111 protein-coding genes and 3 tRNA genes (2 of these 114 only partly in view) are annotated in these 112,443 nt (G+C 58.3%); 64 read left to right on the top strand and 50 right to left on the bottom strand.

Annotation, left to right across the window (positions count from 1 at the left end):
* The 6 genes from HFP51_RS01105 to HFP51_RS01080 form a co-directional block, all read left to right on the top strand.
* Positions 1-825, top strand: partial view of an MFS transporter gene (locus tag HFP51_RS01105; RefSeq protein WP_176873925.1) — the 3' portion only. It extends 645 nt beyond the left edge of the window; 825 of the gene's 1,470 nt are visible here — the last part of the coding sequence; its start codon lies off the left edge, out of view; it ends in the stop codon at positions 823-825.
* A gap of 29 nt (positions 826-854) precedes the next feature.
* Complete coding sequence (locus HFP51_RS01100; protein WP_176873924.1) at positions 855-2,141, top strand: acyl-CoA dehydrogenase family protein; 1,287 nt, start codon at positions 855-857, stop codon at positions 2,139-2,141.
* A gap of 60 nt (positions 2,142-2,201) precedes the next feature.
* Positions 2,202-3,284: a Zn-dependent alcohol dehydrogenase gene (locus tag HFP51_RS01095; protein WP_176873923.1), complete on the top strand. Its 1,083-nt coding sequence runs from the start codon at positions 2,202-2,204 to the stop codon at positions 3,282-3,284.
* Entirely contained in the window at positions 3,284-4,504 is a 1,221-nt protein-coding gene (locus HFP51_RS01090; RefSeq protein ID WP_176873922.1) for a serine hydrolase, read from the top strand. Before HFP51_RS01095 ends, HFP51_RS01090 begins: the two co-directional genes overlap by 1 nt.
* A gap of 76 nt (positions 4,505-4,580) precedes the next feature.
* Entirely contained in the window at positions 4,581-5,069 is a 489-nt protein-coding gene (locus HFP51_RS01085) for a hypothetical protein (protein WP_176873921.1), read from the top strand.
* Positions 5,070-5,141: 72 nt separating this feature from the next.
* Positions 5,142-5,486: a hypothetical protein gene (locus HFP51_RS01080; RefSeq protein ID WP_176873920.1), complete on the top strand. Its 345-nt coding sequence runs from the start codon at positions 5,142-5,144 to the stop codon at positions 5,484-5,486.
* Between the two features lie 18 nt (positions 5,487-5,504).
* Here the strand turns inward: HFP51_RS01080 and HFP51_RS01075 are convergent, their stop codons facing one another.
* The 4 genes from HFP51_RS01075 to HFP51_RS01060 form a co-directional block, all read right to left on the bottom strand.
* Positions 5,505-5,945: a c-type cytochrome gene (locus HFP51_RS01075; RefSeq protein ID WP_176873919.1), complete on the bottom strand. Its 441-nt coding sequence runs from the start codon at positions 5,943-5,945 to the stop codon at positions 5,505-5,507.
* Positions 5,946-6,047: 102 nt separating this feature from the next.
* Positions 6,048-7,565, bottom strand: coding sequence for a class I adenylate-forming enzyme family protein (locus HFP51_RS01070; RefSeq protein WP_176873918.1), 1,518 nt, complete (start codon positions 7,563-7,565; stop codon positions 6,048-6,050).
* A gap of 26 nt (positions 7,566-7,591) precedes the next feature.
* Complete coding sequence (locus HFP51_RS01065) at positions 7,592-8,377, bottom strand: SDR family NAD(P)-dependent oxidoreductase (protein WP_176873917.1); 786 nt, start codon at positions 8,375-8,377, stop codon at positions 7,592-7,594.
* Positions 8,378-8,425: 48 nt separating this feature from the next.
* Positions 8,426-9,613, bottom strand: a complete 1,188-nt coding sequence (locus HFP51_RS01060) for an acyl-CoA dehydrogenase family protein (protein WP_176873916.1) — start codon at positions 9,611-9,613, stop codon at positions 8,426-8,428.
* Positions 9,614-9,847: 234 nt separating this feature from the next.
* On the opposite strand from HFP51_RS01060, the gene HFP51_RS01055 reads away from it, so the two are divergent.
* Both HFP51_RS01055 and HFP51_RS01050 read left to right on the top strand, forming a co-directional pair.
* Entirely contained in the window at positions 9,848-11,782 is a 1,935-nt protein-coding gene (locus HFP51_RS01055) for a M1 family metallopeptidase (RefSeq protein ID WP_255454749.1), read from the top strand.
* Between the two features lie 120 nt (positions 11,783-11,902).
* Positions 11,903-12,469: a CHAP domain-containing protein gene (locus HFP51_RS01050; protein WP_176873915.1), complete on the top strand. Its 567-nt coding sequence runs from the start codon at positions 11,903-11,905 to the stop codon at positions 12,467-12,469.
* 9 nt (positions 12,470-12,478) lie between these two features.
* Here the strand turns inward: HFP51_RS01050 and HFP51_RS01045 are convergent, their stop codons facing one another.
* Both HFP51_RS01045 and HFP51_RS01040 read right to left on the bottom strand, forming a co-directional pair.
* Complete coding sequence (locus HFP51_RS01045; RefSeq protein ID WP_176873914.1) at positions 12,479-12,967, bottom strand: hypothetical protein; 489 nt, start codon at positions 12,965-12,967, stop codon at positions 12,479-12,481.
* Between the two features lie 32 nt (positions 12,968-12,999).
* Positions 13,000-13,632, bottom strand: a complete 633-nt coding sequence (locus HFP51_RS01040) for a hypothetical protein (RefSeq protein ID WP_176873913.1) — start codon at positions 13,630-13,632, stop codon at positions 13,000-13,002.
* 215 nt (positions 13,633-13,847) lie between these two features.
* Between HFP51_RS01040 and HFP51_RS01035 the strand changes: the two genes are divergently transcribed.
* Positions 13,848-14,990, top strand: a complete 1,143-nt coding sequence (locus HFP51_RS01035; protein ID WP_176873912.1) for an inorganic phosphate transporter — start codon at positions 13,848-13,850, stop codon at positions 14,988-14,990.
* Here HFP51_RS01035 and typA read toward each other — a convergent pair.
* The gene (typA, locus tag HFP51_RS01030; RefSeq protein WP_176873911.1) at positions 14,987-16,804 is read right to left on the bottom strand and encodes a translational GTPase TypA; all 1,818 of its coding nucleotides are present in this window, start codon (positions 16,802-16,804) and stop codon (positions 14,987-14,989) included. The two genes, HFP51_RS01035 and typA, sit on opposite strands and share 4 nt — an antisense overlap.
* A 106-nt stretch (positions 16,805-16,910) precedes the next feature.
* On the opposite strand from typA, the gene HFP51_RS01025 reads away from it, so the two are divergent.
* Positions 16,911-17,909 (top strand): bile acid:sodium symporter, encoded by a 999-nt coding sequence (locus tag HFP51_RS01025; RefSeq protein WP_176873910.1) that lies wholly within the window; start codon positions 16,911-16,913, stop codon positions 17,907-17,909.
* On the opposite strand, the gene HFP51_RS01020 is transcribed toward HFP51_RS01025, so the two are convergent.
* From HFP51_RS01020 to HFP51_RS01005, 4 genes are all read right to left on the bottom strand, one after another.
* A complete protein-coding gene (locus tag HFP51_RS01020; protein ID WP_176873909.1) occupies positions 17,906-18,034 on the bottom strand; it encodes a DUF2474 domain-containing protein in 129 nt (42 codons plus the stop codon). The genes HFP51_RS01025 and HFP51_RS01020 overlap by 4 nt on opposite strands.
* A gap of 8 nt (positions 18,035-18,042) precedes the next feature.
* Positions 18,043-19,047 carry a cytochrome d ubiquinol oxidase subunit II gene (gene cydB, locus HFP51_RS01015; RefSeq protein WP_176873908.1) on the bottom strand — a complete coding sequence of 335 codons (1,005 nt, stop codon included), beginning with the start codon at positions 19,045-19,047 and terminating at the stop codon, positions 18,043-18,045.
* Positions 19,044-20,471, bottom strand: coding sequence for a cytochrome ubiquinol oxidase subunit I (locus tag HFP51_RS01010; RefSeq protein WP_176873907.1), 1,428 nt, complete (start codon positions 20,469-20,471; stop codon positions 19,044-19,046). Before HFP51_RS01010 ends, cydB begins: the two co-directional genes overlap by 4 nt.
* 88 nt (positions 20,472-20,559) lie before the next feature.
* Positions 20,560-21,483: a glutaminase gene (locus tag HFP51_RS01005; protein WP_176873906.1), complete on the bottom strand. Its 924-nt coding sequence runs from the start codon at positions 21,481-21,483 to the stop codon at positions 20,560-20,562.
* Between the two features lie 154 nt (positions 21,484-21,637).
* Between HFP51_RS01005 and HFP51_RS01000 the strand changes: the two genes are divergently transcribed.
* Entirely contained in the window at positions 21,638-22,852 is a 1,215-nt protein-coding gene (locus HFP51_RS01000) for a toxic anion resistance protein (RefSeq protein WP_176873905.1), read from the top strand.
* Positions 22,853-22,860: 8 nt separating this feature from the next.
* A complete protein-coding gene (locus HFP51_RS00995) occupies positions 22,861-23,589 on the top strand; it encodes a hypothetical protein (RefSeq protein ID WP_176873904.1) in 729 nt (242 codons plus the stop codon).
* Positions 23,590-23,607: 18 nt separating this feature from the next.
* Here the strand turns inward: HFP51_RS00995 and HFP51_RS00990 are convergent, their stop codons facing one another.
* Together HFP51_RS00990 and HFP51_RS00985 are read right to left on the bottom strand one after the other, a co-directional pair.
* Positions 23,608-24,378: a molybdopterin-dependent oxidoreductase gene (locus HFP51_RS00990; RefSeq protein ID WP_176873903.1), complete on the bottom strand. Its 771-nt coding sequence runs from the start codon at positions 24,376-24,378 to the stop codon at positions 23,608-23,610.
* Positions 24,378-25,265, bottom strand: a complete 888-nt coding sequence (locus HFP51_RS00985; protein ID WP_176873902.1) for a cytochrome b/b6 domain-containing protein — start codon at positions 25,263-25,265, stop codon at positions 24,378-24,380. Before HFP51_RS00985 ends, HFP51_RS00990 begins: the two co-directional genes overlap by 1 nt.
* A gap of 306 nt (positions 25,266-25,571) precedes the next feature.
* Here HFP51_RS00985 and HFP51_RS00980 point away from each other — a divergent pair, with 306 nt between their 5' ends.
* From HFP51_RS00980 to HFP51_RS00965, 4 genes are all read left to right on the top strand, one after another.
* Positions 25,572-25,742 carry a hypothetical protein gene (locus HFP51_RS00980; protein WP_176873901.1) on the top strand — a complete coding sequence of 57 codons (171 nt, stop codon included), beginning with the start codon at positions 25,572-25,574 and terminating at the stop codon, positions 25,740-25,742.
* A complete protein-coding gene (locus HFP51_RS00975) occupies positions 25,742-26,494 on the top strand; it encodes a PspA/IM30 family protein (protein ID WP_255454745.1) in 753 nt (250 codons plus the stop codon). The genes HFP51_RS00980 and HFP51_RS00975 overlap by 1 nt, the downstream gene beginning before the upstream one ends.
* 17 nt (positions 26,495-26,511) lie before the next feature.
* Positions 26,512-26,841, top strand: a complete 330-nt coding sequence (locus HFP51_RS00970) for a PspC domain-containing protein (RefSeq protein WP_176873900.1) — start codon at positions 26,512-26,514, stop codon at positions 26,839-26,841.
* 120 nt (positions 26,842-26,961) lie between these two features.
* A complete protein-coding gene (locus tag HFP51_RS00965; RefSeq protein WP_176873899.1) occupies positions 26,962-27,756 on the top strand; it encodes a TIGR03084 family metal-binding protein in 795 nt (264 codons plus the stop codon).
* A 317-nt stretch (positions 27,757-28,073) separates the two neighbouring features.
* On the opposite strand, the gene HFP51_RS00960 is transcribed toward HFP51_RS00965, so the two are convergent.
* On the bottom strand, positions 28,074-28,502 hold the full coding sequence (locus tag HFP51_RS00960) for a VOC family protein (RefSeq protein WP_176873898.1): 429 nt from the start codon (positions 28,500-28,502) through the stop codon (positions 28,074-28,076).
* A 131-nt stretch (positions 28,503-28,633) separates the two neighbouring features.
* Positions 28,634-29,068: a hypothetical protein gene (locus HFP51_RS00955; RefSeq protein ID WP_176873897.1), complete on the bottom strand. Its 435-nt coding sequence runs from the start codon at positions 29,066-29,068 to the stop codon at positions 28,634-28,636.
* 286 nt (positions 29,069-29,354) lie between these two features.
* On the opposite strand from HFP51_RS00955, the gene HFP51_RS00950 reads away from it, so the two are divergent.
* Entirely contained in the window at positions 29,355-29,741 is a 387-nt protein-coding gene (locus HFP51_RS00950) for a hypothetical protein (RefSeq protein ID WP_176873896.1), read from the top strand.
* Positions 29,742-29,851: 110 nt separating this feature from the next.
* A complete protein-coding gene (locus tag HFP51_RS00945; RefSeq protein ID WP_176873895.1) occupies positions 29,852-30,658 on the top strand; it encodes a class I SAM-dependent methyltransferase in 807 nt (268 codons plus the stop codon).
* Positions 30,659-30,959: 301 nt separating this feature from the next.
* On the opposite strand, the gene HFP51_RS00940 is transcribed toward HFP51_RS00945, so the two are convergent.
* Positions 30,960-31,033, bottom strand: a tRNA-Gln gene (locus tag HFP51_RS00940).
* 146 nt (positions 31,034-31,179) lie between these two features.
* On the opposite strand from HFP51_RS00940, the gene HFP51_RS00935 reads away from it, so the two are divergent.
* Both HFP51_RS00935 and HFP51_RS00930 read left to right on the top strand, forming a co-directional pair.
* The gene (locus HFP51_RS00935; RefSeq protein ID WP_255454742.1) at positions 31,180-32,241 is read left to right on the top strand and encodes a Ppx/GppA phosphatase family protein; all 1,062 of its coding nucleotides are present in this window, start codon (positions 31,180-31,182) and stop codon (positions 32,239-32,241) included.
* Entirely contained in the window at positions 32,238-32,879 is a 642-nt protein-coding gene (locus HFP51_RS00930) for an RlmE family RNA methyltransferase (RefSeq protein WP_176873894.1), read from the top strand. The genes HFP51_RS00935 and HFP51_RS00930 overlap by 4 nt, the downstream gene beginning before the upstream one ends.
* Here the strand turns inward: HFP51_RS00930 and HFP51_RS00925 are convergent.
* The 3 genes from HFP51_RS00925 to HFP51_RS00915 all read right to left on the bottom strand — a co-directional run bounded on the left by HFP51_RS00925 (position 32,876) and on the right by HFP51_RS00915 (position 37,540).
* On the bottom strand, positions 32,876-33,643 hold the full coding sequence (locus HFP51_RS00925; RefSeq protein WP_176873893.1) for a DsbA family protein: 768 nt from the start codon (positions 33,641-33,643) through the stop codon (positions 32,876-32,878). The two genes, HFP51_RS00930 and HFP51_RS00925, sit on opposite strands and share 4 nt — an antisense overlap.
* Positions 33,644-33,662: 19 nt before the next feature.
* On the bottom strand, positions 33,663-35,027 hold the full coding sequence (locus tag HFP51_RS00920) for a M48 family metalloprotease (RefSeq protein ID WP_255454740.1): 1,365 nt from the start codon (positions 35,025-35,027) through the stop codon (positions 33,663-33,665).
* A 92-nt stretch (positions 35,028-35,119) separates the two neighbouring features.
* Positions 35,120-37,540 (bottom strand): Rne/Rng family ribonuclease, encoded by a 2,421-nt coding sequence (locus tag HFP51_RS00915; protein WP_255454738.1) that lies wholly within the window; start codon positions 37,538-37,540, stop codon positions 35,120-35,122.
* 506 nt (positions 37,541-38,046) lie between these two features.
* Here HFP51_RS00915 and HFP51_RS00910 point away from each other — a divergent pair.
* The 4 genes from HFP51_RS00910 (at position 38,047) to HFP51_RS00895 (ending at position 43,800) form a co-directional block, all read left to right on the top strand.
* On the top strand, positions 38,047-39,306 hold the full coding sequence (locus HFP51_RS00910; protein ID WP_176873891.1) for an N-acetylmuramoyl-L-alanine amidase: 1,260 nt from the start codon (positions 38,047-38,049) through the stop codon (positions 39,304-39,306).
* 89 nt (positions 39,307-39,395) lie between these two features.
* Positions 39,396-41,939 carry a penicillin-binding protein 1A gene (locus HFP51_RS00905; protein ID WP_255454737.1) on the top strand — a complete coding sequence of 848 codons (2,544 nt, stop codon included), beginning with the start codon at positions 39,396-39,398 and terminating at the stop codon, positions 41,937-41,939.
* Positions 41,940-41,980: 41 nt separating this feature from the next.
* Entirely contained in the window at positions 41,981-43,108 is a 1,128-nt protein-coding gene (gene prfB / locus HFP51_RS00900) for a peptide chain release factor 2 (RefSeq protein ID WP_176873890.1), read from the top strand.
* Positions 43,108-43,800, top strand: coding sequence for a class I SAM-dependent methyltransferase (locus HFP51_RS00895; RefSeq protein WP_176873889.1), 693 nt, complete (start codon positions 43,108-43,110; stop codon positions 43,798-43,800). The genes prfB and HFP51_RS00895 overlap by 1 nt, the downstream gene beginning before the upstream one ends.
* 211 nt (positions 43,801-44,011) lie before the next feature.
* Here the strand turns inward: HFP51_RS00895 and HFP51_RS00890 are convergent, their stop codons facing one another.
* Complete coding sequence (locus HFP51_RS00890; protein WP_176873888.1) at positions 44,012-44,527, bottom strand: hypothetical protein; 516 nt, start codon at positions 44,525-44,527, stop codon at positions 44,012-44,014.
* A 226-nt stretch (positions 44,528-44,753) separates the two neighbouring features.
* Between HFP51_RS00890 and HFP51_RS00885 the strand changes: the two genes are divergently transcribed.
* The 7 genes from HFP51_RS00885 to HFP51_RS00855 all read left to right on the top strand — a co-directional run bounded on the left by HFP51_RS00885 (position 44,754) and on the right by HFP51_RS00855 (position 48,857).
* On the top strand, positions 44,754-45,287 hold the full coding sequence (locus tag HFP51_RS00885) for a response regulator transcription factor (protein WP_176873887.1): 534 nt from the start codon (positions 44,754-44,756) through the stop codon (positions 45,285-45,287).
* Positions 45,288-45,359: 72 nt separating this feature from the next.
* A complete protein-coding gene (locus tag HFP51_RS00880) occupies positions 45,360-45,701 on the top strand; it encodes a hypothetical protein (protein ID WP_176873886.1) in 342 nt (113 codons plus the stop codon).
* 60 nt (positions 45,702-45,761) lie between these two features.
* On the top strand, positions 45,762-46,193 hold the full coding sequence (locus HFP51_RS00875; protein WP_176873885.1) for a hypothetical protein: 432 nt from the start codon (positions 45,762-45,764) through the stop codon (positions 46,191-46,193).
* Positions 46,106-46,774 carry a RadC family protein gene (locus HFP51_RS00870; RefSeq protein ID WP_176873884.1) on the top strand — a complete coding sequence of 223 codons (669 nt, stop codon included), beginning with the start codon at positions 46,106-46,108 and terminating at the stop codon, positions 46,772-46,774. Before HFP51_RS00875 ends, HFP51_RS00870 begins: the two co-directional genes overlap by 88 nt.
* The gene (locus HFP51_RS00865; RefSeq protein WP_176873883.1) at positions 46,771-47,133 is read left to right on the top strand and encodes a MarR family winged helix-turn-helix transcriptional regulator; all 363 of its coding nucleotides are present in this window, start codon (positions 46,771-46,773) and stop codon (positions 47,131-47,133) included. The genes HFP51_RS00870 and HFP51_RS00865 overlap by 4 nt, the downstream gene beginning before the upstream one ends.
* Positions 47,134-47,248: 115 nt before the next feature.
* Complete coding sequence (locus tag HFP51_RS00860; RefSeq protein ID WP_176873882.1) at positions 47,249-47,974, top strand: SDR family NAD(P)-dependent oxidoreductase; 726 nt, start codon at positions 47,249-47,251, stop codon at positions 47,972-47,974.
* Between the two features lie 34 nt (positions 47,975-48,008).
* Complete coding sequence (locus tag HFP51_RS00855; protein ID WP_176873881.1) at positions 48,009-48,857, top strand: TauD/TfdA family dioxygenase; 849 nt, start codon at positions 48,009-48,011, stop codon at positions 48,855-48,857.
* Here HFP51_RS00855 and HFP51_RS00850 read toward each other — a convergent pair.
* A complete protein-coding gene (locus HFP51_RS00850) occupies positions 48,854-49,207 on the bottom strand; it encodes a hypothetical protein (RefSeq protein WP_176873880.1) in 354 nt (117 codons plus the stop codon). The two genes, HFP51_RS00855 and HFP51_RS00850, sit on opposite strands and share 4 nt — an antisense overlap.
* A 150-nt stretch (positions 49,208-49,357) precedes the next feature.
* Between HFP51_RS00850 and HFP51_RS00845 the strand changes: the two genes are divergently transcribed.
* Positions 49,358-50,149: an enoyl-CoA hydratase/isomerase family protein gene (locus HFP51_RS00845; RefSeq protein WP_176873879.1), complete on the top strand. Its 792-nt coding sequence runs from the start codon at positions 49,358-49,360 to the stop codon at positions 50,147-50,149.
* A gap of 3 nt (positions 50,150-50,152) precedes the next feature.
* On the opposite strand, the gene HFP51_RS00840 is transcribed toward HFP51_RS00845, so the two are convergent.
* A complete protein-coding gene (locus HFP51_RS00840; protein WP_176873878.1) occupies positions 50,153-50,539 on the bottom strand; it encodes a JAB domain-containing protein in 387 nt (128 codons plus the stop codon).
* A gap of 189 nt (positions 50,540-50,728) precedes the next feature.
* Here HFP51_RS00840 and HFP51_RS00835 point away from each other — a divergent pair, with 189 nt between their 5' ends.
* From HFP51_RS00835 to nikE, 10 genes are all read left to right on the top strand, one after another.
* Positions 50,729-51,523, top strand: a complete 795-nt coding sequence (locus HFP51_RS00835) for a thymidylate synthase (RefSeq protein WP_304622208.1) — start codon at positions 50,729-50,731, stop codon at positions 51,521-51,523.
* A complete protein-coding gene (locus HFP51_RS00830; protein ID WP_255454736.1) occupies positions 51,520-52,008 on the top strand; it encodes a dihydrofolate reductase in 489 nt (162 codons plus the stop codon). The genes HFP51_RS00835 and HFP51_RS00830 overlap by 4 nt, the downstream gene beginning before the upstream one ends.
* Positions 52,005-53,174 (top strand): dipeptidase, encoded by a 1,170-nt coding sequence (locus tag HFP51_RS00825; RefSeq protein ID WP_176873877.1) that lies wholly within the window; start codon positions 52,005-52,007, stop codon positions 53,172-53,174. The genes HFP51_RS00830 and HFP51_RS00825 overlap by 4 nt, the downstream gene beginning before the upstream one ends.
* A gap of 56 nt (positions 53,175-53,230) precedes the next feature.
* A complete protein-coding gene (locus HFP51_RS00820; protein WP_176873876.1) occupies positions 53,231-54,166 on the top strand; it encodes a bifunctional riboflavin kinase/FAD synthetase in 936 nt (311 codons plus the stop codon).
* A gap of 280 nt (positions 54,167-54,446) precedes the next feature.
* Positions 54,447-57,293 (top strand): isoleucine--tRNA ligase, encoded by a 2,847-nt coding sequence (gene ileS / locus HFP51_RS00815; RefSeq protein WP_176873875.1) that lies wholly within the window; start codon positions 54,447-54,449, stop codon positions 57,291-57,293.
* Between the two features lie 51 nt (positions 57,294-57,344).
* A complete protein-coding gene (gene lspA / locus HFP51_RS00810; RefSeq protein WP_176873874.1) occupies positions 57,345-57,860 on the top strand; it encodes a signal peptidase II in 516 nt (171 codons plus the stop codon).
* Positions 57,860-58,273, top strand: a complete 414-nt coding sequence (locus HFP51_RS00805) for a DUF3035 domain-containing protein (protein ID WP_176873873.1) — start codon at positions 57,860-57,862, stop codon at positions 58,271-58,273. Before lspA ends, HFP51_RS00805 begins: the two co-directional genes overlap by 1 nt.
* Before the next feature lie 10 nt (positions 58,274-58,283).
* Complete coding sequence (locus HFP51_RS00800) at positions 58,284-59,207, top strand: ABC transporter permease (protein ID WP_176873872.1); 924 nt, start codon at positions 58,284-58,286, stop codon at positions 59,205-59,207.
* Positions 59,204-59,995 carry an ABC transporter permease gene (locus HFP51_RS00795; RefSeq protein ID WP_176873871.1) on the top strand — a complete coding sequence of 264 codons (792 nt, stop codon included), beginning with the start codon at positions 59,204-59,206 and terminating at the stop codon, positions 59,993-59,995. The genes HFP51_RS00800 and HFP51_RS00795 overlap by 4 nt, the downstream gene beginning before the upstream one ends.
* On the top strand, positions 59,992-61,545 hold the full coding sequence (nikE, locus tag HFP51_RS00790) for an ABC transporter ATP-binding protein (RefSeq protein WP_176873870.1): 1,554 nt from the start codon (positions 59,992-59,994) through the stop codon (positions 61,543-61,545). The genes HFP51_RS00795 and nikE overlap by 4 nt, the downstream gene beginning before the upstream one ends.
* On the opposite strand, the gene HFP51_RS00785 is transcribed toward nikE, so the two are convergent.
* The gene (locus HFP51_RS00785) at positions 61,535-62,242 is read right to left on the bottom strand and encodes a TorF family putative porin (protein ID WP_176873869.1); all 708 of its coding nucleotides are present in this window, start codon (positions 62,240-62,242) and stop codon (positions 61,535-61,537) included. The genes nikE and HFP51_RS00785 overlap by 11 nt on opposite strands.
* A 263-nt stretch (positions 62,243-62,505) precedes the next feature.
* Here HFP51_RS00785 and HFP51_RS00780 point away from each other — a divergent pair, with 263 nt between their 5' ends.
* The gene (locus tag HFP51_RS00780) at positions 62,506-62,847 is read left to right on the top strand and encodes a hypothetical protein (RefSeq protein ID WP_176873868.1); all 342 of its coding nucleotides are present in this window, start codon (positions 62,506-62,508) and stop codon (positions 62,845-62,847) included.
* Here the strand turns inward: HFP51_RS00780 and HFP51_RS00775 are convergent.
* The 4 genes from HFP51_RS00775 to HFP51_RS00760 form a co-directional block, all read right to left on the bottom strand.
* Complete coding sequence (locus HFP51_RS00775) at positions 62,844-64,181, bottom strand: mechanosensitive ion channel family protein (protein ID WP_255454734.1); 1,338 nt, start codon at positions 64,179-64,181, stop codon at positions 62,844-62,846. The two genes, HFP51_RS00780 and HFP51_RS00775, sit on opposite strands and share 4 nt — an antisense overlap.
* The gene (gene metC / locus HFP51_RS00770; RefSeq protein ID WP_176873867.1) at positions 64,169-65,413 is read right to left on the bottom strand and encodes a cystathionine beta-lyase; all 1,245 of its coding nucleotides are present in this window, start codon (positions 65,411-65,413) and stop codon (positions 64,169-64,171) included. Before metC ends, HFP51_RS00775 begins: the two co-directional genes overlap by 13 nt.
* Complete coding sequence (sseA, locus tag HFP51_RS00765) at positions 65,368-66,213, bottom strand: 3-mercaptopyruvate sulfurtransferase (protein WP_176873866.1); 846 nt, start codon at positions 66,211-66,213, stop codon at positions 65,368-65,370. The genes metC and sseA overlap by 46 nt, the downstream gene beginning before the upstream one ends.
* 141 nt (positions 66,214-66,354) lie before the next feature.
* Positions 66,355-67,560, bottom strand: a complete 1,206-nt coding sequence (locus HFP51_RS00760) for a hypothetical protein (RefSeq protein WP_176873865.1) — start codon at positions 67,558-67,560, stop codon at positions 66,355-66,357.
* Positions 67,561-67,711: 151 nt separating this feature from the next.
* On the opposite strand from HFP51_RS00760, the gene queF reads away from it, so the two are divergent.
* Both queF and HFP51_RS00750 read left to right on the top strand, forming a co-directional pair.
* A complete protein-coding gene (queF, locus tag HFP51_RS00755; RefSeq protein WP_176873864.1) occupies positions 67,712-68,158 on the top strand; it encodes a preQ(1) synthase in 447 nt (148 codons plus the stop codon).
* A 2-nt stretch (positions 68,159-68,160) separates the two neighbouring features.
* On the top strand, positions 68,161-69,249 hold the full coding sequence (locus tag HFP51_RS00750; RefSeq protein WP_176873863.1) for a glutathione S-transferase family protein: 1,089 nt from the start codon (positions 68,161-68,163) through the stop codon (positions 69,247-69,249).
* Positions 69,250-69,251: 2 nt separating this feature from the next.
* Here HFP51_RS00750 and HFP51_RS00745 read toward each other — a convergent pair whose 3' ends face one another.
* Complete coding sequence (locus tag HFP51_RS00745; RefSeq protein ID WP_176873862.1) at positions 69,252-70,763, bottom strand: ComEC/Rec2 family competence protein; 1,512 nt, start codon at positions 70,761-70,763, stop codon at positions 69,252-69,254.
* 213 nt (positions 70,764-70,976) lie between these two features.
* On the opposite strand from HFP51_RS00745, the gene HFP51_RS00740 reads away from it, so the two are divergent.
* Positions 70,977-71,381: a thioesterase family protein gene (locus HFP51_RS00740; RefSeq protein WP_176873861.1), complete on the top strand. Its 405-nt coding sequence runs from the start codon at positions 70,977-70,979 to the stop codon at positions 71,379-71,381.
* Positions 71,382-71,390: 9 nt separating this feature from the next.
* Here HFP51_RS00740 and HFP51_RS00735 read toward each other — a convergent pair whose 3' ends face one another.
* The 4 genes from HFP51_RS00735 to hflK all read right to left on the bottom strand — a co-directional run bounded on the left by HFP51_RS00735 (position 71,391) and on the right by hflK (position 76,775).
* Entirely contained in the window at positions 71,391-72,983 is a 1,593-nt protein-coding gene (locus HFP51_RS00735; RefSeq protein WP_176873860.1) for a helicase HerA-like domain-containing protein, read from the bottom strand.
* Between the two features lie 109 nt (positions 72,984-73,092).
* Positions 73,093-74,652, bottom strand: coding sequence for a Do family serine endopeptidase (locus HFP51_RS00730; RefSeq protein ID WP_176876467.1), 1,560 nt, complete (start codon positions 74,650-74,652; stop codon positions 73,093-73,095).
* A gap of 117 nt (positions 74,653-74,769) precedes the next feature.
* Positions 74,770-75,642 (bottom strand): protease modulator HflC, encoded by an 873-nt coding sequence (gene hflC, locus HFP51_RS00725; RefSeq protein WP_176873859.1) that lies wholly within the window; start codon positions 75,640-75,642, stop codon positions 74,770-74,772.
* A complete protein-coding gene (hflK, locus tag HFP51_RS00720) occupies positions 75,639-76,775 on the bottom strand; it encodes a protease modulator HflK (protein ID WP_176873858.1) in 1,137 nt (378 codons plus the stop codon). Before hflK ends, hflC begins: the two co-directional genes overlap by 4 nt.
* Before the next feature lie 301 nt (positions 76,776-77,076).
* Between hflK and HFP51_RS00715 the strand changes: the two genes are divergently transcribed.
* Positions 77,077-77,841, top strand: a complete 765-nt coding sequence (locus tag HFP51_RS00715; RefSeq protein ID WP_255455000.1) for an Mrp/NBP35 family ATP-binding protein — start codon at positions 77,077-77,079, stop codon at positions 77,839-77,841.
* On the opposite strand, the gene HFP51_RS00710 is transcribed toward HFP51_RS00715, so the two are convergent.
* The 4 genes from HFP51_RS00710 to ubiA all read right to left on the bottom strand — a co-directional run bounded on the left by HFP51_RS00710 (position 77,838) and on the right by ubiA (position 81,864).
* Positions 77,838-78,533, bottom strand: a complete 696-nt coding sequence (locus tag HFP51_RS00710; protein ID WP_176873856.1) for a Stf0 family sulfotransferase — start codon at positions 78,531-78,533, stop codon at positions 77,838-77,840. The genes HFP51_RS00715 and HFP51_RS00710 overlap by 4 nt on opposite strands.
* Before the next feature lie 259 nt (positions 78,534-78,792).
* On the bottom strand, positions 78,793-79,569 hold the full coding sequence (locus HFP51_RS00705) for a 3'(2'),5'-bisphosphate nucleotidase CysQ (protein ID WP_176873855.1): 777 nt from the start codon (positions 79,567-79,569) through the stop codon (positions 78,793-78,795).
* Complete coding sequence (locus tag HFP51_RS00700; RefSeq protein WP_176873854.1) at positions 79,562-80,908, bottom strand: TldD/PmbA family protein; 1,347 nt, start codon at positions 80,906-80,908, stop codon at positions 79,562-79,564. The genes HFP51_RS00705 and HFP51_RS00700 overlap by 8 nt, the downstream gene beginning before the upstream one ends.
* A gap of 44 nt (positions 80,909-80,952) precedes the next feature.
* The gene (gene ubiA, locus HFP51_RS00695; protein WP_176873853.1) at positions 80,953-81,864 is read right to left on the bottom strand and encodes a 4-hydroxybenzoate octaprenyltransferase; all 912 of its coding nucleotides are present in this window, start codon (positions 81,862-81,864) and stop codon (positions 80,953-80,955) included.
* A 67-nt stretch (positions 81,865-81,931) separates the two neighbouring features.
* Here ubiA and HFP51_RS00690 point away from each other — a divergent pair, with 67 nt between their 5' ends.
* The 4 genes from HFP51_RS00690 to HFP51_RS00675 all read left to right on the top strand — a co-directional run bounded on the left by HFP51_RS00690 (position 81,932) and on the right by HFP51_RS00675 (position 87,114).
* Positions 81,932-82,684, top strand: coding sequence for a 16S rRNA (uracil(1498)-N(3))-methyltransferase (locus tag HFP51_RS00690; protein WP_176873852.1), 753 nt, complete (start codon positions 81,932-81,934; stop codon positions 82,682-82,684).
* An 84-nt stretch (positions 82,685-82,768) separates the two neighbouring features.
* Entirely contained in the window at positions 82,769-84,730 is a 1,962-nt protein-coding gene (locus HFP51_RS00685) for a choice-of-anchor X domain-containing protein (RefSeq protein ID WP_176873851.1), read from the top strand.
* Positions 84,731-84,828: 98 nt separating this feature from the next.
* Positions 84,829-86,202: a glutamate--cysteine ligase gene (locus tag HFP51_RS00680; protein ID WP_176873850.1), complete on the top strand. Its 1,374-nt coding sequence runs from the start codon at positions 84,829-84,831 to the stop codon at positions 86,200-86,202.
* Positions 86,203-86,307: 105 nt separating this feature from the next.
* Positions 86,308-87,114, top strand: coding sequence for a hypothetical protein (locus HFP51_RS00675; protein WP_176873849.1), 807 nt, complete (start codon positions 86,308-86,310; stop codon positions 87,112-87,114).
* A gap of 4 nt (positions 87,115-87,118) precedes the next feature.
* Here HFP51_RS00675 and HFP51_RS00670 read toward each other — a convergent pair whose 3' ends face one another.
* The 4 genes from HFP51_RS00670 to HFP51_RS00655 form a co-directional block, all read right to left on the bottom strand.
* Positions 87,119-88,447 carry an isoprenylcysteine carboxylmethyltransferase family protein gene (locus HFP51_RS00670; protein WP_176873848.1) on the bottom strand — a complete coding sequence of 443 codons (1,329 nt, stop codon included), beginning with the start codon at positions 88,445-88,447 and terminating at the stop codon, positions 87,119-87,121.
* Between the two features lie 109 nt (positions 88,448-88,556).
* The gene (locus tag HFP51_RS00665) at positions 88,557-89,399 is read right to left on the bottom strand and encodes a hypothetical protein (RefSeq protein WP_176873847.1); all 843 of its coding nucleotides are present in this window, start codon (positions 89,397-89,399) and stop codon (positions 88,557-88,559) included.
* 33 nt (positions 89,400-89,432) lie between these two features.
* A tRNA-Gly gene (locus HFP51_RS00660) sits at positions 89,433-89,506 on the bottom strand.
* A 74-nt stretch (positions 89,507-89,580) separates the two neighbouring features.
* On the bottom strand, positions 89,581-90,291 hold the full coding sequence (locus tag HFP51_RS00655; protein ID WP_176873846.1) for a helix-turn-helix domain-containing protein: 711 nt from the start codon (positions 90,289-90,291) through the stop codon (positions 89,581-89,583).
* Between the two features lie 218 nt (positions 90,292-90,509).
* Here HFP51_RS00655 and HFP51_RS00650 point away from each other — a divergent pair, with 218 nt between their 5' ends.
* The 3 genes from HFP51_RS00650 to HFP51_RS00640 all read left to right on the top strand — a co-directional run bounded on the left by HFP51_RS00650 (position 90,510) and on the right by HFP51_RS00640 (position 91,696).
* The gene (locus HFP51_RS00650) at positions 90,510-90,734 is read left to right on the top strand and encodes a tautomerase family protein (RefSeq protein WP_176873845.1); all 225 of its coding nucleotides are present in this window, start codon (positions 90,510-90,512) and stop codon (positions 90,732-90,734) included.
* Positions 90,735-90,800: 66 nt separating this feature from the next.
* Positions 90,801-90,974 (top strand): hypothetical protein, encoded by a 174-nt coding sequence (locus HFP51_RS00645; RefSeq protein ID WP_176873844.1) that lies wholly within the window; start codon positions 90,801-90,803, stop codon positions 90,972-90,974.
* A gap of 74 nt (positions 90,975-91,048) precedes the next feature.
* A complete protein-coding gene (locus HFP51_RS00640) occupies positions 91,049-91,696 on the top strand; it encodes a TetR/AcrR family transcriptional regulator (RefSeq protein ID WP_176873843.1) in 648 nt (215 codons plus the stop codon).
* Between the two features lie 4 nt (positions 91,697-91,700).
* Here HFP51_RS00640 and HFP51_RS00635 read toward each other — a convergent pair whose 3' ends face one another.
* Positions 91,701-92,591 carry an alpha/beta fold hydrolase gene (locus HFP51_RS00635; protein WP_176873842.1) on the bottom strand — a complete coding sequence of 297 codons (891 nt, stop codon included), beginning with the start codon at positions 92,589-92,591 and terminating at the stop codon, positions 91,701-91,703.
* A 197-nt stretch (positions 92,592-92,788) separates the two neighbouring features.
* On the opposite strand from HFP51_RS00635, the gene HFP51_RS00630 reads away from it, so the two are divergent.
* Positions 92,789-93,190, top strand: coding sequence for a PilZ domain-containing protein (locus HFP51_RS00630; RefSeq protein WP_176873841.1), 402 nt, complete (start codon positions 92,789-92,791; stop codon positions 93,188-93,190).
* Positions 93,191-93,229: 39 nt separating this feature from the next.
* Here HFP51_RS00630 and HFP51_RS00625 read toward each other — a convergent pair.
* Positions 93,230-93,315: transfer RNA gene (locus HFP51_RS00625), tRNA-Tyr, on the bottom strand.
* Positions 93,316-93,425: 110 nt separating this feature from the next.
* Between HFP51_RS00625 and HFP51_RS00620 the strand changes: the two genes are divergently transcribed.
* On the top strand, positions 93,426-94,178 hold the full coding sequence (locus HFP51_RS00620; RefSeq protein ID WP_176873840.1) for an RNA methyltransferase: 753 nt from the start codon (positions 93,426-93,428) through the stop codon (positions 94,176-94,178).
* Between the two features lie 81 nt (positions 94,179-94,259).
* Here HFP51_RS00620 and HFP51_RS00615 read toward each other — a convergent pair whose 3' ends face one another.
* On the bottom strand, positions 94,260-94,577 hold the full coding sequence (locus HFP51_RS00615) for a 2Fe-2S iron-sulfur cluster-binding protein (protein WP_176873839.1): 318 nt from the start codon (positions 94,575-94,577) through the stop codon (positions 94,260-94,262).
* Between the two features lie 81 nt (positions 94,578-94,658).
* Between HFP51_RS00615 and HFP51_RS00610 the strand changes: the two genes are divergently transcribed.
* Positions 94,659-95,276: a DNA-3-methyladenine glycosylase gene (locus tag HFP51_RS00610; protein WP_176873838.1), complete on the top strand. Its 618-nt coding sequence runs from the start codon at positions 94,659-94,661 to the stop codon at positions 95,274-95,276.
* A gap of 11 nt (positions 95,277-95,287) precedes the next feature.
* Here the strand turns inward: HFP51_RS00610 and HFP51_RS00605 are convergent, their stop codons facing one another.
* Entirely contained in the window at positions 95,288-95,620 is a 333-nt protein-coding gene (locus HFP51_RS00605; RefSeq protein WP_176873837.1) for a PilZ domain-containing protein, read from the bottom strand.
* A gap of 231 nt (positions 95,621-95,851) precedes the next feature.
* Between HFP51_RS00605 and HFP51_RS00600 the strand changes: the two genes are divergently transcribed.
* From HFP51_RS00600 to HFP51_RS00585, 4 genes are all read left to right on the top strand, one after another.
* The gene (locus HFP51_RS00600; RefSeq protein ID WP_176873836.1) at positions 95,852-96,760 is read left to right on the top strand and encodes an alpha/beta fold hydrolase; all 909 of its coding nucleotides are present in this window, start codon (positions 95,852-95,854) and stop codon (positions 96,758-96,760) included.
* A gap of 38 nt (positions 96,761-96,798) precedes the next feature.
* On the top strand, positions 96,799-97,632 hold the full coding sequence (gene fghA / locus HFP51_RS00595; RefSeq protein WP_176873835.1) for an S-formylglutathione hydrolase: 834 nt from the start codon (positions 96,799-96,801) through the stop codon (positions 97,630-97,632).
* Positions 97,633-97,711: 79 nt separating this feature from the next.
* Positions 97,712-98,761, top strand: coding sequence for an AI-2E family transporter (locus HFP51_RS00590; protein ID WP_176873834.1), 1,050 nt, complete (start codon positions 97,712-97,714; stop codon positions 98,759-98,761).
* Positions 98,758-99,915 carry an aminotransferase gene (locus HFP51_RS00585; RefSeq protein WP_176873833.1) on the top strand — a complete coding sequence of 386 codons (1,158 nt, stop codon included), beginning with the start codon at positions 98,758-98,760 and terminating at the stop codon, positions 99,913-99,915. Before HFP51_RS00590 ends, HFP51_RS00585 begins: the two co-directional genes overlap by 4 nt.
* Before the next feature lie 7 nt (positions 99,916-99,922).
* Here HFP51_RS00585 and HFP51_RS00580 read toward each other — a convergent pair whose 3' ends face one another.
* The 4 genes from HFP51_RS00580 to HFP51_RS00565 all read right to left on the bottom strand — a co-directional run bounded on the left by HFP51_RS00580 (position 99,923) and on the right by HFP51_RS00565 (position 104,026).
* Positions 99,923-100,315 carry an energy transducer TonB gene (locus tag HFP51_RS00580; protein WP_176873832.1) on the bottom strand — a complete coding sequence of 131 codons (393 nt, stop codon included), beginning with the start codon at positions 100,313-100,315 and terminating at the stop codon, positions 99,923-99,925.
* Between the two features lie 114 nt (positions 100,316-100,429).
* Entirely contained in the window at positions 100,430-101,707 is a 1,278-nt protein-coding gene (locus HFP51_RS00575; protein ID WP_176873831.1) for a dihydrolipoamide acetyltransferase family protein, read from the bottom strand.
* The gene (locus tag HFP51_RS00570) at positions 101,694-102,743 is read right to left on the bottom strand and encodes an alpha-ketoacid dehydrogenase subunit beta (RefSeq protein WP_176873830.1); all 1,050 of its coding nucleotides are present in this window, start codon (positions 102,741-102,743) and stop codon (positions 101,694-101,696) included. The genes HFP51_RS00575 and HFP51_RS00570 overlap by 14 nt, the downstream gene beginning before the upstream one ends.
* Positions 102,740-104,026: a 3-methyl-2-oxobutanoate dehydrogenase (2-methylpropanoyl-transferring) subunit alpha gene (locus HFP51_RS00565; protein ID WP_176873829.1), complete on the bottom strand. Its 1,287-nt coding sequence runs from the start codon at positions 104,024-104,026 to the stop codon at positions 102,740-102,742. Before HFP51_RS00565 ends, HFP51_RS00570 begins: the two co-directional genes overlap by 4 nt.
* A 128-nt stretch (positions 104,027-104,154) precedes the next feature.
* On the opposite strand from HFP51_RS00565, the gene HFP51_RS00560 reads away from it, so the two are divergent.
* Positions 104,155-104,889 carry an META domain-containing protein gene (locus HFP51_RS00560; protein ID WP_176873828.1) on the top strand — a complete coding sequence of 245 codons (735 nt, stop codon included), beginning with the start codon at positions 104,155-104,157 and terminating at the stop codon, positions 104,887-104,889.
* Positions 104,890-104,898: 9 nt separating this feature from the next.
* Here HFP51_RS00560 and HFP51_RS00555 read toward each other — a convergent pair whose 3' ends face one another.
* Both HFP51_RS00555 and HFP51_RS00550 read right to left on the bottom strand, forming a co-directional pair.
* Positions 104,899-105,807, bottom strand: a complete 909-nt coding sequence (locus HFP51_RS00555) for a haloalkane dehalogenase (RefSeq protein WP_176873827.1) — start codon at positions 105,805-105,807, stop codon at positions 104,899-104,901.
* A gap of 9 nt (positions 105,808-105,816) precedes the next feature.
* A complete protein-coding gene (locus HFP51_RS00550) occupies positions 105,817-107,994 on the bottom strand; it encodes a M3 family metallopeptidase (RefSeq protein ID WP_176873826.1) in 2,178 nt (725 codons plus the stop codon).
* Between the two features lie 273 nt (positions 107,995-108,267).
* Between HFP51_RS00550 and HFP51_RS00545 the strand changes: the two genes are divergently transcribed.
* Positions 108,268-110,574 (top strand): bifunctional diguanylate cyclase/phosphodiesterase, encoded by a 2,307-nt coding sequence (locus tag HFP51_RS00545; protein ID WP_176873825.1) that lies wholly within the window; start codon positions 108,268-108,270, stop codon positions 110,572-110,574.
* A 118-nt stretch (positions 110,575-110,692) separates the two neighbouring features.
* On the top strand, positions 110,693-112,443 hold the 5' portion of the coding sequence (locus HFP51_RS00540) for a bifunctional diguanylate cyclase/phosphodiesterase (protein WP_176873824.1). The gene runs 223 nt beyond the window's last position; only the first 1,751 of its 1,974 coding nucleotides appear in the window; the start codon lies at positions 110,693-110,695; its stop codon lies off the right edge, out of view.

The raw sequence follows: 112,443 nt of genomic DNA, 5'->3' as shown, positions 1-112,443 counted from the left end.
GGCGCGATCCTGATCTCGGCCCTTGGTACGCATAGCCAAATCAAATATCTGCCGACTGTCGAGCGGGTCCATATGACCTTGGGACAGACTTTCCGGGGCATATTTGCTTCGCTGCGCAACCGGGCCTTCCTGATCCTGATGACAGCCGGCTTTTGCGCCAATGTAAGCCAGGGCATCTCCTTCGGGCTGCTGACCTATTTCATCACCTATTTCTGGGAGCTCGAGACATCGGCGCTTGCCTGGTATGTGCTTGCCCTGCTGTTCGGCATAGTCGGCGCTGTGGTCTTCTCGACCCTGCTGTCGCGAAAAGTCGGCAAGCCCAAGGCCGCTGCGATCTTCCTGATCGGCGCGGTTTGCCTCCAACCCGTTCCCTATATCGGCCGTATCTTCGGGCTGGTACCGGACAATAGCGATCCGTCGCTCTTGCCGACGATCCTTTTCTTCATCGCGATTGGCACCGGCTCCCTGGTTGCAGCCCTGATCCTCAAATCCTCGATGCTGACCGACGTGATCGAAGATGACGCCGAGAAGACTGGGCGGCGATCTGAAGGTCTCTTCTTTGCCGGCCAGTTCTTCGTCCAGAAATGCGTCTCGGGCGCCGGTGTATTCATCTCGGCGACCATTCTCGCCATCGCTGCATTTCCCGATCAGGCAACGCCTGGAGAAGTGGCAGACACTGTTCTTGTCGATTTAGCATTGATCTATGTCGCATTAATCATGACACTTGGGCTTATAGCGGCATATTTCATGAGTCGCTTCCCCATCAAAGAGGCCGACCATCATGCGCGGATAGCCAGGATGCGCGGCCTGACAGATACGCAATAGATCCAGGATTTAGCCAAAGGAGATACCCCATGGATTTCACACTTTCCGAACGCGAGACGCATTTCAGAGATCGCGTCCGAGATTTTATCGACACCGAAGTTCGCGGTCGCGTAGCCGACTATGCGGCCGAGTTCCCGCCAGAAAATCGCTGGGGCACCAGCGAAACCTTGGAAGAGCTGAAGGTTAAAGCGAAGGCCAAAGGGCTGTGGAACTTCTTCATGCCGCCGCATTCCGGCCAAGACCATGTCGATGATACATTTGAATTCGAAGGCGAGCAGCTGACCAATCTCGAATATGCACTGTGCGCCGAGGAAATGGGCCGCGTTTCGCTGGCGTCGGAAAGTTTCAACTGCTCCGCGCCGGATACCGGAAATATGGAAGTGCTGCATCGCTATGGCACGCTTGAGCAGAAAGAGACCTGGCTGCGGCCGCTGATGAATGGCGAGATTCGCTCTGCCTTCCTGATGACCGAGCCGGCCGTGGCCTCGTCGGACGCAACCAATATCGAAACCAAGATCGAGCGGGATGGCGATGAATATGTCATCAACGGTCGCAAATGGTGGTCTTCGGGCCTTGGCGATCCGCGCTGCAAAGTGGCGATCGTGATGGGCAAAACAGACTTTGAAGCCAATCGTCACCAGCAGCAGTCACAAATCCTGATGCCTGTTGATGCCGATGGCGTGAACATCATCCGTCACCTGCCCGTCTTCGGCTATGACGATGCGCCGCACGGCCATATGGAAGTCGAACTGAAAGACGTTCGCGTTCCGGTAACGAACCTCTTGCTCGGCGAAGGCCGCGGCTTCGAGATCGCCCAGGGCCGCCTCGGGCCGGGCCGCATCCATCACTGCATGCGCACGATCGGCGTTGCTGAGGCAGCGCTCGAGAAAATGTGCAAGCGGCTCCAGTCTCGCGTCGCATTCGGCAAGACGATCGCCGATCACAGCATCTGGGAATGGCGCGTCGCCCAAGCCCGGATCGACATCGAGATGAACCGTCTGCTCTGCCTCAAGGCTGCAGATATGATGGATCGGGCCGGCAACAAGACTGCCCGCAACGAAATCGCGATGATCAAAGTGTCTGCACCGAATATGGCGCTGCGCATCATCGATGATGCGATCCAGGCCTTTGGCGGTGCTGGTGTGACCAGCGACCCGGGTCTTGCCCGTGCCTATGCGAGCCAGCGGACGCTGCGCCTCGCCGATGGCCCGGATGAGGTCCATGCCCGTGCAATCGCCCGCTGGGAATTCGGTCGCCATGCACCGACCGATGACGCGGACGAAATTTCGAGCGGCCAGCTCGGCGTTTCGCGCTAACTCTATCAGCCCTCCCTCCGCCTGGAGGGAGGGCCCCTATATTCAAGCAGGAAAAAGACGATGAAAGCTGCGATTCTTGTCGAGCCCGGCAAACCCATGGAAATTGCCGAAGTCGAGATCGATGATCCCGGCCCGCGCGAAGTACGCCTGAAGACGGCGGCCGTCGGCCTGTGCCGGTCTGACCTCCACTTCCTGGACGGTGTCTATCCCTATCCGCTGCCCACGGTGCTCGGCCATGAAGCCGCTGGCGTTGTGACGGCTGTTGGCAGCGAAGTGCAGCATGTCGCTCCCGGCGATCATGTCGTGACCTTCCTCGCACCAGCCTGCGGCACCTGTCATCTCTGTCAGAATGGCCAGCATACGCTGTGCCAGGACAGCTCGCTGCAGCGTGGCAAAGGCAGCCCGGCACGCCTGACGATGAATGGCGAGCCAATGGCGCAGTTCCTCAATCTCTCCGCTTTTGCCGAAGAGATGCTGGTTCACGAAAATGCCTGCGTCGCCATCGACAAGGATATGCCGATGGATCGCGCAGCCCTGATCGGCTGTTCGGTGATCACCGGCTCGGGCTCAATCTTCAACGCCTGTGGTTTGCGCCCGGGTGAAACTGTTGCCGTTGTTGGCGCCGGCGGGATCGGTCTTTCGGCCATCAACTCGGCGAAAATTGCAGGCGCGGGCGATATCATCGCCATCGATCCGGTGGAAGCGAAGCGCGAGCTCGCCACCCAGCTTGGCGCCACCAAGACCTTCGATGCGACCGAAGCCAATGTCGTCGAACAGGTTATCGAGGCAACCGGCGGCGGCGTCGATTATGCTGTTGAATGCGTCGGGCGCACGGACACGACCCAGACGGCTTGGAAAGTCCTGCGGCGCGGCGGCAAGGCGGTTGTCGTTGGCATGATTCCACCGGGCGAGATGGTCGAAATCCACGGCCCCGAATTCTTGCAAGGCAAATCGATCATGGGCTCGCTGATGGGTTCGGGACACTTCATGCGCGATATGCCGCGCCTGGTGGCCTTCTATCTCGACGGCAAGCTGGATCTCGATACCGTGATCGCCGAGCGGATTACGCTCGAGCAGGTCAATGAAGGCTTCGACAAGCTGCGCTCCGGCGATTCCGCTCGTTCGGTGATCATGTTCGACTGATGCAGCAGACGGCAGAACCGGATAGCCTGGGCTTTGTCCCGGACAAGCTCGCTTTCATTCCCGAGTTTATCCGCGAACGCTATATCGCCAGCGGCCGGCTGAAGAATTTTCAGCTGGCGATCGGCCGCGGCGCCGATCTCGCGCTGTTTGCGTCTGATGGCATTGCGCGGGAAGACGGCACGCCCCTCGCGGACAATCAGCTGTTCCGCATTGCATCGATGACCAAGCCGATCACATCGGTCGCCTTCATGCAGCTGGTGGAACAGGGCAAGGTAGCGCTCGACGATCCGGTCCATCGGGTGCTGCCAGAGTTCAAGAATATTGGCGTTTACGCTGGTGGCGGCGGGGAGTTGCCATTCACCACCACGCCGACCGAAGCGCCGATGCGCATGGTGGATTTGCTCAGGCATACGTCCGGGCTGACCTACGCCTTCCAGAACCGATCCAATGTCGATCTCGCCTATCGGGAGCGCAAGATCGAGAAATGGCACGGCAATCATGACCTTGAAAGCTATGTCGCTGAGTTCGGGACACTGCCGCTTGAATTCTCGCCGGGCACGGCCTGGAATTATTCGGTTTCAACCGATGTGCTGGGCGCGGTAATCCAGCGGGTCTCCGGCCAGACGCTCGATAGCTATTTCGCCGACCATATCTTTGCGCCCCTCGGGATGGAGGATACTGGCTTCACCGTCCCGGACGACAAGCTCGATCGCCTGGGCGATTGCTGGCTCTGGACTCCGAAAGAGCCGGTGCTGTCTGACCGGGCGGAGAAAAGTATCTGGTCGAAACAACCCAAGCTCCTCTCCGGCGGTGGCGGCCTGGTTTCGACGTCCGCAGATTATATGCGTTTTTGCAAGATGTTACTCGGCAAGGGTACGCTGGACGGCACGCGCATCCTTGGGCGCAAGACGATCGCGCTGATGACGCAGAACCACCTGCCCGATGGCAAGGACCTGACCGATATGTCGCAGGCCTTGTTCAGCGAAGCGCAGAATGCAGGCACCGGATTTGGCTTGGGCTTTGCGGTAACCGATAATGTCGCGCGAACCATGATCCCGGGATCAAAAGGCGAATTCTATTGGGGCGGCATGTATTCGACGGCCTTTTTCGTCGATCCGGTGGAAGACCTCACCATGGTCTTCATGACCCAGTTGCAGCCTTCCAACGTCTATCCGATCCGTCGCGAATTGAAGACGCTGATTTACTCCGCGCTGGCCTAGTCCGCCGCCCTACTTTGACTCATCTCTCGCTTTGCCGCAGTTTTCCAAATTGGGTGCGAATCATTTGGGGGACGATATGAAACGGGCGTTAGGATATTTGGCGATTCCGGCAATGGCATTGGCTCTGTCAGGCTGCGAGTTCAGCTTTGGCGGACCAAGCCAGGAACGGATCGAACAATCCATCATCGATAATTATGAAGGCGAGGGATATGAAGATATCTCGGTCAGCCTCGAAGAACAGGAAGATGGCGGATATGTTGGCGAAGTGCAGTTCACTGTCGCTGAATCCGGTGTTCAACGCACCTTGACCTGTACGGTCGAGCCTCCCGAAGGCACGGAAGCTTCCTGGCAATGTGCGCCGCGGATCAACGATCTCGCCCAACTGATTGTCGATGGCTATGAGGAACGCGGCGCGGTCGACGCCTATGCCGAACTCAGCGCGCAAAGCGAAACGGAATATGTAGGGTTTGTCGAATATACGAGCGGCAATAATGGCGAACGCCTTCGCCATAACTGCACGGTTACGCTCGCTGACGGCGATGCCAATTGGCAGTGCGCACCTTAGGTTTCGCGCTTGGCTGGCTGGAAAATCACTGATCCTGCGGCTAATCCTGCAAGAGAATAGCTGAGGATTATCATGACCTATTATCGGAACGCTGTGGCGCTGTGCGCGTCCGCCTTGCTTATTGTCGCCTGCGAAGCGCCCGATGCGCCGGAACAAAGCGCTGCGGAAACTGCCCAGGCCAACGCTGAACGCGAACGAGAATTGGTCGAAGAAGCGGTGCGCGATGCGTATCGAGCCGAGGGTGCAGAAGTCACCGATGTCACCATGGCCCTCAGCGAGGACGGATCGCGCTATATTGGGCGAGCAAGTGTTCGCGACCCCAATACAGGCGCCGAGTTGACGGTGGACTGTCGCTACACGACCGATGCCGGCGGCGCGCCGCGGCTCACCTGTGATCGTACCCAAGACGAAGACTAACGACGCCGCGATAGGACATTAGCTTTCCGGTGACGGTGGCCGGGTTGCCGGTGTCGTCTCACCGCGATGGCAGGTGAAACAGGTCACCCGTTGCCCTTCGCCGCCGCTAATCGCGGGCAGCTGCACTTCATTGAGCGCTGCTGTCATGCTGATCATGCCTCGGGCGATGGATTTCGCTTCGCGGTCATCTGCGGCAAAATCAAATTGTGAGAGCGGCATGCCCTCTTCGCCAACATGGCAATGCTGGCAGCGCACGCCGAGACCCATCACATAGCTGATCATCCGACCGCGCAGCGCAGCGCCGCCAGTGCCTTCGGGCAAGGCTTGTCGATTTTCCATCGCTTCCGGCCATGACCAGCTGGGCTGTTCCTGGGCCCCGGCTTGCGACGCTGCGAGCCCGCCCAATATTGCCGCGCCTGCGATAATCGCACCGGCGCCAATCCGTGAAAATTCATGCATCACTATCCCCTCCTTTAGCGGCATGCCTCCCGGAGACAGGCTCGGCTTTGGATGGGATCGCGTCAAAGGGTCCGGTCGATACCGATAGCCGCTTGGTCGAAATTACAGGCTCAGGCTGTCACGCAGCTCGCGTTTCAACACTTTTCCGATCGCGCTGCGCGGCAATTCATCGACAATATGGACGGCCGCAAGACGTTGCGTCTTGCCAAGCTTTGCATTGGCCCATTCCTTGATCGCATCAGCATCACTCGGGCCGACCACTACGCCCACCGGAGTTTCGCCCCAATCATCGCTATGGACGCCAATGACCGCAACTTCTTCGACTTCAGGATGCTCAACGACAACGGCTTCCAAGTCACTGGGATATATATTGAAACCACCCGATATGATCATGTCCTTGCGGCGATCCATCAGGGTCAGGAATCCGTCTTCATCGAACCGTCCAACATCACCGGTCCGGATGTAACGATTACCCTCTTCGTCATACCATTCGGTCTCGCGGGTCTGTTCCGGGCGGTTATGATAGCCCTTCATGATCGTGCCCGATCGACCAACAATCTCGCCAATCTCACCCTGGGGCACTTCCTTGCCCTCTTCATCGATCAAGCGGATTTCATGCCCCGGCATGGGTTGGCCAACTGTGTGGAGCTTGTCCGGGAATTCATGGGCGCGCAGCGCACAGCTGCCGCCGCCTTCGGTCATCCCGTAAAACTCGACAAGGCCGCCGGGCCAGCGTTTCAGGATATCGGCTTTGAGCTCAGCCGAGAACGGCGCGCTGGTGCAGAATTTCATCTGATAGGATGAGAGATCGAAGCTATCGAACTCGGGCTCTTCCATCAGGCGCTTATACTGGACCGGCACGAGCATCGCGGTCGTCACTTTTTCGCGCTCACTGAGTTCCAAAAATTCCTTGGTCTTGAACTTCTGGACCAAGACGGCTTTTCCGCCATTGCCGACACAGGGAAGGAAGGAAACGAGAGTCGTGTTGGAATAGAGCGGCGTCGACAGCAGTGCTGCGGCGTCCGGCGTGAATATCGTCCCGCCAAAGGCCGTCACCTGCCGCCAGCGCATCTGGTGCGAATGGACAATCCCTTTCGGCGTGCCCGTCGTGCCGCTCGAATAGATGATGTTGAACCCCTGTTCGGGATCAATCTCAACCGGCTCCGGTTTCGCATCAACATCGGGGAGCCAGGCTTCGAACGCGGCATCGTCGTCAAGCGTCACCGGCGTCACACCATCGGGGACATCGACGCTATCGAGGATCGATTGGTCGGCGAAGAGAAGCCGCGTGCCGCAATCTTCAACCATCAGGCGAAGGGCTTCGGGCGTCGAACTTTGTGCAAGTGGCGCGACCGTCCCCCCTGCCCGCAATATGCCAAGCCAGAGCGTCGCATAGGCCCAGCCATTTAGCCCGCAGATCGAAACCGCCTCGCCCGGCTGGACACCGTCGCGCTGCAAGCCTGCTGCGATCCGGTCCCCATAACGATCATATTCCGCAAAGCTGATCCGCCGATCACCGGCAACAACCACAATATCATCGGGGCGTTCGCTGGCATGGGCGCGCATAACATCAGCATAGGACGCAAATTCGCTTTGCAGCATGTCTGCGGCACTCGTCATTATCTCTTCCCCTGATAGGTCATTGTCTATTCGCGGCTTGGACTAGCGGATGATCCCGCCAACAGACCACCATCAACCGTCAATTCCGTGCCTGTCATATAGGCGGCTTCGTCGCTGGCAAGGAGCACGGCGAGCGCTGCCACCTCCTCTGGTTTGCCAAAGCGCCGCATCGGCGTGTCGGCGACAAACTCAGCCATGCGCTTCTCGCGTTCTGGTCCGTCACCCAGCATGGGTTCCCACATCGGTGTCAGCACGGCAGCCGGGTGGATCGAGTTGCAGCGGATATTAAGCGCCTGCTCGGCGCAATAGAGGGCGACGCTCTTGCTGTGGTTTCGGATAGCGGCTTTTGATGATGCATAGGCCGCGGCGCCGGGAATGCCGACCATGCCGGATCGCGAGGAGATATTGATAATCGATCCCTCGGCTTTTTTTCGCATTGCCCGGATTGCATAGCGACAGCCAAGAAATGTGCCATCGAGGTTCACGCGGTGCACATCGTGCCAGTCTGCCAGGGTCACATGTTCCGGATCATGCGCCTGTGCGCCGTCCTCGAAACCGGTCACACCGGCATTATTCACGACCACGTCGACTAGTGGAAAGGCTTCCGCGCAGGCCAGCCAGTCGGCTTCTTCCGCAACATCCAGCTTGAGCCATTGCCCGCCAAGCTGGTCCGCCACGGCCTTGGCCCCGGCGGCGTCCTTGTCGGTAACAATAATATCTGCGCCCTCTGCCACAAATGCGTGCGCGATTGCTTCACCAATCCCGCGCGCCGCGCCGGTGATCAGGCACATCTTCCCGTCCAGCCGACTCATGGCAGTTCTCCCGGCAAGGCAATCTCGCTAAGCCGAGGCCCTAGCCGATTATTGGTGGTCGAGCATCCCCAGCACGCGCTTGGAAATGATATTGTTCTGGATCTCGGTCGAACCGCCATAAATGGTGACAGCGCGGTTCCACAGCCAGGTACGGGTGGTTTTCAGCTCATCCGGCTCAAAGCCTTCGCCTTCCCAGCCCAATCCCTGCATGCCCATCACTTCGATCATCAAGTCAGTGCGTTCCTGGGCAAGTTTCGCGCCGATATTCTTGAGCACCGAACTGGCCGCGCTTGGGCCGCCTTGCTCGCGCGCTTCCCGTCTGGCCCGGCCAACGGTTCCCATGAAATTGCGCACGGTCATTTCATGCTTGATGATCTTGAGGCGCAATTCCTTGTCGGCAATCTCGCCATTGTCGTTCACCTCGACATATTTCTTCGCATGATCAGCCAGCGAACGCATCATCGCACGCGCGCCGCCACCGCCGATACCGGCGCGTTCGAACTGAAGGAGGCGCTTGCCAATCGTCCAGCCTTTGCCCTCTTCGCCGATCCGGTTTTCCTTCGGCACTTTCACATCAGTGAAAAATGTTTCGCAGAATGGCGACAGGCCTGAGATCATCTTGATCGGCCGCCGCTCGATGCCCGGCTGATCCATATCGACGACGAGGAAGGTGATCCCGTCATGTTTGGTCGATTTGTCGGTGCGGAACAGGCCAAAGCAGAAATCCGCCCATTGGCCGCCGGATTGCCAGGTCTTCTGACCATTGATCAGATAATGATCGCCCTTGTCTTCGGCAAAGCTCTGCACATTGGCGAGGTCAGAACCAGCGCCCGGCTCCGAATAGCCCTGGCAGCCGCGCGTCGAGCCATCGGCCAGTGGCGGCAACATGCGAAGCTTCTGCTCTTCCGTGCCAAATTCCATCAGCGTCGGTGCAAACATGCCGACGGCGAGCCCACCAACCGGATTATAGGCGCCAACCTTGCGCATCTCATCGTCGAGAACCGCAATTTCCTGCGGAGAAAGGCCAGCCCCGCCATATTCCTTGGGCCAGTTCGGTACACCGAAACCGCGTTCACCAAGCGCCGTCCGCCAGGCAACCATGTCGGGAGACATATCAGTCGGCCCGTCGACCATGCCCATCGGACTGTGGCGGCCCTTCAAGGCCGGATCGAAATTGTCCGCCAGCCAATCCCGTACTTCAGTACGAAAGACTTCCAAAGGTTCGACATCGGCCATGAATTCTCTCCTAGCGGCTCTGCTTTACGTTTACGTCAATTGTCGGCCAAATGGGCGCCAAGGTCAAGGCGAAGATCACCGTCTTCCCTCGATTTGGGGCGACGACAAAACGGTTCAGCTAGGGTTAGGCTTGCCGCTGCCATATCCGCACACAAAGGCGGGCATGGCAAACAGGGTGACGATGCGCGGCCGATTGGCTAATTCCCTGCCCGAATAGTTATTTTTCCGGAGAGCATGATGTTCAAACCCTTCCGATTTTTCGTGCCACTGGCAGCGATCGGCATGATCGCTGCGTGTAGCGGCCCGGCGAGCGATAACCGGTCTGCGCCGACAACCGCCGACGGAACCAGCATCTATGCATCGGAAGAAGGCCGCGACACGCATAGCTATGCCAATCCGGTCGAAGCGCGGGTCACCCATGTCTCGCTAGACCTCAACGCCGATTTCAACGAGCAGCGCATGGTGGGTTCGGCTACACTCGACCTGGAACTCGCCGATGACGCCGAAGAAGTGATACTCGACAGCAAGGGTCTGGAAATTCGCGAAGTCGTCAATGCAACGGGGGAAACGCTGTCCTGGGAGATGGGCGATGATAGCGGCGATGTGCATGGCGCGCCGCTGACGATCCAGCTCGATGGCGCCGAACAGGTAACAATCACCTATGCATCCGCACCCGGAGCGGCCGCCCTCCAATGGTTGGCGCCCGAGCAAACCGCCGGTGGTGAAGAGCCGTTCCTGTTCAGCCAGGGTCAGGCGATCCTCAACCGCACCTGGATCCCGACACAAGATAGCCCGGGCATCCGGCAAAGCTGGGACGCGCGGATTACCGCGCCCGAAGGCCTGCGCGTCGTGATGAGCGCCGAAATGCTAACGCCTGAGGGTGAGCTTATCGATGGCGAACCGGGCCGCCGCGCCTTTCGCTTCCGCATGGCGGACCCAGTTGCCCCCTATCTGATTGCCATCGCTGCCGGCGATCTGGCCTTCCAGGAACTGGGCGAACGCAGCGGTGTGTATGCCGAACCCTCGATGCTGGCCGCTGCGGTCAGCGAGTTTGAAGATATGGAAGAAATGATCGGTGCGGCCGAAGAGCTGTACGGCGATTATCGCTGGGGTCGCTATGATCTCCTTGTCCTGCCGCCTTCCTTCCCCTTTGGCGGCATGGAAAACCCACGCCTCACCTTTGTGACGCCGACTATTCTGGCCGGCGACAAATCGCTTGTCAGCCTGATAGCCCATGAACTGGCGCATAGCTGGTCTGGCAATCTTGTGACCAATGCGAGCTGGGACGATTTCTGGCTCAATGAAGGCTTTACTGTCTATTTCGAGAACCGGATCATGGAGGCCGTCTATGGCCGCGAGCGGGCCGCGATGCTCGCCGATCTCGGCTGGAGCGACATGATGGGCGATGTCGAGGATCTCGGCGGGCTGACATCGGCCGATACCCAGCTGCACCTCGATCTTGCCGGCCGCGATCCTGATGAGGGCATGACCGACATTGCCTATGAAAAGGGCGCGGTATTCCTGCGCACCGTCGAAGAAACAGTCGGCCGGGCCCGGTTCGATGAGTGGCTCCGCGACTATTTCGATCGCAATGCGTTCCAGCCGCAAACCAGTGCGGGGCTGATCGCCGATATGCGCACCAATCTTTTCGAAGGCGATGAAGCCGACGAGATCGGGTTGGAACACTGGATCTACGAACCCGGCCTCCCGGAAAATGCTGTCCATGTGCAGTCGAACCGTTTTCGCGCCGTCGACCAGGCGATCGCCAGTTTCGCAAGCGATGGAGAAGTGACGGTTATCAACTGGCCGGAATGGACGACCCAGGAACGATTGCGCTTCATCAACGGGCTGCCGCGTGAGCTTGATGACGACCGTCTTGAGATGCTGGAATCGACCTTCAGCCTCAATCAGGCCCAGAATAGCGAGATCCGCTTTGCCTGGCTGATGCTGGCCATCGCCAATCGCTATGATGATGCGCGCGATTCCACGGAGCGCTTCCTGCTCGGCATGGGACGTCGAAAGTTTGTCGCACCGCTGTTTGAAGCGCTGATGGGTGAAGGCAATTGGGGCGAACGCCAGGCGCGGCGAATCTATGAAGACGCCCGCCCGCGCTATCACTCTATCACCACGAACACGGTCGATGAACTGGTCGGTACATCGGATGGGTGAACCGGAAAGCGCAGTTTAGCGCCGACTCCCCACCATTTATCGCTTTAGGCTTCCCTGGCCCCGGATTTCCGGGAATGCGACCCTCAGTAAGTCGCTAACACTGCCTTTCGGGGGTCGCACATGTTTCCGGGTCGTTTTCAGGCTGTTCTGAGCCTGCTCGCTATTGCCTTATTCACCTTCGTGCTCAGCACGCCAGCCGAAGCGCGGGATCCGCGCTGGCAATGCGTGACTTATGCTCGCAGCGTGTCCGCCATCCAGATCCGCGGCAATGCCCATACCTGGTGGGCTTCGGCAGAAGGTCGCTATGAACGCGGCAGCGAACCGCGCCCGGGTTCCGTGATGGTCCTGCGCTCCCATGGCCGGATGCGGCTGGGCCATGTCGCGATGGTTCGCGAAGTCGTCAACGACCGCCAGATCCGCCTGAACCACGCAAACTGGTCCCGCCGCGGCATGATCGAGAGCAATGTGCTTGCCGAGGATGTTTCACCGAATAATGACTGGAGCGTCGTGAAGGTCTGGCATACGCCGACTGGCCAGCTCGGTATCACCAACTATCCGGTCTATGGTTTCATCTATGCCGACGAGATCCAGGCCGAGCCGGAACTCCAGATCGCCGCGACCGAAGTCGATGCCAATCGCGCATTGCTGTCCAATTTTGATCCGTCCCAAGCCGAACGGATAGAATAGGCGCTTCGCCTAACGCGCTTCGCGTAGCTGGATAAAGGCTGAATTCACCCAACCGCTGAGGCACGGCCCATCATAGGGCCGCCGCGCATTGACCGGTTCGGACACACCGCAGCTCGGGCTGAGGTCGCCTTCTTCGGTATAGACGATCGCGAGCCAGCTCTGATCATGACTGCGATTGCAGACAAACACCCGCATGCCGACCGTGATACTGTCTAGCTGGCTAGCGCGATCAAAGGGCGCAGCGCGAACGCCTAAGGCCGCTTGCCCACCCAATGTACGCACCTGACCGGTGGCCTGGCAGGCGGCGAAACGCGGCCCGAACTGACCAACCACGACCGGTTGGACGAGCTCATCGGAGCGATCCACCTCACCGCGATTGAGCGGCGCGGTCCCCGATCCGCTGTTCTGTTCGACATTGGGATTGCAGGCGGCAAGCGCCAGCGCGCCCGCCATTATCGCGATAACCGACCCGTGCTTCACACAACCTCCAAAAACCATAGGTGTCTGAGATAGGGATTTGGCCGGTCGCGTCAATCCGCGCGGTCTTGTTTCGGCGCAGTAAAGGGATCGACGATGAAGACCATGATGGCTTCTTGTTGGGTGATATTGCCGTGTCGCGCGTCCTTGGGTCGTTCCTTACCGCGCGGCGGCACCATCGCTGTAGTCGCGTCATAATCCGGATCCGCGAGGAATACCTCGCTGCCACCGCCTGAAAGCCAAGATCCGTCTGGCATCACAATCTCCGTCTCATAGACATTCTTGTAGACTTCGACCGGCGATGCCGTGCTCCGGCGAACCTTGAGCGGGAGCGCATAGGGGCTTGGTTCAACTTTCGCGATCTCGCTTCCTAACCGCAGTGGATGTCGCGAATAGTGGAGCGGCGGATAGGCTTGCTCCCGAACAATCGCGCAGGGGAAGTGCTCGCCCGCACTGGTTGTTACCGCACAAGGTGTTTCGCGATTGGGCGGCGTCGGATGCGTCGGCGATGCACCGATGGCGATCAGGGCAGCCTGCATTTCAGGCTTCAACACCAAAGGCGCCGCATTCCATTGCTCGGCCAACGGGCTGTCCTCCGCCGTCATGCGTATCCGTTCCGAACCATCTGGCGAGACATGGTAGTGCACATCGCATTTCCGGCAGTAATAGACCGCCCCAATCCGCATATCCCGGATCTTGGCAAGCGGCCGACGAGAATTGCACGCGGAGCAGCGCAGGCCGCCAGTTGACCCACCTCTCATCCACGCAAACACCCCACCAAAGGCCATCGCCCGATCTCCCATGCGAGTATGAGGTTATCACGCTTCCATGGGTCGAGCACCCTCCACCTCCAATGGTGTAACCGAACACGCTCCCCACCCGAACACTATCCCAAGCGGTCATGCGCGCGCTGTACACCGCTGCCATTGGGAAAGGCTGTATCTTGCTAATTGTTTTGCTGGCTTCGACGGCGCTGTTTTTGGCGTTCAGCAACGGCGCCAATGACAATTTCAAGGGATTTGCCACCGTTTGGGGCTCGGCCTCTCTCAGCTATCGCAGCGCCCTTATCCTGGCGACGGTGGCAACGATCCTTGGTGGACTCGCATCCATATTGATCGCCGATACGCTGGTTCAGCAATTTTCCGGCAAGGGCCTGGTACATGACGAACTGGCGAGTGCACCCAGCTTTGCATTGGCGGTTGGCGGCGGCGCGGCCTGTACGGTGATGCTCGCTACACGGCTGGGCTTTCCGATTTCAACGACTCACGCACTAGTCGGTGGCCTGATCGGTGCGGGCCTTGCCAGCAGCTCCGGATCGCTCGACTTCGGCAATCTCGGTTCGAAATTCCTGCTGCCCTTGCTGACCAGTCCGTTTTTGTCGGCGTTTATGGCCTTTGGCGCGTATCTCATTCTCCGCCGCGCGCGCCCCAAGCCGACGGAGAAGGATTGCATCTGCCTCGTCGATGCCCAGCCGATCCCCGCCGGAGACATCCGCTTTGTCGCGAGGATCCATGCCGAGTGCAAAGCGCCGCATCTGGTCGTCGAAACCGAAGAGGTCTGCGACGCCGGTGCCGAACCCGTTGCGCGCACATCCTTCACGCGCCTTCTCGATGGCCTGCATCTCTTCTCGGCCAGCACCATCTGTTTTGCGCGCGGCGTTAACGACGCGCCCAAGCTTGCCGCGCTCCTGATCGGGGCCAATCTGTTTAGCGGTACGGCGGCCGCGGTAGCTGTCACGGCGGCGATGGCGCTGGGCGGCTGGCTCCTGTCGCGCCGCGTGGCCGAGACAATGAGCCTCAAGATCAATCATCTCGATACAAGCCAGGGTATCTCGGCCAATCTGATCACGGCCAGCCTGGTGCTGTTTGCGAGCCGTCTAGGCCTGCCAGTATCAACGACGCACGTCTCTGTTGGATCGATCATCGGCACAGGCGCAGCCGGAGGCACGCTCGACCTATCGGTCGTCCGCAATGTCTTGCTATCCTGGGTTGCGACGCTCCCGATCGCCGCCGGGATCGCCTTTGCAATAGGGCTGTTGGCCTAAGCCGCTTCCGCCTTGCGCGATTCCTTTTTGCGGACGTGCGGATCGAGATGGCGTTTGCGGATGCGGATCGCCTTGGGCGTGACCTCAACCAGCTCGTCATTCTGGATATAGGCAATCGCCTGTTCCAGCGTCATCCGCCGCGGCGGTGTCAGGCGGATGGCATCATCCTTACCCGATGAGCGGATATTGGTGAGCTGCTTCGTCTTGGTCGGATTGACCTCCAGATCCTGCGGCTTTGAATTCTCGCCGATCACCATGCCCTGATACAGCGCCTCGCCGGGCGACACGAACATGATCCCGCGATCTTCGAGCGTGTTGAGCGAGTAGGCGATCGCCTGGCCCTGCTCCATCGAGATCAGCACGCCCACTGCGCGCCCTTCGATTGTGCCCTTGTACGGCCCGTATTTCTCATAGACCCGGTTCATGATCCCGGTGCCGCGTGTGTCGGACAGGAATTCGCCATGATAGCCGATCAGGCCGCGTGATGGCGCGGAAAATGTGATCCGCGTCTTGCCACCGCCCGAAGGCGACATGTCTGTCATCTCGGCTTTGCGCAGGGCCATCTTTTCGACGACCGTGCCGGAATACTCATCATCGACATCGACGACAACGGTTTCATAGGGCTCTTCGCGACCATCCGGGCCCTCACGGAACAGCACGCGGGGACGCGAGATGGACAGTTCAAAGCCTTCACGCCGCATCGTTTCGATCAGCACACCCAGCTGAAGCTCACCGCGACCGGCGACTTCAAACGCGTCCTTCTCTGCGCTCTCGCTGATCTTGATCGCGACATTGCCCTCGGCTTCCTTTTCGAGCCGTTCGCGAATGACGCGCGACTGTACCTTGTCACCATCTTTGCCGGCGAACGGACTGTCATTGACCGCGAAGGTCATGGCGAGTGTCGGCGGATCGATCGGCTGTGCGTCAACCGGTGTTTCAACCTCGGGCGCGCAGATCGTGTTGGCGACCGTGGCATCCGTCAGCCCGGCAATCGCGACAATATCGCCGGCTTTCGCGGTTTCTACAGGAACGCGCTCAAGTCCTTCAAAGGCAAGGATTTTGGTGGCGCGGCCACTCTCGACCACATTGCCCTCAGCATCGATCGCCTTGATCGGCATATTCATTTCCAGGCGACCGGATTCGATCCGGCCGGTGAGCACACGGCCCATGAAATTATCGCGATCGAGCAAGGTGGCGAGCATCTTGAACTCACCATCCGGATCCGCATCAGGCTCGGGTACATGATCGACAATCGTTTCGAACAGCGGTGTCAGATCGCCATCACGAACCGTATCTTCGCGGCCCGCATAGCCGGACCGACCACTCGCATAGAGGGTCGGGAAATCGAGCTGCTCGTCATTTGCATCGAGCGCCAGGAAGAGTTCGAAACATTCGTCCAGCACTTCGGCAGGGCGTGCATCGGGGCGATCGATCTTGTTGACCACAACGATCGGCCGGAGGCCAAGCGCCAGCGCCTTGCCAGTCACAAATTTCGTCTGCGGCATCGGCCCTTCGGCGGCATCAACCAGCAGGATAACGCCGTCGACCATCGAGAGAATACGCTCGACCTCGGCGCCAAAGTCAGCATGGCCCGGTGTGTCGACAATGTTGATGTGATGATCATTCCACTCAACGCTGGTGCATTTGGCAAGGATGGTGATGCCGCGCTCTTTCTCGAGCTCGTTCGAATCCATAGCACGCTCTTCAACCCGTTCATTCTCGCGGAATGTGCCGGATTGGCGGAACAGCTCGTCCACTAGCGTCGTCTTGCCATGATCGACGTGAGCAATGATGGCCACGTTGCGAAGGCCCATAGGAATTCTCTCAATTGTCTGGAACGCGATATCTTGCGCGCGGCTATAAAGACATTTGTGCGCCGCAACAAGGCATGAGCGCAGCGCGCCCGATACTGGCGTTCGCGTGACACTGCGCTATGGCCAAGTGATGCGGCGCGCAGCGGACATAATCATCCCGGATCGCTTCATTATCGTCCTGCTGGCGATGGTGGGCGTGACAGCATTCTTGCCGGCGACGGGTCGGGCGCTGGAGCTGCTGGCGACCATCTCGACAATCTGTATCGTCACCCTGTTTTTCGTGCATGGCGCGCGGCTCAGCCGATCGGCCGTGATTGGCGGGTTTACGCGTATTCGGCTCCATTGCGTGATCATCGCCTTCACCTTCCTGATCTTTCCGCTGCTTGGCCTGGCGCTCACAACGATCGCGGCGCCGTTCATCGACGAAGCCTTCATCCCGGGAACGCTGTTCCTCTGCGCCCTTCCCACGACCGTCGCCTCGTCGATCGCGATGGTATCGATGGCGCGCGGCAATGTGGCGGCGTCCGTTATCGCCGCCGCCTTTTCCTCGATGCTGGGCGTTGTGCTGACGCCGCTCATGTTCGCCGCTTTGCTCTCCACGTCCGGCGCGCCGATAGACCTGTCAGGCATCGGCAAGGTCGTGATGATCCTCGCGGTCCCCTTTGCAATCGGTCAGCTGTGTCGACCACTCGTAGGCGCCTGGATCGAAGCGCATCCCGCAATCGGCCGTTCGCTCGACCGGCTCACCATCTTGCTGGCTATCTATGTCGCTCTGTCAGCAGCTGTGGGCGGCGGATTGCTGGCGGGACTGGGGTTAAACCGCTTCCTGTTGCTGCTCGCCGCGATGTTGGTTCTGCTGCTGCTCGTGATTGTCACGGCAATGCTCGTCGCGCGTCTGTTCCGGTTCGACTATGGCGATGGCACCGCCCTGCTGTTCGCAGCCATGCAAAAGAGCGTTATCTCCGGCACGCCAATGGCCCGTGTCCTGTTTCCGGGCGCTGAGGCGGGCCTCATCATTGTCCCGCTGCTCGTCTATTATGTGCCGATGATGACAGTGTCGGCGATCATGGCCGCTCGGCTGGGCGCTCAGCGCGCGCCAGACTAGTTCAACCACCACCGGATGCCATAGGCGACCAGGCTGATAACGCTGAGACTCGCCAGCCACAGCCCGATGAACCAGGCCCATTTCTGCCAGAGCGGGCCCTCAGGCTCGTCCCAATCGTCAGTCATGGCCGTGCTCAGTGATAGCCCGCCTCATCGACCTTGCCCCTGAACACCCAATAGGCCCAGGCGGTGTAAGCAAGGATCACCGGCACCATAACAGAGGCGCCGATCAGCATGAATATCTGGCTTTCGCGGGGCGCGGCTGCGTCAAAGATCGTGACGCTGCCCGGAACGACATAGGGCCAGATCGAAACTGCGAGACCAATCATGCTGAGCACGAACAGGGCGAGTGCCCAAAAAAATGGGCGCGCTTCGTAATTACTCTCCAGGCTACGCCAGAGCATGAAAGCACAGAAGATCACGAGCAGCGGCATCGGGATGGTCACGAATAGTCCCGGCGATTCCAGCCAGCGATCATAATATTGGGGATCGACAAAGGGCGTGGCCAGGCTGACGGTACCGACCGCTCCCAAAAGGACTGGCGTCAGCAAGATCGCGATCCGTCGCGCCTTGTTGTGGAGCGTGCCGGTTCCCTTCATCACCAGCCAGCAGGCGCCGAGCATGGCATAGCCCACGACAAGCGCTCCGCCGCAGAGCAGGGTGAACGGCGTCAGCCAGTCCCACCAACCGCCCGCATAAGCGCGGTCCTGCACTTCGATCCCCTGCAGCAACGCGCCCAGGGTAATGCCCTGCGCAAAGGTCGCGACGAGGGAGCCGGTAAAGAAGCTTGCGTCCCAAAAGCGACGATGATCAGGGTCGCGCCAGCGAAACTCAAATGCGACGCCCCGAAAAACTAGGGCGAGCAGCATTGCGATCAGGGGTGCATACAGGGCAGGCAAGATCACCGCATAAGCGAGCGGGAATGCCGCCATCAGCCCACCGCCACCCAGGACCAGCCAGGTCTCATTGCCATCCCAGACGGGGGCGATGGTGTTCATCGCCATGTCGCGTTCCTGGCCGACTGTGAAGCGCGGAAACAGGATGCCAATGCCAAGATCAAAACCGTCCATCACAACATAGGCGCCGATCGCGAATGAAATGATGCCCGCCCAGATGATGGTGAGTGTCGGATCGCTCATGATGGCCGCTCCTCATCCGTGCCTGTATCGTCGCGGGCAATGCCGGACGCGGGCGTAATGCCAGCCGACCGAATTGGTCCGGAAGTAGCGGCAGCGTCGCCCTGTGCTGGCGGTTGGCGCATCAGCTTGAGAAGGTACAGTGTGCCCGCACCGAACACGAGGAAGTAGACGATCACAAAGGCTGTCAGAGAAGCACCGACAGCCGGGGCATCGATCGCTGAAACCGCATCCTCGGTGCGCATCACGCCATAGATAACCCAAGGCTGCCGACCGACTTCGGTGGTGATCCAGCCGGCGATCACGGCAACAAAGCCTGCCGGGCTCATCGCCAGCGCAAACCGGTGTAGCCAGCGATTTTCATAAAGCGATTTCCGCCAGCGCGACCATAAGCTCCACAGCCCGAGCGCGACCATCAGAAAGCCGAGCCCAACCATGATCCGGAACGACCAGAAGACGATCCCGACCGGCGGGCGATCTTCGCGCGCGACTGTATCCAGCCCGTCGATCCCTGCTTCGATATCATGTTTGAGGATCAGTGAGCCAAGGCCCGGAACCGCGACTTGATAATGCACTTCTTCGGCGTCGCTGTCGGGAATGCCGAACAGGATCAAGGGCGCGGCCCGATCATAGCTTTCAAAATGGCCCTCCATCGCGGCAACTTTCATCGGCTGATGCTCAAGCGTGTTGAGGCCGTGCAAATCGCCCGCCACGATCTGGATCGGCGCGACAAGTGCGGCCATCCACATCGCCATTGAGAACATTTTCTTCACCGCCGGCAGATCGCGACCCTTGAGCAGATGCCAGGCACCAACCCCACCAACGACCAGCGCTGTCGTCAGATACGCGGCAATCACGGTGTGGACGAGGCGGTAGGGAAAACTCGGATTGAAGACGACATCCCACCAACTGCCATCGAGCACATATTGGCCGACGGCGTTGGTGGTGTATCCGGTCGGGGTCTGCATCCAGCTGTTCACGGACAATATCCAGAAGGCCGATATCGCCGTGCCGATGGCGACCATCAGCGTAGCTGTAAAATGCAGTTTCTTGCCGACCCGTCCCATGCCGAACAGCATTACACCCAGGAAACCGGCTTCGAGGAAGAAGGCAGTGAGCACCTCATAGGCCATGAGCGGACCGATGATCGGCCCCGCGCGATCCGAGAAGACCGACCAGTTGGTGCCGAATTGATAGGACATCACGATGCCGGAAACGACGCCCATCGCGAAGGTGATCGCAAAGATCTTCAGCCAATATTTGAAGAGCCGCAGATAAACGTCATTCTTCGTTTTCAGCCACAATCCCTCCAGCACTGCCAGATAGCTGGCGAGGCCAATTGAAAAGGCCGGAAATATGAAATGGAAACTGATCGTGAATGCGAACTGGATACGCGCCAAGAGCAGGGCGAGATCGGCATCGACCATGGCCCCTATCTAGCGCGGTTTGCTGAAAATTGCAGCCCAACCGATCTGCAAAACTGGTCGAGTGGATTGCGCAAATTGCAACTGCGGCTCAGCCGAAGACCGACCACCCGGTCTGTTCTACCAAAGCTTCCAGCGCCAAGGCGCCAACTGTTGATGTTCCGGCTTCATTGAGCCCCGGTGACCAGACGGCAATCGCACCTTCGCCCGGCGCAATCACCAAAACACCGCCGCCCACGCCACTTTTTCCGGGCAGGCCGATGCGAAAGGCAAAGTCGCCCGAATTGTCATAATGGCCACAAGTCATCATCACCGCGTTGATCCGCCGACAGCGTTGCGGGGTGACGATCCGCTCGCGGGTAACCGGATCCTTGCCGTCAAAGGCGAGAAACAGGGCCGCGCGCGCCAGTTGACTGCAGGAGAGCGCCAGCGCGCAATGCCGAAAATAGGCAGAGAGGATAGTCTCCACATCATTGTCGAGATTCCCGAAACTCGCCATGAAATGGGCAAGGCTGCGATTGCGCGCGCCAGTTTCGCTCTCGGATCGCGCGACCTCCATATCGATTGCAATGCTCTCATCTTCGGCATGATCACGCAGGACACCGAGCAACATCTCGGTCGTCGCATCAGCATCACCATTATCGATCAGATGATCTGTGACGACGATCGCTCCGGCATTGATCAACGGATTGCGCGGAATACCCCGCTCATGTTCGAGCTGGACGATTGAGTTGAAGGCGGAACCCGATGGTTCTCGGCCCACCCGCTCCCACAACGTATCGCCGACCTTTTGGAGCGCGAGCGAAAAGGTGAAAACCTTGGAAATGCTCTGGATGGAAAAGCACTCATCCGCATCTCCAATCTTGTGGCACGTGCCATCACGGGTCGCGACGGCCATCCCGAATTTGTTCGGATCGACGCTGGCAAGTGCCGGAATATAATCGGCGACCTTGCCTTTTCCGCGATGCGGTTCGACGAATTCAGCCACCGCTTCAAGAATTTTATCCAGGTCCATTCGCGCTTAATGCCGCGAAAACATGCCGAAAGCCAAGGATTATCAACGCATAGGTGACATGTTGCACTAAGTGTATTATATGGGTAACACGCACCTTGAAAATGTCGCGCTCGGAAGGCATTTAGGAAACAATCCGAGCAGAAGGAAAACAGGCATGGCCACGACACCGGCAAATGAAACGACAACGGCGACGCAAGTCGACACGGGACTGACGCTAGATGCGCCCGATCCGATTCCAGCAGTGACTGCAGAAAAAGCGGCCGGGCTCGTGCCGGTGGAGCCCGAGAAACAGGCCAAGCTCGATCAGAAGGTTGACGGCTTTGTCAGCGAACTGACCGGCCTTGATGCGAACAGCCCGGAATTCGGCGCCAAGGTCGATCAGATCACCAATATGGGTCGCAAGGAAATTGCCGATGCGGCCGGCCAGTCCAACCGCTTCCTCGATCGGCCTATCCGCTCGATGGATGAGAACAGTGCGATCGGCACGGATCTCTCCGAGTTGCGCCGTACGGTCGAAGATCTCGATCCCGGTTCGCGCGGCAATCTGACTTCCAAGCGCAAGCTGTTTGGCATCATTCCCTGGGGCAACAAGCTGCGCCACTATTTTGACAGCTATAAGTCCGCGCAAAATCACATTGCAGCGATTCTGAAGCGCCTCGCCTCTGGCAAGGATGAGCTCATCAAGGATAATGCGGCAATTTCGGTTGAGCGTCAGAAGCTGTGGGATGCGATGGGCCGGCTCGAACAGATGATCTATGTCGCCAAGGCGCTGGATGCGAAACTCGAAGAAAAAGCGGTTGAACTTGAAACTTCGGACCCGGAAAAATCCAAGGCGATCAAAGAAACCGCGCTCTTCTACATCCGCCAGCGGACCCAGGACTTGCTGACCCAGATGGCGGTGTCGGTGCAGGGCTATCTGGCACTGGACCTTGTGAAGAAGAATAATGTCGAGCTCATCAAGGGCGTCGATCGCGCATCGACCACTACCGTTGGCGCATTGCGCACGGCAGTGACGGTCGCGCAGGCGATGACCAATCAGAAGCTGGTGCTTGGCCAGATCACCGCGCTCAACGAAACGACCGCGAACATGATCGATTCAACCGGCGAAATGCTGCGGACGACCACAGCGGATGTTCACCAGCAGGCTGCCTCGTCGACCATTCCGCTCGAAACGCTGCAGCGTGCCTTCCAGAATATCTATGATACGATGGATGAGATTGATCGGTTCAAGCTCGAAGCACTGGGCTCGATGAAGCAGACGGTTACCGTGCTTTCTGACGAAGTTGAAAAGTCGAAAGGCTATATCGCCCGGGCCGAAGGCGCTGCAAACAGCCAGGCGACTGTGCCCTTTGAAGCGATTGAAGGATAGCAGCACCGGTGGCCACCAGCGATCGTATCCTCGCCCAAGCAGACGAGTTGCTGCGGCGCGTCTCGCCGCAAGCGCGCGAGCTCGCCCGGCGGCAACGCCAGCGGCGGCAACAGGCCTTTGTCCGCCGGTTGCGCAAGGGCGTTCTGATTGCCCTCGCGACGATTATCGGCATGACCGGTGCGGGCCTGTTCTTCGGGAGCTTCGGCTTTGCCTGGCTGATGCTGACCTTGCTGATTACCTTTTTCGTGATGGTGACCGTGCTGATCGCCGGTCGGACACCCGAATTTACGCAAGAACAGTTGATGGAGAGCGAGCTCCCTGCCCTCCCCACCAATACTGAACATTGGCTGGAGAAGCAGCGCCTGGCGCTTCCTGCACCAGCAAATCGCAAGCTCGATCAGATCGCAGTGCGGTTAGAGGAACTGCGGCCGCAACTCGCCAATCTCGATCCGCGTGAACCGGCGGCTGTCGAAGTCCGGCGGCTGGTAGGCGTGGAACTTCCCGAGCTGGTTGAAGGCTATAAACGGGTTCCGGATCATCTCCGCCGTGAGGAAAGCCATGGCGGCCACACGCCAGAGAAGCAGCTCGTCGAAGGGCTGGACATCGTGGAAGAAGAAGTTAGCCGGATGACCCGTCAACTCGCCGCAGGAGAACTCGACGCGCTGGCGACCCAGGGCAAGTTCCTGGAGCTCAAATATCGCGGCGATGAAGATATGCGGGACGAAGAGACGAGCTAAGCGGCTCGCCCATCGCTGCTAAATACCGGCATACCAGGCGTAATTGCCATTATCTTCCCAATAGCCGCCCTTGCCGCCGTAAATATCGTCAAAGCTCTCAACCGCTTCCAGCCGCATCACGAATTTCGCATGCTTATAGCCGAGCTGGCGTTCGATACGGGCCCGCAGCGGGGCGCCATGGCGTTCGGGAACATCTTCGCCGTTCATGCCATAGGCCAGGATAGTCTGCTGGTGATAAGCATCGATCAGGTCGACACTCTCATAATAGGGCCGGTTCTGTGAGCCATAGGTGTCGGCACAATGGAACACGATATAATTGGCCCGCTCCCGCAGCACCGCGAGGTCGAGAATGTGCGAAAGCGGCGTCCCGGTCCATTGGCCAATCGCGCTCCACCCTTCGACGCAATCGTGACGCGTGATCTGCGTCCGGCTTGGCATCTGGCGAAGATCAGTCAGCGAGAGTGAGAGCGGTCGTTCGACCAGACCATCGACCTGCAGACGGAAATCGCGAAAGCCGTTGGCGAGCATTGTCTGATAATCTTCGCCCTGCGCTGTATCAGCCGTGCGGCTGCCATTGGCACGGAAGCGGGGCGAAATCTCGGCCAACGAAAATTCTCGAGCCAAAGCCTGGCGGTCCGTGATCAATCGCTGGGCTCGCATCGTCAGGCCTTCGGCAGAACCAAGGATATTCTTGACCCGATCACTCCGACTCCAACTATCGCAGCCGGCGAGCAGGACGGAACTGCCAAGACCGGCAATCAATTTGCGGCGATTGGTGATGATAGACATCAGGCGGACTCCTCTGCGGATACTGCGGGTTCAGATGCGGGCTCGGGCTTCTCTTTCCGGTGTTTCGGTAGGTGGAACCGACCCGTAATCATGGAGCGGATCTCGTTCAGCGGCCCGGCGAGCACGACCATCACCAAGTGCAGCGCGATGAAGGAGGTGATCAGGAATGCGACAATGAAGTGGATGGATCGCGCAGATTGCCGGCCGCCAAATATGTCGAGCAGCCACGGCCAGGCCGCATTCATCGTTGGCGACATGGTGAGGCCGGTCAGCACGATTAGCGGTAACAGCACGAAGAGCACGATCAGGTAGCTGAGCTTTTGCAGGATATTATAGTTGAGTGCGGCTGCCCCGGTTGGGAAACGCAACCGGGCATGCTCCTTGATGTCATGCCAGATGTGGCGGAGCGATAACTCCTCGCGCTTCGGCGCAAGATCTCGCTGCACGTGGCGATTGCCGAAGCTCCAGAACCAATAGGCGAGCCCGCCAAGCACGAAGATCCAGGCAAAGAAGAAATGCCACAGGCGACCCGTAGCGAGACTGTAATAGCCCGGAATGGTCGACCAATGCGGAAAAGCGCGGGTCGAAATGTCACCATCCGGTTCCGTCCAACGGCCCAGCACACCGGTTGTGTCCCAGCGCCAATTGCCAATTTCGAGATAGCCGCGATCATCTTCTTCATAAATTTCCAGCCATGCGTCGTCGAAATTCGCGCCATAGCTGCCCCAGTAGAGGCGCGGATGGGCATTGAAGATTGAAAGGCCGCTCATCAGCAGGACGATGATCGCTACGGCGTTTGTCCAGTGCCATATCCGGGTCGATAGGCGATGTCGCTTTACCAGTTCCCCGGGCTGCGGTTCTGCTGCCTCATCTGTATCGTTCGCCATGCGATAGCCCCTTCTTCAGTTCGGTTATCGGTGAGTTCGCCCGATATGGCCAGCTTGTTACAGCTTGGCTCCAGGATATTGGATATCGCAGTTCTCCAGCCACCCATAGCTGCACCAATGATCAGTGCTATCGATTGGTGCAATTTCCCACATCTCAGGATTCCGTCCGTGCGGCGTGGTATGCAATCTCCATCAATATCCTGTTTTTATGCGATTTTCCAAAACTGGCACGCCTCCTGCTTAGTATGGGGCGTTACCGGCACAAGTCGGAACAACAGGAAGCAGCCAAGGTTCAGGAGACCTACAATGAATGACCAACTCGGATTGCAACACCGCCTAGTCGCCGTAGTTTCAGCAGCCGCCGTTTCGGCAATGTGCATCTTCGGCACAGTCGCTCCGGTTCATGCTGATAGCAGCAGCGACCAGGTTCAGATCGTATCCACGACCACCACCACCAACCAGGAAAACGTAGCATAATGGCAACTCGGCTCGATCTTGCACCGGTAGACACCGGATCCTCATCCAGAATGGACTATGCACTGCCGGCGATTAGCAGCCGGAGCGCACGGCTCTTCTCTCGGATGCGGGACATAATGGCCGCCAATCTTGGCGAGATGCTCGATCGCAGCCCGGAACCCGAGCAGATGATCCGCATGATCATTTGTGAGATGGAAGAGACGCTGGTTCATGCTCGCGCCTCAACCGCCAAACTGATTGCCGATCACAAGGAGATGCTCCGGGCCCAGGACGGCCTGGCGAAGATCGCCGAAGATTGGCATGAAAAAGCACTGCTCGCCATTTCACGGGATCGTGACGATCTCGCCCGCCAGGCCCTGGTTGAAAAGGGCAAGGCCGATGCGCGAGCCACGGAAATCGCTATGGAAACGGCAACGCTTGGCAAGTCCATCGATGCCAACCATGCTGATATTCACCGCCTCCAGTCCAAGCTGAGCGAAGCCTGCCGCAAGCGCAGCAACATTCGCGCGCGGCTGGAATCAGCGGAAAACAGTATTCGCCTGAGAGAGCTCGTTAATGGCGGCGCGATGCAGGATGCATTTGCGCGCTTCGATGCCCTTGAACGCACAGTTGACGAGGCTGAGGGCCATGCCGAAGCGGCAGCCCTGGGCATCGAACCGGAACCGCGTTTCGAAGACGATCCTGTCGTCGCCGCGCGCATTGATGCCGAGCTCGATGAGCTCCGGAAAACCAACGGCCGCCCGGCCGCATAAGATAGCAAGGGAGAAGCATGATGGGATATCGGTACGAAAAAAGCGCAGTGGTAAAGCAGCAGCGCCGGATCCTCGGCGTGTGCGCCGCGATCGGCAACTCGCTTGGTATTCGCGCACTATGGGTACGCATCGCAGCCGTCGCCCTCACGATCATCGTGACGGGTTGGACGATCCCAGCCTATCTGATTGCCGGTTGGGCGCTGCATCGCGCCGAAACCAATCGCCGTGCCAACATCACGCGCGAAACCCGGCACATCAGCCACCATCGTCATCATATCTCGGATAGCAGCCGCCTGCTCGCCAGCCGCGACAGCACCCTGTCCCGCGAGATTGACGCTCTGCGCTAATCCAAAACCCCGGTCCGGCTCCTCACGCAGAGCCGGACCGTTCTTGTAATTGCGTTACCCCAACGTCTATCGCTACCGATGATGAGAGCCTCTCATCAACTCAGATAGGTAGTGAAGCGAATGGACCAGGCCCATGATTTCTTGCGCGAATGCCGGGCGGTAGAAGCGCTGATTGCCCCGCTGGGCCCAGAAGATTTTGGTCGGACCACCGGCTTTAAATCCTGGACGATCGACCAAATCCTCCGACACCTCCATGTTTGGAACCATGCGGCGCAGCTCTCGCTGACCGACGAAGATGCGTTTCGATCCTGGATGACCGTGGCGACCCAGTCGATTGGCGGCGGCAGCATGCCGGATTTTGAAGAGCAATGGCTCGAGGGCGCATCCGGACAACCGCTCTTCGATATCTGGCGGGAGGCGTTTCCGAAGGTCGCCGAGAGTTTTGCCGAAGCGGATCCCTCCCAGCGCGTTCCCTGGGTCGGACCGGGCATGAGTGCGCGATCCTCAATCACCGCGCGCCTGATGGAAACCTGGGCGCATAGCCAGGCCATTTATGACGAGCTGGGGATCGAGCGCGAGAATGGCGATCATATCCGCAACATCGTCGTGCTCGGCTTCAATACCTATGGTTGGACCTTCGCCAATCGGAAGATGGACGTTCCGGAACCACGGCCACAGCTGGTTCTGACGGCACCATCGGGCGAGATCTGGACCTATGGCAAAGAAGCCGGTGAGGAGAAGATTGAAGGCCTGGCCGAACAATTTTGTCAGGTCGTTACGCAAACCCGCAATACTGCCGATACCGAGCTTGTCGTGACCGGACCCAATGCCAAGCATTGGATGAATATTGCGCAGTGCTTCGCGGGGCCGCCCAATGATCCACCGAATCCCGGTCTGCGAAAGATGCGGGTTTAGCGGCCAAGCGGTTCACTGCTGCGCTGACGCTGGCGGATCAGAATTATGGCCTTCCATTGTTGGAACAAAAATAGAACAACCATTTCTGCCAACATGGAGAACCGTTGTGATCTTGGTTGATCCGTCCCTTATTGGGGCAACCGCAATACTAGTATTTGCCGTGTCATCCTTAGTCTGGTCGATTAGGCGCAGACGTTAATCCCCTTCGTCCGGTCTCAGATGATCGAATTTTCGAATACAGATACGCTTATGGTGCCCAATGTCTGCTATTGGCCGAAAGCAGACATTCAACGTCGCGAGTAAATCCAAATAGATTTCTAGATCCAGCCGGGCGCGTGGACGAGCTCGAGTTTCATTCCGTCTGGGTCCTCGAAGAAGACCGCATAATAGTCGCCTGAATAGTCAGGATAGTGAGCTGGCGCATCTAAAACTGTAATTCCAATTTCGATCAGGCGTTTGTGCCATTGATCGACCTGTTCCTGGCTGTCTGCCCGCCAAGCAAGGTGGTGCAGACCCGGGGCGTATCGTCGATGGGAGTGCGAACGATCTGTCTCAGAACAGGCTTTGATACCGATTGACGCACCGTGGGGCATGTCGGCCGTTGGCATTAGGTCCCACTCGCATGAGTCCGCTTCATCTCGAACCATTCGATAACCAAGAAATTCGAGGAACGGACCGTAGACGCAAGCTGAAGCTGCAACATCGCTAACATTCAGATCGATATGATGGATCCCACCGCTCGCCATATCTTCAACATAGCATTAGCCAGGGAAAGGAAAACACCGCGTCTAGCCAATCTTGTCACTAGACGTCCGCTTTGGGTGGTTAGCGGACATTCCAAGATAGTGTCAGGACTGAATCGGTATTCGGGGTCACACTAAGCGAACGTTTCGTGTATCTGGGATTTGCTTCGCCGGCGGATGGTCTTGATTAGAATCAGGTTCAGCCCGGGCCATAGGAAGATTATGACCATCCACCAATTGTTTGCTGGTGATTGACCCGCTGAAAAAACGATAAGCAAAAAAATGGCCGCAATGGTGAGAACCACTCCGTTGACCCGCGTCAATACCTGGTGCCGCGTATCGATCTTCAGGAAGACATTTGCGAAAAACACACATGCATAACTCGCCAGCAGGACCAATGCCAAAACGATGCTGACCAATCCTACACCAGAACCAGATTCTGAAGGTGTGCTGATTGCAAGCACTACCACGCTCAGCAAGAACAACGCGCCCAACAACCCGTTGGAGATCTTAAGCGTCCAAAAGCAGAGCCATGCGAGACGGTCCGGTGCGTGCAGGTCGGTCTTCATCTCAATTGTGGCTATGCCGCTTTCCGTATCGGGTCAATCAACTGCACGGCAGTTATCAAATGCATGACGAACATTGTCCGCTTTGGGTGGAAAGCGGACCATAGTTGGCCGGTGATAAACCCGCTTTATCTACACGAACAAATCAGCCATTCCTTCAATATGCCGACGATAATCTTCAGGAATGATTGCGATGAGCAGTTGGTGCTGGTGATTGAACCAGCTGACGAAGAAGTGAAGATACCACAACTAGGATGCGCAGGTATTCGTTTCTCTCAGCCAGAGGACGGTGACGAGAGATACCATTCAACTGTCTCTGAGGGAAAAAATTTCATTCTGGTGTCCCGTCGACAGTTATGAGATCGATGTCATTGCTGCATCCGCAAGTGAAAAGTTGATGCGGGACATTTGTGTCAATGGGGGCTGGTGCGGCGGAATTGTGAATGGGAAATTCACCACCGTCGATAGCTTGCTTCCATCATCAGGGAACATCACCGCTGATGAATTTGCAATCTTAACTGTCCGCGCTGATGGGTGGCCAGACAACACGCCTATTCCCGACAAACATCTGCATTATCTCGCCGCGAAATTCATCAAACACCTTGGCGCGTCAACGGTAGACGCATCCGTGTTGCATGCACAATCGCGGCTGCCCTTTGACACGTCCGCCGATTGATGTCCGCTTTGGGTGGAAAGGAGACATTGGCGATGTGCGCCGACCCGGCACTCAGTTTGGTCTATGAGATCTCAGATGATAGTACATGACGCACCCCGGGGGTGGTCCCAATGACAGAACAATCCAATGCCGATCAGATCAGAGCGCACGAACACGAAGCGTGGCAAGGCGCCGCGCCGCTCTATTCGGATTATATCGCTCCTTTCACGGCATTTAGTGGGCAGATTGCCTTGCACGATGAGATGGCGCCGATTGGAGCGGGGCAAAAGATCCTCGATGTCGGGAGCGGTACGGGGGATATTGCCGTCCAACTCCGTGATCGCGGTGCCCAGGTCACAGGAATAGACTTTGCGGCTGAAATGGTCGCAATCGCCACGGAGCGACATCAGGACATTGAGTTTCTCGAAGCTGATGTGGAAGAATTGCCCTTCGAAGATGACAGCTTTGATCGCGCTATAGTGAACTATACTGCGCATCATTTTGCCCGCCCTGAAAAAGCGTTTGCAGAACTGCGCCGCTGCCTCAAATCGGGCGCTCCCCTAACGATTGTGCATCCAATCCAAACCGAGCAACCATCATGGGGGTCCTTCGCATTGTCGCTGGCCGAAGCGGTTCCAAGCGATCCTCCCATTGGCGGTCCATTGCTAATGACTGATGATCCTCAGGCTTATGTCACCTTTTTGGCAGCAGCCGGTTTCCATGCGCCCCACGGCGAAAAGCGCACCAAGCAGACAACCATGGACACGTTGGACCCCATCATAAAAGGGGGCTGGGCTGTCGGGATGTTGGATCAACAAACGGATGCCGTCCAACAACAAGTGCTTGACGGCATCAACGACCGGGCAGCGCCCTATCGTATTGAGGATGGTAGCTATGCATTTCCAGACAATGTGCTCATTGCGCACGCGACCGCATAGAACATGATCTCAATGTCCGCTTTGGGCGCAAAGCAGACATTCGCGCTCACTCAAACAGCCGATAGTCGATGAAGTCACAACGGAGGATCTGTCGAACTTAGGCTGAAATGCGAAACTGCCTATTTAGTTAGGAAAGTTTGAAAGCCGAAGTTCCGTAGTGAAGCGAGTGCGCGAAATTTTCGGATGCCGGTCGAGCTCGCTGAACCGATCATCGATGCCCTTTTGGCCACTGGACTGGACCGTCCGGACTGGCTGCGCCCGCAGAGCCATTAACGGTTCTATTGGTAGCGGCAGAATAAACTGGATGCCCCGTGTGGATTCGAACCACAATTGACGGAGTCAGAGTCCGTAGTCTTACCATTAGACGACGGGGCAACCGGGAGGCGGCGACATAGGCATAGCGTCATTTGCTGTCAATCCGCTCGGCTTGCTCTGAGCCGCATATTTGCGCTAGTCTGCGCCCCAAGTACCGGCGGCATCAGCCGTATCGGAAAACATATTTGTTAGAAGAAGTATTCGGCGTGGACGACCATATCGCTGGCCCCAATCCGCAAACCGGTACCGCGTCAAGCGGTTCTGCTGATCAGCGCCACGCTTTCCCCACTCGCAATGGCCAGAAATTTTACAGCCGCCGCAGCTTTGGTGCGCTTGATCTGGGCACCAATAACTGCCGCCTTCTGGTCGCCCGCCCGGCTGAAGATGGCTTCACAGTCATCGACGCATTCTCACGCATTGTGCGGCTCGGCGAAGGCCTGTCGACGACCGGTCGGCTGAGCGATGGCGCGATCGAGCGGGCGATTGCCGCGCTTGCCATCTGCGCGGACAAATTGCGCCGCCGGCATGTCAGTCTTTCACGCTCGGTCGCTACAGAAGCCTGTCGCCGGGCCGCCAATGGACGCTATTTTGTGCGCCGCGTCCGCGAAGAAACCGGCATCGCGCTCGATATCATCAGCCCGCAGGAAGAAGCGCGGCTGGCGGTGCTCGGCTGCCACATCCTGCTGGAACCCGGCGAAGGGCCAGCCCTGATCTTCGATATTGGCGGCGGATCGACCGAGCTGGTGCTCATCGAACCGGGTGGCGAGGAACCAAAGATCCTGTCCTGGTACAGCGCGCCCTGGGGTGTCGTCAGCCTGGCCGAAAAGGAATTCAACGATCTGACGACACTTGAGGATCGGCTTGCCACCTATGAGCGCATGCGCAGCCGGGTTGCCGCAAGCTTTGCCGATTTCGCCTCCACCTTGCCAACAATTGGCTATCAGCCGCGCTTGCTGGGCACGAGCGGCACGGTCACGACATTGGCCAGTGTGCATCTTGGCCTCCCCAGCTATGATCGCAGCAAGATTGACGGGCTGGTGCTTCCGTCCGAAGCGCTGCGCGCCGTCAGCACGGATCTCGCACACAAATCAGTTGCCGAACGCGCCGAAGTGCCCTGTATCGGTGCCGAACGCGCAGATCTTGTCGTTGCGGGCTGCGCCATTTTGGAGGCAATCATGGATATCTGGCCGGCCGAACGGATCGGAATTGCCGATCGCGGCATTCGCGAAGGCATTTTGCGCTCCATGATGGCGAAAGAACGCCGATGAAACAGGTCAGAAAAGCGCGCGGGCGATCTGAATCGTCGCGTCGTTGGCTCGAACGCCAGCTCAACGATCCCTATGTCAAACGGGCTCAGATCGACGGCTATCGCGCGCGCTCCGCGTACAAATTGCTCGAGCTCGATGATCGCTTCGAGCTGCTGAAAGGCGCAGAGCGGATTGTTGACCTTGGCATTGCACCGGGCGGCTGGGCCCAAGTCGCGCGCCACAAAGCCCCGCACGCTAACATTGTCGGTATCGACCTCCTGCCCACCGATCCGATCGACGGTGTGACGATTTTCGAGATGGACTTTCTTGACGACACCGCGCCTGAAATCCTCACCAACGCGCTGGACGGCGACGCGGATCTCGTCATGTCGGACATGGCCGCCAATACCGTCGGTCATAAGCAAACCGATCATCTGCGAACCATGGCATTGGTCGAGGCTGCAGCATTATTTGCAACCGAAGTTTTGCGGCCGGGCGGTACGTTTATCGCGAAAGTATTGGCGGGCGGCGCAGACAATACACTCATCGCCGAGCTCAAGCGGAACTTCAAAACCGTAAAACACGCCAAACCGCCGGCGAGCCGCAAGGGCTCATCCGAATGGTATGTGATTGCGAAGGGCTTTAAGGGCCGCGACTAGTCGCCGGAAGCGGCCCGCGCTTCGGCGACGGCCTCGCGCAGTCGCTCATAACCAACTGCGCCGGACAATATCTGATCGCCGACGACAAACGCCGGGGTGCCCGTCAGCTGGAGCTGGCCAGCCATATTGCGATTGGCGACAATCTCTGCCTCTATCGCGGAATCCGAAATATCCCGCCGCACTTGTCCGGCATTCAAGCCGGCAGCGCGTTGCGCCTCGGCGATTGTTTCAGACCCGGGTCGTCCGGCATCGAACATCGCGCGATGGAAGGCATAATATTCGCTCTGCCGCGCCGCCGACAAACTGACCCGCGCCGCATCGACGCTTTCTTCGCTGAGAATGGGAAGCTCGCGGAATACGACGCGCAGATTATCATCTTCCTCCAACAACCGTTCGAGGTCCGGCAGGCTCGTCCGGCAGAAGCCACAGGCATAATCGAAAAACTCGACAATCGTGACATCGGCATCAGCGGCGCCAGCCCAGGCGCCTTCAAACGGCGTTTCGAGCTGGGTACGGATTCCAGAGATCATCTGCCCCATGCGGCGCTGCTGCAAGCGTTCCATTGCTTCAGGAATGATCTCAGGATTAGCCAATATATATTCGCGGATAACGGTTTCGAGCTCGGATCGCTCTAGACCAGCCGGGAGATTGACCGGCGTCTGGCCTTCCGCCGCTTCCGATCCATCGGAGCGAAACAGGAAGAAAACCGCAAATGCGGCGACCACAGCGACCGCACCGCCGAGAATGAATCGGTTGGCTTGCATAATCTCTTTCCGTTCTTCCTTACCGGCGGCGACGGCCGCCCTGTTCTTCGATCGCCGATTCAGCGATCAGCGCAATATCCTGTGCCCGTATCCAATCCGGCGTGCCGGTTGGAATGCCTTGCATCGCCTGGCGCGCATTAACCAAGGCTTCTTGGGGCGATCCCGCAAGTGTAGCATATTCGGCGGTAGCCAGATAGGCACGCGCCAGATCCCCTTCCTGCGAATAGATATAACCCAATCGACGCCAGGCGAAGGGATTGCGATTGTCGCGCTGGACCGCGGTCCGCAGAACGCGCCGGGCCTCGACCAGATGGTCCTCATCTTCGGTCGCAATCAGGGCATGGCCGAACAGCGAGGCAATCAGCGGATGATTGCGGGAGTTTGCAAGGGCCATGCGCAAATCGTCCAAGGCCTCTTCCGGGCGGCCAGATTCCAAAAGGACCTGCCCGCGAAGCTCACGAAAATAGGGATCTTCCGGATTGGTTTCCAAAAGTGCGTCAACCTCGGCCAGAGCGCGATCAACAAAGGCAAGTTTATGCCATGCATAGGCCCGGGCGTAGCGCGCCGGTACAGTCAGATCAGTTTCCGGATATGCAGTCAGTGTCTGCTCAGGATCGGACGCAAATCCGATCAGTTTCGCCCGGGCGCGCTGGAATCGAGCCTCGAGGGCGGGATCAGTCTCTATCTCCCAAGCGGGATCATTCTGGTACAACTCCTCCAGAATGGCGAGCCGTTCGCCGGTCAGCGGATGGGTGCGGTTATACGCATTTTCCTGCGGAATATTCAGGCGATATTCGATGTTCTGGAGACGCCGGAAAAAGGCCAGGCTGCCACGACCGCTTATGCCGGCTTCGGACAAATATTGTGCGCCGGCGAGATCTGTGGTCGCCTCCTGGGTCCGACTAAAGGCAAGGAAGTTGCCGATTGCGGCACGCGACCCCGCCGAGAGCATGGCCAGGCCTGCTTCTCCGGCGCCGGCAGCAATCGCCGCAGCGCCGAGGATCAACGAGAGGATGCTGATCCCACCAGCATCGCCTGCCGCTTCCTGGATCGCGATCGAGTGGCCGCCGGTGACATGGCCAATCTCATGCGCAATCACGCCCTGAACCTCATTGGCGTTGTCAGCCGCCATGATCAGGCCCGAATGAATGAAAACGCGCTGTCCACCCGCCACAAACGCGTTAATGCTCGAATCGCTGACCAAAACAATCTCGAAACCGCTAGGCTCAAGACCGGCCGCAACAATCAGTGGCGCCGCCATGTCATTGAGCAATGTCTCGGTTTCGGCATCGCGCAGGATGGACTGGGCAGCGACCGGGCGCACAACCAGCAATAGGCTGAGCACGATAACAAGCGACGCCCGCAAAATCGCGGCCGCTGGCATGGCGGATCTTAGGCGTCGCCCATTCATGGCAGCACAGTCAGGCGTTGTGCCTGAACCGGGGCTGAAAGGATGCCACCGCACGTCAATTATTCCTATTCGCCGAAGGTCCGCTGCCACCACCCACGCTTGGGCGGTTCATTGCTGCTAGCGTCGGGAGCCTCGGCAACCGGCGCTGTTTCAGCTGGCGCCGTGCCGCTACCATTAGCAGTCTCAGCTTTCTTGCGCGTGCGTTTGGGTTTCGATGCCGGCTCTTCAGCGGCTCCATTCGCAGCGCTTTCTTCGGTTTCGGCAGGTTCGGCCTTCTTGCGCGTGCGGCGGGGCTTCGGCTTTTCTTTCTCAGCTTCCGGAGCGGTATCTGCCGCAGCTTCGTCAGTCGCTGCTTCTACCTTGGGTTCTGCTTTTTTGCGGGTTCGGCGCTTCGGTTTTTCAGCCGGGGCCTCGGCAACTGCCTCGTCAGCAGATGTGTCCGCAGCGACTGGTTCAGCGTCGGCCGGCTTCTCAGTTGAACCGTCCTGTGCTTCGCCAGCAGAGGTGGATTTGCGTCGTCGACCGCCGCGACGACCGCGCCGCGATTTCTTCGGTGCCTGGCTGTCTTCGTCGCCATCCTTGCTCTGCTGTTCGGCGTCATCGGACTTTTCTTCGCCCTCTTTGGCAGTCTCAGCAGATTTCGGCTTGCCGCGACGGCCACGGCCACCTCGGCGTCCACGCCGACGGCGGGACCGCGGTTTTTCCTCGGCTTCTTCCTCTTCTTCGAATTCGTCGACGATATCTTCGTCATCGTCATCCAGCTCGAGCGGAACGATTTCGACCTTCTTGGTCGGCGGGGGGCCGGATGCGGTCACGTCCATCGCCGCACCTTCCAGCGTGCGTTCCGGCAGAACTTCGATCGAGACGCCGTAAAGCTCTTCGATCTCGCCGAGGTCCTTGCGCTTCGAATTGAGCACATAGACCGCAGCATCGCGCGAACAGGTCAACGACAAAGTTGATCCCTTGCCCTTTGCCGCTTCCTCTTCGAGCATACGAAGCGCGGACAATCCGGCTGACGCGGCGGTCCGCATCAGGCCCGTGCCTTCGCAGTGCGGACATTCGTGCGTCGATGCCTCAAGCACACCGGTCCGCAGACGCTGGCGGCTCATTTCGAGCAAACCAAAGGATGATATCCGTCCGACTTGGATACGCGCGCGGTCGGTCTTCAGCGCGTCCTTGAGGGCGCTTTCCACCTTCCGGTTGTTCGAGCGGTGATCCATGTCGATGAAATCAATCACGACCAGTCCGGCCATGTCACGCAGGCGCAGCTGGCGCGCAATTTCGCGCGCCGCTTCGATATTCGTCTTCAGTGCGGTCTGCTCAATATTATGCTCACGCGTCGAACGACCCGAGTTGATATCGATCGATACCAGGGCTTCGGTCGGGTTGATGACAAGATAGCCGCCGGATTTGAGCTGAACGACCGGCTGGTACATCGCACCGAGCTGATCTTCGACCTTGTAGCGCTGGAACAGCGGCGTCGCGTCGGCATATTGCCGTACCCGTCGAGCATGGCTCGGCATGAGGAGTTTCATGAAGGATTTTGCGGCTTTGTAGCCGTCTTCGCCTTCGACAAACACTTCCTGGATATCGCGATTATAAATGTCTCGGATCGCGCGTTTTATGAGATCGCTATCGGTATAGATCTTCGCAGGGGCAGTCGCACCTAGCGTTCCGTCGCGAATTTCGTCCCACAGGCGTGCAAGATAGGTGAAATCGCGTTTGATCTCAGTCTTGGTGCGGGTCATGCCAGCAGTGCGGACAATGCACCCCATCGTATCTGGCAGTTTCAGGTCCGAAATCACCGATTTAAGGCGTTTGCGATCCGACGCATTGGAGATTTTCCGGCTGATCCCGCCACCATGCGAGGTATTGGGCATAAGGACGCAATAGCGACCGGCCAGGGAAAGATAACTGGTCAGCGCTGCGCCCTTGTTGCCACGCTCTTCCTTGACGACCTGGACGAGCAGCACCTGACGGCGCTTGATGACATCCTGAATCTTGTAGCGACGGCGAAGGTCCATCCGGCGTTTGCGGATATTCTGAACAGACGGTTCGTCTTCCGGCTCTTCGTCGGCATCGGCATCACCGGTTTCTTCGACTTCGGCCTCGTCGCCGTCTTCGTCTTCGGCGTCGCTTTCGTCCTTTTCGGCCTGTTCTTCGTCTTCATCGTCACGAAGCTTGGCTTCTTCCTTAGCCTGCTCGACTTCTTCGGCGAGCAGCTTTTCCCGATCCTCTCTAGGGATCTGGTAATAGTCAGGATGGATTTCGCTAAAAGCGAGGAAGCCGTGACGATTGCCTCCATAGTCGACAAATGCCGCCTGCAGTGACGGTTCGACCCGGGTTACCTTAGCTAAATAGATATTGCCTTTGAGCTGCTTATGCTCTTCGGACTCGAAATCAAATTCTTCGATCCGATTGTTCTTGACGACGGCCACACGGGTCTCTTCCCGGTGGCGCGCATCGATCAACATACGCGTTGCCATGTAATTGTCTCCGAACATGTCGCGCTCGGCCTATTCGCGGGGCGGACATGTGAATTGATGAGAATGGGAGATTTGCGGCCGCGCGATGCAAGTCGGCATACGGCGTCGCGCCCATTCGGGGTGAATTGAGAAAAATCGCTTCTGCTGCAACGGCATGTCCGGCCTCGTGGGCGGGATGATGTGTCACGAACGAGGGGCGGCGCGGTTCGCGCATCGCCGGTCGATCGAGAAGTAAATGCCTCATGCAGCGTCAACCTGGTGGGCCGGGCGGAAATGCGCCGGCACTGTATAATAGGAAAGTTGCCATGCCGAACGGCACATTCAACCCCCTATTGCGGATGAGGGCTAGCAGCGCGGTTCGTACGCCGCAAGAAAAAGCGTCTCAAACATAGCCCATAAATCACGGGCAAAGATGGTAAACCCCGGTTTAACCCTACAATTTCACCGCGTTTTCAGGCGGCAAACCTATCCCGGCACCCGAGTTTGAATGAACAAGGGTAACCTTAATGACGCGTTTGCGCTGGACCAATGGGGGGATAGCACGGCAATATGGGGCCATGTCCCTTTTGCTCGCCATTTTTGCGATTGTCGGATGGCAGCCTGCATTGGCCACCGCCATCCAGGCCGTAGATGTCACGCCTGAGCGGATAACCGTGCAGTTTGACGATTATGTCGAAAATGCATCCGCATTCCTGCTCGACAACCCCTATCGGCTTGCAATTGACGTTGCCGGCGCCCGTGCTGGCCGCGATTCTGGTCGTGCCGGCCCAATCCGAGCAGTACGCCAGGGCCAATATGATCCCGAAACAGCGCGCGTCGTGCTTGATCTCGCCCGCCCCGTGATATTCAGCAATGGTTCGTTTTCGGACGATGGCCGCTCCTTCACGCTCGATATTCGACCGGCTAGCCGGATCCAGTTTGCAAGCGCTGCCGGGGCTGGCCGCGCCAGCTTCCTGCCGCCCATGGCGTTTCGTGCACGGCCACCTCGAGGTCGCGGTGAGCTGACGGTTCGTCTGCCGCGAGCGACGCCAGCGGGCGAAATGGAACTGCCAGAGGTTCAAGGACCGCGCGGCCGGCCACTGGTCGTGCTCGACGCCGGGCATGGGGGTCATGATCCCGGAGCGATCTCACCCTTTGGAAATCGGCATGAGAAAGATGCAACGCTCGCGATTGCGCGAGCCACGCGGGACGCTTTGCTGGCTTCCGGACGGGTGCGCGTTGCCCTGACCCGCGATGATGATCGCTTCCTGGTATTGCGGGAACGCTACGAAATTGCTCGTCGTTTGGGTGCCGAACTGTTCATCTCCATTCATGCCGATGCAGCGGAGAACAGAGAAGCGCGTGGTGCGACGATATATACGCTGTCGGAGGTTGCCTCTGACCAGGAAACAGCCCTTCTCGCCAGTCGCGAAAATGCAGCCGACATCATCAATGGCGTCAATCTTGGCGGCGCGGATGACGATGTCCGCTCCATCCTGATCGATCTGACACAGCGCGAAACAATGAATATCTCGGCCCGTTTTGCGTCCTTGCTGCGGCGCGAAGCCGGAGATTCGGTGCCATTCCGCAGCGATTATCATCGCTTCGCCGGATTTGCGGTGTTGAAGGCACCGGATATGCCATCGATCCTGTTTGAGTCTGGTTATCTCACTAACTCATCCGATGCGCGGCGCCTGTTTTCGCGCGACGGCCAGCGCGCCATCGCGCGCAGTCTATCGGGAGCGATCGAAACGCATTTCGCGCGCCAAACGACTAGCACCGACTAAACTCGGCATCCTGTGGCGAAATATCATTAGTCGCACCCGCACAAAAACCGGCTGGCATCGCTAACCAAAGCTGGTAAACCGTCCCCGGAATGACGGACACCCCTGAAATGACGGCCGATGACGCCGATGTGACGATGAAGCTGCGCCGCGAGGCGACTGGCTTTGGCGCTGGATTGCGGCGCATATTGGGCAAAAGGCGCTATCGCTGGCCGCTATACATGCTGATTCTAACGCTCATTGCGTTGATCGCCTTCTGGTTCACGTTCATGCGCGACCTGCCGTCCACCGATACGCTGCTCGATTACGAACCCGCTCTGCCGACCTTTGTTCGCGACGTGAATGGTGAGCCGGTGCAGAGTTTCGCGCGCGAGCGGCGGGTCGAGCTGGCGTTCGAGGAATATCCGCCCGAACTGATCCGGGCCTTTCTGGCGGCCGAAGATGCCTCCTTCTTTTCGCATGGCGGTCTCGATTATCCGGGGCTCGCAGCGGCCGTATTCGACTATGTGACCAAGATCGGTTCCGGTGAGCGCGCGCGCGGTGGTTCGACCATCACCCAACAGGTTGCCAAAAACCTGCTGCTGACTGACGAATATTCGATCACCCGCAAAATCCGTGAGGCGATCCTCGCCACTCGGATCGAAGCTGCGCTCAGCAAGGAGCGCATCCTCGAACTTTACCTCAATCAGATCTTCCTCGGGCGCAACGCCTATGGTGTACAGGCGGCAGCCCGTGCGTATTTCGACAAGGATGTGGCTGAGCTGGAACTGCATGAGGCTGCGTTCCTTGCCGGGCTTCCCCAGGCCCCCTCGCGCTACAATCCCACAACCAATCCTGACGCCGCCCTCGAGCGACGCAATCTCGTCCTGCGCCTGATGCGTAACAATGACTGGATCGACGAAGCGACATATGATGCGACCCGCGCCATGCCACTGGGCGTGACCCGGACATCGCAATCGGTCACCGACAATGTCGACGGCTATTATATGGAAGAGGTTCGCCGGATCCTGGTCGACAGTTTTGGGCAGGATGCGGAAGACGGGCCGTACGGGATCTATTCGGGCGGCCTTTGGGTGCGCACCTCCTATGACCCCGACATGCAAACCAGCACGGAAAATGCATTGCGGGCAGGGCTTTTGCGGTTCGATCGCGGACGCCCTTGGTCAGGGCCCGTGGCGACAATCCCGATGGACGATGGCGAATGGCGATCGCGCCTTGCCAGTGCCAATCTTTCGGTTGGTTATGAAGACTGGCGCGTGGCGGTGGTCCTTTCCAAGGACGGCAACGCAGCGCAGATCGGTTTTTCAGATGGCGAAACAGCCACCCTCCCCCGTTCACTCGCGTCGGTTGCACGCGTCGGGGGCGGCACGGCCTTCTCGACGATGCAGCCCGGCGACATCATTACCGTGCGACCGAACGGCACCAATTACGCACTGGCTAAAGTACCGGACATCTCCGGCGGAATGGTCGTTGAAGATGTAAGAACGGGCCGGGTTTACGCCATGCAGGGTGGCTTCAGCCAAAGCCTCGAACCCTTTAACCGCGCGACCCAGGCAGAGCGCCAGCCGGGTTCAAGCATCAAGCCCTTCGTTTATGCCGCAGCGCTTGAGAACGGGATGACGCCAGCCTCGATCATCGTCGACGGCCCTTTCTGCGTCTATCAGGGCGCGGCCCTCGGCCGAAAATGTTTCCGCAACTCTGGCGGCGGGGTCGCCGGACCGCAGACTTTGCGCTGGGGCCTTGAGCAATCACGCAATCTCATGACTGTCCGGGCCGCCTCAGAAACCGGCATGGAGAATGTTGTCGAACTGATCGAGAATGCCGGAATCGGCCAGCATGAACCCTTCCTCTCCACGTCGCTCGGCGCCGGTGACACGACGGTGCTGCGTTTGGTCAACGCTTATGGCATGCTGGCCAATCATGGCCGCGATGTCGGACCGTCGCTAATCGATTATGTCCAAAACCGTCGTGGTGAAGTGATCTATCCGGCCAACTGGAGCGCCTGCGAAGGCTGTAATGCAGATGATTGGGATGGGGAGCAGATGCCGCGCCCACCGGTTCCCGGCCGCCAAGTACTCGATGCGATGACGGCATTCCAGATGGTGCACATCCTGCAAGGCGTCGTACAGCGCGGTACCGCCACGCTGCTGCGCGATCTTGGCCATCCGATCTTCGGCAAGACAGGAACGACAACGGGCCCGACCAATGTCTGGTTTGTCGGAGGCACTCAGAACATCGTTGCCGGCGTCTATCTTGGTTATGACCGGCAGGCCCGCAGCATTGGCTTTGGCGCTGGTGGCACCCTGGCCGCACCGATATTCCGCCAGTTCATGCGCGAAACGCTTGAAGGCCAGGAAGTCATGCCCTTCCGCGCTCCGCGCGGCATGCGGATGGTCCGCATCGATCGCCGCACTGGCCGCCGGGTCTTTGGTGGCTGGCCAAGCTCTGATCCGCGTAGCGCGATTATCTGGGAAGCATTCCGGCCGGATAGCGAACCGACCCGCACGATCCGTCGCGATGTCGTGGCACGCCGTCCGGTTCGAGCGGTTCTGCCTGAAGAAGCCCAGAATACGGTCGAAGTCGATGCACCGCGCAACGACAGCGAATTCTTGCAATCCGAGGGCGGGATTTACTAACTCACCGCCAAGTCCAATCCAGACGTGAATCGAGACTAGTCATGCGCGCCGAAGCGCAAGCCCATATTGACCAGATCAACCAGGCGGTGAACCTGCTGCGCCGGTTCCTCGACTGGGACGTCGCCAAGCAGCGGCTTGAGGAGCTCAACGCCAAGGTTGAGGATGCATCGCTTTGGGATGATCCCAAGGCTGCACGCGATGTCATGCGCGAGCGTGGCCGGCTCGACAGCGCAATGACGGCGGTACGCAAGATCAGCCAGGAGCGCGACGACGCGGTCGAGATGATTGAACTCGCTGAAGCCGAAGGCGATGATGGGCTGGTCGATGATGCCGTCGCGGCGCTGGCGACGCTCGCCGAGCGCGCGGAGCTCGACAAGACCGAAGCGTTGTTGGCCGGAGAAGCGGACGGCAATGATACCTATCTCGAAATTCACGCAGGTGCCGGCGGCACCGAGAGCCAAGACTGGGCCGAGATGCTGCAACGCATGTATCAGCGCTGGGCCGAGCGCCGTGGTTTCAAGGTCGAGATTGTCGACTATCATGCAGGTGAGCAGGCCGGCGTGAAGACGGTTACGCTGCTGCTCAAAGGCGAGAATGCCTATGGGTATGCGAAGACCGAAAGCGGCGTCCATCGCCTCGTTCGCATTTCACCCTATGATAGCTCCGCGCGCCGCCATACGAGCTTCTCCAGCGTCTGGGTCTATCCTGTTATCGACGAGGATATCGAGATCGATATCGTCGAAAGCGATTTGCGGGTCGATACGTATCGGGCATCCGGCGCAGGTGGGCAGCATGTGAATACAACCGACAGCGCGGTTCGCATTACCCATGAACCCACAGGTATTGTCGTCGCCTCGCAGACACAGCGATCCCAGCACAAGAACCGTGCCGAAGCGATGAGCATGCTCAAGGCCCGCTTGTACGAGGCCGAATTGCGGCGCCGCGAAGAAGAGGCAAATGCCGTCGAAGCAAGCAAAACCGATATCGGCTGGGGCAACCAGATCCGGTCTTATGTCCTCCAGCCCTATCAAATGGTGAAGGATCTGCGGACAGGCTATACCTCGTCCTCGCCATCCGATGTTCTCGATGGTGATCTCGACAAGTTCATGGCTGCGGCGCTATCCCAGCGTGTGACAGGGGAACAGGTTGAAGTTGAGGATATAGACTGATGCGGGCTGCTGCTTGCCTGATGTTATTGGTTACCGGAGGGTGCAACGTATTTGCGGGCGCCGATGATACCGGGTTCCCGCCAGCCGATCGCCCGGTGTCCGACATCACTGCCAGCCAATTCTCTGACGAGGAATCGCGCGATCGGGTCAACGAGGCCGAAACCGTGATGGACATGGCTGATATCGAGGCCGGAATGACCGTCGCCGATATCGGTGCCGGTAACGGCTATTACACGATCCGCCTTGCTCCGCGTGTCGGTGAAACCGGGCGAGTGCTGGCACAGGATGTTATCCCGGAAACGCGTGATCGACTGGCCGAGCGGGTTACCCGCGAGCAGCTCGACAATGTCAGCGTGCGTCTCGGTGAGTTTGCCGACCCCAAGCTGCCGGACGACAGCTTCGACCGGATCTTCATGATCCACATGTATCATGAGATCGAAAGCCCATATGAATTTCTCTGGAATATGCGGCCTGCCCTGCGCGAAGCTGGTCGGGTGGTTGTCGTCGATGCCGATAGGCCAACCAATCGCCACGGCACGCCCCCGGATTTGCTCAATTGCGAGTTTGAAGCGGTTGGCTATCGCCGGGTTGTCTATCGCGCGATGCCGGATATTGGCGGATATTTCGCAATGTTCGAACGGATCGGTGATCGCCCAGAGCCCGATGCGATTATCGCCTGCGGACAGGAGTAAACCAACTCCGGTTTGCATCGCCAAAGCAACGAAGCCAATCTAGGCAATTGGTACCAATCTGGTTCCAATAGATTGTTTTGTTAATCTAATTTCGCGCCAGCAGGTGTACCAATGGTCTTGTAAGGGGGCGCGGTTTATCACCCCCGTGCTAGAGTCCTAAAGCGCGCCCTCTTACTATCCAAACACGCATGAGTTCCGATTTTCCGAAGGATTAGTGCCGTTCGTATCCGGCCGGTGCGGTGGTCTCCAGGGTCAACAATAATGTGACTGTCGACGGATCTTGCTGGTCATTTTCGACCGGAAGATCGCTGGTAACTGTGTGATAGCTGAACAGCATCGTCACGCCGTCTGGCAGCGTAACCTCTGTTGCACGGGCGACAATATCTTCGCGCGCATAGCCTTCTGACAGATTGTGGTCATAGACGACAACTGTCCCTCCGCAGCACTCATACCGATAATGGCCGTCGACAAAACGCAGCGACGAGGTTGCACCGCCAACCGGCACGAATTCGCCACTATCTTCCTCAAACACATCGACCATTTCACCGTAAACTACCGTCGCCCGTTGTCCGTTTCGCTGGATCCAGCCAGGCGTGACATCCTCCGGAATGGCCAGTGGATACTGGTCAATATCAACTATTATGGTGTTATCATCGGTTTGACAAAGCCCGGCATCGGGCAGGGCTGACACCGCCATGGCGGAGATTGAATAGAGGATCATGCGCATGGCAAATTCCTTTGTAATTCAATCGCCTTATACCGATTCTTCGCGGTGAATTGTCATCGAAAGGTGCCAGATTGGCGCCTTCGCTTGATACGTATCAAATACATATGCACAGAAATATCTACATCGAAACGATGTAAATTCGCGCCATTATGGTGTATGAATGATGAAACGGGGGGGAGCTCAGTTATGTGTTGCGTCCGACCGCTTGCCCCCCGGTGAGAAACATATGACGGCGGATAAACACTCTATTGACCAATTGTCGGCGGGCCAGCGCGATTGCCTGCGCCTTGTCTATCAACATAAATCCTCCAAAGAAATTGCCCGCGAACTCGACATATCTCCGCATACTGTCGATCAGCGCCTGCGCGTTGCGATGCGCAAACTGGGCGTCGAGAGCCGCAAGAAAGCGGCGCTTATGTTTGCGACGGCCAGCGACGAAATGTCATATCAATCATTGAGATATCAATCGCCGCAGATTGCCGCGGCCATCCCTGCCCCACATGATCGTGTCCGCAACGATCGAGCGAAAGAGAGTGGAGCAAAGGTTGAACATGTCCTGCGAGAACAACAGCAACCCTTTACCGTGTTCTCCGATGCCAAGGCATCAAACTCCAAGCTTTCGCTCCCGGGAATGGGGGGACGAGGCAATGACCTGACTATTTTGGAGAAGCTGGCCTGGATCGTGGGTATATCCTTCGCTGCCGCGCTTTCTTACGGCGCCATCATTTCAGGCCTCGAGGCACTTTCGCGGTACAGCTAACACCGCGGGTTCAATCACAATTTTAACGGGAAATACCGTGCAGACGTTCGTCTGCGCCGTAGGAGAATTATTATGCGCAAACAGAGAATCGAAGCAGCCGAAAAAGTCGCTGAAAAGCTTTTCGAAGCAGAAAATGCTGTCGACCAGGCAATCATTCGGGCCGCTGAACTGGCGGCCAGCATTCCTACTGCGCGTACCGAGGCAGGTCTCTCTGCTATTGTCGGGCAGGATGCCCTGGACGAAGTCGTCAAGACGCTCCCCGCCCTCGTCGCTGGACGCAAAGCGCTCGTCGAGACCCATAATCAGCTGGAGCGCACCAAGACGCAAATCGGCCTGCGAAAAGTGGCTTTTGGTACGCCGAATGGCAAACCGCCAGCCCATACGATCCTGCGGGCAGTAGAAGACGCCGCTTAAGGTATAGGATGGCCCAGCGGGCAGGTTGACCCCCCATGGCTTCTATGTTCGGATCATTGAATGATTTGGCAATTCGCCACGATCGCCGCCTTGGTTGCTTGTTGCGGCTATGCGCTGGGTTTCGGCGGCACGACCGAACGGGTCGGTGCGGCAATGATGGTCGCCGCGCTGTCCCTGACATCACTGGCCCTATATCTGTTCGGAACATTCTATCAGACGGCCGATGTCGCGATCATTCTCATCGACGTGGCGCTTTTGGCGGGCCTGATCGCCCTCGCCCTGTTTTCAGACCGTTCCTGGCCGCTATGGGCCTCGGCCTTTCACATGGTGGGAACCGTGACGCACATGGCGTTACTCGGCAACGCGGTTATCGCGCCGATCGCGTATGCTCATACACTGGGCCTTTGGTACTATCTGACTCTGCTCTCGCTCCTCATCGGAACGATAAATTACCATCGCGCGACCCGCGCCCTGAACCGCAAGCAACCTTAAGCGGACTGCTTGAATTCATCAGTCCGGCGTCAGCCGACCATCTCGCCGAGAAACTACTCGATGAATTCGGTTCGCTGCCCGGGATAATCGGTGCGGAGCAGTTCCGGCTTGAGGCTATCGACGATGTCCCCGATGCCGCGTTAAGGCTACTCACCTTGGTGGGGGATGCCTTCCGCCAATCCTTGTCGAGCCAGATTTCCAATCGACCGATCCTGTCGAGCTCAGTTGACCTGATGGACTATCTGCGCGCGACAATCGGCTATTGGCGAACAGAATGTTTCCGCGTTCTGTTTTTGGACACGCAAAATCATCTGATCCGTGACGAAATCCTGCAACTGGGATCGGTCTCCAAGGTCGTCGTTGATCCGCGCAGGATATTGGCGCAAGCGTTGCGGCTCGATGCCACGGCCCTGATTCTGGTGCACAATCATCCATCCGGCATCTGTCAGCCCAGTGCTGCGGACATCGCCGTCACCGAATGTTTGGCCGAAAGTGCCGCCCTGTTCGACATCGCTATCCATGATCACCTGATTGTCGCGGCCGATGGCTGTGCCAGCCTGAAATCGCTGGGTATTCTATGAACGAGATATTCGCCCCACCCCAAAGCTCCAGCTTGCCGGTGTCGCTGGAAACCAAACTGCGCGAAGAAATTTCCGAACGCGACCGGCGCGCGCAGCTTTTTGGCGAAAAAATGCTGCGGCACCCGATTTGGGAAATGCTGCTGCATCTCGGCTGTACGGAGTTTGACTCACGGCCGATCTCCGTCTCGAGCCTGTGCAACTTCATACATTGTCCGCAATCGACAGTACTCCGCTACATGCGCGATTTAGAGGAAGAAGGCGTGCTGCGGTTGCAACAAGATCCCACCGATCGCCGCCGGACCTTCGTATTTCTGACCGAGGAAACCAAGCAGCTCCTCTCGGAACATTTCAGCCAGTAAACGCCGCGCAATCTCCGTTTCTTCATCGGGCGATCTTCAGCGTATTTGCGGCGACGAACCACTCTCCTATCATGTGGCGCTCACACTGAGTCGTCCCATCATCAGGAGAAGCCCAATGCCCCAAGCAACCATCATACTCGGTGGCGGATCGATTGATGGCGTGGGCGGAGCCTTGGCCAAGCGCTTCGCGGAAGGCGGCCATCATGTGGTGTTTACCGGGCGTACTCTGGAAAAGGTCCGGGCCACGGCCGACGAGATAGCTGCAGGCGGCGGATCAATCGAGGCGATGCAGGTCGATGTCACCAAGGCAGAAGATCAAGACACGCTGTTCGCGCGGGCTGAGGAGCTCAGCGATATTGCCGCGGTTATCTACAATGCCGGCAATAACGCCATCATTCCATTTGAAGAGCTGACCGCAGAGGTTTTCGAGAATTTCTGGCGGATCTGCTGTTTCGGTGCATTCCTGACGGCCAAGCGGGCTGTGCCGCTGCTCAAGGCGCAGGGTAGCGGGAGCTTTCTGGTGACCGGTGCTTCGGGATCCATGCGGGGTAAGCCAAACTTCGCCCATTTTGCAGCGGCGAAGGGCGCGTTGCGCAATCTGCTGCAATCCTTGGCGCGCGAGTTTGGGCCGCAGGGCATCCATGTCGCGCATTTTGTGATCGATGGCGTGATTGACGGCGATCGGGTGCGATCGCGCTTCCCTGAATATCTCGAACAGATGGGCGATGACGGGTCGCTATCACCTGCTGCAATTGCCGAAGCCTTTTGGAACACGCATAACCAGCATCGCTCCGCCTGGTCGCATGAGGTTGAGCTCCGGCCGTTCAAGGAAAACTGGTAAGGCCGACCAGCAATACAGGCGAGAGGATTGATCCATGGGATTAGCGGTTGAACCAACCGGCGCGAGCTGCGGGGCATTCGTCACCGGGATCGATCTGAGCGAAGATCTGTCGGCAGACTGTATCGCCGAAATCCGCGCCCATTGGGTCCAGCATAAGGTTCTCGCTTTTCCTGATCAGCAATTGAGTGACGATGATCTGGAACGCATCACCCTCTATTTCGGTGAATTCGGAGACGACCCGTTTTTCGGTCATATCGAGGGTCATGAGCATATCGCCGCGATCCAGCGCAATGCCGATGAGAAGACACCGATTTTTGCCGAAATATTCCATTCCGACTGGAGCTTCATGGAGGTCCCGCCCGCCGGGACCATGCTCTATGGCATCACCATTCCACCCCATGGCGGAAACACGCTTTTTGCCGATCAAGTCGCCGCCTATGAGCGGTTGCCCGATACACTCCGCGACACGGCGGACGGATTGACCGCGATCCATTCCGCCCAGCGCGGCTATGCGCCCGGCGGCCTGTATGATGAGAGCGATCAGCAGTCCGGCCGCAGCATGAAAATCATTGCGAGCGAAAAAGCTTTCGAGACCTGCGAACATCCATTTGTCCGCACCCATCGCGAAAGCGGTGAGAAAGCTCTGTTCAGCTCCGCTGCGTACATCACCGGCTTTGCCGATATGCCAGAAGAGGAAAGCACCGCGCTCGTCGTCGAATTCTACGCGCATCAGAGCAGCGAAGCCGTCACCTATTCCCATCCCTGGCAAAAGGACATGCTGGTGATGTGGGACAATCGCTCCCTGCTCCACTCCGCAACGGGCGGCTATGACGGTTATGACCGGCTGCTCCACCGTACCACAATCGCTGACACCGAGTTTTAGGCAGGATCAGACCTTTCGTCGTCTAGCGGCATGATTATCGGACGATCCGGCAGTGTGATCTTCAATTGCCGTTCGATCGAATTGCGCGATGCGCTTCCTGACGCGGCAACTCCCTCCGCCATAATGAGCAATACCAATTGGGACGGAGCCGATCTTAGCGACCGAAAATGTTTTTCCATTTCCGGTCGAAAATCATGGGCAAATTGGCCCAACTGAACGTGCAAGCCAAGATTGTCCGGAACATGCCCTGTCGCTCGAAATTTCCGCCACTCAAGTGCAGCGAGATGAACGGCCGCATTGATATCGTCATCCAGCGAAGGATCATCGGTGCTGCGGGTGAATGGCCACATGATTGGAGCGTAACAATGTCCTACCGCTGGTTCAATCGAACAGCCTTGGGCCAAGCGTAGCTGCGTCCCCTCATTATCAACCGGAGTTGCAATGATTATCAGAGGCACTGCATAAGCAATTCAAACTATTCTTGAAAAAAGGAAAACCCGATGTCAGATCCCCTATTGTTGGAACGCCGGGATGCTGTTGCGATCATCTCGATCAATGATGCGCCCTATAACCGCATGTCGCTCGAATATATGGATCGGCTCGAAGAGCTGGTCGGTGAGCTGAGCGCTGATGACAGCGTTCGGGCAGTTGTCTTTACCGGCGAAGGCGATGACCATTTTTCGGTTGGCATGAATCTCAAACAGCTGCCAGCCGGCGTGAAAGCCAAGGGCAGTATCGACGGTGTATTCGATCAGCGCTGGCGGGTGCTCGACAAGATTGAACGGATGAACAAGCCGTGCATCGCGACCCTGTTCGGTTTCTGTTTGGGCGGCGGATTGGAGCTGCCCCTCGCCTGTCATTTTCGCTTGGCAGCCGAACAGGGTGCACAGATCGGATTACCGGAAATGGACTTGGGAACCGTGCCCGCCTGGGGTGGATCGGCGCGCCTGGCACGCTGCGTTGGCCGCGATCATGCGCTCGACCTGATCCTGCGCGCCAGGAAGATATCCGGGCCGGAAGCGCTGCGGATCGGATTGGTCAACGAGGTCTGGCCAAATGCCGAACTCAAGGACCGTGCCATCGCATTGGCCGAAGAGCTGGCCGCGATGCCGCGGCTCGCCGTTGCCGGTGTGATGGAATGCATCGTCGGCCATGAATCCAAATCGTTGCATGAATCGCTCGCCGATGAGCGCCGCGCGGTACACGCCAATATGGGTACGCCGGATGCGATGGAAGGGATGCGCGCCTTCATGGAAAAGCGGCGGCCCGTGTTCAACCAGGATCAAGGCTAGCCGTTACAGCCAGCCCAATACCCGAAAGCTGGTGGTCTTTTCATGCGTAAGAATGAGATGATCGTGAATGCGAATGCCGAGCGGACGAAGCAGCATTGCCAATGCGCGCGTTGTCTCAATATCCGCATCGCTCGGCCGTGGATCTCCGCTCGGATGATTATGCGCAATCACCAGGTCGTGCGCATCATGGGCCAGCGCATCGCCGACGATCTGGCGCAACGGCAAGTCGATGGCATCGGCCCCGCCGCACGTCTCGCTGATGGCAACTATCCGATCGGCTGCGCCGAGATGGGCGATGATTGCATGTTCGTGATCATGGTGGAGCAGCAAAGACGCGAAAAAATGATTATCATCAGCATTGTACCGGAACGGCGATAGAATAGCGCGCATCGACTAGCCCCTCATAGTCTAGCCCCCCCGGTCCCTAAATGAATAAGGGGTTCGCGCGGCGTTGATATCGTAACTTCGTCCAATTCGGTGTGAGTTTGGCGCGTCTGGTGAGGCGTGCGAAGCGACCATTCACATCGGAGGGAATTCTTCGGCTTGGCCCTGCCGGTTCGCTCGGCCATAAGGCGAGCCATGCAGCAATATCTCGATCTTATGCAGCGGATTCTCGACGATGGTGTCCGCCAGGAAGACCGGACCGGCGTCGGTACGCTCTCCGTCTTCGGTCATCAAATGCGGTTCGATCTGTCAACGGGCTTTCCGCTGCTGACCACAAAGAAACTCCATATCCGCTCTATCATTATCGAGCTGCTCTGGTTCCTGCGCGGCGATACCAATGTACGCTGGCTGCAGGATCGCAAGGTCAGCATCTGGAATGAATGGGCCGATGAGAATGGCGATCTGGGGCCGGTATACGGCAAACAGTGGCGCAACTGGATCGGGCCGGGCGGCGTGCACATCGATCAGATTGCCGATCTTGTCGAACAGATCAAAACCCATCCGGCGTCGCGCCGACAGATCGTATCGGCGTGGAACCCGACCGATGTGCCGAACATGGCGCTGCCGCCCTGCCACTGCCTGTTCCAGACCCATGTCGCCGACGGTCGCCTGTCGCTGCAGCTCTATCAACGCAGCTGCGATGTCTTCCTCGGCGTGCCGTTCAACATCGCCAGCTATGCGCTGCTGACCCATATGCTCGCCCAGCAATGCGGGCTTGAGGTCGGCGACTTCATCTGGACCGGCGGCGATTGCCACCTTTATTCGAACCATCTCGATCAGGTGAACACCCAGCTCAGCCGCACACCAGGGCCGCTGCCCCAGCTGCATATCCTGCGTGATCCGGGCAGTATCGACGGCTATGAATATGAGGATTTCGAGATCATCGGCTATGAAGCCGCGCCGCATATTTCAGCGCCGGTGGCAGTGTGAAGATCATCTTCCATCTGGCCCGTGCCGATAACGGTGTGATCGGGAAAGATGGTCGCCTGCCCTGGCGGATTTCCGCCGACCTCAAACGCTTCAAGGCGAACACCATGGGCAAACCCATGATCATGGGGCGGCGAACATTTGAAAGCTTTCCCAGTCCACTGCCCGGTCGTCGGCATATTGTGCTGACGCGCTCACGCGATTGGGATCCCGAAGGCGCCGAGATTGCCCATTCGAAGGCCGACGCGCTGGCCATGGTCGGCGATGATGTCGAGGAGGTCGCGATTATCGGCGGCGCAGAAATATACTCTCTTTTCCTAGACATAGCCGATCGGATCGAGTTAACCGAGGTGCATGTCGAACCCGAAGGCGATACGCATATCGCCGCTTTTGACGCGGATATCTGGGCCGAGACCACCCGCCAGGACCATCCTGCCGAAGGAGACAGCCCAGCCTATAGCTTTGTTACATTGGAGCGCCATCCATGATCCGCAAAATCCTGATCGTCCTGCTTATCCTTGTCGGCGCGGCCGCCGCACTGTTCTTCACGCTCGGACCAATCTGGATCGAACGGGATATGAACAAGCGGGCCGATGTCGAACTGCCCGCTATCTCGGAAGCCGCCGAGGCGCTGCATGAGCGGCTGATTATTGCCGATCTGCACAGCGATACGCTGCTCTGGAAGCGCAACATGCTGAACCGCGCCACGCGCGGCCATATGGACTTGCCGCGGTTGCAGGAAGGCAATGTGGCGCTGCAGGTCTTCTCGTCAGTGACTAAATCTCCGGCCGGCCAGAATTATGATTCCAATTCTGCCGACAGCGACAATATTACCTTGCTTGCGATCGGCCAGCTCCAGCCGATCCGGACCTGGACATCGCTCGTCGAGCGCTCGCTCTATCATGCCGAAAAGATGGAATATGCCGAGGCGAACAGCGAAGGTGCGCTCAGAATTGTTCGCAGCCGGGCGGATATTGATGCGCTGCTCGCTGACCGACAACGCGGCGATCCGGTGATCGGTGCGATGCTCTCGATCGAGGGTCTCCACAATTTAGAAGGCGATGCGGATAATTTCGATCGCCTGTTCGATGCCGGCTTCCGCATGGCGAGCCCCACCCACTTCTTCGACAATGAGCTGGGCGGCTCGATGCATGGCCTGGAAAAAGGCGGGCTCACCGATTTCGGTCGTGAGATCATCCAGCGGATGGAGGCGAGCGGCATGATCGTCGATATCGCCCATGCCAGCCCGGCAATGGTCGATGAGATCCTCGCCATGGCCACCCGGCCCGTTGTTTCCAGCCATGGCGGCGTCCAGGCAGTATGCGAGGTCAATCGCAACCTCACCGACGATCAGATTACCGCAGTCGCGGCAACCGATGGCGTAATCGGTATCGGCTATTGGGACGGCGCGATCTGCTCCTATGAACCCGATGATGTCGTCGCCTCGATCCTCCATGTGCGAGACCTTGTCGGCATCCGCCATGTCGGGCTGGGTTCCGATTATGACGGCTCGACAACCGTCGGCTTCGATACCAGCGAGCTAGCCGTCGTCACGCAATTGCTGATGGATGCGGGGCTGAGCGAAGGCGAGATTGCCCAGGTGATGGGTGGCAACACGATCCGCCTGCTGCGTGACGGGCTTCCCGCGCGCTGATCCGGGCATGACAGCGCCGCATTGCCGCACCTGTCCGGCTTGCCTATAGCCATCCCATGCAGCGGCTTTTCCACCGTGATAGCGTGCCCGACGAGCTTCGCGGCGGTGTTATCGCACTCGGCAATTTTGACGGATTTCATCGCGGTCATCAGGCCGTGGTCGGACGCGCGGTCCATCATGCCGATGATGACAAACGACCGATAATCGTTGCGACCTTCGACCCCCACCCGGTGCGCCATTTCCAACCCGATGCCCCGCCCTTCCGCCTGACCACGCTCGACCAGCGCCAGGCTCTGTTTGCGGACGCCGGGGCCCAGGCGATGATGGTGTTCGAATTCGGCCCGGAACTCGCCGGAACGACGGCTGAGGATTTTGTCGAAGAGATTTTGCTCAACCGCTTTGGTGTAGCGGGCGTCGTGACCGGCAATGATTTCGTCTTTGGCAAGGGCCGCAAGGGCGATGTCGTGATGCTCGCCGAATATGCAAAATCGCATGGGTTTTTCACGGAGATCGCAGCGCCGGTGAACGAAGATGAAATGATCATCTCCTCAAGCCGCATTCGCGACGCGATCAAGGCCGGCGACTGCGAAACCGCCGCTCACCTGCTAACCCGCCCGTTCACGATTGAGGGTGTAGTCGAGCACGGTTCCAAGAACGGTCGCAAGCTTGGTTACCCGACGGCAAACATCCAGCTGGGCAGCTATATCCGGCCCAAATATGGGATTTATGCGGTGCGCGGACGCTTGCCGGATGGTCGCACGCTCAACGGTGCCGCCAATATCGGTATTCGCCCCAGCTTCGATCCACCCATTGAACTGTTGGAGCCCTATTTCTTCGACTTCTCCGACGATCTCTATGGCCAGACAATCGAGGTCGAACTGATCAGCTTCATCCGCGAAGAGGCCAAATTTGACGATCTCGAAGCGCTGAAAGCGCAAATGGCCGATGACTGCGCCGAAGCCGAACGCCGCCTCACACAGCATATTATGTGAATACAGATGTGCTCCGGCGCAGGCCGGAGCCTAGGCCCGCCCTGTCAGGATAGTCGGAACCGTATCGACTGGGCTCCGGCCTGCGCCGGAGCACGGGTCGCTAGCAATCTTCTGTCATGCTAAACGTGTTTCAGCATCCACCAGTCCAGCCGCAACGCGGTCACAGCCTGAAAAGTGGACCCTGAAACAAGTTCAGGGTGACGAGATGAAATGGTCGACCACAGCATCCGGGGGCGAAAACCGCTAGACGCCCCGGCCCTTCCCCCTTACATCGCCCCAAATGTCCGAAAAGCCCGACTATAAAGACACGGTTTTCCTGCCGAAGACCGACTTCCCAATGAAGGCGGGGCTCGCCAATAAAGAGCCCGGCATCCTTGCGTCCTGGGAAGAGCAGGATCTCTATGGAAAACTGCGGGAAACTCGCAGGGGCCGCGAAAAGTTCATCCTCCATGATGGCCCGCCCTATGCGAACGGCAATATCCATATCGGGCATTCGTTGAACAAGATCCTCAAGGACCTTGTCGTGCGCAGCCAATCGCTGCTCGGCAAGGATGCGCCTTATGTGCCGGGCTGGGATTGCCATGGCCTGCCGATCGAATGGAAGATCGAGGAACAATATCGCAAGAAGAAGCGGAACAAGGATGAAGTTCCGGCCGCCGAATTCCGTGCCGAATGCCGCGACTATGCAGCCAATTGGGTCGATGTGCAGCGCGAGGAATTCAAGCGCCTCGGTGTGATGGGCGAATGGGACAAACCCTATCTGACAATGGACTTCGACGCCGAAGCGGTGATCGTCGAGGAGTTCCTCAAATTCGCCGAAAGCGGCCAGCTCTATCGCGGCGCAAAGCCGGTGATGTGGAGCCCGGTCGAAAAGACCGCGCTCGCCGAAGCCGAAGTCGAATATGCCGATATCCAGTCGACCCAGATCGATGTTGCGTTCGAGATCACCGAGAGTCCGATCGAGGAACTGGTTTGCGCCCATGCCGTCATCTGGACGACAACGCCGTGGACGATCCCGGTCAACCAGGCGATCGCCTTTGGTGAGGATGTTGAATATGTGGCGGTCGAATTCGCAAACACAGGCCTTGCAACACCAGGTGATGAGGGTGTTCACTTTTTTGGAGCCGATAGCGAGTTCAGACTAGTTGTCGCATTGGAGCTCTTAGATCAGGTCGAGGCTAGACTGGGTCACGGCTGGCAAAAAGACCGCACGCTCAAAACGTTCAAGGGTTCCGACCTCGCCGGCACCATCGCCCGCCACCCGATGCATCATCTCGGCGGTTTCTTCGCGAATCCCCGCCCGTTTATCGCGGCCGATCACGTCACAACCGATGCTGGTAGCGGCCTTGTCCATATGGCGCCCGATCATGGCGAAGAGGATTTCTTTGCCTGTAAGGAGCATGGCATCGATCCGGTATTCGCTGTCGACGATGATGGTGTCTATCGCGAGGACTGGCTCTGGCTGCCACGCGGCGACGAACGCGCGGGCAATGTCATCAACAAGCGCTTCAATTCCTCGGAAGGCCCGATCTGTTCGGACTTGCGCGAAGCAGGCGCCCTGCTCTCCGCGTCCGACGATTTCGCCCATAGCTATCCGCATAGCTGGCGATCCAAGGCCAAAGTCATCTATCGCTGCACGCCGCAATGGTTTGTACGCATGGATGAGGCGCTAGAGAGCGGTAAAACGCTACGCGACACCGCGCTCGAAGAGATAGATTCAACACGCTTCATCCCGCGCCGCGGCCATCGCCGGTTGCGCTCGATGGTTGAGGGACGGCCAGACTGGGTCCTCTCGCGCCAACGCGCCTGGGGTGTTCCGATCACTGTCTATGTCGACAAGCAAGGCAATTATCTGAACGATCCCGAGGTCAATGCGCGGATCGTTGCAGCCGTGCGCGAAGGCGGGGCAGATGCCTGGTTCGCAGCGGATCATCAGGCGCTGCTCGGCAATGCATACAGCCTTGATGATTATGAGATCGTCACGGATATCCTCGACGTCTGGTTCGACAGCGGATCGACCCATGCCTTTGTCCTGGAGAGCGACAATTGGCCGGACATTGATTCGCCGGCCAATCTCTATCTCGAAGGTTCCGACCAGCATCGCGGATGGTTCCAGTCGAGCCTGCTGGAAAGCTGCGGAACGCGCGGCCGCGCGCCGTACAAGGAAGTGCTCACGCACGGCATGACGCTGGATGCCAAGGGCCTGAAAATGTCGAAGAGCATCGGCAACACGCTCGACCCGCAAAAGATCATCAATGTGAATGGTGCGGATATCCTGCGCCTCTGGGCGGCGACGGTCGATTATACAGAAGACCATCGGATCGGCGATGAGATCATCAAGGGCGTCACCGATATGTATCGCAAGCTGCGCAACAGCTTCCGCTACATGCTCGGCGGCCTGTCCGACTATGACGCCGAGGCTGAACAGGTGGCGACGGCCGATCTGCCAGAACTCGAACGCTATGTGCTGCATCTGCTGGCTGAGCTCGACGCATCACTCAGAGACGCGGTGAATGACTATTCCTTCACCCGCTATGTCCGCGCGCTCACAGACTTTGCCAATGAGGACATGTCGGCCTTCTTCTTCGATATCCGCAAGGATTGTTTATATTGTGATGTTGGAGAATCTCTGCCATCAGGGTCTGCGAAGAGACAGGCCTATCGCACTGTTCTTGATACACTTTTCCACGCTTTGGTTCGCTATGCATCGCCGATCCTGTGCTTCACCAGCGAGGAAGTTTGGAAGACCCGCTATCCCGATGCCGGGTCAATCCATCTGGAAGAATGGCCGGAGATCGACGCAAGCTGGCGCGATGAAGCGCTCGGCGAAAAATGGGCAAAGATCCGCGCAGCTCGCGAGCAAGTGACCGAAGCCATCGAGCCGCTGCGCCGCGAGAAGGTAATCCGGTCGAGCCTTGAAGCCGAAGTGACGATGCCGAAACTGGATGAGATGGATGCCGAGGACTTTACCGAAATCTGCATCGTTGCCGACACGCGCTATGATGGCGATGCGGTCGAGATCAACAAGACCGAGCATCACAAATGCGGCCGGTGCTGGCGCCTGCTTCCCGATGTGGAAGAGGATGGTGCACTGTGCGGACGCTGTGCCGAGGCGATCAATGCCTGAGCTGCGCGACTCCCGACCAGTGTCAACTAGTGTCAACCAAATGGTGGCCGAATGAGCGCTGATTCCACTTCCCGTCGGCCGCAATTTTTCGGCTATATTCTCGCGGCGACGATTTTCGTCGTCGACCAGATCTCGAAATATTGGATCATCACGCTGCTGCAACTGCCTCAGCGCGGGCAAATCGAACTTTTGTCGATCCTCAATTTTACCTGGGTAGAGAATCGCGGCGTATCACTTGGCATGCTAACGGCCTCATCGGATACGCAGCGTTGGCTGTTGGTTGCGCTAACTGGCGCAATTTCAATCGGTGTGGCGATCTGGATATGGCGCGAAAAGCGCGGCGGAGACGTGTTGGCGCTCGGCATGGTGCTGGGCGGCGCGATCGGCAACCTCACCGATCGGATCCGCTACGGCTATGTCGCGGATTTCATCGATTTACATTTTGGCGACTTTCAACCCTTTTTGGTCTTCAATGTCGCGGACGCGTCGATTACCATTGGGGTTGTGATTTTGGTGTTGCGGGCTTTTCTGCTACGCGACAAGCCTGAACCGGCGGAGACAGAGTAATGCGTAAAGTAATGGTAGCGACGAGCCTGGTTGTGATGGGCGCAAGCCTATCGGCGTGCAGCCTTTTTAGCGGTAGCCGGGACCGGCCGGACGAGTTTCTCGTGTCACGGTCTGCACCGCTTGTGATCCCGCCTGATTTCGCACTCACACCGCCGCGCCCCGGTGAACCAGCCGCTCGCGGTGCCGATTCGAGCACCCAAGCGCTGCAGGCCATGTTCGGCGGACCAGCGCCGCGCAGTGCTGCGGAAGCTGCCTTGGTCAACCAAGCCGATCCGGAATCGGCCCGTCCCGGTATTCGCAGCAATGTTGGTGATCCGGAAACCCAGGCTGTCGATTATGGGTCAACGACCCGCGATATCCTGAACGCGCCGGAAGGCGATGCCCCCGAAGCAACGGTTTCCACCCCGCAATAGGTGACATCGGATGCGGGCATTATTGGTCCGCCGCCTGCTCACTGCGATACCGACCTTGCTCGGCGTCGTTATCCTGTCTTTCATATTGATGCGGCTCGCCCCCGGCGGTCCCTTTGATGGCGAACGGGCATTAGACGAAGATACCCGCGCTGCGCTGGATGCGGCTTATGGCCTGGATCTGCCGCTCGGCGAACAGATCGCTCTGTACATCGGCCGCCTCCTCCAGGGCGATTTCGGGCCGAGCCTGGTCTATCGCGACTTCACCGTCAGCGAACTGATTGCCCAGGGCTTGCCGGTATCGCTGACGATCGGTGGTCTGGCCCTGATCCTCGCCTGCGTCCTTGGCATTGGCGGTGGGCTATGGGCAGCGGTTCGCGCCGGGCGGTGGCAAGACGAGGCGATCATGGGCCTTGCGACGCTGCTAACGGCCTTACCCGTTTTTGTGACCGGACCGCTATTCGTGTTGATCTTTGCCCTGGGCTTGGGCTGGCTTCCGGTTTCCGGCTGGGAACCCGGCAACCCAAGCTATCTGGTCCTGCCGGTGATCGCATTGGCCCTGCCTTTTGCCGGGGCCATCGCCAAGCTGACGCGGGCCGGACTCGCCAAGGCATTGAATGAGGATCATGTGCGCACCGCGCGGGCGCGGGGTCTGTCTGAACGCACGGTGATCCGGCGTCATGCGCTGCGTCCCGCTCTGGTTCCCGTGGCCAGTTATCTGGGGCCAGCCGCTGCTGGTTTGCTAACCGGCGCGGTGATCATCGAGACGGTCTTCGCGCTTCCCGGCCTTGGTCGCTATTTCGTTCAGGGTGCCCTCAATCGCGACTATCCGCTCGTTCTGGGTGTGGTGACGCTTTATGCGGGGCTGATCATCCTCTTCAATCTTGTCGCCGATCTGATCTATGGCTGGCTCGACCCCAGGATGCGCGCTGAATGAGTGCCTCGCGCATCTGTCTAGCGATTGTTGGCGTTATCGCGCTAATGGCCCTGATTGTGCCTCCACTTCTACCTTGGAGCCACAGCGCGATCGATTGGGATGCAGTTCGCGCGCCCCTATTTGAACCCGGCCACCTGTTCGGCACGGACACCGTCGGGCGAGACTTGCTCGCACGCACATTGATGGGCACGCGCGTGACACTGGCCGTGGCATTGGCGGCGGCGGCTGTCGCGCTGGTCATCGGAACCGCCTGGGGCGCGGTCGCGGGCTGGATCGGTGGCCGGACCGACGAAATCATGATGCGGATCGTGGACGGCCTTTATGCCCTCCCCTTTATGTTCGTCGTCATCTTGTTGATGGTCGTATTCGGGCGATCGATCATTCTGGTCTTTGTCGGCATCGGTGCGGTCGAATGGTTGACCATGGCGCGGGTGGTGCGCGGCCAGGTTATTGCCCTGAAACAAAGGTCGTTCGTGACTGCGGCAGAAGCTGCAGGCGCTCCTGCCTCGCGCATATTGAGTGGCCATATCTTGCCCAATGTTGCCGGCGTCGCACTTGCCTATTTGCTGCTGACAGTTCCCCAGGTTGTAATGGTTGAGAGCTTTCTCTCTTTCCTTGGTCTTGGTGTGCAGGAACCTCTGACCTCGCTTGGCATATTGGTGAAGGAAGGGGCAGACGATATGGACCTGCAGCCGCATGCTCTTCTCATTCCGGGCGGTATGCTGGTTTTGATCATCGTCTGCCTGACGATTGCCGGCGAACGGCTGCGCGACAGGCTCTCGCAATGACCCGTTACGCGGTCAGCAATCTGCATGTCGCAATTGGCGGCACGCCAGTCGTAAATGACGTCAGCTTTACAGTCGCCAGTGGCGAATGCGTCGCGCTCGTGGGTGCGTCGGGTTCGGGCAAAAGCCAGACCTGCCTCGCGCCTTTCGGGCTTTCGCCAGGTGTTGCTCAAGGGTCAGCGCAGCTCGACGGGACTGAGTTGATTGGCGCGGCGTCTGATGATCTCCGCCGGATCAGAGGGCGGGCGGTTGGCTTTGTGTTCCAGCAACCGCTGACCGCACTGACACCGCATATGACAATCGGAGCACAGCTTGCCGAGGCGTGGCAGCGGGGTGGGCAACCCAAGCCGGAGCAGGACGCGATGGTGGCGGCGCTGGAGCGGGTTGGGATCGAAAATCCCGATGAAAGTCTCGACCAGTTTCCGCACAGGCTTTCGGGCGGGCAGCGGCAGCGGGCCTTGATTGCGATGGCGATCGCGCATCGCCCCAAGCTGCTGATTGCCGATGAGCCGACGAGCGCGTTGGATGCGGAGCTTCGCGTCGAGATCATGGCGCTGTTGGACAGGCTACGCCGCGAAGAGGATATGGCGCTGCTGCTGGTAAGCCATGATCTGGCGGCGGTCGGCGATCACGCCGACAGGGTCGTTATGCTGCGCGACGGACAGGTAGAGGAGACGGGCCCCGCGCTGGGCCTGCTCTCCAAACCGCAGAGCGAATATGGCCAGGCACTGGTTGCCGCCACACCGCGCTTGAGCGACCCGCCCCTTACACTTCCGACCACTGGCGAAACGCTGCTACAAGCGCGCGATATCAGCGTCTCCTTCCCGCGCCCCGGCTTTCGCAAAGGCCGCGTGGACGCCGTGCGCCGCGCGTCACTCCGTATTGCGGCAGGCGAAGCGCTTGCCGTGGTCGGCGGGTCAGGATCCGGCAAATCGACGCTTGGCCGCGCAATCGCCCGGCTCGGTCCGATCGATAGCGGCGATGTCGAATGGTGCGGCGAAGCGCTCCCCAACCGCAAACAGATGACCCCGGCTCATCGCCGCCGCATTCAACCCGTCTTCCAGGACCCGACAGCGAGCCTCGATCCGCAATGGCGGGTTTCGGACATTGTAGCCGAACCACTCCGCCATCTGCGCGCCGACCTTGCGACAGCCGATCGAACCGCGCTCGTCGAACAGGCATTGCGAGAGGTTGATCTGCCGACAGACTTTGCCGATCGCCTGCCCCGCCAGCTCTCAGGCGGTCAGGCGCAGCGCGTTGCAATCGCCCGCGCGCTGGTTGCCGAGCCCGATATGCTGATGCTTGATGAGGCCGCCTCTGCGCTTGATGTCCTGGTTGCCGGACAAATTCTCGCCTTGCTCGAGACGCTGCAGAAGGAGCGAAAGCTGGCCTTGTTATTCATTACGCACGATCTCGCTGTTGCCAAACAGCTTTGCCATCGGATTGCGGTAATGCATCATGGCGAGATCATTGAAGAAGGGCCGACGGAGCAAGTGATTGCCACGCCGGCCCATCCGGTAACTCAGAAAATGGTGGCCGCGACTAGAAGCTGACACCCAGCGTACCGACCACGGCACCATCCGTGCCCGGGCCATCGACGGCCGTCGAAACATAGGCCACGCCTACTGACAGGATACCAAAAGCGGCTTCCGCGCTCAGGCCCCAATCCCAATAATCCCCATCCGGATCGACCGAGAGGCTGCCGTCAGTATAGCCGAGATGTCCACCGACCGAGATCGGCGTACCCGGAATGCCGATGCCGACATCGGTGTAGATATAGAGATTGTCATCATTGCCGATCGAATTCTGGCTCGGTGCCCAGGCCACGCCCGTCGTCACTTCCGCCGGTCCAAGCGTATAGGAAAGCGATGCATAAGGCTCAATATAGTCCGCATCGCCGACATTGCCGTTCGGATAGAGATAGGCGAGCACGCCGACGTCAAGCTCAAGACCCGACGTGATCTCACCGGACCAGCCCGCATAAATGTCCAGCTCGGTGTGACCGAATACCGGGCTGTCCTCGATCGAAGAGGCCCAGGTGCCGACATAAAATCCGCTATCATGTTCGATATCGATACCGCCCTGGATTGCGATATCTTCATCGGAGAAGGAAACGCCGCGAAAGCGGTAATCGGTGACGAGCGCAGCATTGCCGGACACGCTGAACCCACCCCCCAGTTCATTCGCCATTGCAGGAGTGGCCAGTGCAGAACTCGCAACGAGTGCCAGGCCGAGAATTGAGATGCGCATAGTATGTCCTTTGTTAGTTCGAATATGTTCCTATTCGTCCCTGCGCACTCCCCAATCTCTATTCCCGCAGGCCGGACCGATGAAGCGTTGTGATGTAATGATGCATATTCTCGCACCTGCACACAATGATATTTCACCGAAAATTGTGAATCGATAGGATTATGTTGCTGCAGTGCAACATGATTGGTGCGCTGCGATAGGGTTAGGCAAATATTAGCGGCTTTGCGCAATGATGGCTGGCAACCACCCAGACAGGACTTGGAATGACCGCACATAGCCGCCTTGCCGAGACGCCATACCGGACCACAGATATGGACCGCATCCCCCAGCTTTACGCTGTTCTGGGTGTCATTGAGCAAATTGCGCCTGGCCGTGATCAGGCGATCAGAATTCCAGAAGAGAGTGACCTACGACGCGCCTATGAACAGAGTTCGGGTATTGCCAAACACGGTTTTGGTCGCACCGCCGAGGAAACCATTGCCGCGGCTACGATTGGTGCAAAGGCACTTATCGGAAAAGGCGATAATGCGGGCGCCGCAGCTGAACAGCTTTCCAGCCATCTGCGTTCCCAGATTATTCAGCTGTCTCGATTCGTCGGAATCTAATTTTCTGAAGGTTCGGGCGGTTCAGCCACTTCGATTTTCGCACCGTCCTTGACGGCCTCTGCCATACCGCTCGGCCAATCCTTGATATGCAGATCGCGCTGCGGGAACGGGATCTCGATGTCATGCTCTTTGAACTTGTTCCACACGCGGACATAGATATCGCCACGCACATTACCGACGCCACCTTCAGGATCCTTGATCCAAATGCGCAGTTCGTAGTTCACCGATGAATCGCCGAATTCCACAATCCAACAGCGCGGCAAAGGATTGTTGAGCACGCGATTGCTCTCTGTGGCCGCCTCCAGCATCAACTTGTGCGCCAGATCGAGATCAGCGCCATAGGACACGCCAATCGGAATATTAACCCGGACTTCAAGGCTGGAATAGGACCAGTTCTCCACCTCTTCCGTCATCAGGATTTCGTTCGGAATCAAATGTTCCTTGCCGTCGCGCGTGATGATCGAGACGGCGCGAATTCCGATCTTGTTGACCCAGCCGAAACTGTCGCCAACCGCAATCACATCCCCTGGTTTGATGGATCGATCCATCAGCAAAATGATACCGGCAATCAGGTTACCGATCGTCTTCTGCATGCCAAAGCCAATGGCGAGGCCAAAGGCGCCACCGAAGAATGCCAGGGCCGTCAGATCAATCCCGAGGATATCGATGCCGACAAAGAAGGCGACAACGATGATCACGATCATCGCCAGCTTGTCCGCCAATAGCTTTTGCGCCGGATCGAGCGCCGAAGACCGCTGGATCGAATGGCTGACAACCCGGCGGACAATACGAACAATAGCGAACAATATCAGCCCGGTAATTGCGATCGTCAGCAGGCCCAGCAGCGATATGCGCGTATCGCCGACGTCGACGCCAATGCGATCCAGGACCAGCGTAACCCGTTCCAGCCCGCCCACGGCATTGGACAGGATGAGGGCGAAAGTGAACACCGCAGCAGCCAGACCAATCCAGCGAGCAAAGCCAGTCGCACGAATGATATGCCACATCATATATGCGGCACACAGGCCCCAGCCAGCGCCGATAATCAGGTCGGTATAGGTCCACCAATCATAGGCGAAGAATGCCACGGCCAACACGATCGATACCGATGCGTGATAGATGATCTTGATTATCCGATCGGCCAGGCCTTCGGCGCGTTCGCCGGCCACGCGTTCCCAAAATCCCTTCAGATGACGTCCTGACAGTCGACTGATTATCCAGCCGAGCGCCATGCCGATGCCGACAATGGTAAAGCCGATCATCGTGGCCAACCAGTTAAGATCATCCGGTAGCGGGATGCCCCAACTGGTGAGAAGTGCAATTATCTCTTGCATGCAGCCTTCTCGTATCTTTCTAGGCCCTTCGCAAGGTCGGCTATCAGGTCATCGGGATCTTCCAGGCCAATATTGAGTCGGATAACCGGACCAGCCGCCTGCCAGCTGGTCGCCGTCCGATCCGGCGCTGGGTCTACCGGCAGGGCCAGGCTCTCATATCCGCCCCAGCTATAGCCTATGCCAAACAGCTCAAGATCGTCGATCAGAGCGGCAATTGCCGCCTCATCACCGCCATTCATCACGAAAGAGAATAATCCGGCCGTACCTGAAAAATCGCGTCGCCAATACTCGTGCCCCGGGCACTCGGGTAATGCCGGATGCAGCACCGAGGCGACCTGCGGTTGTTCGGCCAGCCAGCGCCCAACAGCGAGGCCGCCTTCCTCGTGTTGTCGCATGCGTACATCGAGTGTGCGTAAGCCACGCAGGGCCAGATAGGCATCGTCGGGCGAGACCACCTGACCCAGCCTCTGCGCCGTGCGACGGAGCCGCGTCCAATATTTTTCATGCGTGGTGACCGAACCGATCATTACGTCGGAATGGCCGACTATATATTTGGTGCTGGCGAGGATCGAAATATCAACGCCAAGCTCAATCGCCTGAAGGAAATAGGAAGCGGCCCAAGTATTATCGAGCAAGGTTACAATGCCATGCTCCTTGGCCACCGCGCATATAGCCGGGATGTCCTGTACCTCGAATGTCAGGCTGCCGGGACTTTCCATCATGATAGCGCGCGTCTTGTCACAGATCAGATCCGCGATCCCGGCCCCGATCATCGGATCATAATAGCGGGTTTCGACACCCCATTGCTTGAGGAAAGCATTGGCGTAGGAGCGCGTCGGATCATAGCTGCTATCCGCCATCAGCAGCACGTCACCAGGGCGAAGAACCGACAGCAACGCACAGGCAATGGCTGCGACACCGGACGGGAACAACATGGTACCATGTGCCCCAGGCTCCATCTCGGTCAGCGCTTCCGACAAGGCCCATTGCGTAGGCGATCCGCGGCGGCCGTAAAAGAAACGGCCGTCTTCGTTATTCTTCAATCCGGCGCGAAGATCGGCGACTGTATCGTAAAGATGCGTGCTGGCGCGCCAGACGGGCGGATTGACGACGGCGCCCGTCCACTCTTTCCGCCGACCGCCGGTTACGAGCCGGGTCGGCAGCTTTTTATCCGAATTTCCGCCGCTCACGCGGCTCCCGTCGCTTTTTCGGTGTCGGCCTGGCTGCCCCATTCGGCCCAGCTGCCATCATAAAGCGCGACATCGGTTTTGCCGAGAAGCTTCGCACCGAACAGCAAGACCGCAGCGGTCGTACCTCCGCCGCAGGTGGTGACCATCGGCTTTTCAAGATCAACTCCGGCTGCGTCGAATGCCGCGCTCAGATCGTCGCCACGCTTCCAGGTGCCGTCATCATTGAACAAAGTTGAATGCGGGACATTTTTCGATCCGGGAATATGGCCGGCAGCGATATCCGGACGCGGTTCCGGGCTGGAGCCAGCGAAGCGCTCAGCCGGTCGTGCATCGACAATCTCGGTATCGCTCGACCCGACAAGCGCCTTCATATCGTCCAAGCTGCGCACGGCGCTATCATCGTGGAACGGGGTAAAGTGCCGGTGGCGGACTTGTTGCTTGCCTTGTTCGACGCTGTTGCCTTCCGCTTTCCATTTGGCGAGGCCGCCATCGAGGATCGCAACATTGTGCGCACCGAAAACATCCTTTGTCATCCACCATGCGCGAGCAGCGCTGTGCAGTGGCGAATTGTCATAAATCACAATGCGGCTGCCATCGCCTATTCCCAGCGACTGCATCCGGCTGGCAAATTTCTCGGCCGATGGAAGCATGCCGGGAATCGGGTTCGATGTATCGCGCACTTCATCCAGATCCATGAACACGGCGCCAGGAATATGTTCAAAGCCATGCTCGGCTTTGGCGTCGCGCCCGGAATCCGGAAGAAACTGAGTCGCATCGATAATATGCAAATCGCTGGCGCCGATTTCTCCGGCGAGCCATTCAGTCGAGACGAGCATGTCCATTAGCGCTTTTCCTGCCTTGAGTGTCGAGTCCCCTGACCATTAGCTTTGGCCAATCGCCTAGTCGAGAGATTCTCGCCGGGTTCGTGCGCTATTGCGGATAACATCCGTCGTTACACACACAGGAAATGGCGCGCAGCTGGCTTATAGCCGCGTAACGCTGACCATCCTGCATCCAATCTTTTCGAACTGGCCGAAACCGCGTTCCAACCAAAAGGGCTGCATTTTCGGCTGAGGAGGCTGATGTTCGCGGCCAACAAGCATTTCAGCATGCATTTCGTGAAGCTCTCCGTCTCCGTCACGATATTTGGGCAGCATATCGACTACCGGCACAATCATCGGCTTGCCGTCGGATTGGACGGGCCGATAGGCTTCGGGATCAAGCCGGATCACGCCCGTTTGCACATGGCGCTCGCCCGGCTTTAGCCGCTCCAGGGCCACACAAGGCGGTTCCGGACTAATCTGCAGTTGGCCCGGCTGGCCATCGGTACAGCGTATACCAAGCCGGACAACAATCTCGGTCAGATCCTCGTCACTCACATTCTGGACATCAAGCCGATAGCTGACAGTCAGGCCAACGGTGGAGAGGCGTGCCTTGGTCGGTTGAAAATCTACGATGATGCGCGACGGACGGTCTTCGACATCAGGTTCAGCTGGTGGCGCGGCGCGCGGTGGGGTCGGTAGCGGTTTGGGCGCAGGAATCGCGGGTGGCGCAGGTGGCGCTTCGGGTTCGGGGACTGGCGCTGGCTTGGGCTGCGGCACCGGAGCCGGAGCGAGCTTGGGGGTCTCTACGGTACGATTGCGCGCGGCCATGCGAACAACCGCGATGGCTGCGCCGATTGCGAGCAGGAGCCCGATCCAGACCCACCAGGGCAAGCCATCAGCGCCGGTTGGCTCGCTTGTTGGGATATCTGCACCCGCGCCGGGGTCGGGCACCGCAATGGTCGGCGCGGCTATCGGCGGCGGAACAGTGTCGAGAATAGCCGCTTCCGGCGTCTCGTTTTCAGCCGGCGCCGAATCGCGGCGCGCTTCGGATGCCGATGCTACGGATGCGGCCGTTTGATCAGCAACGGTTTCGGAAGTCGATGGCGCAGCGGTTGTGTCGGTCTCAGCTGTTTGGGGCTGGGGTTGAGGCTGTGCCTGGACCGGCGGCGGCTGCTGTTCCTCATCCTCGATCAGGCGCGGCGCTGGAAGGCCCGGGGCGCGCGGGCCCTGCACATCAGGCTGCGGTTCTTCGCGGACCGGCCCCGGTTGCAGATCGAATACGGGCGGACGTTGCTGCTGCGCTGGCGGATACTCTGCCTCTTGGGCGTGCGCAGGCGTTGCGATCGCCGCAATGGCAACCAGCATGCTGATCCCGAATGTCCTTGCCTCTCGCACCGGTATCGACCCTATCCTGTTCCGGCGTTGAATTTCACCAGCCCAACGCTGTGAGAGCTGAATAACCTGTGAACCGCAAGCCGGGAATGACATCAACCATCGAATCGACTAGACGAGCGACATGGACGCCAAGCATCTCGGAAAGACATCCGCGCTCCCCGCTTCGCCTGAAGAAGCCGAGCTCGACTATGTCCCCAATCCGCGGCCCGGCGAGCTGTATCTCGTGCGGTTCGCGGCCCCCGAATTCACCACCCTGTGCCCGGTTACCGGCCAGCCCGATTTCGCGCATCTGGTGATCGATTATGCGCCGGGCGAGACGATTGTTGAGAGCAAGTCTCTCAAACTGTTTCTCGGAAGCTTTCGTAACCAGCCGGGATTCCACGAAGGGTGCACTGTCGGGATCGGCAGACGGCTGACCGAAGAGATGCAACCGCAATGGCTGCGCATTGGCGGTTACTGGTACCCGCGCGGCGGAATCCCGATCGACGTCTTCTGGCAATCCGGCACGCCGCCCGAGGGCCTGTGGCTGCCTGATCAAGGCGTTCCATCCTATCGCGGCAGAGGCTGAGCATGACCGACATTTTGTACGGCGCGCCGGCGTCCTTATTCTCCGGCAAGGCCCGCGCCTATCTCGACTGGAAGCAGATCGACTATGAGGAACACCGTCCGACGCCCGAGGTGATGCGGGAGGTGATGATGGCCGTTGTCGGCTATCCCGTGATCCCGGTCATGCAGAAAGCCGACGGCACGATCCTCCAGGATACGACGGTGATCATCGATCACTATGAGGCCCAAGCCGGCGGCCCATCGATCTATCCCGACACGCCCAAACAGAGACTGGCAGCCTTGCTGTTCGAACTGTTCGGCGATGAATGGCTGGTCATTCCGGCCATGCACTATCGTTGGAACTTCAACGAGGAATGGATCTACGGCGAGTTCGGCCGAGGCGCGATACCCGATGGTACGGCCGATGAACAATATGCGCTGGGCAAGGAAATGGGCCAGCGTTTCAAGGGCTTTGTGCCGATGCTCGGTATCAACGAACAAACGATTCCCGCGATCGAGAAAAGCTATGAGGCTCTGCTCGCCGATCTCGACGCGCATTTCGCCGCGCACGACTATCTGTTCGGCACGCGGCCATCGATTGGCGATTACGGACTGATCGGTCCGCTCTATGCCCATCTCTACCGCGATCCGGAATCCGGCAAGCTGATGAAGCGGCTCGCACCCCATGTGGCAAATTGGGTCGAGCGGATGATCGATCCGCCAAACCCGTTGGGCGGTGAATTCCTGCCTGATGACGCAATCCCGGAAACTCTGATCCCGGTCCTGCGCCGGTTATTGGGAGAACATATCCCCCATCTTCAGGTGGTTGCGAAACTCTATGCAGACTGGGTCAACGACAATCCTGGCGCAGATGTCCCCCGTGCCGTCGGTATGGCGCCCTATGAAATTGAAGGCGTGGAGGGCGCGCGCATGGCCTCCACCTTCTCGCTCTGGATGCTGCAACGTCCGCTCGACTTTTACCGATCACTGAGCCGCGATGCTAAAGAGCAAGCCGATGCGCTGCTCACTGATATTGGCGGAAAGCCATTCGCGGCGTTCGAATTGCCCAAGCGGTTAAACTTCGAAAATCACCGTCTGCACCAAGCGAACTAGGCTCAGACGACGCTCAATCGACCGCGCGAATCGAATTTATACTCAAACCAGAACCACCGCTTCTTCAGCGAAGGTTGCTCGATCTTGAACGCAGTGATCAGCCGGTCCCCGTCCGATTTGAGATAAATCGCCCCATACACATCGACATTTACCTTGGCCAAACTTCGGATATCTTCGCGCAGCTTCGCCTGTTGGTTCGCGGTCAGGCCGTTGCCGGTTTTGGCAATGGTCCGGTTCACCCGTTCGATCAATTTGGCGTCTTCGCGTTCCCGGCTTGATCGCTGCAACTCGGTCGACAGCAAAACCGGCGCCTTGCCGCGCCCAAATCTCCCCAGCCGACCCAGCAAATCGGGCCGCGGATGCACATGCCCTTCCTCATCGCCAGACGAGATTATGAAGCAAGCCGGATTTACGGTTTCCAGAAATGCGTCAGTCACATCGGACGCGCCATGATGGCAGACTTTCATGATATCGGAGCGCCAGCGCGCGCCGGCATCCTCAATCATGTCCTCATAATCCTGTGTGCCAGTATCCGGAAAATCGTCGATGCCCGCATAATGCATCAGCAGATATTTTTCGGCATGCGAGTTTAGGTCGCCGCCGAATAGCACCGAGAAATCCTTATATTGCAGCTGGAGAATGACCGAATGGCCATTCTTCGTCTTGCCATAGCTGCTGCCCAGCACCCGTAATCGGGTGTCCCCATTGGCATCAAATTCGCAAACCGGGGCAAGGATCTCAATCTGATAGGGATGGGCGTCAGCTGGGGCAAAGCCGGGCACATAGCGACGTCCATTGTCTGCGACGCCATGGCTGGTCGACAACATCTCGAAGTCCAGGCCCGGCATGGCCAGCGCAGATCGCATCAGCGGTGGAAACTCATATGTGTCGATAGGCGCGCCGGGCGGATAGAGCGCGTCGACGCTCGCCCGGTCCGATCGAATATCGGTGACATAGCTGCGGCGTGCCGCATCATCTCGCACCTTCCCGCCGATCTTTTCGAAACTGCCAGACACTGCACGCTCGATCAGGCCGTTATGGTAGAGTTTTTTGAAGCGGAAACCGGAATCGTCAAAGATCGGTTTGAACCCACCATAATGATCCTCGTCCGGATGGGTGAGGACCGCTGCGTCGAAATGCAGACTGCGATATCCTCCGAACCGCTTGCGCAGGAACCGATGCATATTGTCGCCAATCCCGGCGTCGATCACCATTACGCGTTCGTCCTGATCCGTTTCCGGCGTAATCAGGATCGCGCCATCGCCCTGCCCGACATCAAGGAAAATAATCTCAAGTGGGCGGTCGTCGCTGAGATGATCTTCCGGGATGAACAGCTCCCGCCGATTGGTTGGGCTGTTCGGTGACCAGATAACTTTCTGCCAGCCCTGGCTCGGCGGCCCGTCAATCGTTAGCCAATCGCCCCAAAGCACTTCGCGAACTTTCGCACCGTTAACGGCGTCATAGAGATGGGTGTGCTTCCCATCATCGCGCAATCCAACAAATTTGTGCGGCATGGCCTTCTCCATAGATCCAGCCGGACGGTGCGAACCGCCGGCCAATAGATGCGTCCCGAAGATGGCTTATTCGTCTCTATTAGCATGAAATTCGCTGAGTTGCAGCATCTGCACGGCAGATGCCCGTTTCAGGTCATCGTCGCTTTACTGACATTATTGTAAGCTATAAGAGGATTAAAGGCGTAACCGAGTAGCGAATCTGTGACCAACACGATGATCCCCCGTCATGACCATGCGATCGCCGTTGAAAGCGGCGACATCGATTTCATGGGCCATGTGAACAATGCGAATTATCTGAACTGGGTGCAGGAAGCGGTTCTTGCCCATTGGCAGAAAATCGCTCCGCCCCAGGCGGTTGCGGCGCATCTCTGGGTCGCGCTCAAGCACGAGATTACCTATCGCAAACCCGCATTTCTGGACGACACAGTGATTGCGTCTGTCGTGGTCGAGAAAGTCCAGGGCGCGAGCGCATTCTACGATACCGTGATCAAACGCGGCGAAGAAGTGTTGGCCGAAGTGAAATCACGCTGGTGCTGCATTGACGCAGAAACGCTGCGTCCGGCACGTATTGCCGAGGAAATTGCAGCGCTTTTCCTGCCGGAAAAATCCGACACGTAACGGCTCCGCCTAGCGCAACAGCCCACCCAAAATCCCGCGAATGAAACCGGATGCACCCGGCACCCCGAGCTTGTCCGCAATTTCTCGGCTCAGGACACCGCCGGCGGCCGATGCCGCGGTCCGCGTTGGATTGGCACGGCTCGATTGTCCGGTGATTGTGCGCCCCAATTTACGCCCTGCTGAAGACATGCCCGACCGGAAGGCCGCGTCGCGCATCCGCTCGACCAGCCCCTTGGACTTGCGGGGTCGCTGACGTTGCGATTCTTCGCCCTCTTCCGCCACTTCAGCAGCGGTTTCGGTCGCGTCCTGGGCCTTTTGTTCGAGCATCTCTGCAGCGGATTCCCGATCGATCCGCTCCGCATAAACATCGCCAATCGGCGAAGCTGCAATGATCGCTGCCCGTTCGCCGGTTGATAACGGCCCCATGCGCGAACAGGGTGGCCGTATCAATGTGCGCTGTACGGGAGATGGCGCGCCGTCTTCCATCAATGTTGAAACCAGCGCCTCACCAACTTTGAGCTCTGTTATGGCGGTCTCGACATCGAGGTCGGGATTAATCCGAAACGTGTCAGCCGCCGCCTTGATCGCGCGTTTGTCGCGCGGTGTGAATGCGCGCAGCGCATGCTGGATGCGATTGCCGAGCTGCCCGCCCACTTCCTCAGGGATATCGATCGGGTTCTGGGTGATGAAATAGACGCCGACGCCTTTTGAACGAATCAGGCGAACCACTTGTTCGATCTTGTCCTGCAACGCCTTGGGCGCATCGTCGAACAGCAAATGCGCCTCATCGAAGAAGAAGACGAGCTTGGGCTTATCGGGATCGCCGACTTCCGGGAGTGATTCGAACAATTCGCTCATCAGCCAGAGCAGGAAGGTGGCGTAGAGCTTGGGGCTCTGCATCAGCCGTTCAGACATCAGGATGCTCACGAAACCGCGGCCCTGATCGTCAGTGCGGAAGAAATCGTCGATATCGAGCGCCGGTTCGCCAAAAAATTCGGCTGCGCCCTGGTTGTCGAGCTGGAGCAATTTGCGTTGAATCGCGCCGACACTTTGCCGAGAGACATTGCCATAGCGTGCTGAGAGGTCTTTCGCGTTTTCCGATGTCGCGACCATCATTGCTTGCAAATCTTCCAGATCGAGCAGCAACATCCCCTCGTCATCCGCATAGCGGAACGCAATCTCGAGAACGCCTTGCTGGGCATCAGTGAGATCCATGAGGCGGCCGAGGAGAAGCGGCCCCATCTCGCTGATCGTCGTGCGGATCGGATGCCCCTTTTTGCCATACAGGTCCCAAAAAATAGTCGGGCTATCCGCATAGCTATAGTCTTCGAGACCGATCTCCTCGGCTCGTTCGATCAGCTTGTCATGATGCTTGAAGCTCTCGGTGCCGGGCATGGCTACGCCGGAAAGATCGCCTTTTACATCGGCGACAAACACCGGAACGCCAACGCGCGAAAAGCTCTCGGCGAGATTTTGGACGGTGACCGTCTTGCCGGTGCCGGTCGCACCCGCGATCAGCCCGTGTCGGTTCGCCAGGGCGAGATTGAGAAACTGGTGTTCTCCGCCGCCCTTGCCAAGAAAAATGCCTGCTGTTTCGTCCATTGATAGGTCCCCTCAAGTCGCGGCGACGATAGTCACCGGACCGAGCGATGCAAGCATGGAGTCTGAGAGAAAACCGCTCCGCCGCCGCCAGGCAACGGAGCTGAAATTCCTATTCGATAAAGTCTACACCGACATAGAGCGGCGTCGAATTACCACGTTGGCGCAGCAACAGCACCGAGCCGCGACCGGCACGTTGCGCTGACTGGATCACCCGAACCGCATCCGATGGTTCGAGTGTGGCGGTCCGATTGATCGACAAGACTATATCACCCCGGCGAATGCCCTGTTGGGCTGCATCGCTCGATGGATCGACCTGATTAACGACAAGACCGCGGACACGGCTCGACACGCCAACCTGGCGCGCAATTTGCGGGGTCAGCGTCTGGAAGCCAATGCCGATCGCTTCCATTGTGGCTTCGGATTCGTCGCTACCAGGGTCTTCCTTGGTCGGCTCTTCAAGGACTTCTTCTTCCTCCTGGCCTTCCTGTGCTCGGCGGATCAGCTCTTCATCGGTTGGACGTTCACCCATTGTCGCGGTGACGTTCATCCGTTCGCCATCCCGGATCAGCTCGATCGGAACGCGCGAGCCAACCGGGAGATTGGCCACAATATAGGATAATGTCTCGTCCGGCGTGACTTCGCGATTATTGACCTTCACGATCACATCGCCCTGACGGATACCCGCGCGCTCGGCGGCTTCGCCGGGCTCGACACGGGCAACTATCTCACCGCGATTTGCAGGCAGTCCGAGCGATTCAGCAATCGCATCGTTCATCGGCTGGATGCTGACACCCAGATAACCGCGTTGCACGCGCTCACCGCGCTGCAATGTTTCAACGATCGAGCGGGCTTCGGATGCCGGGATGGCAAAACCGATCCCGACATTGCCGCCGGTCGGCGAGAAAATCGCGCTGTTGATACCCACTACATTGCCTTGCAGATCGAACATCGGCCCACCAGAATTACCCTGGTTGATCGAGGCATCGGTCTGAATATAGCGGTCATAGGCGCCGCCCTGGCCGATCGTCCGCTGCATGGCCGAGACGATACCGGCGGTCACTGTGCCGCCCAAGCCAAAGGGATTGCCGATCGCCAGCACCCAATCGCCAACTCGCAGGTCATCGGAATCGCCAAACTCAACAAAGGGCAGATTGTCCCCATCGATCTTAAGCACTGCGAGATCGGATGAGGGATCGCGACCGACGATACGGGCTTCATATTCCGTACGGTCCGACAGGATCACGGTGATCGTATCCACCGCCTCGGTTCCGGGGCGGCCATTGCGGCCACGCGCAGAAATCACATGATTGTTAGTGACGACATAACCGTCAGCTGAAATGATAAAACCGGATCCGAGCGAACTTGCTTCGCGGGTGATCGGCTCATCATTCTGACCACGCTGACCGCCAAATTGACGGAAGAAATCGTCGAATGGGCTGCCAGCAAACGGATTGCGGCGCTGCACTTCGATTGTTTGCGTGGTGGAAATGTTGACGACGGCCGGGGCCAATCGTTCCGCCAGATCGGCAAAACTGCCCGGCGCGCTGGCCTGCGGCATGCTGGTCGGGGCATTTTGAGCGACCTGGGCACCGACCGGCTGTTGCAGCACGAGCGTCGCCGCAGTGCCTCCAGCCAGCAAAATTCCTGTAATCGCATAAGCGTAACGCACGGCCATGATTCTCCAATCTCTTCGCTGTATCCGTTTTACGACACCTGTCTGTTAGCTGCGGAATAGCGCCTTAACACATATTGAACATAGGGGGCTTGAATGCCGTTCGTCGAAACGTCACCGCTGTCCACGGAATTGACGCAGATATTCGTTGTCCGGCGACATGACGATCGCAGCTTCCCCATCATCCGGGCTGGAGGGCCGATCGATGCCGAATGTGGCTCGATAGGACTCCATTGCGCGATAGAAATCATAGAAATCGGGATCCGCGCCAAAGGCCTCGGCATAGGTCCGTGCGGCCTCTGCATCGGCCTCTGCACGGATGATCTGGGCTTGTTTTGCACCCTGGGCCTCGATCGTCAGCGCTTCCTGCTCACGGGCTGACCGCATCCGGCGATAGGCCGATTCCAGCGGCTGGCCTTCGGGAAGGTCAGCACGCTTGATCCGCACATCGACGATTTCCGCGCCATATTGGCGGGCCGCCAGGTTCAAGCTCTCACGGATATTTTCCATCACCTGGCCGCGTTCCGGGCTCAGCAGCGCGGCAAATGGCCGCCGGCCCAGCTCGTTCCTCAACGATGAGGCAAGGATCGGGCGCAGCGCTTCGCTGACCCGGTCTTCGGTCCGCGCCGAAATATACATCTGTAGCGGATCGACGATGCGATAGCGGGCAAAGGCATCAACCTGCAGCCGCAGCTGATCGGTCGAGAGCACCTGCTGGCGCTCCATCTCGACATTCTGGATCCGGCGATCAATCCAGACGACCTGCTCGGCAAAGGGAATATGCGCCATCAGCCCGGCACTGCCCGAGCCGAACGGCACGCCCGGCTCATAGCGGTTCACGATCCGCACCGGCTCACCAAGATAGACGACAACCGCCTGGCGGGTTTCCGGAACGATCGAGAAGGAACTGAGCGCCGTGACGATGATGATCACACCGAGAACGGCATAGGCGATCGGATTACGCGCGATACGACCTGCAACACTCATTGGCCGGCTCCCGCTTCTGGCGCAGGCGTTGCCTGTTGGCGAACCCGGCGCTGCACTTCAGGGAGAGGCAGATAGGGGGTGACCCCCTCGGCCTCGACAATGGTGATATCGACTTCGGCCAAGACCCGCTCCATCGTCTCATAATACATGCGGCGGCGCGTAACCTCCGGCGCCAACCGATATTCTTCATAGACCCGCGTAAAGGCCGCCGATTCACCCTGAGCCCGGGCCGTCAACTGCTGCGCATAAGCGCGCGCATTGTTGAGATAGGTCTGGGCCGTCTGCTGCGCGGCGGACACCCGGCGGAAGCTTTCTTCCACCGCGGCCGGCGGATCGGCTTCTTCAATGGCGACACCCTGGACGAGTACGCCCGCGCCATAGCCATCCAGCAAATCCTGCATCAAAATCTGGACGCGTTGTTCGATCTCACCACGACCAGCACCAATCGCATCATCCAAGGTGACGCGCGCAATAACCGCGCGCATGGCGCTCTCGGCAACTTCGCGAATCGTTTCTTCGGGATTGACGATCTGGAACAGGAAGTTTTGCGGCTCCTTGATGTTCCAGCGAATTTGATAGGCCAGGTCGACAAGATTCTGATCGCCGGTCAGCACGCGGTTTTCGGTATCTGCCCCGCTGCCGCCGATATCGATCGTACGGATATTATCGACATCGATTATCTGCACCCGATCAATCGGCGCCGGGAAGGAGAAGTTCGGACCTGGCTGATAAGTGCCGACATAATTGCCAAAGCGGGTCAGCACGCCACGTTCTTGTGGCCCGACAAGATGGAAGGAAGTGAAGAAAATCCACAGGAAAACCAACAGGATAATCGCCCAGAACCAGATCGGTCGGCCGCCTAATGTCGGCAGGTCAGGCCCGCGTCCACCGCTGCCGCCGCCCCATTGGGACTTGCCGCGCTTCAGCAGATCATCGAGCGCAGTCGGCCCGCCCTGACCGCCCGAAGGACGTTTGCGAGGCGGTTGGGACCACGGGTTCTGGGGGCCATCGTCGCCGCCACCACCCGAGCCATTTCCGCCCGATCCGCCGCTTCCGCGACCACCCCAAGGGCCACGGCCCTCACTATTCAATAAGGAGCCAATCCTGGCACCAAGACCTGTAAAAACGCTCATACTGCTCTTTATAGGAACCCTTTCCGGGAAAAACAGTGTCATTTGGCGATGGGATTACTATTTGGTCGATATGACCGACCCAATTGACCAACTTGCCGCCGCCCTTAACGCCATCGCTGATCCGGTTTCCGGAAAAGGCCTGATCGATGCCGAGCGGGCGCCCGCCCCACGATTTGCCGACGGTATCGCCAGCGTGATCCTCGACGTGACGGACATCAATCCCGACAAGCGCGCGTTGATCGAAGCTGATATCAATCGCGAACTCGGCGCCATTGACGGCGTTGATAGCGTGCGCGTCGCCATGACAAGCTCGCGCACCACCCGCCGAATCATCGCCATCGGTTCCGGCAAGGGCGGCGTCGGCAAATCGACGCTTTCGGCCAACCTTGCCATCTCGCTCGCTCGGAGAGGCATGCGGGTCGGCTTGATCGATGCCGATATCTATGGCCCCTCCCAGCCGCGATTGCTGGGCGCCGAAGGCCGCAAACCGACCGCCAATGAACATAAGAAACTCGTTCCGGTAGAAACCGAATATGGCATCAACATGCTCAGCATGGGCCAGCTCGTTAAGCCTGGCCAAGCGATCGCATGGCGCGGGCCGATGGCCGGCAATGCGCTTGGCCAATTGATCGATGCAGATTGGGGCGACACCGAAACGCTGATCATCGACTTGCCGCCGGGTACCGGCGATGTGCAGCTCACCATGGTGCAGAAATATAAGCCAGCCGGGGCGATCATCGTATCGACCCCGCAGGATCTCGCGTTGATCGATGCGAAGCGGGCCATCCACCTGTTCAATGAGGCAGAGGTTCCGATTATCGGGCTGGTTGAAAATATGGCCGGTTATGAATGCCCGGAATGCGGCGCGATATCCGATCCGTTCGGATCAGGGGGCGCCGAAGCAGCGGCTGAGGAGTTAGGCTATGACTTCCTAGGCCGTATCCCCCTCGAACTCGATATCCGCCTCGCCTCCGACGAAGGCGTGCCGTCCGTCGCCAGCAATGGCGGCGGCGCCGACGCGTTTAACGCCGTTGCCGGGAAACTTGCTGACTGGATAGCGGGCTAGGCCTCACGCCTAAACCGTTCGATCCAGGCGGCGTTCACCGCATCGGCAATTTTCTGAACGCTCGTCTTTTGGGACGGAACAGATGTTGGCGTGATGTTGAGATAGCGAAAGATCTGCGATTGAAACGCAGCGGGATCATTGACGATATCTTCGTAATAGACTGTCAGCGGGTCTGCTTGGACCGCCTCCAGAAATGCCTCGAGTTGCGCATAAACAGACGCAATTATTCGCAAGTTACTGGCGATTTTGTCAGCGTCATAGTCATCAGCAGTGGCGATCATTCTCGGTGTTTGATTGCTCGAGAATTGCCCGGTCAATTGCGCCTTCGTCAACGAAACAGCGTGCGCAACGCGATCACGCCTCTTCAGCATAATGAAACGCGCGCGCGGCAGAATCTGGTCAAGAAAACCGAGCAAAGCACACGATGTCAGGCCATATAAAGTGCACTCAGTGCCGAACAATTGCCTGGCTTCTCGATCCAACAGGTACTGAACAGCCTCGGCATCATTCTGGAATCCATATTCGGTCCGCAGACGCTCGAGACGAGGTGGATTGAACCATTCGGCTACACGGCCAAAGGCCGGATGCCGGGCCACCAACTGGCCGGAATATGTGCTGCCAGCGCGGGCTGCAAACAGGATAATGGGTACGGTCTTAGAGGCAATTCGATATTCAGGAAGCTGATCCGGCAACACCAATTTCTCACGAACCGCACCGATCGCCCTATTGCCGGAACCAGCCTGTAATATTTCAATTGCTCGAAGGCTTGAAGTTCCGTCGCATCGTCTTTCGACCTCACCTTGTCCTTGGGTTGGCGACACGTTCCATCTCCGCACACCCCAAGTGCGGTCAGCATATCAGAAGCGTCAATATTTACAATTATTTCAATATTTTAACGGGCTGGGATGAAGAAGAAACATCTCGGCTGCAGTCATCGACAGCCAGCGTGATCTAACGCACCGACAATTTCTTCGCCTGTTCGCTAAGCAGATCGATGGCGGCGCGGTGGATGCCGGGGGTGGTGACCAAGACGCCAAAGGCTTCGGCGGCATGGGTGTTGAATTCGAGCGGTTCGCCGAATGCGTTTGAGACGATCGCACCGGCCTCGCTTGCGATCAGCGCGGCCGCGCCGACATCCCATTCATGACCCCAACGCAATGTTGCAACCAGATCGGCATCGCCGGCGGCCACCATCGCTATCCGCAAGGCAATGGAGTTGGGCTGTTCGACCGAGACCAGGTTTGAATCCTTGGGCAGGTTGGTGAACGGAATCCGCGCACCGTGAAGGCGCGTACATTCGCTCACCGATAGTGTTTCGCCATTGCGCGTTGCACCCTCGCCGGCCGTCGCCATCCATCGTTCGCCCCGGGAGGGCGCTTCGAGTACGCCGACAATCGGCTGGCCATCCTCGATCAGCGCAACCGAAACGCACCATCCGGCGCGGCCGCGAATGAAATCCCGTGTGCCGTCAATTGGATCGACGAGCCAGATGCGTGATTTGCCAAGCCGAGCCTTGCTGTCAGTAGTTTCCTCGGAGAGATAACCGGCATCGGGATCGAGCGCGCTCAGCTGCTCGCGCAGAAAATCATCAACCAGCAAATCGACATCGGACACCGGATGATCGGGTTCCTTGTCCCATACCTCGATCTCTCCCCGCCAGCGTTCAGACGCCAGTCGCGCCGCTTCGGCTGCGATCGCTGCAATGGCGCCGGGCGATATGTCAGGCACCGGCGACCGTCATTCCCTCAATCCGCACGGTCGGCGCATTTACGCCGCGTATGAATTCAAGGTCATCGGCCGGAACGAGTTCGCGGAACATATCCTTCAGATTGCCGGCAATGGTAATCTCGGCAACCGGGGCGCCAATAGCGCCATTCTCGATCAGATAGCCCGACGCGCCGCGGCTATAATCGCCAGTCACCGGATTGACGCCCATACCGATCAGTTCCGTCACGAGCACACCCTGGCGGATATCGGCGATCAAATCATCGCGGCTTATCGTGCCAGCATCGAGATGGAGATTGGTGGTGCCGGCGCTCGGCGGACCACCGATGCCGCGCTTGGCATGGCCAGTGGGTTCAAGGCCGAGCTGGCGCGCAGATGCGCTGTCCATGAGCCAGCCGGTCAGCACGCCATTATCGATGATCGCACGTTCAGCGACCGGAAGCCCCTCGCCGTCAAACGGCCGCGACCGCAGACCACGCCTCCGCAGCGGATCATCGCGCACCATGATGCCATCGGCAAAAATCTGGTCTTCGAGGCTATCGCGCAGGAAGCTCGTACCCCGAGTGATGGCTGACCCGGTGATTGCACCGATCAAATGACCCAAAAGGCCACCCGACACACGCGGATCGAACACCACCGGCATGGCTCCGCTTTCCAGTTTTGCCGGATTGAGCCGGGCAACTGTGCGTTCGCCAGCCCGTTGGCCGATACTTGCCGGGCTATCGAGATCGGCGAAATGACGCGCCGTGCGATAAGCATAATCGCGCTGCATGCCACTACCCTCACCGGCAATCACGCTCGCCGAGCAGCCAAAGCTTGACGCCCGATAGCCGCCGCAAAAGCCGTGACTGGTCGCGAGAGCCATAATCGATCGCCCGGTAGACGTACCGCCACCTTCACTGTTCGTGACGCCGTCGACAGCCCGAGCTGCATCTTCGGCTTCCAGTGCTTGGGCGCGCAACGTCTCTGGCTCTGCCTCATAGTCATCATGGATATCGAGATCGGGCAAGGTGCCGCGAAACAGCCGATCTTCGGGCGCGAGCCCCGCATAGGCATCTTCCGGTGCTTCCCGGGCCATCGCGGCTGCGCGCTCGACCAATACTGCCATTGCGTCTGCAGAGAGGTCCGATGAAGAGACGCTGGCCGATCGCTGGCCGACAAAGAATCGCAGGCCGATATCCTCGCCTTCGGATCGCTGGACATCTTCCAGCTCGCCCAGGCGCACCTGGACCTCGGTCGAGAGACCGCCAGAATAAATCACATCAGCGGCATCGGCACCGGCCTGCTTAGCGGATTGGACGAGATCGGATGCGCGGTCCTGCGCTTCGGTAACGGTTAGCATGCAGCGGATTTAGGGAGCGGATCGAAGATTGTCACCCTTGGCGATCAGGCTGTCGCTCCGATTACCAGACATGCAAGCGCCATCAGCAATCCCGCCTCGCGGTTCGATCGGAATTTGGCGAGCGCATCTTCACCCTCCTCGACCTTCAACGTTGCGCATTGCCAGCCCAGGTGCAGCGCGATCGGTAGCAGGGCGGCGAGCGCCAGCCATTGTGGACGAACTGTCCACAGAGCCATTGCCCAGCAGAGGAGTGCCGCGAGATAGAAAAGCGCAATACCGGTGCGGGCATGGCGGCCGAAACGGCGCGCGGTACTCTTCACACCGGCCAGCGCATCATCCTCGATATCCTGCAGCGCATAGATGGTGTCATAGCCGATCACCCAACACACCGATCCTGCGTAGAGCCAGCCAAGCGCCGGAGCATAGTCTCCGGTGATTGCCACCCAGCCGACCAATGCACCCCAGCTAAACACTAAACCCAGCCAAGCCTGCGGCCACCAGGTGATGCGTTTCATGAACGGATACGCGGCCACGAGCGCTATGCTGGCAATGGCGACCAGCTGCGCTTCCCAGCGCAGCTGCAATAGGACCAGCAAACCAACAAGGCACAGGGATATCAGCCAGATCCATGCCGCGCGGAGCGATACACGCCCACTCGCCAATGGCCGGGACCGGGTGCGCTCGACCTTCTGATCGAGATCACGGTCGACAATGTCGTTATAGACGCAGCCGGCAGCGCGCATCGCAATCGCACCCAGCAGGAACCAGAGCAGCAGGTCCCATCGGTCCCGCGCGCCGCCGGCCAATGCCACGCTCCAGGCGCACGGCCAGAAGAGCAGCCACCAGCCGATCGGTCGATCGAACCGTCCCAACAGCCCATAAGGGCGCGCTGCAGGTGGCAGCATTGCGATCAGCCAATGCCGCTCTGTGTCAGGAACTGTCGAATCCGCGTCCATGTCCACAGGCCCTATCCGTTTCTGCAAGGTTTGGACAAGCTTGGGCCGACCGGTTTATGGAACAGCCATGCCTGCAACACCCGCCTGGCCACCCGGCAGCTTGCCTCGCCTGTTTGTCGATACGACGCTCGAAGATGATGGCGAGATCGTCATCGATGCCGCGCAAGCCAATTATCTGGTGCGCGTGCTCCGACTGAAAGCTGGCGCGCAGATCAAGCTGTTCGATAATCGCACGGGCGAATGGCTGGCAGAGCTGGCGCATATCGGAAAGCGCGATGCTATCGTGCGGGTCGAAGGCCATTTGCGCCCACGCGAAATCGTGCCCGACCTGTGGCTGTGCTTTGCGCCGATCAAAAAGGGCCGGATCGACTGGCTGGTCGAAAAGGCATGTGAGTTGGGCGTAGCGCGCCTCGTGCCGGTGAAGACGCAGCGTACGATCGTCGACAAGGTGAAAGCGACGCGCCTGCAATCGCACATTATCGAGGCCGCAGAGCAATGCGAACGGACGTCGTTGCCAGATCTTGCTGAGATCACATCGCTGGATACGCTCCTGTCGAACTGGCCCGAAGAACGGCGCCTATATTACGCGGCAGAACGGGGTGGTGATTCAGTTATCGAAGCGATGTCAGACTCAAACGGCCCTGCCGCCATTTTGATCGGTCCCGAAGGCGGTTTCACGGATGCAGAAGACGAGAAAATACGGGCCAAAGAGGCTTCCGTACCGATCTCGCTCGGTCCGCGGATTTTGCGTGCGGACACTGCGGCAATTACGGCCATCGGCATCTGGATGGCGCATCGGGGTGGCTGGATAAGAAAATAGTACATTCAACCTGTTGAATTTACTATATTAATTATTTGGAAACTCTATACCTCATCTTAAATTTTACCCTGTATCACGCTCGCTATGATTGGGGGACGTAAATTTGCACTGGGATTGATGGCGATTTTCGCCATGATTCTTGCGCCGCATTTCGTGGCGCAGGCCGATCTGCGCCTGCCCAATCCGCCGGGCTGGTATGACCCGGATGGCGTCGCGACCGGCGAAGACTGGCACTATCGCGTACCGCTCTCAATTCCGGCCAGCTCCAGCATCAACAGCACGATCCAGGTCGATGTGGATTTCGATGCCCTGCTCGCCCAAATGGGTGTGTCCGGGACGTTCGATGCCAACTCGGTTCGCGTGGTCCGCCCCAATGGATCGCTCGTTACCGTCCAGGAATTTACCGACACGGTGTTTGGTGGCGCGACCGATGCAACCGGCAATGGCCAAGGCGATGTCCGTTTCTTGCTCGAAGATGCGGGCGCATCGACCCATTATATCTATTTCGACATCACCCAGAACGGCACAAAATCCGCCAATCCGCAGACCCCAATCAACGGCAACTTCGAGCGCGGCACCACAGGCGCCCAATCTCCTACCCAATGGACAGGCGCAGTTACCAATGCCGCTTTCGACGCCCAGGTTCGCCCATCGGAAAATGTAACGGTAACCACCAATGGCGGTGGCGGAGCGACACAGAATACGGACGGCACGCCGAATAGCGGCGCCTTCTCCTATCTCATTGGTTCGCGAACGAACAACGAAGCCCAAAATGGCATCGGCGGGACGGTCACTCGGACCATCACGGTACCGACCACCAATCCGGGTAACCTGACCTTCCGCTATCGCGTCGAAGGCTGGGATAGCAGCGATGACGGGGCCAGCCGATGGGACTGGCTCGAAGTCGATGTGATCGGTGCCACGACGACCCAAGCGGTCGGCCCGACTGCGGGCAATTATGTCACCTTCCCGTTCAGTCCGAACAAGGGTACCCAATCCGCCAATACAAACCGCTCTGGCTACGGCCAGTATAATGGCTGGGACACGGACACGAACGGCGTCCACCGATCGGGAATGACACTCACGCCCGGCAGCGAGCCCTGGTTCATTCGCACCGTTTCTCTCGCGCCCTATGCAGGCCAAACAGTCACGCTGCGGTTCCGAACTGACCATCAGACGCAATACCGTACCTGGTTTCATATCGACGATGTCGAATGGAGTGTCGTCACCGCGACGCTTGGCACCCCGGAAGCCTTTGGTGTCGCCGTACTGACCCCGGGCAATGGCGCTGATTTTGCCCCTGGCGATACGCTGACGATCATCGCCCAGGTCGATGCGAATCCAACCGCTGCAACGCTGCCCGTGACCGCCAATATCTACGACGAAAGCGGTACCCTGATGGCGTCCGGAATCGAGTTGTTCGATGATGGAACCCACGGCGATGCAACGGCCAATGACGGGATTTGGACAAACGATAACAGCGAGGCGGGCGAGCCGACCTATACGATCCCGCCCGGCACCTCGAGCAACAACAATTGGACGATCCGCATCTTCGCTCGGGATGCTGGAACCAGCACGATCGGTGCCCAGAACGGGCTCGCGCTGAGGCCCGGCCAGCCCACTGCCGAGATTGAAGCGAATTTCTGGAATATCGATGACAGCAATTTCGACATTGTCGGGGCCGAGATCGTCGTGACAAAAATCAGCACCCTGCTGAATGACCCGATCAACGGCGCCGTTGATCCGTATCGGATTCCAGGCGCGGAAATCCGCTACTGCATCACCATCACCAATAATGGCCCGGCCGATGCCAGCAATGTCGTGGCGACCGATGTATTGCCGGCCACGCTCTCCTATGTGACGAGTTCGATGCTCTCCGGATCAAGCTGCGGTACTGCCGCCACGGCCGAAGATGATGATGCTGCGGGAGCCGATGAAAGCGATCCGATTGGGGCCTCCTTTAGCGGTGGTACGATCACCGCCAATGCTGCGTCCCTCACCAATGGGACCAGCATCGCGCTGGTATTCCGCGCCACCGTCAACTGATCGGCGCGCAGCGTCCAACAGCGGCCCCACACTTTTCTACTACCCCGCCAATGCTTCCTATACTGGCATAGAGCCCGCAAGGCCGCTAAGGCCAAGGCATGAGTACGAAGACGGTTTCGAAAAGCGACGCGCCGATCATAGAAGATCGCCAGCAGCTGCTGGAAGTTTTCTCCAAGGGCGAGAAGCCGCAAGACAAATGGCTGATCGGCACCGAGCACGAGAAGTTTGTCTATTGCCGCACCGACCTGCACGCCCCCTCCTATGATGAACCCGGCGGTATCCGCGATCTCCTGAATGCGTTGACTGAATTCGGCTGGGAGCCGATCGAGGAGAATGGCAAGGTTATTGCCATGCAAGGCGCCGATGGCACGGTGAGCCTGGAACCGGCCGGCCAGCTCGAACTTTCCGGCGCTGCGCTCGACAATCTGCATGAAACCTGCGCCGAAACCGGCCGCCATCTGCAGCAGGTTAAGGCAATTGGCGAAAAGACCGGCAAGGGGTTTTTGGGTCTCGGCATGTGGCCGGACAAGCGCCGTGACGAGCTGCCGATCATGCCGAAGGGCCGCTACAAGATCATGCTCGATTACATGCCCAAAAAGGGCAATCTCGGGCTCGATATGATGCTGCGGACCTGCACCATCCAGACCAATCTCGATTATTCCAGCGAAGCCGATATGGCGCGCAAATTTCGCGTCGGCCTGGCCCTTCAGCCGCTCGCCACCGCGCTGTTCGCCAACTCGCCCTTTACCGAAGGCAAGCCCAACGGTTTCCTCTCTTTCCGCAGCCATATCTGGTCCGATACCGATCCCGACCGCACCGGCATGCTGCCCTTCGTCTTTGAAGATGGCTTCGGCTATGAACGCTATGCCGATTATGCACTCGATGTGCCGATGTACTTCGCCTATCGCGGCGGCGAATATCTCGACGCTTCAGGCCTGAGCTTCCGGGACTTCCTTAATGGCGAGCTTCCAATCCTCCCCGGCGAAAAGCCGACGATCGATGATTGGAACGACCACCTCTCAACGATCTTTCCCGAAGTGCGCCTTAAAAGTTTTCTCGAGATGCGCGGTGCCGACGGCGGACCGTGGAACCGGATCTGCGCTATGCCCGCGCTCTGGGTCGGATTGCTCTATGATCAGACCGCGCTCGATGCCGCCTGGGACATCGTCAAATCCTGGTCGATCGAAGAGCGAGAAGATTTGCGCAACAGCGTGCCCAAGCTTGGCCTGAAGGCGCCACTACCAAGCGGTCGCACCTTGGGTGATATCGCCGGAGAAGTTCTCGACATCGCGACTGCGGGTTTGAGCGCTCGTGCTCGGCTCAACGGCAGCGGCGATAATGAAAGCGGCTTTCTCGACCCGCTGCGCGAAATCGTTGCGACCGGGAAAACCCCGGCCGAAAGCCTCCTCGAACGCTATCATGGCGCATGGAATGGCGATGTCAGCCGGGTGTATGAAGAAGAGAGTTTTTAGGCGCATCAAACCGCCCGATCCGGTCCCGACACAAATATACAAGACTCTATAAGACACTGATATTATTAGGTTATTTGCGAATCACCTATGAGCAAATGACTATCAATGTATCGCCTGTTCAAATCACTCTGGAACCAGTATCGCCTGTCCCGTATCCCGGATCTGGAGGTTTACAAACGGCCATTCCATCGTCCGTTTGACCCTCTCGAGAATCGCATTGATATCTGGCGACGGATCATCTTCGATAAACGCCTTCGTCATATCTACGACCGGACTGTTGCCACGATTGATCGCGAACAGTTTCGATCGTTACAGGAAAAATTCAAGATTCCAGTTGCGGCCGGGGCACATGCAGGAACGGTGAAATATCTGGACCTTGCGCCCTGGATTCGGCTGCATTCAAAAATTGCCTTGCAACTCAATCTCGATACTCGCGCGCCGAGCCGCGTGCTGGATATTGGATCAGGCGGTGGCCATTTTCTCGCCATCGCGAAAGTCCATGGACATCATGTCACCGCACTCGATCTGCCGGATTGTGAGATCTACTCCGATCTTCTCAAGCTGTTCGGTATTTCGCGAATCGCCGGCGGAGTCTATCTTGGTCAGGCGCTGCCTAGCCAGATCGGTAAATATGACATCATCACAATCAATGCACAGAATTTTGATGTCCATCGAGGCACTGGCACACGGTGGAATGTCCAAAATTGGATGCGATTTTTAGAATATCTGACCGCCCACCATCTAACATTTCCGGGCGAAATCTTTGTCGGCCTCAACAAGTCCGCGGGGCCGACCGGCACCGAGGACTATCTTTGGCCGTTGCTCGATGCTGCAAAAGAATGGGGCGCGCAGGACATAGCTGGCAGCCCACAATTCCAATTATCGCTGCAAGAGCCTCTGGTGTTCGACTAGACGGTCACTCCGCCGGAACGATCTCGCCGGGCTTGCCTTTTCGGCGCGTGATCCAGGCGAAAAGGCGGGGGATCGGGGCATTGCGCTCCATCCAGTCGAAATATTCGCGATAGGCGGGATCTGCCATCAGGTGCTTTTCTTCAGTCTTTGCGCGCCAATAATAAACGCCGCTGACCAAGCCCAGGAGCACCGTATTGCGGATCATGTCGACCGGATTGCCGCTCGTCGCAATGAACGGCATCGTCGCCAGCCACCAAAAGGCATTTTTGGCGAGATAGGCCGGATGCCGGGTCCAGCGATAGGGCCCATGGGTGATGATGCCGCGATGGGTAAGGTTGGAGAAGCGTAGGCCGAACGCAACCGTCGCCCAGCTATAGATGATTGTGAGCACCACCAGGATCGCGCCCATCACGGCCAGCGCCACCGGCCAGCCTTCAAGCCAGAGCGTCCAATCGCCCGTGTTGGGATGATAGTCGAGCGGTCCGCCCGCCGTCATCAGGATGAAAGGCGGATAACAAATCAGCGCCGCCATCCAGCTCTGGGCATAGGGATTGGCTGAACGGATATGGGAATCGAGTGGGCGGAAGGTCAGCACATAGCCGACGGTCGCAAAGGCCACGTCGATCAAAAAGAGAAGCGCGATCATGAATAGCGTGAGCCGGACCGGATTTTCGATTATCTCGGCATTACTCCAGCGCAGCACTTCGAACCAATTGCCCGGAACGATCGAGATCATGAAGGCAATGAAAAAGCCCTTCACGGCCCAGCTGCGGAAATGTTCGATGATCTTTTCGCGGTCGAAATCCGCGCGCTCACCGGTCAGCCATGCGCCGACCATATAGCTGCCGTCCTTCGGCTCCTTCATGCGGCGATCGATCCAGAAGATGTAGGGGATCGAGGCGACAAACATGACGGGTGCCGCCCAGGCCAGCATCTGCATCGAAAACAGATACTGCCCGTCCCAATACCAACGCGCGATGCAATAAAGCCCCGCGATAATCGCCCAGGTCGCCCAAAGACCAGCCAGTTTGGCGATGCTGATTTCGCGGGTCTCATCATGCGGGCGTGCGGGAGAATCCCAGTCGATGCCCGTGCTCTCATTCTTCCAGGCCTTGTCGATAAATATCGTCCACAGGATCATCGGCAGGCCACAACCAACCAGCGCAAGCATGGCAGCGAGCGGACCATTGGCACCGGTCAATCGGCCAATAATGATTGCCGCAAACAAGCCGGCCAAACCGACAAATCCCACACCGCTGGAGACCGCAGAATGCGGCCGCGGATCGGCGCTCTCTGCGGCAGCAGGGCGCTTGATATCGCGATGGGCGTTCATGTGGCCCAAATCTAAGGAAAAATGGTAATTTATTGATGAAGATTGTGGTTGAGGCCGGGACGGTACGATACCATAAGCAAGCCTATGAAATCATGCAGTTAACCGGTAATCAGGCCCTATCGTCGGGATGGCGATAGACAAAGCGGAACGGCCAGAGATGCTGTAACGCACGCGGCGCGAAATCCAGACCGACAATCTCCTCACCCCCGATTTCCAGCCGATCCGTTGCGTTATCCCAGTGCCGAGCGACATTGTTACCAGCATCCGTAAAGATAGGCGCCTTCCGGTTATTGGGCATCACGGCGCTGCGCCGGTTGACCACGGCGCCCTCGGTATAGCGCGCCCGGCCCAAGGCCATCAGCCGCCGCCAACCAGCAATTTTGAGCATTTCCCACATGGCCGAAGCACGGGTTCTCTTGCGCGATGCAAATGCGCCGCGAAGGATTGGCGCATTGCCTGTACCTGTGATGGAAAAGGAGATGGACCGGTCGGTTTGCTGCTCAAAGAGGCGGAAGTCAGCCGGAGAGGCATTCAGGCCGAGATAGTCGTTATTATAAGCCAGCACCGCATCGGCATCATTCCACAGCTTGAAGCATAGCGTGGCATAGCCGGGAGAGGCCATCGCGATCGGCAAAGCGAGAGGCAACGCGCCAATCGACGCCCCGGGCTGATCCGCGACGAGCACGAAGAATTGCAGCTCATGATGCGGCCCCATCGATGCATCCCGGAAATCGGCCATGATCATGCCAGCCGCGACACGGCCCGATCTGGTCTCGACGAGATGGACATCCTCGCCCTCGATCATCGCTCCGACCGCATCTCCCGCAACATCGCCAAAGATCAGCAAAGCCTCGCCATCACGCACATGATAGGGCGTCGGCGCTGACCCGGTGCGCAACTCCACCGAGCCGGTGATCGGATTGTCACGAAAGATCGGATGGTCGTCTGGCACGTTGGCTTTGCACCCATCAGTTCTTAGATGCGCTGGAGCGGGTAGCGGGAATCGAACCCGCATCACAAGCTTGGAAGGCTAGTGCTCTACCATTGAGCTATACCCGCTCGCCAAGCGCGAGGCGGGGATTAGTCGCTTGCGTCGCGAGATGCAATATTCGTCGACCTGTGCCGCCCTCACCCTAACTGACCTCCGCGCCATCCTCATCAAGGATACGTTTGGGGCGAACCTTGGCGTAGCGCGATTGGGGGAACCAGGCGTTGGCCGTGCCGGTGAGGTGCGAAGATCCGGTCACTGTCAGGCATTCGTCGCTGATCGCTTCTTGCGGCCCAACATCGCCCATCCATACTTCGGCAAAGGCGGGCAGCGGGCCCGACATATAGAGATCGATCTCCTTGCCCGGATTATCGGTGCACAGATCAACCGTATCGGCATTGCAGACGATCCACCATTTGGAATGCTCGGCAACATCGGTCAGGTTCACGCTGATCACGGTTTCGCCGTCGGGCAGCTCGGCCGTCTTCACGGTCCGGTGGAAATCCCACATGAAGCTCCCGGCATCCATATCCTCATCGGCGATCCGACGGCGCGCCCAGCGCAATCCCCATTTTGACATCTGATCGATCAGCGGCGCCAGCTCCCGGCCGCAACGCGTCAGGCGATACTCGCTGGTATTGTCGCCGGCACCGGTTTTCTTGATGATCATGCCGTTCATTTCCATCTGCTTCAGCCGGTTGCTGAGCACGCTGGGCGAGATGCGCGGCAGTGCTTTCTGAAAATCCTTGTAGCGGGTCGCGCCCATGAACATTTCGCGCATCAGGAGCAACACCCAGCGATCGCCGATCATGTCAGCGGCCTTTACGGCCGGGCATAATGTGCCGGAGTTATTCATCAGATCGTTCCCCTCAATCCAGCTCACCGGCTAGCAAAACCTGAGCAAATTCGCCAGTTTTGCGTAGATTTTGCGCGTTACTACGAAATCAGTAGTGCCTTCCTACGCAATTGATAGCGGATTGCTCCGTTTCGCGAACTATCTGCTGAACACCCGATCCGCGAATGTCTCTCCATCGCCGGAATGGTTCTGGCGCAACTGAAAACTGGAGACACATAATGCCACTCGTAACGATTGATCTCATCAAAGACGTATTCACCCCGGGCCAGAAGGCCGAGCTGATCGAAAACGTCACCGAAGCCATGATCGCCACGGAAGGCGAATCCATGCGCCCGGTGACCTGGGTTCGCATCAACGAAGTCGAACAGGGCGACTGGGCAATTGGCGGCAAGATGCTGACCGCGTCCGATGTCCACGCCATGGCGCAAGCCGAAGCGGCGTAACTCAGCGACAGGCGATCGCCATCCCCATGGCGATCGCCTCGCTATTCAGATCTCAGGAGCATTTCCATGACCCACGGAGAATTCAACATCGCCGCTGGCAAATTCGGTTATCGCCGACCCAGCGCCGCAGAAATCGCCTGGCTCGAGCAGCGTCAGGCACCCAATTTCCCATCCTGGACAAGCGCTATTGTCGGAAGTGCCGGCCTTGGCTTCCTGCTGGCAACGCTACTCGGTGCCTAGATCGCCCGTCTCTCGCAGCTGTGATATCGCATAGAAGGTGACGCGGCGCCGCAACCTGTGCAAGGTTGCGGTTAATGACTGACATCGCCCCCACTGTTACGGCACCGGCGCGGGCTGGACGCCCGACCGACGAACGCAAGACCGAAGCCATTATCGACGCCGCGCGCGATGCGTTTTTCGGCGAAGGCTATGCCGCCGCATCCATCGAGCGGATTGCTGAAAAGGCAGCTGTATCAAAGGTCACCATCTATAAACGCTTCGGTGACAAAGCGGGGCTGTTGGAGGCACTGGTACGCCGCCAGGCTGAACATATGACGAAGACAATCGGCGAAGCGAACCGCGATGCGGATACGATCGAGGCGCAGCTGGTGAATTTCGGCGTCACACTGATGAGCTTCCTGTTCGACGATACGCATTTTCATTTCGATACGATGCTCATGATCGAACGGGACCGCCATCCCGAAGCCGCTCATCGCTTTTTCAATGCTGGCCCAGGGAAGATGCGGCGCGAGCTGATTGCGATCTTGGAGGCCGCCGACCAGCGCGGCGACTTGAAGATCGACAAGGCGAAAACGGCGGCAGAGGATCTATTGTCCTTGTGGAAAGGCTTTGCCGACATGGAGCTGCGCTTCGGCATCGCAAAAAAACCGACGCAGAAAGACATTCGGAATCATGTTTGCCACGGCGTCGACGTGCTCCTCCGGGCTTACCGACCCGATTAGCCCGTCAACCGCCGAGCGCGTGCTCGGTAATCATATCGGCCAAGCTACCATGCTGCGCTTCCGGCAAGTCATGGCCCATATCATCGACCAGCTCGAACCGCGCGCCTTCGACATGATCGGCAACATCCTTGCCGCACGGGTGGAGGATCAACGGATCGGCCTCGCCATGTATAACCAGCGTCTTGGCCTGAATACGCTGCGCAAAGGGCCGCAAATTACCCGTATCGATGATCGCCGCAAGCTGGCGCGACGGACCTTCAGGATAGAGGCTACGGGCGACATTTTTATGGATCAGCTCCTTGATTTCGGCCTGGCGTTCCGCGCCACCGGGGGAGCCAATCGCGTTGAAGAAGCGCATACCGGCCGCGATCGCCTCCTCTTCCGTTTCCGGGCGATTGCGAGCAGCCTGGATCAGGATTTTCCGTATTTCCTTGTCCGGCCCGGGAAGCCCAGGTGCATTGGTCGACGTCATCACGGGCATTAGCGACAGGACGCGATCGGGATATTCCGCACCGACAATCTGCGAGATCATGCCACCCATCGACACACCCAGTACGTGCGCGCGCTCAATCTCGAGCGCATCGAGTACGCCCATCGCATCGGCGGCCATATCGACCAACGAATAAGGCGCCATGCGGCGATTTTTGAAGATCCGCTTCACAAACAGATGCCAAAGCGGGTGCGGCGCTTTCACGCCGTCAAATTTGTGTGACAGACCGATATCGCGGTTATCGTAGCGAATGACCCGGAACCCGCGCTCAACCAGCTCTTCGACAAAAGCATCCGGCCACAAGGAGAGCTGCCCCGAAAACCCCATGATCAGCAACAACGCTGGATGGTCCGGATTGCCATGATCTTCGACTTCAATCTCAAGCCCGTTCGCTTGCACTTTCATAAACGCTCTCCTGTCGGTCGGCGCTAGGTGCGCAAAAACAGGCGTCGCGTCAAATTGGGCAAATTGAGGTTAACCGTGGTTAGGGTTACAACATGGTTTACCCACTACGTCCGACAGCCATTTACCCAGATATGGTATCAATGTCTTTCCGACCGGCAACGAGTCGGTCGCAAACAGGCTATTCATGGGGGCGCACGATGGCCGAGCGACCAGAGGATGAGAAAAAGGAGACCGCCGAAGAACGGGCGGAACGCACAGCCATGTTGCGGCATACCATTCTTCGCGACACCGACGGAGAGGAGATCTCGGTGAGACTTCGCAACCTCTCCGCGACAGGTTTTGGCGGCGCAGGCGACAAGCCACTTGTCGTTGGCCATACGATTACCGCGGAGTTGGATGGCATTGGGCCGGTCGATGGCACCGTCGTCTGGGCCGAGGGCACATCCTTCGGCATTGAGTTTATCGAACCAATTGACCCAGACTCATTGATCCACAAACACCGTGAACTGGCTTCGATGCCGACCCCATACACCGTTCCCGGGCGTTTCAAACCGCCAACCGGCGAATTTCGCCGGCCAGGCCTGACAAGAAAAGACTGAACCAGCGTTGCACTGATCTGCAGACCTCAAATCTGGTGATGGTGGACGGGGCTGGATTCGAACCAGCGTACGCTTGCGCGGGCAGATTTACAGTCTGCTGCCTTTAACCACTCGGCCACCCGTCCATCGGGATCACGGCGCTTCACGAAGCAGTGCAACGAAAGCGCGGCGAAGGGCGGCTCAATGGCGAAACACCGCTTGCCTGTCAACGCTCGTTGATAGAAAGCATGGTGCCATGGCGAAGAGACGCAAGGCGAAACAACGCGAAGGCCGGGCACCGCGCTTCTGGGGGCGGCATGCCGTCTATGCGGCGCTCGACAATCCGAAGCGAACAATCCGCAAATTATGGGCAACCCATGAAGGGGTGGCGGGGCTAGACCTGCCACCCGATCTGCAAGTCGAAATGGCCGGTGTGGCTGATCTTGGACGGCTGGTACCGCATGACGCCCCGCACCAGGGACTGGTCATCGAGGTCAAGCCTCTACCCGATATCGCGATCGAAGACCTGCTGGCCGGCGCCGAAGAAGGACGGCCGTTGGTAATCCTCGATCAGGTGACGGACCCGCATAATGCCGGTGCCATCATGCGTTCTGCACTCGCCTTCAACGCCCTAGGGCTGGTGACCCAGGACCGCCATGCACCGCCTGAGTCTGGCGCCCTGGCCAAGGCCGCGTCAGGCGCGCTGGAAGCCCTTCCCTGGTGCCGTGTGGTCAATCTATCGCGCGCACTGGATCAGATCGCAGATGCGGGTTTCTGGCGAATCGGACTGGCAGGCGAAGCAACGCTCAATCTTTCCGATGCATTGGGTGGCAAGCGCATTGCGATCGTCCTCGGCGCAGAAGGCGCGGGATTACGTCAAAATGTCGCGAGCCATTGCGATGCGCTGGCGCGGTTGCCGATCAGCGATGCAATTGAAAGCCTCAATGTATCAAATGCCGCCGCGATCGCGCTCTACGCGCATCACGAAAGGACCGGATCGTCGGGATAGCACCGAGAAGCGCGGAGCTGACCTGATGGCCACCTCCGTCCAGAACAACTCACAATGGGAGAAGGAAGTGCGGCGTGAGCCTTAGTCTTCCTGCGCGATCGTGACCTTGAGGCCATCCAGCTCGTCGCCGAACGGAATCTGGCAGGACAGACGTGAATGCTCGTCGCGATGATCCGAGCTTTCCAGCAGATCATCCTCATCCTCGTCCATTTCCGGAAGTTTGGCCGCAAAATTCGGATCGACATGAACATGGCAAGTCGCGCAGGAGCAACAGCCACCACAAAGAGCAAGGAGCTCGTCAAAGCCATTGTCCCGGATCACTTCCATCACGGTCAGGCCGTTATCTGCATCGACGGCGGTTTCTTCACCATCGCGATTGACGACAATTAGCTTGGGCATGAACGATTCCTTCAGGCGATTTCGAAAAATGCTGCGGCGCGGCTATGTGATGGACTGCAAATGAAATCAAGGCCTCGATAGATGGGAATAGCCGCTTCGCACCTGCGACAGTCATTGGACAGTCTAGCCAAGATCGAGCCGCGCTTTAAAACGCGCCTTGCCGAGATCGGCTATCCACCGCCGCGTATCCGCGATCGCGGCTATCAGACGTTGCTGAGGACGATCCTGGGCCAACAAGTCAGCGTCGCATCGGCGAATGCCGTCTGGCGCAAATTATCCGATGCACTGGGCGGCGAGATGGAACCCCATGCGCTGCTAGAGGCGAGTGACGCAGTTCTTCGCGGCGCTGGACTGAGCCGCCAGAAGAGCAGCTATGCGCGGTCGCTCGCAGAGCTGATCGTTTCCGGACAATTGGACCTGGCCGCACTCCCTGCGGACGACGAGGCCGCGATTGCAGAGCTTGTCGCGGTCAAAGGCATCGGGCGTTGGTCAGCCGAAGTATATCTTCTGTTTGCCGAGGGAAGGCCTGACATCTGGCCAGCCGGTGATCTTGCGGTGCAGATCGAAGTCGGAAAACTATTGGGCTGGAAGGAGCGGCCGAGTGAAGCAGAGATTCGCGATGCGGCAGAGTGCTGGCGGCCACATCGCGGCACGGCCGCCATCTTTGCCTGGCATTCTTATAACAGTGAAGTGATTTAGCGCGCGGCTAGCTATGCGGCGCGATGGCGCTGCAAAAAATTCTCCAGCACAGCCGGATGAAAGGGTTCTTCAAATTCACACCCGGCTTCGAAACCGCGTGCCCACACGACCTTGGATAGCATTGGCTGGAATCCAGGAAATTTGATCCACACTTCGACACCGGTGGCGAGCGTCATGGCGCTATCGACCTTGCACCCCGTCTGCGAGATATCGCTGACATCGGCTCTCGCGGCATCATAACCTTGCTTACGAAAACCGGCACGCATGTCCACCGGCACACGCTCTGCAATGCGGCGCTCTTCGGAATCTGACTGTTTCACCAAGAGATCGGCGGAGATCGACATGGAAGTTCCTTTGCTTCTGAACCCACTTTATCGCCGATATTCGTAAATTTAGTCCGCAAGAGAGAGGTTAAAACCACATTTACACTTGGCCTGGAGCCCAGTTTTTGGGGAGTTCACTCTCAAATTGCAGATCTGCTCATGGTCAATTTTCCATTCGATATGACAAACATCTCTCTTGACGAAAATGTATGACGCAGTTGACGTAAGCGTAAAGCCATGCTGGTTAGCCGTATGACAGTCTCGACCGCGCCGGCCACCGTAATCGCTTCATACGAAGGCAGGAAACCTCCTGCCCCTCAATGGTTCGATACCGCTCTCGCGCACGAGCCAAGTCGGCATCGGATTGAGCGAGATGCCGGAGGCATCGAATATTTCACATGGGGCAAGGCGGGCGCCCCCGGCCTGTTCCTCCTGCATGGTGGCGGCGCGCATGCCATGTGGTGGGCGCACATCGCTCCATTTTTTGCCGATGATTATCATGTTGTCGCAATGTCCATGGCGGGCATGGGTGGCTCGGATTGGCGGCCGCGCTATGCGATCCACGAACATGCGCAGGACATGAAGGCCGTGGCCGAGGCTGCCGGGCTGCTGGAAGCCGGAAAGCCAATAGTGTGCGGACACAGTTTTGGCGGCGCACCAACAGCAGCAGCCGCCGCCGATCCCGATGCCTGGGTTGGCCAGGCGATTATCATGGATTCCTCGCTGCAAATGCGACACTCGCCAAACAATATGGACCGGCCGCTACGCGAACGCCGCTTCTTTGGCAGCCTTGAAGAAGGGCTCGCCAGGTTTCGATTCCTGCCGCCACAGAGTTGCGAGAATCACTATATCGCAGACATGATTGCCCGCGGCGCGATCGTCGAACTAGAGCCCGGACGATTTAGCTGGTGCTTCGATCCCAATGGCTTCAGCCTTACCGATCGGCTGACCAGCGCCGAAAAGGCCCGATCGACGAATTGTCCGCTAGCCATGATCTATGGTGATCGATCAGCGATCATGGATGCCAATGCCCTGGCTCACCTCCGCGAAACCATGCCGGATGGCACATCTTTCATAGCGCTCCCGGACTGTGGTCACCATGTCATGGTTGACCAGCCACTGGCGCTAATAGCGGCAATGCGCGGCTTGATGGCACGCTAGGCCTTCGCGAAGCCGGCGCCGGATGGTACGGGGCTGTCATGGAGATTCTATCGACCAATCGTGCCTATGGCGGAACCCAAGGCTTTTACGCCCATCGCAGCGTCGAAACCGGCACGAATATGCGGTTTTCAGCCTATATTCCCGATCACGAAGCCGGCCAGAAGCTGCCGGTTGTCTGGTACCTGTCTGGCCTGACCTGCACCGCCGACAATGTGACCGAAAAAGGTGAATTTCGCCGCGCCTGTTCGGAACTTGGGCTGATTTTTATTGCGCCCGACACGTCGCCGCGCGGTGACGATGTTCCAGATGATGACGGCTATGATTTCGGCCAAGGCGCGGGTTTTTATGTCGATGCCTCTGAAGCACCTTGGTCTGAGAATTTCCGCATGCGTAGCTATGTGGAGAGCGAGCTGCCCGCGTTGATCGGACCTGAGTTCCCGATGGCCGATATGCGCCGGCAAGCGATCACCGGACACTCGATGGGCGGGCATGGCGCACTGACAATTGCTCTGCGAAACCCCGAGCGGTTCCGCAGCGTCTCTGCCTTTGCCCCCATTGTGTCGCCGCTTCATTGCCCCTGGGGTGAGAAAGCCCTGGGCGGCTATCTCGGGCCGGACCGCGCATCATGGCGCGCCTATGATGCCTGTGCGCTGATCGAAGACGGGGCGCGCATGCCGGAGATCCTGGTCGATCAGGGAAGCGCCGATCAGTTTCTCGACGAGCAACTCAAACCGCACCTTCTTGAGCAAGCGTGCCAAGCTGCCGATATCCCGCTGACCCTGTCGATGCGCGATGGGCATGATCACAGCTATTATTTCATTTCGACATTCATGGAAGACCATCTGCGCTGGCACGCCGAGCGCCTGGCCTGATAAAGGTTCAATTCGGTGAAGCTTGCTCGGCGGAGCAATCCCGCCGATAAGATCGGACAACGCAATCAAGGGGGCCGCCATGGACGATCAGGCATCGCACAATAATTTCGTGCGCCGGGCATTTGCAGTGCTGGCTATTGTTGCCCTCGCCGCCGTCATCCTCAGCTTAAGCCGGTTGCTACTGCTGATCTTTGCAGCCGTAGTTGTTGCCGTAATCTTGCGTGCAATTGCCCGTATTTTCATAGGGTTCGGACTACCTGAAGGATTGTCCGTTACGGTCTCCGTGATCGCCCTGTTCGGGATATTGGGATCTGTGGCGTGGATTTTCGGCGATCTGATTATCACCCAGTTTGCAGCCCTGATCGCCCGCATTCCAGATGCGATCGAAGCTACGCAAACCGCATTCGACAATTGGGGTATCGACTATGATGTCCGCCAAGCTGCCAGCGACATAACCAGCCAGCTATCTGGTTTGACGACGCGAGCGGGAAGCTTTGCCCTCATGTCGGCCGGCGGTGCGCTGACCAATATCATACTTGTGCTTGCAGGCGCGGTATTCTTCGCGGCGCAACCGGGTCTGTATCGTGACGGACTGGTTCGGATCGTTCCCAAGAACCGCGAACAGCTCGCAACCGAAACCTGCGACGATATTGGCCGGGCTCTGGGGCTGTGGCTCCGTGCACAGATTTTCTCGTCGGTGATCGTTGCAGTGCTGATCTATATCGCACTCTCCATCATCGGGGTGCCGTCAGCTGCTGCGCTTGCGATCATTGCCGGCCTGCTCGATTTCATTCCCTTTATCGGTCCTGTCGTCGCCGGCATACCGGCCGTACTCGTTGCCTTTAGCGTCAGTCCAACGATCGCGCTGTGGACGCTCGGCGTCTATGTGCTGATCCAACAGGTGCAGGGCAATATTCTCCAGCCCATCATCCAGAAGAAGTCAGTGGATTTGCTTCCGGCCGTCCTGTTGTTTGCCGTTGTCGGGGCCGGGATATTGTTCGGCCTGCTCGGTGTCTTGCTGGCTGCGCCGCTTACGGTCGTCTGCTTCGTCCTCACGCAGCGGCTCTACATAGAGCAAGTATTGAAGAAGGAGCCGAAGCGACCGGCTGGCGGTAAAAAAGTCGAATGAACCCCAACTTCGCCGACCTGCCAACGACCATCTTCGAAGACATGTCGATCCGCGCGCGGGAACGCGGCGCAATCAATCTCGGCCAGGGTTTCCCGGACGCGGAAGGCCCTGAAGATGTCCGTCGAGCCGCCGCGGAGGCGACAATCAATGGCCCGAACCAATATCCGCCAATGCGCGGAATTCCGGCACTGCGGAAAGCAATCGCCGATCACTATGCGCATCATCAAGATCTTGCGATTGATGGCGACAAAGAGGTTGTCGTCACCTCCGGGGCGACAGAAGCCCTGGCGGCCTCAATACTGGGCCTGGTCCGTCCCGGCGACGAGGCGATTATCGTCCAGCCGGCCTATGATGCCTATGCGCCGCTTGTGCGCCAAGCTGGCGGCACGCCGAGATTCATCCGCTCAGGTCCGCCGGATTGGACAATCACACGCGATTCCCTGGAAGCGGCTATAACCGACAAGACCCGCGTGATTATCCTCAACAGTCCTCACAATCCAACGGCCACAATGCTGTCGGAAACTGAGCTCCGTCTGTTGGCAGAAGTCTGTAAAACCCATGATCTAGTCGCGATCTGTGACGAAGTGTGGGAACATCTGACCTTTGATGGCCGGACCCATAAATCGCTGATGGCGATGAGCGGTATGGAGGCGCGCACCGTCAAGATCGGATCGGCAGGGAAAATTTTCTCGCTCACCGGCTGGAAGGTCGGCTGGGCTATCGCCGCCCCGCCTTTGGCCAATGTCATCGCCAAGACGCACCAGTTCCTGACCTTCACGACGCCGCCCAATCTCCAAGCCGGGGTCGCATATGGGCTCAGCAAGAATGATAGCTACTTTGACGATATGCGGGCCGACTTTCAGCGTTCCCGTGATCGATTATCAACCGCCCTGAGCCAAACCGGCTTCTCGATCCTGCCCTGCGCCGCCACCTATTTTCTGTCTGTCGACTTGGAGGCATCCGGTATCGCTCTGGGAGACCGGGATTTCGCAATCCGTCTCGTCGAAGACGCAGGCGTCGCGGTGATCCCTATCTCTCCATTTTACGAGAGCGATCCCGTGACCAGCATCGTGCGCCTCTGCTTCGCAAAGGGCGATGAAATGCTCGACCAAGCCGCAGAGCGATTGGCAACGGCTCGAAAACTGTTCACTTAAGTCCTGCTTAGCGCGGCGCCCGCCATTCATGGCTTCCAGTGTAGATCCCGGCCACAGCATTACCCGACCCATCGCGCGCGGGATTAAATCGCGCTCTGTTCATGACCAAATTGCACGTCCGGCCATCGAGCTGGAAATGCCCGCTCGAACCGATGGTGAAGCACATTGTCGGCAGGCCGTTCGCACCGACCCGGACCTGAAACCGTGTCGTGCCCTCTTCGCCGTTACGCAGAAAATTGGACGGATAGTCGCTCTGTGTAACCCAGGTTGACGGATCACCAATCGGTTCAGGCGCTATGGTCTCAGTCTGAAGTGGCGGATCGGGTTGGTCTGGCACCGGAGTGTCAGCGCTTTGCAACGCCGCAGCGACGCCCAAAGCCAACGAAAGCAGCCCTACCATTGCGAATTTGATCGATCTTGAATTGACTGCATCATCGCCCCCCTGGAACAGCGTCTAGGCGAGCCCAGTCCGAACGGCAATGACACCGCATCCATCGAACCAGATCTTGGTCGGTCAATCGGCGAAGATTAGCACGGGCGTTTCGAGAAGCGTCTTCAGCGCCTGGACATAGCTTGCCGCATCATAGCCATCGACGACCCGATGATCGCAGCTGATCGAGAGATTCATCAGCTTGCGCGCTTCTATCTCCCCATCGACGATGACCGGGCGCTCGACAATCTTGTTCGGGCCGATGATCGCGACTTGCGGCCGGTTGATCACCGGTGTGGTCGCAATGCCGCCAAGCGGGCCAAGCGAGGTCAGCGTTAGCGTGCCGCCGGTTAGCTCTGCCTGGGTTGCCTTGCCCGTGCGTGCCGCGTCCGACAGGCGTGCGATCTCCATCGCAAGCTGCCAGACATTCTTGTCCTGCGCGTCGGCAATTACCGGCACGATAAGCCCGGTATCGGTTTGCGTCGCCATTCCGAGATGGACTGAACCGTGGCGCGTTACGCGGCCAGCTTCGTCATCATAGGTGGCATTGATCATCGGGAAATCGGGCAATGTCTTGCAGATCGCCGCAATGATCAGCGGCAACACGGTGAGCTTGGGTCGATCGCCACGCGTGGCATTCAGGTCGGCTCGCGTTGCTTCGAGTGCCGTTACATCGATTTCTTCGACATAGGTGAAATGCGGAATATTGCGTTTGGATGCGGCCATATTCTCGGCAATCTTGCGCCTCAGGCCAATCACCTTGATTTCTTCATCGTCGCGTTTTCGACCGGATCCCGGCGTCAGATAGGTCGCGCCATAGGTCAGATACTGATCGAGATCACTGTGACGAATGCGTTCGCCAGCCTGTGGTTTCACATTGGCAAGATCTACGCCCAGCTCGGCTGCGCGCTTTCGTACGGCAGGTGAAGCCATCACGCGTGTCGGAGCGACGCCGGGTTCGGGTGTTGGTTCGGCAACCGGCGTTTCTTCGACCGGCTCGGGTTCGGCTTCTTCCGGTTCCTCGGCTGCCGCTTCTGCAGCCGCCTTGGCTTCTTCGCGCGCGCGCTCTTCGGAGAGCTTTGCAGCAGCCGCGGGCGGATCTTCTTCTTCGTCGGGGATTTCGTCGGTTTCGATAACAGCCAGTACCGAACCAATCGCCAGCATATCGCCCTCTTCGCCGTTGAGCTCGACGACAGTACCCGTGACGGGCGATTCCATCTCGACCGTGGCCTTGTCGGTCATCATGTCGGCAATGCCCTGATCTTCTTCGATTTCGTCGCCGACTTTCACATGCCAGGCGACGACTTCAGCTTCGGCAATGCCTTCGCCAATATCGGGGAGTTTGAATTTATACTTCGCCACTGACGTCCTCCATGACGCGTTCGATTGCCAGGCGGAGCCGCACCGGCCCCGGGAAATAAGCCCATTCCAGGCTGTGCGGATAGGGCGTGTCATAGCCCGTCACGCGCTGGATCGGCGCCTCGAGATGATAGAAACAGCGCTCTTGGACCAGGGCAGCCAGTTCTGCACCAAAGCCCGATGTCCGTGTCGCTTCGTGGACCACAAGGCAGCGCCCTGTTTTCTTGATCGACGCTTCGATCGTTTCGATGTCGAGCGGCAGCAGGGTACGCAGGTCGATAACTTCGGCATCAATGCCCAGCGTTTCGACCGCCGCCATCGTGACATGCACCATCGTACCGTAGCAGAGCATTGTCACCGCGCTGCCTTCACGAACAATGTTCGCTTTGCCGAGCGGAATCACATAGTGCCCGTCCGGCACTTCGCTGGCCGGATGTTTGGACCAGGGCTCGACCGGCGTGTCGTAATAGCCATCGAACGGCCCGTTATAAATACGCTTCGGTTCGAAAAAAACGACCGGATCCGGGTCTTCAATCGCCGCGATCAACAACCCCTTGGCGTCATAAGGCGTGGACGGGATGACCGTCTTTACGCCGCAGACATGGGTGAAGATGCTCTCGGGTGATTGGCTATGCGTTTGGCCGCCAAAGATGCCGCCGCCAAAGGGCGAGCGGATCGTCAACGGCGCGGTGAATTCACCAGCCGAGCGATAGCGCAAGCGCGCTGCTTCTGAGACCAGCTGGTCAAGGCCAGGATAGATATAGTCGGCAAATTGGATCTCGGCGACTGGCCGCATGCCATAGGCCGCCATCCCGACCGCAACGCCGATGATCCCGCATTCGTTGATCGGCGTGTCGAAGCTCCGCGTCTTGCCGAACTTTTCCTGAAGGCCGGCAGTGGCCCTGAAGACGCCGCCATAAAATCCGACATCTTCGCCGAACACGCAGACATTTTCATCGCGCTCCATCGCAACGTCCATGGCGCTGTTGATCGCCTGGATCATGTTGCGCTGGCTGGTAGAGTTATCGCCTCTGCTCATCGTGTCTTCGCCACATTGTTGGCGGCCTCATTCTCATCGAGCATGTCCTGCATCTGCTCTTTCAAATGCCAGGGCATTTCCTCGAATACTTGTTCAAACATGGTCTCAAGTGGATGGTGTAACCCATGACCAAGAATACCATTTTTCTCTGCCTGTTTAGCGGCCGTCTTGACTTGTTCAGCGCATTCCTTGTCCATCGCCGCCTGGCGATCCTCGTCCCATTCGCCAAGCGCAATCAGATGGTTTTTGAGCCGCGCGATCGGATCGCCGAGCGGCCATTCTGCGGCCTCATTAGCGGAGCGATATTGCGATGGATCGTCCGAGGTTGAATGGCCTTCCGCGCGATAGGTGAAATGCTCAATCAGCGTCGGGCCCTTGTTGGTGCGCGCGCGTTCCGCGGCCCATTGGGTTGCTGCATAAACGGCCAGCGCGTCATTGCCATCGACGCGAAGCCCGGCAATGCCATAACCCACTGCGCGCGCCGCAAAGGTGGTCGCCTCACCGCCGGCAAAACCACTAAATGAACTGATCGCCCATTGATTGTTGACGACGTTCATGATGACCGGTGCCTTGTAGACGGCGGCAAAGATACAAGCCGAATGGAAATCGCCTTCTGCACTCGATCCTTCGCCGGTCCATGTTGCGGCGATGCGGCTGTCGCCTTTTGCGGCGCTTGCCATCGCCCAGCCTACAGCCTGCGGATATTGGGTCGCGAGATTACCCGAAATCGAAAAGAAGCTGCCCTGCTTCGTCGAATACATGATCGGTAGCTGCCGACCCATCAGCCGGTCTCTCTTGTTCGAATAGACCTGGTTCATCATGTCGACGAGGGACCAGTCCCGCGCGATCAGGATGCCCTGCTGCCGATAGGAGGGGAAACACATATCGTCGCGATCAAGCGCAAAGGTTGCGGCAATCGCGACGGCCTCTTCGCCGGTACATTTCATGTAGAAGCTGGTCTTGCCTTGTCGCTGGGCGCGGAACATCCGTTCGTCAAAGGCGCGGGTCAGCGCCATGGATCGCAGCATCTTGCGCAACGTATCGGCGTCGAGTTTTGGATCCCAAGGCCCGACAGCCTTGTTATCCTCGTCAAGGACGCGGACCAGGCCATAGGCGAGATCCGGCATGTCCCCGTGATCGTCAGCCGTATCGGGCCGCCGTGTTTCGCCGGCCGGCGGGACTTCTATGTCGGAAAAGTCCGCATCATCGCCGGGCCGAAATTTCGGCTCGGGTACGTATAATTCTAGGGGCGGCAAATTGCGCCGCGGAGTGTCGCTAGCCATCAGAAATCCTGTCCAGCCGATTCGCTCGGTTGGGTCCTTATAATATAATTACACGGCATTCGGATAGCTTTGTCGCGAATGGAGCGGCGGAGATTGATCACACGTCAGCATTCTGCGACAATAGAGGCATGAAAAAGCTTCCAAAATGGCTCACCGCCTTCGCCGCTATCGCGCTTATCGGCGCGACTCCTGCCACCGCAGATCATCATGAAAATGCCGAAGAAGCCGCCGATCCATGGACCGGCTATCGCGCGCACGGGACCGAGCCATTCTGGTCTCTCATGATCACCGAAGACCGGTTGAGAATCGAACATGCCGGCGATTTTTCAGCAGAAGCCGAGCGGCGGGACCGTACTTCCCCTTGGCCGGGCATGGTATTCATTAGCCAATCTGAAAACCCTGGTGGACGCGATTTCATAGTCTTGATCGACGAGAAAATTTGCAATGACGGAATGGCCGATATGGTCTGGCCACACTCGGTTCGGGTCATCGTAGATGGCCGATTATATCGCGGCTGCGGCGGCGACAGCGCCAGCGTGCTGGCCGGTGAGGAATGGCGGGTCACCACGATTGCCGGTGAAGAAGTTCCAGCAACCGTAGGGCAAACTCTCCAATTTGATATGGAGGGCGGGGTCTCTGGCAATGGCGGCTGCAATCGATTCATGGGCAGGTATGATCTAATCGGGGGCATATCCTTCGGGCCCATCGCATCAACGCGCAGGGCTTGCATCAATCCCGAGATCAGCCGGTTCGAGAGCGCATTGCTTGGCGCGCTTGGCACCGTCTACGGCCTCGGCGTAAGCGAAGATGGTGTATTGACGCTGTTGGGACCGGATGGACCGGCAATAACCGCGCGGCGCTAGGTCCGGGTCTTAGAGATCACCGAAGTGGTGAAGTGCGGCACGAGCAATCGGCTCGCCCCATTCCTGCACGAAATAGCCGCCGCCTTCGATCATCAACGGTTCCGGGCAGCCGTTGATAGTTTCGCGCAGCGCATTCATGACCGGGGGACCGAGCACCGGATCGGCATCGCCCACAGCCATAAAGCTCGCGCCGGTGAATTCATCACTCCAATAGGTCGCGGCTTTGAGGCTGAGCTCTACACCCTCCATCTCGGGTGAGATCGGCACCATCTCGGGAAAGCGCCGCGTTCCCATCTTATAGTCGATCGACGGATAGGGTGCGTCATAGGCAGCCTTCTCCTCATCGGTCATTTGCGGGGTTCCCCGGGCGAGCAGGTCACCGACCGGCAGATCTGGCGTTGCGGCGGCATAGTTTTTCCAGCCCATAAAGCCGTCGCTCGGCGATTTTCCGACACCCAGCGCCGTGTTCATCACAATCAAGCGGGAGAGGCGCGCACGAAATCCCTCATCAACCGGCAAGGTCAAGCCAATAAGCCCGCCCCAGTCCTGAACAACGAGCGTGATGTTGCTGAGATCAAGCCGTTCGACCAGCGCCAGGATATAATCCCGGTGAAAATCGAAACTGTATGTCTCTGGCTCAGTCGGTTTGTCCGATCGACCAAAACCAAAGAAATCCGGGGCGATGACCCGGGCCCCACTTTCGAGGAACACCGGCATCATCTTGCGATAGAGAAAGCTCCAGCTGGGCTCGCCATGCAGGCAAAGGAATGTACGATCGGCGTCGGCCGGTCCCGCATCCACCCAGCTGGCCCGCAGCCCTTCATAGCCCGGAAGATCCTCCGCATAATGCACCGGATAGTCGAAATCCGGGATATTCTCGAAGCGGTCTTCTGGCGTACGAAGCGCTGATACGGTCATGGGCTTTCCTTAGTCGTCTGAGGTTTCACCACCGGCTTCTGGGACCGGGAAACCGCGCTTACGAAGCAAGGCATCGACATCCGGGTCGCGGCCCCGGAACGCCCGATAGGCTTCTGCGCGGTCAGTCTCGTTACCGGTCGAGAGCAAAGTCGACCGGAAGCGATCGGCAATCTCGCGATTCCAGACATCGCCGCTTTCGACAAAGGCTTCCCACGTATCCGCGTCCATCGTTTCGGACCAGAGATAGCTGTAATAGCCAGCCGAATAGGCATCGGACGAGAAGAGGTGATTAAATTGTGGCAGGCGGTGCCGCATCACAATCTCGTCCGGCATACCGATCTCTGCCAGCGTTTCGCGCTCAAAGGCATCGACATCGGTGATAGCCTCAGCGCGATTATGCAGGCGCATATCGACAATTGCCGAAGACAGATATTCAACCGTGGAGAAGCCCTGGTTGAAGGTACTGCTGGCCTCGATGCGATCAACAAGCTCCTGCGGCATCGGCTCGCCAGTTTCGACATGGCGGGCGAACTGGTTGAGGATCGGACGCGTCAGCACCCAATTTTCCATCACCTGGCTCGGATACTCCACAAAGTCGCGCGGCGTTCCGGCGAGGCTCGGATAATAGACATCCTGGAGAAGATAATGGATGCCATGGCCGAACTCATGGAACAGCGTCCGGGCATCATCCAGGCTGATAAGCGCCGGTTCGCCTTCGGGCGGTTCGGTGAAATTGTTATTGTTCGACGCCAGCACATTCTGCTCACCGCCCAGCGTTTGCTGGCTGCGATAGGTCGTCATCCAGGCACCCGACCGTTTGCCTGTCCGCGCATAGGTGTCGAGATAGAATAGACCGACATTCGATCCGTCACGGGCATCAGTCACCACAAAGGTGCGAACATCTTCCTGGAACACAGGAACTTCGCCGGTATTCTCGGTGAATTGTAGGTCCCACAGCGTTTCCGCCATGTAGAACATGCCATTGATCATATTCTCAAGCTGGAAATAGGGCCGGATTTCGGCTTCGTCGATGCTATACTGTGCTTGGCGGACCTTTTCTGCGTAGAAGCGATAGTCCCACGGCGCGATCGTGATATCGGCACCTTCTTCGTCAGCAATCGCCTGCATATCGGCAACTTCTTGCTGGACCCGCGCAACTGCGCCCGGCCATACGCGCAACATCAGATCGGTCGCGTTTTCCGGCGTACCGGCCATCGTATCGGCCATCCGCCAATGGGCATGCGTTTCAAATCCGAGAAGCGCTGCACGCTCCGCGCGAAGCCCGAGAATTTGACCGATGATTTCATTCGTGTCGTTCGCATCGCCATTGTCGCCGCGATTGATATAGGCGTTGTATACCTGCTCGCGCAGATCGCGCCGCGTTGAATATTGCAGGAAGGGCTGCATGAAGGAGCGGGTGTTGACGATCGCCCAACCCTCTTCCTCGCGCTCTTCGGCAGCCGACCGCAGCGTCGCGACAAAGCTGTCGGACAGTCCGGCAAGATCATCTTCGCTATCGAGGAGGACATAGGTTTCTTCGTCAGCAAGAACGCGGTTGCTGAATTCGCTGTAGAGACCAGCCAGCTCGGTCGTGATTGCAGCAAGCCGTTCGCGATCCGCGCCTTCGAGCAAGGCCCCTTGCCGCAGCAGCTGCTCATAATCGCGCTCGACCAAACGAAGCTGTTCGGCATCAAGCCCTGCGCCTTCACGGCCTTCATAAACCGCGCGATAGCGGGCAATCAGCTCAGGCTGGAGATACAGCCCTTGATAAAAGGCAGCAATCTGCGGCGACCATTCGCCCTGCACTGCACGATATTCGTCATTGCTGACATTGCTCACCGCAACGCCGAACATCGACAACACATTGTTCATCCGATCGCCAACAAGTTCCATCGCCTGGTTGGTGTTTTCAAAATTTGGCGCTTCCGGATTATCGATGATCGCCTGCACTTCAGCGCGCATTTCGGCCATGGCGACTTCAAAGGCTCCGGAGAAATGTTCCGGTGCCATCTGATCCCAGGGCGGCACGCCTTCATAAGGGCCGGTCCAATCGGCAAGAAGCGGGTTGTCGGCAGCCGGTTCTTCGGCCGTCGCATGATGGTTTGCCATTGCGGCATCCCCTGCAAAAGGTGTGACAGACGCAGTCAGGGCAAGTCCACTAACCGCCAGAAAAAGCGCGTTGCGCATCGAAGCTCTCCTAAATGGCGGAATCGGCGTCAAACGCTGACCCGCAAATTGATGCGAGACTGTCTATTCGAACTCGTTTCGTTTCGCAAAGAATTTGGCGCCTGGCGGGCTCAATTTTCGCGGAAGAACGGGATTCGATCTCGAACTCGGTATATTTATTCCAAAGCCCGTCTTAACCAAGCATCAAAGGGTTGCCGGGTACAAGTCTGCCAAACCATATCGAGCTGGGATATCATGGCAGCAGGACAGAGCACAAAAGAAGCAGAAAACCAAATGGTTATGCGGCGCGATATCGACGCCCGCGGCCCTGCGCATATGATTGAGGAGCGGCACGCCCCTGCGGGCGAAGTCCGTACTGCTCAGCTCAATATTCTATCACGCTTCACACTTTATTCGGGTGCGACACAGGCAATTTGTGCGGTTGTTTTTGCCATTTTGGAACGACAAACGCTCCCATTGCAGCTGCTTTTGGCGTGGCTCGCGATGATCATCGCCGCGACATATTTTTCCGCCCGTTGGTTAAACCAGACGTCGATGGTTCGGCGCTCGGACCAACTCCCGCTACGCAAGATCCAGATTGCTATCGCCGACAGCACGCTGCGCGCATGCCTTTGGATCTCGATGCCTCTTTATGCCGGATTGACCGGCGCGCCGATCAATTACGCATATACTGGCGGACTTGTGGCGATGATGATCGTCAGTGGTGTTTCGGTGGCCGTGATCCCGACGGCTGTCATTCTCTGGGTTTCTGCCCTGGCCGCAGGCCTTGCAATTGCCGGCTTCTATGGTGCCCAAGGCGGCATCTTGCCCGGCATCGCAGTATTGGCAGCCTATTCAGCCGCCGCATTGGTCGGCTTCATCCTCCTTGCACGATCTTGGCAGGGGCAAATCGATCGGGCGGGAGTGCTCGCTGCCAAGCGCGCGGATATCCGTTACCTGCTCCAGGAATATGAAGATCGTGGTGCTGGCTGGCTATGGCAAGTCGATGGCCAGTATCAGCTCACCTATGTGTCACCCCGGATGGGCGAACTGCTCGGAACCGCTACCTATCAGCTGCTCGGCAAGTCACTCGCCGGTGCCTTGGGCACCCAGGCTGGAATTGGCGAACTGTTGGCAAAACGCGAACGGTTCACGAAGTTTGAGATTGAACTCGGCCAGACAAAGAACCGTCGCTGGATCACCCTTTCAGGCAGTCCGATTATCGATGAAAATGGGGAGTTCCAGGGATATCGCGGCGTGGGCCTCGATATTACCGATTCCAAGAGCTCGCACGCCAAATTGCAACATCTCGCCAATCTTGATGTGTTGACCGGTCTGCCAAATCGATCGCGCGTCAGAACATTGCTGGATACGGCGCTTAGTGATGCCAAGGATCGCGGAATTCCCTGCGCCATTCTCTTCCTTGATCTTGATGGGTTTAAACCGGTCAATGATACGTTCGGCCATCCGAAGGGTGACGCCGTGCTCAAGACTGTCGCCCGTCGACTTACGGACATTGTTGGCAACCGTGGTACTGTCGGTCGTATCGGCGGTGACGAATTTGCAGTTGTCGTAGACGATGCCCAGAGCCGCGTTGCCGTAGAAGCATTGTCAGAGAAGCTGATCGCTGCGGTTAGCGAGCCCTATATGATCGACAATGTGCAGATCCGGATCGGGCTGAGCGTGGGTTGCGCCTATGGTCCGATTGACGGCGATACGGTCGACGATCTGGTCCGCAAGGCCGATCTCGCACTCTATCATGCAAAATCGATGGGGCGTGCCACCTTCTGTAACTTTGATCCGCAGATGCAGGTTGCGGCTGAAGAACGGGTGCGCCTTGAACATGATATGCGCCAGGCGATTAATACGGATCAGTTCAACTTACTGTATCAGCCGCTGGTTTCCTCACAGACGCAACGTGTCACGGGCTTTGAGGCGCTGCTGCGCTGGAACCATCCGACGCGCGGTCCAATCTCGCCCGCCGTGTTTATCCCAATTGCGGAAGAAAGCGGCCTGGTTGAAGAACTGGGTAACTGGGTGCTCCATCAGGCATGCCAAGACGCGGCCACATGGCCCGAAGACATCACCGTGGCCGTCAACGTATCGCCGATCCAGCTCGTTGGCCCTGCCCTGCCCGCAACTGTATCGGAAGCACTCCGAAAATCGCGCATGCAACCCAATCGGCTTGAGCTCGAGGTTACCGAGTCCGTCTTCATGAGCGGCGCCGGTAATGCCGTCGACGTGCTGAAGCGGCTCCGTGGCCTTGGTGTTGGCATCGCTCTTGATGACTTTGGTACCGGCTACTCCTCGCTCGGATATCTCAACAAGGCGGTCTTCCATAAACTGAAGATCGACGGCAGCTTCGTCCGCGAAGCGGCAACTCGCGAGGAAACGGTCTCGATCATCAAGGCAATCGTGATGCTCGCCAACAGTTTCCGACTGTCGATCACGGCCGAAGGTGTTGAAACTGCAGATGATTTCAACCGGATGCGCGACCTTGGTTGCCATCAGATCCAGGGCTATCTCTTCGGGCGCCCGATGCCGATCGAGCGGACCCGCGAGATTGTCGGCAGCAAGTGGGAACACCGCCTCGTCGGTTAAGTCCGCAACTGCCTGAAATTCATGTAAAACAGCTGCAGAAGAATATGCCAACTTGGCCCGTTCAGGCACACATCCTTAACCATATGCCACTATCGCTATGGTGTTGTGGGAGAAAGTGATGCCGACCCTCGGCGGTAAGTTACGACACTTAGCAGCTTCCGAAAGCTCACTTGCGCGTCAGGTTCGCGCAGCCCTTGTCAGCACCCTCTATACATCTCCCGCATCGCTCGCGATTGGGGCAATTGCCGGCAGTGTTACCGCCGCATGTATCGCCTATGTTACTGGCAGTCTCGCGCTCCTAATCTGTTCCATTGCAATCCACCTGGTCGGCATTTTGCGGATTGCATCTGCAATCATCTACCTGCGCGGAAACGCCAAGGGATCCCCGCGCGAACAGCTTCATTGGGAACGGATCTACGAGATCGGTGCGTGGCTTTATGCATCCCTGCTTGGTGCCCAGGCATTCTTCACTCTCACAAACAGCACCAACACCGTCATCCTGTTGATGGCAACCATCATGGCCACCGGTTATTCGGCAGGTGTGGCGGCCCGTAATGCCGGGCGACCGGTAATCGCAATTGGGCAGCTTTGCCTTGGCACCTTGCCAATGGCGCTTGGCCTCTTCCTGATGGGGACCGCGCTCAGCATCACACTCGGCCTGTGTATCGTCATTTTTGTCTTGGGCATGGTCGATATCAGCTTGCAGATTTACGAAGTCGTCTACACTGCCCTTTCCGGAAAACAGGAAAAGAGCGAGGTTGCAGCGCGCTTCGAGAAGATGGCGCGAAGCGATATGCTGACCGGCCTCGACAACCGGCTGGCGATGCAGATGAGGCTTGGGGATCTGCTTGACGATATTGGTGATTTGAAAACCGAAAAACTGGCTGTGATCTGGATGGATCTCGATCACTTCAAGACGATCAATGACACGCTCGGCCATCTGGCTGGCGACAAGGTTTTGATCGTAACCGCACAGCGTGTCAAAGCTGTCCTCGGCGATCGCGGATGGCTGGCCCGCTTTGGTGGCGATGAATTTGTCATCATGGGTCTGGTCGATAGCGCTGACGAAGCCGAGTTGCTCGGGAACGAAATTCTCGAATCCGTCTCCCAACCTGTCAGTATCAACGACAACACAGTCGAGGTCGCAGCATCGCTTGGCGTCGCAGTGGCGCCGGATCACGGTATCCAGAGCGAAGTAATGCTCAAGAACGCTGATATTGCGCTCTACCACTCCAAAAATGAGGGTGGAAAATGCGTCCGCATATTCGAACCCTTCATGCACGAAGACTTCCTTCTCCACCGACAGATTGAATCTGGCCTTACGGAGGCGATGGCCAAGGACCAGTTCACGGTGTTGTTCCAGCCGATCATCGATCTGGCGACCGGCCGCACCCGCAGTTGCGAAGCATTGCTCCGCTGGAATCACCCCGAGCTTGGCGATGTTAGCCCCGCCGTATTCATCCCGGTTGCGGAGAGCGCTGGTTTGATTGGCGATATCACCGAATGGGTATTGCGCAAATCATGTGAGGCAGCTGCTGAATGGCCCGAAGAGGTCAATGTGTCGGTGAACATCTCGCCAGCCTTGTTGAAACAAAACAACCTGCCAGTGAAAATCATCGAAACGCTCGTGAATACAGGCATGGTCGCCCGCCGGCTCGAGCTGGAAATCACCGAGTCCGTCTTGCTCGATAAGAACCCACATACAAACTCGTTATTGCGCCAGCTGCAGAAAATGGGCCTGCGTCTGTGCCTCGACGATTTCGGTACGGGCTTTTCCTCCCTCACCTATCTGCGCAGCTGGGAATTCGACACGATCAAGATCGACAAGTCGTTCATCCGCAATATCGGCAATAGCCCGACCGACCAGAA

This window comes from Parasphingopyxis sp. CP4, assembly GCF_013378055.1.
In the GTDB taxonomy this organism is placed as follows: Bacteria; Pseudomonadota; Alphaproteobacteria; order Sphingomonadales; family Sphingomonadaceae; genus Parasphingopyxis.
Note: the sequence above shows the minus strand (reverse complement) of the source record. Positions and strands in the feature narration are given on the sequence as shown.

What these genes read in the sequence shown, in the direction of transcription:
- HFP51_RS01100 (WP_176873924.1), top strand. Translation starts at nt 855, where the DNA reads ATGGATTTCACACTTTCCGAACGCGAGACGCATTTCAGAGATCGCGTC.
- HFP51_RS01095 (WP_176873923.1), top strand. Translation starts at nt 2,202, where the DNA reads ATGAAAGCTGCGATTCTTGTCGAGCCCGGCAAACCCATGGAAATTGCC.
- HFP51_RS01090 (WP_176873922.1), top strand. Translation starts at nt 3,284, where the DNA reads ATGCAGCAGACGGCAGAACCGGATAGCCTGGGCTTTGTCCCGGACAAG.
- HFP51_RS01085 (WP_176873921.1), top strand. Translation starts at nt 4,581, where the DNA reads ATGAAACGGGCGTTAGGATATTTGGCGATTCCGGCAATGGCATTGGCT.
- HFP51_RS01080 (WP_176873920.1), top strand. Translation starts at nt 5,142, where the DNA reads ATGACCTATTATCGGAACGCTGTGGCGCTGTGCGCGTCCGCCTTGCTT.
- HFP51_RS01075 (WP_176873919.1), bottom strand. Translation starts at nt 5,945, where the DNA reads ATGCATGAATTTTCACGGATTGGCGCCGGTGCGATTATCGCAGGCGCG.
- HFP51_RS01070 (WP_176873918.1), bottom strand. Translation starts at nt 7,565, where the DNA reads ATGACGAGTGCCGCAGACATGCTGCAAAGCGAATTTGCGTCCTATGCT.
- HFP51_RS01065 (WP_176873917.1), bottom strand. Translation starts at nt 8,377, where the DNA reads ATGAGTCGGCTGGACGGGAAGATGTGCCTGATCACCGGCGCGGCGCGC.
- HFP51_RS01060 (WP_176873916.1), bottom strand. Translation starts at nt 9,613, where the DNA reads ATGGCCGATGTCGAACCTTTGGAAGTCTTTCGTACTGAAGTACGGGAT.
- HFP51_RS01055 (WP_255454749.1), top strand. Translation starts at nt 9,848, where the DNA reads ATGATGTTCAAACCCTTCCGATTTTTCGTGCCACTGGCAGCGATCGGC.
- HFP51_RS01050 (WP_176873915.1), top strand. Translation starts at nt 11,903, where the DNA reads ATGTTTCCGGGTCGTTTTCAGGCTGTTCTGAGCCTGCTCGCTATTGCC.
- HFP51_RS01045 (WP_176873914.1), bottom strand. Translation starts at nt 12,967, where the DNA reads ATGGTTTTTGGAGGTTGTGTGAAGCACGGGTCGGTTATCGCGATAATG.
- HFP51_RS01040 (WP_176873913.1), bottom strand. Translation starts at nt 13,632, where the DNA reads ATGCGGATTGGGGCGGTCTATTACTGCCGGAAATGCGATGTGCACTAC.
- HFP51_RS01035 (WP_176873912.1), top strand. Translation starts at nt 13,848, where the DNA reads ATGCGCGCGCTGTACACCGCTGCCATTGGGAAAGGCTGTATCTTGCTA.
- typA (WP_176873911.1), bottom strand. Translation starts at nt 16,804, where the DNA reads ATGGGCCTTCGCAACGTGGCCATCATTGCTCACGTCGATCATGGCAAG.
- HFP51_RS01020 (WP_176873909.1), bottom strand. Translation starts at nt 18,034, where the DNA reads ATGACTGACGATTGGGACGAGCCTGAGGGCCCGCTCTGGCAGAAATGG.
- cydB (WP_176873908.1), bottom strand. Translation starts at nt 19,047, where the DNA reads ATGAGCGATCCGACACTCACCATCATCTGGGCGGGCATCATTTCATTC.
- HFP51_RS01010 (WP_176873907.1), bottom strand. Translation starts at nt 20,471, where the DNA reads ATGGTCGATGCCGATCTCGCCCTGCTCTTGGCGCGTATCCAGTTCGCA.
- HFP51_RS01005 (WP_176873906.1), bottom strand. Translation starts at nt 21,483, where the DNA reads ATGGACCTGGATAAAATTCTTGAAGCGGTGGCTGAATTCGTCGAACCG.
- HFP51_RS01000 (WP_176873905.1), top strand. Translation starts at nt 21,638, where the DNA reads ATGGCCACGACACCGGCAAATGAAACGACAACGGCGACGCAAGTCGAC.
- HFP51_RS00990 (WP_176873903.1), bottom strand. Translation starts at nt 24,378, where the DNA reads ATGTCTATCATCACCAATCGCCGCAAATTGATTGCCGGTCTTGGCAGT.
- HFP51_RS00985 (WP_176873902.1), bottom strand. Translation starts at nt 25,265, where the DNA reads ATGGCGAACGATACAGATGAGGCAGCAGAACCGCAGCCCGGGGAACTG.
- HFP51_RS00980 (WP_176873901.1), top strand. Translation starts at nt 25,572, where the DNA reads ATGAATGACCAACTCGGATTGCAACACCGCCTAGTCGCCGTAGTTTCA.
- HFP51_RS00975 (WP_255454745.1), top strand. Translation starts at nt 25,742, where the DNA reads ATGGCAACTCGGCTCGATCTTGCACCGGTAGACACCGGATCCTCATCC.
- HFP51_RS00970 (WP_176873900.1), top strand. Translation starts at nt 26,512, where the DNA reads ATGATGGGATATCGGTACGAAAAAAGCGCAGTGGTAAAGCAGCAGCGC.
- HFP51_RS00965 (WP_176873899.1), top strand. Translation starts at nt 26,962, where the DNA reads ATGGACCAGGCCCATGATTTCTTGCGCGAATGCCGGGCGGTAGAAGCG.
- HFP51_RS00960 (WP_176873898.1), bottom strand. Translation starts at nt 28,502, where the DNA reads ATGGCGAGCGGTGGGATCCATCATATCGATCTGAATGTTAGCGATGTT.
- HFP51_RS00955 (WP_176873897.1), bottom strand. Translation starts at nt 29,068, where the DNA reads ATGAAGACCGACCTGCACGCACCGGACCGTCTCGCATGGCTCTGCTTT.
- HFP51_RS00945 (WP_176873895.1), top strand. Translation starts at nt 29,852, where the DNA reads ATGACAGAACAATCCAATGCCGATCAGATCAGAGCGCACGAACACGAA.
- HFP51_RS00930 (WP_176873894.1), top strand. Translation starts at nt 32,238, where the DNA reads ATGAAACAGGTCAGAAAAGCGCGCGGGCGATCTGAATCGTCGCGTCGT.
- HFP51_RS00925 (WP_176873893.1), bottom strand. Translation starts at nt 33,643, where the DNA reads ATGCAAGCCAACCGATTCATTCTCGGCGGTGCGGTCGCTGTGGTCGCC.
- HFP51_RS00920 (WP_255454740.1), bottom strand. Translation starts at nt 35,027, where the DNA reads ATGCCAGCGGCCGCGATTTTGCGGGCGTCGCTTGTTATCGTGCTCAGC.
- HFP51_RS00915 (WP_255454738.1), bottom strand. Translation starts at nt 37,540, where the DNA reads ATGGCAACGCGTATGTTGATCGATGCGCGCCACCGGGAAGAGACCCGT.
- HFP51_RS00910 (WP_176873891.1), top strand. Translation starts at nt 38,047, where the DNA reads ATGACGCGTTTGCGCTGGACCAATGGGGGGATAGCACGGCAATATGGG.
- HFP51_RS00905 (WP_255454737.1), top strand. Translation starts at nt 39,396, where the DNA reads ATGACGGACACCCCTGAAATGACGGCCGATGACGCCGATGTGACGATG.
- prfB (WP_176873890.1), top strand. Translation starts at nt 41,981, where the DNA reads ATGCGCGCCGAAGCGCAAGCCCATATTGACCAGATCAACCAGGCGGTG.
- HFP51_RS00895 (WP_176873889.1), top strand. Translation starts at nt 43,108, where the DNA reads ATGCGGGCTGCTGCTTGCCTGATGTTATTGGTTACCGGAGGGTGCAAC.
- HFP51_RS00890 (WP_176873888.1), bottom strand. Translation starts at nt 44,527, where the DNA reads ATGCGCATGATCCTCTATTCAATCTCCGCCATGGCGGTGTCAGCCCTG.
- HFP51_RS00885 (WP_176873887.1), top strand. Translation starts at nt 44,754, where the DNA reads ATGACGGCGGATAAACACTCTATTGACCAATTGTCGGCGGGCCAGCGC.
- HFP51_RS00880 (WP_176873886.1), top strand. Translation starts at nt 45,360, where the DNA reads ATGCGCAAACAGAGAATCGAAGCAGCCGAAAAAGTCGCTGAAAAGCTT.
- HFP51_RS00875 (WP_176873885.1), top strand. Translation starts at nt 45,762, where the DNA reads ATGATTTGGCAATTCGCCACGATCGCCGCCTTGGTTGCTTGTTGCGGC.
- HFP51_RS00865 (WP_176873883.1), top strand. Translation starts at nt 46,771, where the DNA reads ATGAACGAGATATTCGCCCCACCCCAAAGCTCCAGCTTGCCGGTGTCG.
- HFP51_RS00860 (WP_176873882.1), top strand. Translation starts at nt 47,249, where the DNA reads ATGCCCCAAGCAACCATCATACTCGGTGGCGGATCGATTGATGGCGTG.
- HFP51_RS00855 (WP_176873881.1), top strand. Translation starts at nt 48,009, where the DNA reads ATGGGATTAGCGGTTGAACCAACCGGCGCGAGCTGCGGGGCATTCGTC.
- HFP51_RS00850 (WP_176873880.1), bottom strand. Translation starts at nt 49,207, where the DNA reads ATGTGGCCATTCACCCGCAGCACCGATGATCCTTCGCTGGATGACGAT.
- HFP51_RS00845 (WP_176873879.1), top strand. Translation starts at nt 49,358, where the DNA reads ATGTCAGATCCCCTATTGTTGGAACGCCGGGATGCTGTTGCGATCATC.
- HFP51_RS00840 (WP_176873878.1), bottom strand. Translation starts at nt 50,539, where the DNA reads ATGCGCGCTATTCTATCGCCGTTCCGGTACAATGCTGATGATAATCAT.
- HFP51_RS00835 (WP_304622208.1), top strand. Translation starts at nt 50,729, where the DNA reads ATGCAGCAATATCTCGATCTTATGCAGCGGATTCTCGACGATGGTGTC.
- HFP51_RS00825 (WP_176873877.1), top strand. Translation starts at nt 52,005, where the DNA reads ATGATCCGCAAAATCCTGATCGTCCTGCTTATCCTTGTCGGCGCGGCC.
- HFP51_RS00820 (WP_176873876.1), top strand. Translation starts at nt 53,231, where the DNA reads ATGCAGCGGCTTTTCCACCGTGATAGCGTGCCCGACGAGCTTCGCGGC.
- ileS (WP_176873875.1), top strand. Translation starts at nt 54,447, where the DNA reads ATGTCCGAAAAGCCCGACTATAAAGACACGGTTTTCCTGCCGAAGACC.
- lspA (WP_176873874.1), top strand. Translation starts at nt 57,345, where the DNA reads ATGAGCGCTGATTCCACTTCCCGTCGGCCGCAATTTTTCGGCTATATT.
- HFP51_RS00805 (WP_176873873.1), top strand. Translation starts at nt 57,860, where the DNA reads ATGCGTAAAGTAATGGTAGCGACGAGCCTGGTTGTGATGGGCGCAAGC.
- HFP51_RS00800 (WP_176873872.1), top strand. Translation starts at nt 58,284, where the DNA reads ATGCGGGCATTATTGGTCCGCCGCCTGCTCACTGCGATACCGACCTTG.
- HFP51_RS00795 (WP_176873871.1), top strand. Translation starts at nt 59,204, where the DNA reads ATGAGTGCCTCGCGCATCTGTCTAGCGATTGTTGGCGTTATCGCGCTA.
- nikE (WP_176873870.1), top strand. Translation starts at nt 59,992, where the DNA reads ATGACCCGTTACGCGGTCAGCAATCTGCATGTCGCAATTGGCGGCACG.
- HFP51_RS00785 (WP_176873869.1), bottom strand. Translation starts at nt 62,242, where the DNA reads ATGCGCATCTCAATTCTCGGCCTGGCACTCGTTGCGAGTTCTGCACTG.
- HFP51_RS00780 (WP_176873868.1), top strand. Translation starts at nt 62,506, where the DNA reads ATGACCGCACATAGCCGCCTTGCCGAGACGCCATACCGGACCACAGAT.
- HFP51_RS00775 (WP_255454734.1), bottom strand. Translation starts at nt 64,181, where the DNA reads ATGCAAGAGATAATTGCACTTCTCACCAGTTGGGGCATCCCGCTACCG.
- metC (WP_176873867.1), bottom strand. Translation starts at nt 65,413, where the DNA reads ATGGGGCAGCCAGGCCGACACCGAAAAAGCGACGGGAGCCGCGTGAGC.
- sseA (WP_176873866.1), bottom strand. Translation starts at nt 66,213, where the DNA reads ATGGACATGCTCGTCTCGACTGAATGGCTCGCCGGAGAAATCGGCGCC.
- HFP51_RS00760 (WP_176873865.1), bottom strand. Translation starts at nt 67,560, where the DNA reads ATGCTGGTTGCCATTGCGGCGATCGCAACGCCTGCGCACGCCCAAGAG.
- queF (WP_176873864.1), top strand. Translation starts at nt 67,712, where the DNA reads ATGGACGCCAAGCATCTCGGAAAGACATCCGCGCTCCCCGCTTCGCCT.
- HFP51_RS00750 (WP_176873863.1), top strand. Translation starts at nt 68,161, where the DNA reads ATGACCGACATTTTGTACGGCGCGCCGGCGTCCTTATTCTCCGGCAAG.
- HFP51_RS00745 (WP_176873862.1), bottom strand. Translation starts at nt 70,763, where the DNA reads ATGCCGCACAAATTTGTTGGATTGCGCGATGATGGGAAGCACACCCAT.
- HFP51_RS00740 (WP_176873861.1), top strand. Translation starts at nt 70,977, where the DNA reads ATGATCCCCCGTCATGACCATGCGATCGCCGTTGAAAGCGGCGACATC.
- HFP51_RS00735 (WP_176873860.1), bottom strand. Translation starts at nt 72,983, where the DNA reads ATGGACGAAACAGCAGGCATTTTTCTTGGCAAGGGCGGCGGAGAACAC.
- hflC (WP_176873859.1), bottom strand. Translation starts at nt 75,642, where the DNA reads ATGAGTGTTGCAGGTCGTATCGCGCGTAATCCGATCGCCTATGCCGTT.
- hflK (WP_176873858.1), bottom strand. Translation starts at nt 76,775, where the DNA reads ATGAGCGTTTTTACAGGTCTTGGTGCCAGGATTGGCTCCTTATTGAAT.
- HFP51_RS00715 (WP_255455000.1), top strand. Translation starts at nt 77,077, where the DNA reads ATGACAAGCTCGCGCACCACCCGCCGAATCATCGCCATCGGTTCCGGC.
- HFP51_RS00700 (WP_176873854.1), bottom strand. Translation starts at nt 80,908, where the DNA reads ATGCTAACCGTTACCGAAGCGCAGGACCGCGCATCCGATCTCGTCCAA.
- ubiA (WP_176873853.1), bottom strand. Translation starts at nt 81,864, where the DNA reads ATGGACGCGGATTCGACAGTTCCTGACACAGAGCGGCATTGGCTGATC.
- HFP51_RS00690 (WP_176873852.1), top strand. Translation starts at nt 81,932, where the DNA reads ATGCCTGCAACACCCGCCTGGCCACCCGGCAGCTTGCCTCGCCTGTTT.
- HFP51_RS00685 (WP_176873851.1), top strand. Translation starts at nt 82,769, where the DNA reads ATGATTGGGGGACGTAAATTTGCACTGGGATTGATGGCGATTTTCGCC.
- HFP51_RS00680 (WP_176873850.1), top strand. Translation starts at nt 84,829, where the DNA reads ATGAGTACGAAGACGGTTTCGAAAAGCGACGCGCCGATCATAGAAGAT.
- HFP51_RS00675 (WP_176873849.1), top strand. Translation starts at nt 86,308, where the DNA reads ATGTATCGCCTGTTCAAATCACTCTGGAACCAGTATCGCCTGTCCCGT.
- HFP51_RS00670 (WP_176873848.1), bottom strand. Translation starts at nt 88,447, where the DNA reads ATGAACGCCCATCGCGATATCAAGCGCCCTGCTGCCGCAGAGAGCGCC.
- HFP51_RS00655 (WP_176873846.1), bottom strand. Translation starts at nt 90,291, where the DNA reads ATGAATAACTCCGGCACATTATGCCCGGCCGTAAAGGCCGCTGACATG.
- HFP51_RS00650 (WP_176873845.1), top strand. Translation starts at nt 90,510, where the DNA reads ATGCCACTCGTAACGATTGATCTCATCAAAGACGTATTCACCCCGGGC.
- HFP51_RS00645 (WP_176873844.1), top strand. Translation starts at nt 90,801, where the DNA reads ATGACCCACGGAGAATTCAACATCGCCGCTGGCAAATTCGGTTATCGC.
- HFP51_RS00640 (WP_176873843.1), top strand. Translation starts at nt 91,049, where the DNA reads ATGACTGACATCGCCCCCACTGTTACGGCACCGGCGCGGGCTGGACGC.
- HFP51_RS00635 (WP_176873842.1), bottom strand. Translation starts at nt 92,591, where the DNA reads ATGAAAGTGCAAGCGAACGGGCTTGAGATTGAAGTCGAAGATCATGGC.
- HFP51_RS00630 (WP_176873841.1), top strand. Translation starts at nt 92,789, where the DNA reads ATGGCCGAGCGACCAGAGGATGAGAAAAAGGAGACCGCCGAAGAACGG.
- HFP51_RS00620 (WP_176873840.1), top strand. Translation starts at nt 93,426, where the DNA reads ATGGCGAAGAGACGCAAGGCGAAACAACGCGAAGGCCGGGCACCGCGC.
- HFP51_RS00615 (WP_176873839.1), bottom strand. Translation starts at nt 94,577, where the DNA reads ATGCCCAAGCTAATTGTCGTCAATCGCGATGGTGAAGAAACCGCCGTC.
- HFP51_RS00610 (WP_176873838.1), top strand. Translation starts at nt 94,659, where the DNA reads ATGGGAATAGCCGCTTCGCACCTGCGACAGTCATTGGACAGTCTAGCC.
- HFP51_RS00605 (WP_176873837.1), bottom strand. Translation starts at nt 95,620, where the DNA reads ATGTCGATCTCCGCCGATCTCTTGGTGAAACAGTCAGATTCCGAAGAG.
- HFP51_RS00600 (WP_176873836.1), top strand. Translation starts at nt 95,852, where the DNA reads ATGACAGTCTCGACCGCGCCGGCCACCGTAATCGCTTCATACGAAGGC.
- fghA (WP_176873835.1), top strand. Translation starts at nt 96,799, where the DNA reads ATGGAGATTCTATCGACCAATCGTGCCTATGGCGGAACCCAAGGCTTT.
- HFP51_RS00590 (WP_176873834.1), top strand. Translation starts at nt 97,712, where the DNA reads ATGGACGATCAGGCATCGCACAATAATTTCGTGCGCCGGGCATTTGCA.
- HFP51_RS00585 (WP_176873833.1), top strand. Translation starts at nt 98,758, where the DNA reads ATGAACCCCAACTTCGCCGACCTGCCAACGACCATCTTCGAAGACATG.
- HFP51_RS00580 (WP_176873832.1), bottom strand. Translation starts at nt 100,315, where the DNA reads ATGGTAGGGCTGCTTTCGTTGGCTTTGGGCGTCGCTGCGGCGTTGCAA.
- HFP51_RS00570 (WP_176873830.1), bottom strand. Translation starts at nt 102,743, where the DNA reads ATGAGCAGAGGCGATAACTCTACCAGCCAGCGCAACATGATCCAGGCG.
- HFP51_RS00565 (WP_176873829.1), bottom strand. Translation starts at nt 104,026, where the DNA reads ATGGCTAGCGACACTCCGCGGCGCAATTTGCCGCCCCTAGAATTATAC.
- HFP51_RS00560 (WP_176873828.1), top strand. Translation starts at nt 104,155, where the DNA reads ATGAAAAAGCTTCCAAAATGGCTCACCGCCTTCGCCGCTATCGCGCTT.
- HFP51_RS00555 (WP_176873827.1), bottom strand. Translation starts at nt 105,807, where the DNA reads ATGACCGTATCAGCGCTTCGTACGCCAGAAGACCGCTTCGAGAATATC.
- HFP51_RS00550 (WP_176873826.1), bottom strand. Translation starts at nt 107,994, where the DNA reads ATGCGCAACGCGCTTTTTCTGGCGGTTAGTGGACTTGCCCTGACTGCG.
- HFP51_RS00545 (WP_176873825.1), top strand. Translation starts at nt 108,268, where the DNA reads ATGGTTATGCGGCGCGATATCGACGCCCGCGGCCCTGCGCATATGATT.